This is a genomic window from Streptomyces sp. NPDC014764 (assembly GCF_043082785.1).
GTDB lineage: Bacteria > Actinomycetota > Actinomycetes > Streptomycetales > Streptomycetaceae > Streptomyces > Streptomyces althioticus.
The window spans coordinates 55051-138316 of the sequence record NZ_JBIBXY010000016.1 but is presented as its reverse complement, the minus strand read 5'-3'; the positions used below and the strand labels follow the sequence as shown (position 1 = coordinate 138316).

The 83266-nt window shown below is 73.2% G+C and carries 76 protein-coding genes, 1 rRNA gene and 2 pseudogenes; 52 read left to right on the top strand and 27 right to left on the bottom strand.

The window, feature by feature from the left end:
- From rrf to ACF1AG_RS28455, 3 genes are all read left to right on the top strand, one after another.
- Nucleotides 1–92, top strand: a 5S ribosomal RNA gene (gene rrf, locus ACF1AG_RS28465); the annotation flags it as partial.
- A gap of 175 nt (nucleotides 93–267) precedes the next feature.
- Entirely contained in the window at nucleotides 268–1356 is a 1089-nt protein-coding gene (locus ACF1AG_RS28460; protein ID WP_387796888.1) for a hypothetical protein, read from the top strand.
- Complete coding sequence (locus ACF1AG_RS28455) at nucleotides 1248–1997, top strand: hypothetical protein (RefSeq protein ID WP_387796890.1); 750 nt, start codon at nucleotides 1248–1250, stop codon at nucleotides 1995–1997. Before ACF1AG_RS28460 ends, ACF1AG_RS28455 begins: the two co-directional genes overlap by 109 nt.
- A gap of 88 nt (nucleotides 1998–2085) precedes the next feature.
- Here ACF1AG_RS28455 and ACF1AG_RS28450 read toward each other — a convergent pair whose 3' ends face one another.
- Entirely contained in the window at nucleotides 2086–3378 is a 1293-nt protein-coding gene (locus ACF1AG_RS28450) for a DUF1015 domain-containing protein (RefSeq protein ID WP_391810600.1), read from the bottom strand.
- 72 nt (nucleotides 3379–3450) lie between these two features.
- Between ACF1AG_RS28450 and ACF1AG_RS28445 the strand changes: the two genes are divergently transcribed.
- Genes ACF1AG_RS28445 through ACF1AG_RS28430 form a run of 4 tightly spaced genes read left to right on the top strand, consistent with a single transcriptional unit; the run spans nucleotide 3451 to nucleotide 7463 of the window.
- On the top strand, nucleotides 3451–4479 hold the full coding sequence (locus ACF1AG_RS28445) for an HAD hydrolase-like protein (protein ID WP_387796557.1): 1029 nt from the start codon (nucleotides 3451–3453) through the stop codon (nucleotides 4477–4479).
- Nucleotides 4480–4534: 55 nt separating this feature from the next.
- Nucleotides 4535–5578, top strand: a complete 1044-nt coding sequence (locus tag ACF1AG_RS28440) for a FecCD family ABC transporter permease (RefSeq protein ID WP_387796559.1) — start codon at nucleotides 4535–4537, stop codon at nucleotides 5576–5578.
- Entirely contained in the window at nucleotides 5575–6612 is a 1038-nt protein-coding gene (locus ACF1AG_RS28435) for an iron chelate uptake ABC transporter family permease subunit (RefSeq protein ID WP_359606678.1), read from the top strand. Before ACF1AG_RS28440 ends, ACF1AG_RS28435 begins: the two co-directional genes overlap by 4 nt.
- The gene (locus ACF1AG_RS28430; protein ID WP_359606676.1) at nucleotides 6609–7463 is read left to right on the top strand and encodes an ABC transporter ATP-binding protein; all 855 of its coding nucleotides are present in this window, start codon (nucleotides 6609–6611) and stop codon (nucleotides 7461–7463) included. The genes ACF1AG_RS28435 and ACF1AG_RS28430 overlap by 4 nt, the downstream gene beginning before the upstream one ends.
- A gap of 4 nt (nucleotides 7464–7467) precedes the next feature.
- Here the strand turns inward: ACF1AG_RS28430 and ACF1AG_RS28425 are convergent, their stop codons facing one another.
- On the bottom strand, nucleotides 7468–7815 hold the full coding sequence (locus tag ACF1AG_RS28425; protein WP_359606674.1) for a sterol-binding protein: 348 nt from the start codon (nucleotides 7813–7815) through the stop codon (nucleotides 7468–7470).
- Between the two features lie 42 nt (nucleotides 7816–7857).
- On the opposite strand from ACF1AG_RS28425, the gene ACF1AG_RS28420 reads away from it, so the two are divergent.
- The 5 genes from ACF1AG_RS28420 (at nucleotide 7858) to ACF1AG_RS28400 (ending at nucleotide 13173) form a co-directional block, all read left to right on the top strand.
- Nucleotides 7858–8214, top strand: a complete 357-nt coding sequence (locus ACF1AG_RS28420) for a hypothetical protein (protein WP_387796561.1) — start codon at nucleotides 7858–7860, stop codon at nucleotides 8212–8214.
- Nucleotides 8215–8221: 7 nt separating this feature from the next.
- Entirely contained in the window at nucleotides 8222–9037 is an 816-nt protein-coding gene (locus ACF1AG_RS28415) for a TlyA family RNA methyltransferase (RefSeq protein ID WP_387796563.1), read from the top strand.
- On the top strand, nucleotides 9034–9939 hold the full coding sequence (locus tag ACF1AG_RS28410; RefSeq protein ID WP_359606668.1) for an NAD kinase: 906 nt from the start codon (nucleotides 9034–9036) through the stop codon (nucleotides 9937–9939). Before ACF1AG_RS28415 ends, ACF1AG_RS28410 begins: the two co-directional genes overlap by 4 nt.
- Nucleotides 9940–10081: 142 nt before the next feature.
- Nucleotides 10082–11824 (top strand): DNA repair protein RecN, encoded by a 1743-nt coding sequence (gene recN / locus ACF1AG_RS28405; RefSeq protein ID WP_387796565.1) that lies wholly within the window; start codon nucleotides 10082–10084, stop codon nucleotides 11822–11824.
- 209 nt (nucleotides 11825–12033) lie between these two features.
- On the top strand, nucleotides 12034–13173 hold the full coding sequence (locus ACF1AG_RS28400) for a glycosyltransferase family 4 protein (RefSeq protein WP_359606664.1): 1140 nt from the start codon (nucleotides 12034–12036) through the stop codon (nucleotides 13171–13173).
- Between the two features lie 34 nt (nucleotides 13174–13207).
- On the opposite strand, the gene ACF1AG_RS28395 is transcribed toward ACF1AG_RS28400, so the two are convergent.
- Together ACF1AG_RS28395 and ACF1AG_RS28390 are read right to left on the bottom strand one after the other, a co-directional pair.
- Nucleotides 13208–14839, bottom strand: coding sequence for a PucR family transcriptional regulator (locus ACF1AG_RS28395; protein WP_359606662.1), 1632 nt, complete (start codon nucleotides 14837–14839; stop codon nucleotides 13208–13210).
- A gap of 108 nt (nucleotides 14840–14947) precedes the next feature.
- Nucleotides 14948–16750, bottom strand: a complete 1803-nt coding sequence (locus ACF1AG_RS28390) for a glycoside hydrolase family 15 protein (protein ID WP_359607832.1) — start codon at nucleotides 16748–16750, stop codon at nucleotides 14948–14950.
- Between the two features lie 462 nt (nucleotides 16751–17212).
- On the opposite strand from ACF1AG_RS28390, the gene ACF1AG_RS28385 reads away from it, so the two are divergent.
- The 12 genes from ACF1AG_RS28385 to ACF1AG_RS28330 all read left to right on the top strand — a co-directional run bounded on the left by ACF1AG_RS28385 (nucleotide 17213) and on the right by ACF1AG_RS28330 (nucleotide 30115).
- Nucleotides 17213–18880, top strand: a complete 1668-nt coding sequence (locus ACF1AG_RS28385; RefSeq protein WP_359607830.1) for a CTP synthase — start codon at nucleotides 17213–17215, stop codon at nucleotides 18878–18880.
- 107 nt (nucleotides 18881–18987) lie between these two features.
- A complete protein-coding gene (locus ACF1AG_RS28380; protein ID WP_359607828.1) occupies nucleotides 18988–19614 on the top strand; it encodes an NUDIX hydrolase in 627 nt (208 codons plus the stop codon).
- Nucleotides 19615–19799: 185 nt separating this feature from the next.
- Nucleotides 19800–21857, top strand: coding sequence for a tetratricopeptide repeat protein (locus ACF1AG_RS28375; RefSeq protein ID WP_387796567.1), 2058 nt, complete (start codon nucleotides 19800–19802; stop codon nucleotides 21855–21857).
- Nucleotides 21858–21993: 136 nt separating this feature from the next.
- Nucleotides 21994–23118, top strand: coding sequence for an alanine dehydrogenase (gene ald / locus ACF1AG_RS28370; protein WP_391810599.1), 1125 nt, complete (start codon nucleotides 21994–21996; stop codon nucleotides 23116–23118).
- A 413-nt stretch (nucleotides 23119–23531) separates the two neighbouring features.
- On the top strand, nucleotides 23532–24668 hold the full coding sequence (locus ACF1AG_RS28365; RefSeq protein ID WP_078492773.1) for a ParA family protein: 1137 nt from the start codon (nucleotides 23532–23534) through the stop codon (nucleotides 24666–24668).
- A 41-nt stretch (nucleotides 24669–24709) separates the two neighbouring features.
- Complete coding sequence (locus ACF1AG_RS28360; protein ID WP_387796569.1) at nucleotides 24710–25216, top strand: hypothetical protein; 507 nt, start codon at nucleotides 24710–24712, stop codon at nucleotides 25214–25216.
- A gap of 175 nt (nucleotides 25217–25391) precedes the next feature.
- Nucleotides 25392–25520 carry a hypothetical protein gene (locus tag ACF1AG_RS28355; protein WP_391810598.1) on the top strand — a complete coding sequence of 43 codons (129 nt, stop codon included), beginning with the start codon at nucleotides 25392–25394 and terminating at the stop codon, nucleotides 25518–25520.
- Between the two features lie 38 nt (nucleotides 25521–25558).
- Nucleotides 25559–26557, top strand: a complete 999-nt coding sequence (locus ACF1AG_RS28350; RefSeq protein WP_391810597.1) for a segregation and condensation protein A — start codon at nucleotides 25559–25561, stop codon at nucleotides 26555–26557.
- A gap of 59 nt (nucleotides 26558–26616) precedes the next feature.
- On the top strand, nucleotides 26617–27186 hold the full coding sequence (gene scpB, locus ACF1AG_RS28345; protein WP_359604786.1) for an SMC-Scp complex subunit ScpB: 570 nt from the start codon (nucleotides 26617–26619) through the stop codon (nucleotides 27184–27186).
- Nucleotides 27186–28301: a pseudouridine synthase gene (locus ACF1AG_RS28340; protein ID WP_359604754.1), complete on the top strand. Its 1116-nt coding sequence runs from the start codon at nucleotides 27186–27188 to the stop codon at nucleotides 28299–28301. Before scpB ends, ACF1AG_RS28340 begins: the two co-directional genes overlap by 1 nt.
- A gap of 57 nt (nucleotides 28302–28358) precedes the next feature.
- Nucleotides 28359–29090 carry an NUDIX domain-containing protein gene (locus ACF1AG_RS28335; RefSeq protein WP_359604755.1) on the top strand — a complete coding sequence of 244 codons (732 nt, stop codon included), beginning with the start codon at nucleotides 28359–28361 and terminating at the stop codon, nucleotides 29088–29090.
- Nucleotides 29087–30115 (top strand): ADP-ribosylglycohydrolase family protein, encoded by a 1029-nt coding sequence (locus ACF1AG_RS28330; RefSeq protein ID WP_359604756.1) that lies wholly within the window; start codon nucleotides 29087–29089, stop codon nucleotides 30113–30115. Before ACF1AG_RS28335 ends, ACF1AG_RS28330 begins: the two co-directional genes overlap by 4 nt.
- A gap of 4 nt (nucleotides 30116–30119) precedes the next feature.
- Here ACF1AG_RS28330 and ACF1AG_RS28325 read toward each other — a convergent pair whose 3' ends face one another.
- Both ACF1AG_RS28325 and ACF1AG_RS28320 read right to left on the bottom strand, forming a co-directional pair.
- Complete coding sequence (locus ACF1AG_RS28325; protein ID WP_359604758.1) at nucleotides 30120–30809, bottom strand: DNA polymerase beta superfamily protein; 690 nt, start codon at nucleotides 30807–30809, stop codon at nucleotides 30120–30122.
- A 22-nt stretch (nucleotides 30810–30831) separates the two neighbouring features.
- On the bottom strand, nucleotides 30832–31248 hold the full coding sequence (locus ACF1AG_RS28320; RefSeq protein WP_359750566.1) for a Rieske (2Fe-2S) protein: 417 nt from the start codon (nucleotides 31246–31248) through the stop codon (nucleotides 30832–30834).
- Nucleotides 31249–31440: 192 nt separating this feature from the next.
- Here ACF1AG_RS28320 and aroH point away from each other — a divergent pair, with 192 nt between their 5' ends.
- The 5 genes from aroH to der all read left to right on the top strand — a co-directional run bounded on the left by aroH (nucleotide 31441) and on the right by der (nucleotide 35918).
- Nucleotides 31441–31803, top strand: a complete 363-nt coding sequence (aroH, locus tag ACF1AG_RS28315) for a chorismate mutase (RefSeq protein WP_359604761.1) — start codon at nucleotides 31441–31443, stop codon at nucleotides 31801–31803.
- Nucleotides 31800–32885: a prephenate dehydrogenase gene (locus ACF1AG_RS28310; protein WP_359604763.1), complete on the top strand. Its 1086-nt coding sequence runs from the start codon at nucleotides 31800–31802 to the stop codon at nucleotides 32883–32885. The genes aroH and ACF1AG_RS28310 overlap by 4 nt, the downstream gene beginning before the upstream one ends.
- A gap of 137 nt (nucleotides 32886–33022) precedes the next feature.
- A complete protein-coding gene (cmk, locus tag ACF1AG_RS28305) occupies nucleotides 33023–33709 on the top strand; it encodes a (d)CMP kinase (protein ID WP_359604765.1) in 687 nt (228 codons plus the stop codon).
- A complete protein-coding gene (locus ACF1AG_RS28300) occupies nucleotides 33706–34353 on the top strand; it encodes a lysophospholipid acyltransferase family protein (protein ID WP_359604767.1) in 648 nt (215 codons plus the stop codon). The genes cmk and ACF1AG_RS28300 overlap by 4 nt, the downstream gene beginning before the upstream one ends.
- 74 nt (nucleotides 34354–34427) lie before the next feature.
- Entirely contained in the window at nucleotides 34428–35918 is a 1491-nt protein-coding gene (der, locus tag ACF1AG_RS28295) for a ribosome biogenesis GTPase Der (RefSeq protein ID WP_359604768.1), read from the top strand.
- Nucleotides 35919–35973: 55 nt separating this feature from the next.
- On the opposite strand, the gene ACF1AG_RS28290 is transcribed toward der, so the two are convergent.
- Together ACF1AG_RS28290 and ACF1AG_RS28285 are read right to left on the bottom strand one after the other, a co-directional pair.
- On the bottom strand, nucleotides 35974–36348 hold the full coding sequence (locus ACF1AG_RS28290; RefSeq protein WP_359604770.1) for a hypothetical protein: 375 nt from the start codon (nucleotides 36346–36348) through the stop codon (nucleotides 35974–35976).
- A gap of 175 nt (nucleotides 36349–36523) precedes the next feature.
- Nucleotides 36524–37363: a hypothetical protein gene (locus ACF1AG_RS28285; RefSeq protein ID WP_359604772.1), complete on the bottom strand. Its 840-nt coding sequence runs from the start codon at nucleotides 37361–37363 to the stop codon at nucleotides 36524–36526.
- Between the two features lie 384 nt (nucleotides 37364–37747).
- On the opposite strand from ACF1AG_RS28285, the gene ACF1AG_RS28280 reads away from it, so the two are divergent.
- Nucleotides 37748–38128, top strand: coding sequence for a LysM peptidoglycan-binding domain-containing protein (locus ACF1AG_RS28280; RefSeq protein ID WP_391810596.1), 381 nt, complete (start codon nucleotides 37748–37750; stop codon nucleotides 38126–38128).
- A 406-nt stretch (nucleotides 38129–38534) separates the two neighbouring features.
- On the top strand, nucleotides 38535–38750 hold the full coding sequence (locus ACF1AG_RS28275; protein WP_006131512.1) for an I78 family peptidase inhibitor: 216 nt from the start codon (nucleotides 38535–38537) through the stop codon (nucleotides 38748–38750).
- Nucleotides 38751–38814: 64 nt separating this feature from the next.
- Here the strand turns inward: ACF1AG_RS28275 and ACF1AG_RS28270 are convergent, their stop codons facing one another.
- Complete coding sequence (locus ACF1AG_RS28270) at nucleotides 38815–39819, bottom strand: phosphatase PAP2 family protein (RefSeq protein ID WP_359604775.1); 1005 nt, start codon at nucleotides 39817–39819, stop codon at nucleotides 38815–38817.
- Between the two features lie 234 nt (nucleotides 39820–40053).
- Nucleotides 40054–41334, bottom strand: a complete 1281-nt coding sequence (locus ACF1AG_RS28265; RefSeq protein WP_391810595.1) for a glycosyltransferase family 39 protein — start codon at nucleotides 41332–41334, stop codon at nucleotides 40054–40056.
- A gap of 274 nt (nucleotides 41335–41608) precedes the next feature.
- Here ACF1AG_RS28265 and ACF1AG_RS28260 point away from each other — a divergent pair, with 274 nt between their 5' ends.
- Complete coding sequence (locus ACF1AG_RS28260) at nucleotides 41609–43297, top strand: MFS transporter (protein WP_359604779.1); 1689 nt, start codon at nucleotides 41609–41611, stop codon at nucleotides 43295–43297.
- Nucleotides 43298–43638: 341 nt separating this feature from the next.
- Nucleotides 43639–44829 carry an acyl-CoA dehydrogenase family protein gene (locus ACF1AG_RS28255; RefSeq protein WP_359604781.1) on the top strand — a complete coding sequence of 397 codons (1191 nt, stop codon included), beginning with the start codon at nucleotides 43639–43641 and terminating at the stop codon, nucleotides 44827–44829.
- 39 nt (nucleotides 44830–44868) lie between these two features.
- On the opposite strand, the gene ACF1AG_RS28250 is transcribed toward ACF1AG_RS28255, so the two are convergent.
- Nucleotides 44869–45306: a cell division protein SepF gene (locus ACF1AG_RS28250; protein ID WP_033276777.1), complete on the bottom strand. Its 438-nt coding sequence runs from the start codon at nucleotides 45304–45306 to the stop codon at nucleotides 44869–44871.
- A 291-nt stretch (nucleotides 45307–45597) separates the two neighbouring features.
- Here ACF1AG_RS28250 and ACF1AG_RS28245 point away from each other — a divergent pair, with 291 nt between their 5' ends.
- The 3 genes from ACF1AG_RS28245 to ACF1AG_RS28235 all read left to right on the top strand — a co-directional run bounded on the left by ACF1AG_RS28245 (nucleotide 45598) and on the right by ACF1AG_RS28235 (nucleotide 49556).
- Nucleotides 45598–46767 (top strand): DUF5685 family protein, encoded by a 1170-nt coding sequence (locus ACF1AG_RS28245; RefSeq protein WP_391810594.1) that lies wholly within the window; start codon nucleotides 45598–45600, stop codon nucleotides 46765–46767.
- 329 nt (nucleotides 46768–47096) lie between these two features.
- Nucleotides 47097–48002 carry a S1 family peptidase gene (locus ACF1AG_RS28240; RefSeq protein ID WP_359604785.1) on the top strand — a complete coding sequence of 302 codons (906 nt, stop codon included), beginning with the start codon at nucleotides 47097–47099 and terminating at the stop codon, nucleotides 48000–48002.
- Nucleotides 48003–48509: 507 nt separating this feature from the next.
- Entirely contained in the window at nucleotides 48510–49556 is a 1047-nt protein-coding gene (locus ACF1AG_RS28235; protein ID WP_391810601.1) for a S1 family peptidase, read from the top strand.
- 59 nt (nucleotides 49557–49615) lie between these two features.
- On the opposite strand, the gene ACF1AG_RS28230 is transcribed toward ACF1AG_RS28235, so the two are convergent.
- The gene (locus ACF1AG_RS28230) at nucleotides 49616–50683 is read right to left on the bottom strand and encodes a DUF3533 domain-containing protein (RefSeq protein WP_359601929.1); all 1068 of its coding nucleotides are present in this window, start codon (nucleotides 50681–50683) and stop codon (nucleotides 49616–49618) included.
- Between the two features lie 155 nt (nucleotides 50684–50838).
- Here ACF1AG_RS28230 and ACF1AG_RS28225 point away from each other — a divergent pair, with 155 nt between their 5' ends.
- Nucleotides 50839–54396, top strand: coding sequence for a DNA polymerase III subunit alpha (locus tag ACF1AG_RS28225; protein WP_391810593.1), 3558 nt, complete (start codon nucleotides 50839–50841; stop codon nucleotides 54394–54396).
- The gene (locus ACF1AG_RS28220) at nucleotides 54393–55361 is read left to right on the top strand and encodes a hypothetical protein (protein WP_387796587.1); all 969 of its coding nucleotides are present in this window, start codon (nucleotides 54393–54395) and stop codon (nucleotides 55359–55361) included. The genes ACF1AG_RS28225 and ACF1AG_RS28220 overlap by 4 nt, the downstream gene beginning before the upstream one ends.
- Before the next feature lie 9 nt (nucleotides 55362–55370).
- Here the strand turns inward: ACF1AG_RS28220 and ACF1AG_RS28215 are convergent, their stop codons facing one another.
- Complete coding sequence (locus ACF1AG_RS28215; RefSeq protein WP_391810592.1) at nucleotides 55371–55745, bottom strand: cupin domain-containing protein; 375 nt, start codon at nucleotides 55743–55745, stop codon at nucleotides 55371–55373.
- Nucleotides 55746–55773: 28 nt separating this feature from the next.
- Between ACF1AG_RS28215 and ACF1AG_RS28210 the strand changes: the two are divergent.
- Both ACF1AG_RS28210 and ACF1AG_RS28205 read left to right on the top strand, forming a co-directional pair.
- Nucleotides 55774–55962: pseudogene (locus ACF1AG_RS28210) on the top strand (MarR family transcriptional regulator); the annotation flags it as partial.
- A 174-nt stretch (nucleotides 55963–56136) separates the two neighbouring features.
- Nucleotides 56137–57000 (top strand): lipase family alpha/beta hydrolase, encoded by an 864-nt coding sequence (locus ACF1AG_RS28205; protein WP_391810591.1) that lies wholly within the window; start codon nucleotides 56137–56139, stop codon nucleotides 56998–57000.
- 74 nt (nucleotides 57001–57074) lie between these two features.
- Here ACF1AG_RS28205 and ACF1AG_RS28200 read toward each other — a convergent pair whose 3' ends face one another.
- Nucleotides 57075–58112, bottom strand: coding sequence for a lytic polysaccharide monooxygenase (locus ACF1AG_RS28200; RefSeq protein ID WP_359601924.1), 1038 nt, complete (start codon nucleotides 58110–58112; stop codon nucleotides 57075–57077).
- A gap of 183 nt (nucleotides 58113–58295) precedes the next feature.
- Here ACF1AG_RS28200 and ACF1AG_RS28195 point away from each other — a divergent pair, with 183 nt between their 5' ends.
- Nucleotides 58296–58766: a GNAT family N-acetyltransferase gene (locus tag ACF1AG_RS28195; RefSeq protein ID WP_391810590.1), complete on the top strand. Its 471-nt coding sequence runs from the start codon at nucleotides 58296–58298 to the stop codon at nucleotides 58764–58766.
- A 14-nt stretch (nucleotides 58767–58780) separates the two neighbouring features.
- Here the strand turns inward: ACF1AG_RS28195 and ACF1AG_RS28190 are convergent, their stop codons facing one another.
- Nucleotides 58781–58915: a hypothetical protein gene (locus ACF1AG_RS28190; RefSeq protein WP_349790641.1), complete on the bottom strand. Its 135-nt coding sequence runs from the start codon at nucleotides 58913–58915 to the stop codon at nucleotides 58781–58783.
- A 138-nt stretch (nucleotides 58916–59053) separates the two neighbouring features.
- Here ACF1AG_RS28190 and ACF1AG_RS28185 point away from each other — a divergent pair, with 138 nt between their 5' ends.
- A complete protein-coding gene (locus tag ACF1AG_RS28185; RefSeq protein ID WP_359601922.1) occupies nucleotides 59054–59674 on the top strand; it encodes a class I SAM-dependent methyltransferase in 621 nt (206 codons plus the stop codon).
- A gap of 24 nt (nucleotides 59675–59698) precedes the next feature.
- Here the strand turns inward: ACF1AG_RS28185 and ACF1AG_RS28180 are convergent, their stop codons facing one another.
- Both ACF1AG_RS28180 and ACF1AG_RS28175 read right to left on the bottom strand, forming a co-directional pair.
- Nucleotides 59699–60199, bottom strand: coding sequence for a DUF402 domain-containing protein (locus ACF1AG_RS28180; protein ID WP_359601921.1), 501 nt, complete (start codon nucleotides 60197–60199; stop codon nucleotides 59699–59701).
- The gene (locus ACF1AG_RS28175; protein WP_391810589.1) at nucleotides 60180–61112 is read right to left on the bottom strand and encodes a GNAT family N-acetyltransferase; all 933 of its coding nucleotides are present in this window, start codon (nucleotides 61110–61112) and stop codon (nucleotides 60180–60182) included. Before ACF1AG_RS28175 ends, ACF1AG_RS28180 begins: the two co-directional genes overlap by 20 nt.
- A 95-nt stretch (nucleotides 61113–61207) precedes the next feature.
- Here ACF1AG_RS28175 and ACF1AG_RS28170 point away from each other — a divergent pair, with 95 nt between their 5' ends.
- Complete coding sequence (locus tag ACF1AG_RS28170; protein ID WP_359750598.1) at nucleotides 61208–61573, top strand: GntR family transcriptional regulator; 366 nt, start codon at nucleotides 61208–61210, stop codon at nucleotides 61571–61573.
- Between the two features lie 69 nt (nucleotides 61574–61642).
- Here ACF1AG_RS28170 and ACF1AG_RS28165 read toward each other — a convergent pair whose 3' ends face one another.
- Together ACF1AG_RS28165 and ACF1AG_RS28160 are read right to left on the bottom strand one after the other, a co-directional pair.
- Complete coding sequence (locus ACF1AG_RS28165; RefSeq protein ID WP_391810588.1) at nucleotides 61643–62419, bottom strand: DUF72 domain-containing protein; 777 nt, start codon at nucleotides 62417–62419, stop codon at nucleotides 61643–61645.
- Between the two features lie 16 nt (nucleotides 62420–62435).
- On the bottom strand, nucleotides 62436–63530 hold the full coding sequence (locus tag ACF1AG_RS28160; protein ID WP_359601917.1) for a DUF5925 domain-containing protein: 1095 nt from the start codon (nucleotides 63528–63530) through the stop codon (nucleotides 62436–62438).
- A gap of 169 nt (nucleotides 63531–63699) precedes the next feature.
- On the opposite strand from ACF1AG_RS28160, the gene ACF1AG_RS28155 reads away from it, so the two are divergent.
- On the top strand, nucleotides 63700–64506 hold the full coding sequence (locus tag ACF1AG_RS28155; RefSeq protein WP_387796597.1) for an SGNH/GDSL hydrolase family protein: 807 nt from the start codon (nucleotides 63700–63702) through the stop codon (nucleotides 64504–64506).
- 10 nt (nucleotides 64507–64516) lie between these two features.
- Here ACF1AG_RS28155 and ACF1AG_RS28150 read toward each other — a convergent pair whose 3' ends face one another.
- The 4 genes from ACF1AG_RS28150 to ACF1AG_RS28135 all read right to left on the bottom strand — a co-directional run bounded on the left by ACF1AG_RS28150 (nucleotide 64517) and on the right by ACF1AG_RS28135 (nucleotide 70891).
- Nucleotides 64517–66205 carry a serine/threonine-protein kinase gene (locus ACF1AG_RS28150; protein WP_391810587.1) on the bottom strand — a complete coding sequence of 563 codons (1689 nt, stop codon included), beginning with the start codon at nucleotides 66203–66205 and terminating at the stop codon, nucleotides 64517–64519.
- 9 nt (nucleotides 66206–66214) lie between these two features.
- Nucleotides 66215–67738 (bottom strand): nickel transporter, encoded by a 1524-nt coding sequence (locus ACF1AG_RS28145; protein ID WP_391810586.1) that lies wholly within the window; start codon nucleotides 67736–67738, stop codon nucleotides 66215–66217.
- Complete coding sequence (locus ACF1AG_RS28140; protein WP_359601914.1) at nucleotides 67735–69258, bottom strand: tetratricopeptide repeat protein; 1524 nt, start codon at nucleotides 69256–69258, stop codon at nucleotides 67735–67737. Before ACF1AG_RS28140 ends, ACF1AG_RS28145 begins: the two co-directional genes overlap by 4 nt.
- Nucleotides 69259–69358: 100 nt before the next feature.
- Nucleotides 69359–70891, bottom strand: coding sequence for a DUF4331 domain-containing protein (locus ACF1AG_RS28135; RefSeq protein WP_387796603.1), 1533 nt, complete (start codon nucleotides 70889–70891; stop codon nucleotides 69359–69361).
- 245 nt (nucleotides 70892–71136) lie between these two features.
- Between ACF1AG_RS28135 and ACF1AG_RS28130 the strand changes: the two genes are divergently transcribed.
- The 3 genes from ACF1AG_RS28130 (at nucleotide 71137) to ACF1AG_RS28120 (ending at nucleotide 72893) form a co-directional block, all read left to right on the top strand.
- Nucleotides 71137–71679, top strand: a complete 543-nt coding sequence (locus ACF1AG_RS28130; RefSeq protein WP_359601912.1) for a sigma-70 family RNA polymerase sigma factor — start codon at nucleotides 71137–71139, stop codon at nucleotides 71677–71679.
- Nucleotides 71676–72494, top strand: a complete 819-nt coding sequence (locus ACF1AG_RS28125) for an anti-sigma factor domain-containing protein (RefSeq protein WP_387796607.1) — start codon at nucleotides 71676–71678, stop codon at nucleotides 72492–72494. The genes ACF1AG_RS28130 and ACF1AG_RS28125 overlap by 4 nt, the downstream gene beginning before the upstream one ends.
- A 126-nt stretch (nucleotides 72495–72620) precedes the next feature.
- Entirely contained in the window at nucleotides 72621–72893 is a 273-nt protein-coding gene (locus ACF1AG_RS28120; protein ID WP_031021765.1) for a hypothetical protein, read from the top strand.
- A 169-nt stretch (nucleotides 72894–73062) separates the two neighbouring features.
- On the opposite strand, the pseudogene ACF1AG_RS28115 reads toward ACF1AG_RS28120, so the two are convergent.
- The 4 genes and pseudogenes from ACF1AG_RS28115 to hmgA all read right to left on the bottom strand — a co-directional run.
- Nucleotides 73063–73209 (bottom strand): annotated as a pseudogene (locus tag ACF1AG_RS28115) (ABC transporter permease); the annotation flags it as partial.
- A 4-nt stretch (nucleotides 73210–73213) separates the two neighbouring features.
- Nucleotides 73214–74383 carry a type ISP restriction/modification enzyme gene (locus ACF1AG_RS28110; RefSeq protein ID WP_359601910.1) on the bottom strand — a complete coding sequence of 390 codons (1170 nt, stop codon included), beginning with the start codon at nucleotides 74381–74383 and terminating at the stop codon, nucleotides 73214–73216.
- 25 nt (nucleotides 74384–74408) lie between these two features.
- Nucleotides 74409–75158: a GntR family transcriptional regulator gene (locus tag ACF1AG_RS28105; protein ID WP_359601909.1), complete on the bottom strand. Its 750-nt coding sequence runs from the start codon at nucleotides 75156–75158 to the stop codon at nucleotides 74409–74411.
- A gap of 27 nt (nucleotides 75159–75185) precedes the next feature.
- A complete protein-coding gene (hmgA, locus tag ACF1AG_RS28100; protein WP_359601908.1) occupies nucleotides 75186–76547 on the bottom strand; it encodes a homogentisate 1,2-dioxygenase in 1362 nt (453 codons plus the stop codon).
- 234 nt (nucleotides 76548–76781) lie between these two features.
- On the opposite strand from hmgA, the gene ACF1AG_RS28095 reads away from it, so the two are divergent.
- The 5 genes from ACF1AG_RS28095 to ACF1AG_RS28075 all read left to right on the top strand — a co-directional run bounded on the left by ACF1AG_RS28095 (nucleotide 76782) and on the right by ACF1AG_RS28075 (nucleotide 83194).
- Nucleotides 76782–77354, top strand: a complete 573-nt coding sequence (locus tag ACF1AG_RS28095) for a hypothetical protein (protein WP_359601907.1) — start codon at nucleotides 76782–76784, stop codon at nucleotides 77352–77354.
- Complete coding sequence (locus ACF1AG_RS28090; protein WP_359601906.1) at nucleotides 77354–77971, top strand: TetR/AcrR family transcriptional regulator; 618 nt, start codon at nucleotides 77354–77356, stop codon at nucleotides 77969–77971. Before ACF1AG_RS28095 ends, ACF1AG_RS28090 begins: the two co-directional genes overlap by 1 nt.
- A gap of 96 nt (nucleotides 77972–78067) precedes the next feature.
- A complete protein-coding gene (locus ACF1AG_RS28085; RefSeq protein WP_359601905.1) occupies nucleotides 78068–80332 on the top strand; it encodes a molybdopterin oxidoreductase family protein in 2265 nt (754 codons plus the stop codon).
- Nucleotides 80333–80467: 135 nt separating this feature from the next.
- Complete coding sequence (locus ACF1AG_RS28080; protein ID WP_359601904.1) at nucleotides 80468–81868, top strand: citrate:proton symporter; 1401 nt, start codon at nucleotides 80468–80470, stop codon at nucleotides 81866–81868.
- Between the two features lie 42 nt (nucleotides 81869–81910).
- Nucleotides 81911–83194: an MFS transporter gene (locus ACF1AG_RS28075; RefSeq protein WP_359601903.1), complete on the top strand. Its 1284-nt coding sequence runs from the start codon at nucleotides 81911–81913 to the stop codon at nucleotides 83192–83194.
- Nucleotides 83195–83266 lie beyond the last annotated feature (72 nt).

Below are 83266 nucleotides of genomic sequence, written 5' to 3'. Positions count from 1 at the left end.
CGCCCGGTTACATTCCGAACCCGGAAGCTAAGCCTTACAGCGCCGATGGTACTGCAGGGGGGACCCTGTGGGAGAGTAGGACGCCGCCGAACAATCTTTGGAAGGACCCCTGGTCGCCAGCGTTCAGCTGGGGCCAGGGGTCCTTTTTGTATTTATGCTTGCAGTACCCGAGACAGGAGTCACCGATGTCCACCAACTCTCCCGACGACCGACCGGAGCGCGACCAGCGCCGACGGGACAGTGGTGACCGCTCGGACCGTGGGGACCGTGGCGGCCAGCGCGGCGGCCCCCGTCGCGGCAACGACCGCGACCGTGGCTTCCGCAGGGACGGTGACCGTCCTCCCTTCCGTCGCGACGACCGCGACCGGGACCGCACCGGTGACCGGGACCGCAGCGGCGGCCGGCCCGAGCGAGGCGGCTTCCGTGGACGTGACGACAACCGCGACAACCGCGGGGACGATCGAGGCGGGTACCGCGGCCGTGACGACCGCCGTGACGACCGTCGCGATGACCGTAGGGACGACCGGCGTGACGATCGGGACCGTGGCGGTTACCGGGGTCGTTCCGACGACCGTGGCGACCGAGGTGGCTTCCGTCGTGACGACAACCGCGGTGACCGTGGTGGCTTCCGTCGTGACGACCGCCGTGACGACCGTAGGGACGACCGGCGTGACGATCGGGACCGTGGCGGTTACCGGGGTCGTTCCGACGACCGTGGCGACCGTGGCGGCTTCCGTCGTGACGACAACCGCGGTGACCGTGGCGGTTTCCGCCGTGACGACGACCGTGGGTACGGCCGCCGTGACGACCGTCGCGATGACCGTAGGGACGACCGGCGTGACGACGACCGTGGGTACGGCCGCCGTGACGACCGTCGCGATGACCGTAGGGACGACCGGCGTGACGATCGGGACCGTGGCGGTTACCGGGGTCGTTCCGACGACCGTGGTGACCGTGGCGGATTCCGCCGCGACGACCGCGACCGTGGCGGCTTCCGGAGCGGCGGCGACAGCCGTACCGACTCCCGTGGTGGCGACCGGGACTCCCGTGGCGGCGCCTTCCGGCGTGACGACCGTGACCGTGGCGACCGTGGCGGCTTCCGCGGCCGTGACGACCGCGACCGTGGGCGCGGCCCGCGTCGGGACGACCGGGGCGGCCGTCCCGGTGGGTACCGTGGGCGCGACGACCGCCAGGGCGGCGGCCGGTTCCGTGACGAGCGGGACCGTGACCGCGAGCCCATCAAGCGGCTGCCGATCCCCGAGGACGTCACCGGCGAGGAGATCGACAGGGACGTCCGGCAGGAGCTGCAGAGCCTGCCCAAGACGCTCGCCGAGGACGTCGCCAAGAACCTGGTGATGGTCGCCCGGCTCATCGACGAGGACCCCGAGCGCGCCTACGCCTACTCCCGTATCGCCCTGCGGCTCGCCTCGCGCGTCGCCGCCGTGCGGGAGGCGGCAGGATTCGCCGCGTACGCGACGCAGAAGTACGGCGAGGCCCTCGCCGAGTTCCGTGCCGCGCGGCGGATGACCGGAACCGTGGAGCTGTGGCCGTTGATGGCGGACTGCGAGCGCGGTCTCGGCCGGCCGGAGAAGGCGCTGGACATGGCCGGCGCCCCCGAGGTGCAGAAGCTGGACAAGGCCGGACAGGTCGAGATGCGGCTCGTCGCGGCCGGCGCCCGGCGCGACATGGGCCAGCTGGACGCGGCCATCGTCACCCTTCAGAGCTCCGAGCTGGCGTCGAACTCCGTGCAGCCGTGGACCGCGCGCCTGCGGTACGCGTACGCCGACGCGCTGCTCGCCGCCGGCCGTGAGGGCGAGGCGCGCGAGTGGTTCGCCAAGGCCGTCGAGGCCGACCGGGACGGCAGCACCGACGCCTCGGACCGGCTGGCCGAGCTGGACGGCGTCGAGTTCACGGACGCCTTCGTCGAGGCCGAGGCCGAGGACCAGGCCGCCGACGGCCGTGACGAGCAGGGCGCGCACGACGACGACAAGGACTGACGTCCTCGCGGCACCACGCACGTGGAGAAAGGGGCGGGCCCCCGGCACTCAGCCGGGGGCCCGCCCCTTTCCCGTATGTCCCGACGCCTCAGAGGTCCAGCGCGCGCAGCACCAGGCCCGACGCCGGTTTCGGGCCGAACGACGTCGACTTGCGGGGCATCGTCACCCCCTGGCGGGCCAGCTCCCGCACCACGTCCTCGTGCACGGGATGCATCAGCACCGCCGTACCGCCGTCGCGTCGGGCCTTGTCCACCGTGGCCGCCGTGTCGTGGATGTACGCGATGTGGGCGGGGTCGTCGGGGACGCGCCAGACATGGTCAAGGAGCGTGACGTGCAGGACCGTCGCGTCCAGAATGCGCCAGGCCTCCGGCCGGTCCACGGGCACCGTGCGGTCCAGCAGCGCCGGATCCGGCCGGTCGACGAGGTGGAAGGCGCCGTCGTCCCCGGTGAGGAGGAACGCGTTGCTCTCCTCCGCCGCCTGGGCCAGCGCGTCCATCGCCTTCGACAGCGGCAGATCCAGGCGCCGGACGCGGAAGGAGCCGTCCAGGGCTCTCAGGGCCTCGGCGACCGGCAGGTCGTGCAGCAGGCGGTGGATGGCACGGACCCGCAGAGGATAGCGGGCCGTGTCGACCAGGAGCACCAGGCCGTGGTCCCACGGGCTGGGGGAGGGGTGCTCCGCGCGCAGCCTGTGGTAGGTCGCCCAGCGGTGGTGGCCGTCGGCGATCAGCGCCTGGTGGGCGGACAGCTCGTCGCGGATCACCGCCAGGTCGGCCGGGTCGGTGACCGGCCACAGGCGGTGGTGGACGCCGTCCTCCGTGGTGGTCGCCAGGAGCGGCGGCCGCCCGGCCGTGCGCTCGATCACGTCGGCCGTGCCCGCCGCCGTGGCGTCGCCCCGGTAGGTGAGGAGCAGCGGCTCCAGGTTGGCGCTGGTGGCGCGCATCAGGTCCGCGCGGTCCGCGACGATGTGCGGCATGACGTCCTCGTGCGGCAGCACCAGCTGCTCGTCCGGTTCGGAGACGCGCAGGGCGCCGATCACGCCGCGCTGCACCAGGCCGTCGCCGTCGCGCTGCTCGTAGACGTACAGGCCGGGTACCGGGTCGGGGGTGAGGACGCCCTCGGCGCGCCAGCGGCGGAGCGTCTCGGCGGCCTGGGCGTTGCGCTCCTCGGGTGTGGCGGCCTCGGGCAGGATCAGCCGGACGATGTTGTGGGGGTCGGCGGACTGGAGGTGGTGCAGGCCGTCGGGGCGGACCACGACGTCGTAGGGCGGTGACGTCACGGCGGCCAGGCTGCCGACCCGGTCGGGGTCGTAACGAAGGCCTCGGAACGGGGTGAGTTCCAGGCCTCGCGGCGCCGTTGCCTTCGAGTGACCTGCAGTGTTCATCCCGGCATCGTACGGGTGTCGGTGCGATGGGGGATGATCGGGGGAAAGCCGTCGAACGAGGAGCGATGCGGAATGAGCCGGAGCGTCAGGACGAGGCCCGAGGGCAGTGGCCAGGCCCTGATCGAGGCGTACGACACGGCGCTGCTCGACCTCGACGGAGTGGTGTACGCGGGCGGCAACGCCATCGAGCACGCCGTGCCGTCCCTCGCCGTGGCGCGCGACGGCGGCATGCGGCTCGCCTACGTCACCAACAACGCGCTGCGTACTCCCGACGCGGTGGCCGCGCACCTGACCGAGCTGGGCATACCGGCCGAGCCCGGTGACGTCATCACCTCGGCGCAGGCGGTGGCGCGGCTCATCGCGGACCAGGTGCCGCAGGGCTCCCGGGTGCTGGTGGTGGGCGGTGAGGGCCTGTGGGTGGCGCTGCGCGAGCGCGGTCTCGAGCCGGTGGAGTCGGCGGACGACGAGCCGGTGGCGGTCGTGCAGGGGTACGGCGGCCCGGAGCTGGCGTGGGGGCGGTTCGCCGAGGCGAGCTACGCCGTCGCGCGCGGGCTGCCGTGGTTCGCGTCCAACACCGACCTGACGATCCCCAGCGGCCGGGGCATCGCGCCCGGCAACGGCGCGGCGGTGGAGGTCGTGCGGATCGCCACCGGTGCCGAGCCGCAGGTGGCGGGCAAGCCGCTGCCGCCGATGCACCGGGAGACGATCCTGCGCACCGGTGCCGAGCGGCCGCTGGTGGTGGGGGACCGGCTCGACACGGACATCGAGGGCGCGTTCAACGGCGGGGTCGACTCACTGCTGGTGCTCACCGGGGTGACGGACGGCGCGCAGCTCCTGGCGGCGCCGCCGCGGCACCGGCCGACGTACGTGGACGCCGATCTGCGAGGGCTGCTGACCGGGCAGCCCGAGGTCGTCGGGGACGACGGCAGCTTCCAATGCGGCGGGTGGACGGCGACGGCCGGCGCCGGGCGGCTGGAGCTCGACGGGGACGGCGGTCCGGTGGACGGGCTGCGGGCGCTGTGCGCGGCGGCCTGGACGGCGGCGGGCGAGGAGGCGTGCCAGCTGGACACGGGTAAGGCGTTGGCGCGGTTGGGGCTCTGACGGTCCGCCGGTCACCGGATCTTGATCGATTCGGAGGATAGGCTAACCTAACCGGGTGTTGGTCGAGAGTCCCCCCGAACAGCGCGCGGAGACCGCCTCCGCGCCCACCGGCCGCCGGGCGATACGCGCGGCCGGTCTGCTCGTGTCCCTCGCGGTCCTGGTGCTCGTCGCGCTGGCGAGCATCGCGGTCGGCGCGAAGGAGCTGTCCCTGGGGCAGGTGTGGCACGGGCTGTTCGACGCGGCGGGCACCTACGCCGACACCGTGGTGTCCGACCGGCTGTCCCGCACCCTGCTGGGCCTGCTCGCCGGCGCCGCCCTCGGCCTCGCCGGGGCCGTGCTGCAGGCGCTGACCCGCAACCCGCTGGCCGACCCGGGACTCCTCGGTCTCAACGCGGGCGCCTCCGCAGCGGTCGTCACCGCCATCACCTTCTTCGGCGTCACCTCCCTGTCCGGGTATGTGTGGTTCGCGTTCTGCGGGGCGGCCGCCGTCGGCGCCGTAGTGTGGTTCCTCGGCGGACGCCGGGGCGCCACCCCCGTACGGCTGGTGCTCGCCGGCACCGCCATCAGCGCCGCGCTCTACGGCTATCTCCAGGCCGTGATGATCCTCGACGACGCGGCCCTCGGCCGGATGCGCTTCTGGACGGTCGGCTCGCTCGGCTCCGGCAGCGACGAGGCCGTCATGCAGGTGGTGCCGTTCCTGGTCGTCGGCAGTGTGCTGGCGCTGCTGCTCGCGCGGCCGCTGAACGCCATGGCCATGGGGGACGACACGGCCAAGGCGCTCGGCGCCGACCTCAACCGCACTCGCGCGCTGTCCATGCTCGTCGCGACGATGCTGAGCGGCGCCGCCACCGCCGCATGCGGTCCGATCGTCTTCGTCGGCCTGATGGTGCCGCACGTGGTGCGCTCCTTCACCGGACCCGACCAGCGCTGGATCCTGCCGTACGCGGCGGTCCTGTCGCCGGTGCTGCTGCTCGGCGCGGACGTGCTCGGCCGGATCGTCGCCCGGCCCGCCGAACTCCAGGTGGGCATCGTCACCGCGATCATCGGCGGCCCGGTGTTCATTCTTCTCGTACGACGGCGGAGGACGGCCCAGCTGTGAAGACCAACCGTGCGGTGCGCTTGCCCGGTGGCCTCTCGGTCCGGCTGGACGCCCGTGCCTTCACCGTCGTCGTGCTGCTGATGCTGCTGGCGCTCGGCGCGAGCGTGCTGCTCATCGGCACCGGGGACTTCCCGATGTCCGCCTCCGACGTGCTGACCACGCTCGTCGGGCAGGGCAACGAGGGGCAGGAGTTCATCGTCACCGAGCTGCGGCTGCCGCGGGTCCTGGTCGGGCTGCTGGTCGGCGCCTCCCTCGGCATCGGCGGCGCCCTGTTCCAAACCATCTCCCGCAACCCGCTGGGCAGCCCGGACATCCTGGGCCTCGGCCAGGGCGCCACGGCAGGCGCGCTCACCGTCATCGTGCTGTTCTCCGGCACCGCCAACCAGGTGGCTCTCGGCGCGCTCGCCGGCGGTCTGATCACCGGCACCGCCATCTACGTCCTCGCCTGGAAGCGGGGCGTGCACGGCTACCGGCTGGTGCTGGTCGGCATCGGCGTCTCCGCCGTCGTCACCGCCGTCAACGGCTATCTGCTCACCAAGTCCGACATCGTCGACGCCGCCCGCGCGGTCGTCTGGATGACCGGGTCCCTCGACGGGCGCGACTGGGACCAGGTGTGGCCGCTGCTCGCGCTGTGCGCCGTCCTCGTCCCCGTCGTCCTCGCCAACTCCCGCGCCCTGCGCATGACGGAGATGGGCGACGACGTCTCCAACGCCCTCGGTGTGCGCGTCGAGCGGCTGCGGCTGGTGCTGATGCTGTCGGCCGTGCTGCTCACCGCGTCCGCGACCGCCGCCGCCGGACCCGTCAGCTTCGTCGCGCTCACCGCGCCGCAGCTCGCCCGGCGCCTCACCCGGTCGCCCGGACCGAACCTGATCGCCTCGATGTGGATGGGGGCCGCCCTCCTGGTCCTCGCCGACTTCGTCTCGCAGCGGGCGTTCGGCGCCGAGCAGCTGCCCGTGGGCGTGGTCACCGGCGTCCTCGGCGGCGTCTACCTGCTGTGGCTGCTGGTCACCGAGCGCAGGGCGGGCCGGATATGAGCGGCGTCGAGAAGAAGAACACCCGAAGGAGCACCGTGAACCGTCTAGCCGCCGAGAACGTCACCCTGGCCTACGACCAGCGGGTCATCGCCGAGCAGCTGTCGGTGGAGATTCCGGACCACTCCTTCACCGTCGTCGTCGGCCCGAACGCCTGCGGCAAGTCCACCCTGCTGCGCGCCCTGTCGCGCATGCTGAGGCCCGCCGAGGGCCGGGTGCTGCTCGACGGGCAGGCCATCCACTCCCTGCCGGCCAAGAAGGTCGCCCGCACGCTCGGCCTGCTGCCCCAGTCGTCCATCGCGCCCGACGGCATCACCGTCGGCGACCTCGTCGCACGCGGCCGCTACCCGCACCAGAGCCTGCTGCGCCAGTGGTCCTCCGACGACGAGCGGGTCGTAAAGGAGTCGATGACCCGCACCGGCGTCGCCGACCTCGCCGAGCGGTACGTCGACGAGCTGTCCGGAGGGCAGCGGCAGCGCGTCTGGATCGCCATGGCCCTGGCCCAGGAGACGCCGCTGCTGCTGCTCGACGAGCCGACCACCTACCTGGACATCCAGCACCAGATCGACGTCCTGGACCTCTGCGCCGACCTGCACGAGGAGCAGGGCCGCACCCTCGTCGCCGTACTGCACGACCTCAACCACGCCGCCCGCTACGCCACCCACCTGATCGCCCTGCGCGAGGGCCGGGTCATCGCCCAGGGCGCCCCGAAGGACATCGTCACCGCCGAACTGGTGCAGGAGGTGTTCGGGCTGCGCTGCCAGGTCATCGACGACCCCGAGACGGGCACCCCGCTGGTCGTGCCGGCGGCCCGTCCGTCCCGGGCGGCCAGGCGTGAGACCACGAAGGTCTGAGGGACTAGAGGAGCTTCCGCAGCTGGAACAGGTCGCGCAGACCCGCCTCCAGCCGCACGCGCCCCGAGGCCCACGCCCGCGCGAAGTGCAGCTCCCCGTCGACCAGGGTCACCAGGTCGTCGCCCGTCATGGCGAGCCGTATCTGCGCCTTCTCGCGCGGCGGGCCGGGGTGCGTCTCCGAGACCTCGATCCGGCCGCCGGTGAGGCGGCCCGCGAAGGTCACGTCCAGGTCCGTGACGTGGCAGCTGACCGACCGCTCCATCGACGCCGCCGCGCGGACGTCACCCTCGGCCCTGCCCATGCTGTCCGAAAGCTTGTCGAGTGCCGCACGGCACTCCTCGATCGTGGCCATCGCGCACGACGGTACCCCAGCCGTTCGCGGTAGCGTCGGGGCATGAACGACGCAGTGCCGCAGGCGGCGGACACGGAGCCGGACACCGGGGGCCCGCAGGACGGGCCGCCGGAGCAGGCCACGCCGCAGCCGCCGTACGACGACGGGCCCGCCGGACCCGCACCACTGGGCGTGCCGCGCACCCCGACCGGGAACGCCGAGGTCGACGCCCATGTGGAGCGGCTGGCCGACGCCGACCACCTCACCACCGACGGCCACCTCGAGGTGTACGAGGATGTACACCGGGGGCTGCGCGACGCGCTCACCGCGCTCGACGCCCGCCCGGGTCCCTCACCCACCGCCCCGCACCGGGGCACACCGGGGCACCCGTCCCAGTCGGCACACGTACACAGGAGCTGAACCGAACGTGGCAGGAGTCGCACGCCGCCGTCTCGACGCGGAGCTGGTCCGCCGTAAGCTGGCGCGCTCGCGCGAGCACGCCGGCCAGCTGATCGCCGCCGGGCGGGTCAGCGTGGGCAGGACGGTGGCGACCAAGCCCGCCACCCAGGTGGAGACGGCGGCCGCGATCGTGGTCGCCGAGGACGCCGACGACCCCGACTACGTCTCGCGCGGAGGTCACAAACTGGCCGGGGCGCTCGACGCCTTCGTGCCGCGAGGGCTGGTCGTGAAGGGGCGGCGGGTGCTCGACGCGGGCGCCTCCACCGGCGGTTTCACCGATGTGCTGCTGCGCTCGGGCGCCGCCCACGTGGTCGCGGTGGACGTCGGATACGGACAACTCGCTTGGTCCCTCAGGCAGGATGAACGCGTGACCGTCAAGGACCGTACGAACGTACGGGAGTTGACGCTCGAGGTCATCGATGGGGAGCCAGTGGATCTTGTCGTGGGGGATCTTTCGTTCATCCCGCTCGGACTGGTGCTGCCCGCTCTGAAGCGGTGCGTGACGCCGGACGCCGATCTGGTGATGATGGTCAAACCGCAGTTCGAGGTGGGCAAGGAGCGGCTGGGCAGCGGCGGTGTCGTACGCAGCCCGCAGCTGCGCGCCGAGGCCGTCCGTGGGGTGGCCGCCAAGGCCTGGGAGCTGGGGCTCGGGGCGAAGGGCGTGACGGCGAGTCCGCTGCCCGGGCCCTCCGGGAATGTCGAATACTTCCTGTGGCTGCGGGCCGGGGCACCGGAACTGGACCCGGCCGATGTTGACCGTGCTGTGGCGGAGGGGCCGCGTTGACACAGAACCGTGCTCGTACTGTTTTCCTGCTGGCCCACACCGGGCGGGCCGCGGCCATCCGCAGCGCCGAGCTCGTCGTCAAGGGCCTGCTGCGCTCGGGGATCGGCGTGCGGGTGCTGGAGGAGGAGGCCCGCGACCTGCCGCTCCCGGACGACGTGGGGACGGTCAAGGAAGCCACCCCGCAGTGCCTGGACGACTGCGAGCTGCTGATCGTCCTCGGCGGTGACGGCACGCTGCTGCGCGGCGCCGAGTTCGCCCGCGCCTCCGGGGTGCCGATGCTCGGCGTCAACCTCGGCAGCGTCGGCTTCCTCGCCGAGGCCGAGCGGGACGACCTGGAGAAGGTCGTCGACCGGGTGGTGAGCCGGGCGTACGAGGTCGAGGAACGGATGACCGTCGACGTCGTGGTGCACCGCAACGGCGACATCGTGCACACCGACTGGGCGCTGAACGAGGCGGCCGTGCAGAAGGTGTCCGCGGAGCGGATGCTGGAGGTCGTCCTGGAGATCGACGGCAGGCCGGTGACCGGGTTCGGCTGCGACGGCATCGTGTGCGCGACCCCGACCGGGTCCACCGCGTACGCGTTCTCCGCCGGCGGGCCCGTGGTGTGGCCCGAGGTCGAGGCACTGCTGATGGTGCCGATCAGCGCGCACGCGCTGTTCGCCAAGCCGTTGGTGACGTCGCCGAACTCGGTGCTGGCGGTGGAGGTGCTGCCGCACGTGCCGCCGGGGGTGCTGTGGTGTGACGGGCGGCGGACCGTCGAGCTGCCTGCGGGGGCGCGGGTGGAGGTGCGGAGGGGGGCTGTGCCGGTCCGGCTGGCTCGCCTGCATCACGCTTCGTTCACGGACCGGCTGGTCGCGAAGTTCGCCTTGCCGGTGTCGGGGTGGCGCGGGGCGCCGCACTAGCGGACGCGATGCGGCGGTTGCCCGACGCGGGCGGCTGCGGGTCGTTCGTGGCTTGTCGCGCAGTTCCCCGCGCCCCTCGGAGTGTGTCCACTCCCGTGGGTGACAAAGGCGGGGCGGTCGCACTCCGCCGCACGGACCTCGTATGGTCGTGTCCGTGCTAGAGGAGATGCGGATACGGTCGCTCGGTGTCATCGACGACGCTGTGGTGGAGCTGTCGCCCGGCTTCACCGCCGTCACCGGTGAGACGGGTGCGGGCAAGACCATGGTGGTCACCAGCCTGGGCCTGCTGCTGGGCGGGCGGGCGGATGCGGCCCTGGTGCGGATCGGCGCGCGCAACGCCGTGGTCGAGGGGCGGATCGCCGTGCCCGAGGGCTCGCCGGCCGTCGTGCGCGCCGAGGAGGCCGGGGCCGAGCTCGACGAGGGGACGCTGCTGGTCAGCCGTACCGTCTCGGCCGAGGGCCGGTCGCGGGCGCACCTGGGCGGGCGCAGCGTGCCCGTGGGGCTGCTCGCGGAGCTCGCCGACGACCTCGTGGCCGTGCACGGGCAGAGCGACCAGCAGGGCCTGCTGAAGCTGTCCAGGCAGCGCCAGGCGCTCGACCGGTACGCCGGGTACGCGGTCGCCGTGCCGCTCGGCAAGTACGCGGAGGCGTACAAGCGGCTGCGGGCGATCTCCGTGGAGCTGGAGGAGATCACCACCCGTGCGCGGGAGCGGGCCCAGGAGGCCGACATGCTGCGCTTCGGGCTGGAGGAGATCGCCGCCGTCGAGCCGCGCGCCGGGGAGGACACGGAGCTGGCCGAGGAGGCCGAGCGGCTCGGGCACGCCGAGGCGCTCGCGTCGGCCGCCGCCGTCGCGCACGCCGCGCTGGCAGGCAACCCGGAGGACCCGGAGGGCGTGGACGCCGGGACGCTCGTCGCGGGCGCCCAGCGGGCGCTGGAGGCCGTACGGGCGCACGACCCGGCGCTGGCCGCGCTGACCGACCGCATCGGCGAGATCGGCATCCTGCTGCGCGACGTCGCGGGCGAGCTGGCCGGTTACGCCGACGACCTGGACGCGGACCCGCTGCGGCTCGCGGCGGTCGAGGAGCGCCGGGCGGCGCTGACCGCGCTGACCCGCAAGTACGGGGAGAACGTCGCCGAGGTGCTGGCCTGGGCGGAGAACAGCGCCGCGCGCCTCACCGAACTGGAGGGCGACGACGAGCGGATCGGCGAGCTGACCGCCGAGCGTGACGCGCTCCGCTCCGAACTGGGCGCGCTCGCCCAGGAGTTGTCGGAGGCGCGGACGGAGGCGGCGGAGCGGTTCGCGGCGGCCGTGACGGAGGAGCTGGCGTCGCTCGCCATGCCGCACGCGCGCGTGTCCTTCGACATCCGGCAGACCGAGGACCCCGACGGGGTCGAGGTGGACGGGCGCACGGTGGCGTACGGGCCCTCGGGTGTGGACGAGGTCGAGCTGCTGCTCGCCCCGCACCCCGGGGCGCCGCCCCGGCCGATCGCCAAGGGCGCCTCGGGCGGTGAGCTGTCGCGCGTGATGCTGGCCGTGGAGGTCGTCTTCGCCGGGACCGACCCGGTGCCGACGTATCTCTTCGACGAGGTGGACGCCGGCGTCGGCGGCAAGGCGGCGGTGGAGATCGGACGGCGTCTCGCCCGGCTGGCGAAGAAGGCGCAGGTCGTCGTCGTCACGCACCTCCCGCAGGTGGCCGCGTTCGCCGACCGGCAGCTTCTGGTGGAGAAGACCGACGACGGCTCGGTCACCCGGTCCGGCGTGAAGGTGCTGGAAGGCGAGGACCGTGTGCGGGAGCTGTCGCGGATGCTGGCCGGCCAGGAGGACTCCGAGACGGCGCGGGCGCACGCGGAGGAGTTGCTGGCGGCGGCGCGGGCGGACGCCTGAACCGTGCCGGACGGTGACCTTCTGTCATCCTTACGGGTGATGTGCCGTCCGGCGTGGACCCCGGCGTACGCCCGCGCGTTTTCACGGAACTGCCGTGCGTGCTGGCATGCTTGACGGTGTACGCGGAGGACGCCGCGCGGACCACCCCTCCGCGGGATCCTTCGGTACGTTCGTCGCGACCGTCCGACCCGAACCAGGAGCCCGGCCACGTGACCCCCGTGAGCAGCCACGCACCGCACGGCCAGTCGCCGTTGCGCACCGTGCAGGTGCTGGGCGGCGGCAACGCCGCCAGCGGCGCGCACGTCCGCTCGCTGGCCGCCGGGCTCGTGGCACGGGGCGTGCGGGTCACGGTGTGCGCCCCCGAAGAGGCGGAGCGCGCCTACGGCTTCACCGGCGTCGGCGCGGACCACGTCCATGTGCCCCGCAGCAGCGACCCGGGGTCGGTGGCCGCGTTGCGTGCCGCCTGCTCGGGCGCCGGCCTGGTGCACGCGCACGGCCTGCACGCCTCGTTCCGCACGTCCCTGGCGCTCGGCGGACGCAGCACCCCCTTCGTCGTCACCTGGCACGACCGGGCGTACGCCGAAGGCCCCCGCGCCCACTTCCTGCGCGTGCTGGAACGGCGGGTCGTCCGCGCGGCCGGTGTGGTGCTGGGCACGACCTCCGCGCTGGTGGACCGGGCCCGCCGCAGCGGGGCGCGGGACGCCCGGCTCGCCGCGGTCTCCCTGCCCGGGCCCCGCAGCGGGCCGGCGTCCGAGGAGGCCGAGCGGCGCACCCCCAAGGTGCGGGCGGAACTCGGCGCCGTGGACCGCCCTTTGATCGTCGCCGTCGGCTCCCTGGAACGGCATCGCGGCCTCGACGTCCTGGTGGACGCCGCGCACGCCTGGCAGCGCCTCGACCCGGCGCCGCTCGTGGTGATCGCCGGAGAGGGCCCGCTGGACGCCGAACTGCGGCGCGCCGTCGAGGCGCGGGACCTGCCGGTACGGCTGCTGGGCCGCCGGGAGGACGCCTCCGACCTGATCGCCGCGGCCGACGTTGCCGTCCTGCCCAGCCGCAGGGAGGAGGCGCGGTCGACGTTCGCGCAGGAGGCGCTGCACGCGCGCGTGCCGCTCGTCGCGACCCGGGTTGGCTCCGTCCCCGAACTCGTCGGCGACGCGGCCGAACTCGTGCCGCAGGGCAACGCGCGGGCGCTCGCCGACGCCGTGCTCCGGCTCCTGGCGGACCCGGAGCACCGAGGGGCACTCGTACGGCGGGGCGTACGGCAGGCGGCGACGTGGCCGACCGAGGACCAGACGGTCGCCCAGGTGCTCAGCGTCTACGACGAGCTGACCCAGCCCCGGCCGCTGGCCTGACACCACCGTCCGCAGGCGCTGTCCGCGGGCGCGCTCACGGCACGTGCCGCCGCGCCCGCAGCGCCAGGCTCAACGTGAGCACGGTCTGCGGGTCGTCGAGGTCGGCGCCCAGCAGCTCCCCGATGCGGGCGAGCCGGTTGTACAGCGTCTGCCGGTTCAGGTGCAGCTCCCGCGCGGTCTCCGCCTTGCGTCCGGCGTGCGCCAGATACGTCTCCAGAGTCGGCAGCAGCACGGGTCGCGAGCGCCGGTCGTGGTCCAGCACCGGGCCGATCGCCCGCCGCACGAAGTCCGCCAGGTCCGGATGGTCGCGCAGCCGCCACAGCAGCAGGTCGATGTCCAGCCGCCGGGCGTCGTACCAGGGCCGCTCCGGCAGTCCCTGCGCCGCCGTCGCCGTCTCCACCGCGTGCCGCAGCGCCGTCGGCACCGCCGCCCAGTCGCCGGCCGGACCGACCACCACCACTGGCGGCCGCCCGCCAGGACGCAGCATGCCCGCGCGCTCCACCCCGGCGCGCAGCGCGGCCGCCACCCGGTCCGCGACGGACGGCCGCTCCGACTCCGCGCGCAGCGCGAGCAGCAGCGGCACCCGCCCCTCGACCGGCCGCACACCCAGCAGCACCGGCACACCGAGCGACGACAGCTCCTCGCCCACCGCCCGGGCCAGCACCGCCCAGCCACCGCCCTGCGGCGACAGCGTGTCGCCCAGCCGCATGACCACCGGCAGCAGCGGCCCCCGGCCCGGCTTGAAGCCCAGCACGCGGGCCTGGGCGGGCGCGTCCCCGGCGCCGATCCGCCCCTCGGCGAGATCGGTGAGGAAGTCGCCACGGCCGCGCGCCGCCAGTTCCTCCTCCTGGCGGGCCTGCATCAGCACCAGGGCGAGGATGCCCGCCGCCCGCTCGGCCGCCATGCGGTGCACCGGCTCGGGCGCGCTGCGCACCGGCAGCAGCACCAGCCGCGCCCGGACGCCGCCGCTGCCGGGGCCCCCGCCGGGCACGTCCACGAGGACCGTGCCGGCCGGCGGATCGTCGCGCTGCCGGTCCCGCAGCCCTTCCCACACCTGAAGCGGGTCCGCGCGCTCGGGGCCCTCGCCTGCCGCGTACAGCAGCCGGCCGTCGGTGGTCTCCAGGAACACGGGGTTGCCGGTGAACCCGGCGAGGATCTCCAGCACCTGCGGCACGCCCTCGCCGCCGAGCAGCGCCTCGGTGCAGCGCCGGTGCACCTCCTCCGCGCGCTGGAGCAGCGCGTAGTGCCCGTTGACGATCTCGGTGTGGATCTCCTCGGTGACCGTGACGAACGGCACCTCACGGTGCAGCTGCACCAGCGGCAGCCCGGCGGAGCGGGCAGCGTCCACCAGGGCGGCGGGCAGCCGGCTGAAGCGCGGGCCGAGCTCGACCACCAGGGCCGCGATGCCCCGCTCGGCCAGCGTGCGCACGAACGCCCGCTGGTCGGCCGGGCGCGTACCCAGCCCGTAGCCGGTGGTCAGCAGCAGTTCGCCGCCCTTGAGCAGGGAGGCGATGTTGGGCACCTCACCCGCGTGCACCCAGCGCACCGTGCGCCCCAGCCGGTCGGGGCAGGCGACGACCTCGGGGAGTCCGCTGCGCAGCCCGGGCAGCTCCAGGGCGCGCTGCACGGTGATGCCTGTGGGCGGGGGAGTGCCGGCGGTGCTCATGCAGCGGACGGTACCCGGGGCCGTGGCCCCGTCACACGTCCGGCCTGCGTGAACACGCCCGCGCCCCGCCTCCCGGGCCGGCCGGGAAGGCGGGGCGCGACGGTTCCGTCAGCCGCCGTACGCCCCCGACGCCGTCAGACGCAGGGCCGTGTCGATGAGCGGGACGTGGCTGAACGCCTGCGGGAAGTTGCCCACCTGGCGCTGGTTCAGCGGATCCCACTCCTCCGCCAGCAGGCCGAGGTCGTTGCGCAGCGACAGCAGCTTCTCGAACAGCTTCCGCGCCTCGTCCACGCGGCCGATCATGGCCAGGTCGTCGGCCATCCAGAACGAGCAGGCGAGGAACGCGCCCTCGTCGCCGGGCAGGCCGTCGACGCCCTCGTCCGCCCCCTCGGTCGGGTAGCGCAGGATGAACCCGTCGGAGGTGGACAGCTCCCGCTGGATCGCCTCGACGGTGCCGATCACCCTCTTGTCGTCCGGCGGCAGGAAGCCCACCTGGGGGATCAGCAGCAGGGCCGCGTCCAGCTCCTTGGAGCCGTAGGACTGGGTGAAGGTGTTGCGCTCCTTGTCGTAGCCCTTCTCGCACACGTCGCGGTGGATGTCGTCGCGGAGCTGCTTCCACTCCTCGAGCGGGCCGTCGGCGTCGCCGGATTCGATCAGCTTGATCGTGCGGTCCACGGCCACCCAGGCCATCACCTTGGAGTGCACGAAGTGGCGGCGCGGGCCGCGCACCTCCCAGATGCCCTCGTCCGGCTCCTGCCAGTGCTTCTCCAGGTAGCGGATCAGCTTCAGCTGGAGCAGCGAGGCGTAGTCGTTGCGGGCGAGACCGGTCATGTGGGCCAGGTGCAGGGCCTCGGTGACCTCGCCGTACACGTCGAGCTGGAGCTGGTGGGCCGCACCGTTGCCGACCCGGACCGGGGCGGAGTTCTCATAGCCGGGCAGCCAGTCCAGCTCGGCCTCGCCGAGTTCGCGCTCGCCGGCGATGCCGTACATGATCTGCAGGTTCTCCGGGTCGCCCGCGACCGCGCGCAGCAGCCACTCGCGCCAGGCGCGGGCCTCCTCGCGGTAGCCGGTGCGCAGCAGCGAGGACAGGGTGATCGCCGCGTCACGGAGCCACGTGTAGCGGTAGTCCCAGTTGCGGACGCCGCCGATGTCCTCCGGCAGGGAGGTGGTGGGCGCGGCGACGATGCCGCCGGTCGGGGCGTAGGTGAGGGCCTTCAGCGTGATCAGGGAGCGGATCACGGCCTCGCGGTAGGGGCCGTGGTACGTGCAGTGCTCGACCCACTCGCGCCAGAAGTCCTCGGTTGCCTCCAGGGACTGCTCGGGCTCGGGCAGTGCCGGGGGCTGCTTGTGCGAGGGCTCCCAGGAGATGGTGAACGCCACCCGCTCGCCGGGCGCCACGGTGAAGTCCGAGTACGTGGTCAGTTCCTCGCCGTAGGTCTCGGCGGTGGTGTCGAACCACACGGAGTCCGGTCCGGCCACGGCGACGGTACGGCCCTCGTGCCGGTGCACCCACGGCACCACCCGGCCGTAGGAGAAGCGCATGCGCAGCGTCGAGCGCATGGGGACCCGGCCCGACACGCCCTCCACGATGCGGATCACCTGGGGGGCGCCGTCGCGTGGGGGCATGAAATCCGTCACGCGGACCGTGCCGCGAGGGGTGTCCCACTCGGATTCCAGGATCAGTGAGTCGCCGCGGTAGCTCCGCCGGGTCGCCGCGGGCGGCTCCGCGTCCTCGGCGTGCACGGGACCCAGCCGCCAGAAGCCGTGTTCCTCGGTCCCCAGCAGCCCGGCGAAGATGGAGTGCGAGTCGAAGCGCGGCAGGCACAGCCAGTCGACCGTGCCGTCCCGGCAGACCAGCGCTGCGGTCTGCATGTCTCCGATGAGTGCGTAGTCTTCGATGCGCCCGGCCACGTGCATCTCCAGTCGAACGGCCACGTCACCCCGCGAGGGGCTGTCGCTAGTGCGGTCAAGGGGGGTATTGCAATGCGTCGTTGAGCTGTGAAGCAAAGCAGTCGCTCGGCCCTACGTGCAAAACGCCAATCCTTGCTCAACGAACTGACGAGCTCACGTTGTTCCGGAACTTACGGGCGGGGGTGGTGCCGTTCGGCCGGCCGGGCTCGGCAGCGAGTGTCCGAGCAGGATACGACGCACGTAGATGATCTGTGTGCCGCTCGCGGCAACCCGGCTCCGCCGAACGAGTGAGCCCCGGGTGAGGGTCGTGTGTGCGGTACATGCTCCGTGGTCCCGCGTGAGCGGAGCGTGGCCGTCAGCCGTTCCCCCGCGGCGCTGATACGCTGGTAGCCCGTGGACCGGTGGGCGAGAAACCCCGGAACCGCACCCACAGACCGCGACCACGGGAGCCCCCTCTTGGCCATGCCGCCCGCTGCTTTTCGAAACAGCACAGCTTCGACGACCAAGCACATCTTCGTCACCGGGGGTGTCGCCTCCTCCCTCGGCAAGGGCCTGACCGCCTCCAGCCTCGGCATGCTGCTCAAGGCCCGCGGCCTGCGCGTCGTGATGCAGAAGCTCGACCCGTACCTCAACGTCGACCCGGGCACGATGAACCCCTTCCAGCACGGTGAGGTGTTCGTCACGAACGACGGCGCCGAGACCGACCTGGACATCGGCCACTACGAGCGCTTCCTCGACCGCGACCTCGACGGCTCCGCGAACGTCACCACCGGCCAGGTCTACTCCACGGTGATCGCCAAGGAGCGGCGCGGCGAGTACCTGGGCGACACCGTGCAGGTCATCCCGCACATCACCAACGAGATCAAGCACCGCATCCGGCGCATGGCGACCGACGAGGTCGACGTCGTGATCACGGAGGTCGGCGGCACGGTCGGCGACATCGAGTCGCTGCCGTTCCTGGAGACGGTCCGCCAGGTGCGGCACGAGGTCGGCCGCGACAACGTGTTCGTGGTCCACATCTCTCTCCTTCCCTACATCGGCCCCTCCGGTGAGCTGAAGACCAAGCCGACCCAGCACTCGGTGGCGGCGCTGCGCAACATCGGCATCCAGCCCGACGCGATCGTGCTGCGCTGCGACCGCGAGGTCCCCACCGCCATCAAGCGGAAGATCTCGCTGATGTGCGACGTCGACGAGGCCGCCGTCGTCGCCTGCCCCGACGCCCGCTCGATCTACGACATCCCGAAGACCGTGCACGGCGAGGGCCTGGACGCCTACGTGGTCCGCAAGCTGGACCTGCCGTTCCGCGACGTCGACTGGACCACCTGGGACGACCTGCTGGACCGGGTGCACAACCCCGACCACGAGATCACCCTTGCCCTGGTCGGCAAGTACATCGACCTGCCGGACGCCTACCTGTCGGTCACCGAGGCGCTGCGCGCCGGCGGCTTCGCCAACAAGGCCCGCGTCAAGATCAAGTGGGTCACCTCCGACGACTGCAAGACCCCGGCGGGCGCCCAGGCGCAGCTCGGCGACGTCGACGGCATCTGCATCCCCGGCGGCTTCGGCGACCGTGGTGTGCTCGGCAAGGTCGGCGCCATCAAGTACGCCCGCGAGAACAAGATCCCGCTGCTGGGCCTCTGCCTGGGCCTGCAGTGCATCGTGATCGAGGCCGCTCGGAACCTGGCGGACATCTCCGACGCCAACTCCACCGAGTTCGACCCGGCCACCGCCCACCCGGTGATCTCCACCATGGCGGAGCAGCTCGACATCGTCGCCGGCGAGGGCGACATGGGCGGCACCATGCGGCTCGGCATGTACCCGGCCAAGCTGGCCGAGGGGTCCATCGTCCGCGAGGTCCACGACGGCAAGGAGTACGTCGAGGAGCGCCACCGGCACCGCTACGAGGTGAACAACACCTACCGCGCGGAGCTGGAGAAGAAGGCCGGCCTGGTCTTCTCCGGCACCTCGCCCGACGGCAAGCTCGTCGAGTACGTCGAGTACCCGCGTGACGTGCACCCCTACCTGGTCGCCACCCAGGCGCACCCGGAGCTCCGGTCCCGTCCGACCCGCCCGCACCCGCTCTTCGCCGGGCTGGTGAAGGCCGCGGTCGAGCGGAAGATCTCGCAGTAGCACACCCAGTTGTACGGTTGCCGGGGTGCGAACCTTCGACGGTTCGCGCCCCGGCCGCCTTTTCGCGGGCGGGCCGGGTACCACCGCTTCGGTTCGGAAGGACAGGCATGACGATCAAGGACACCCCGGAGGAGTGGGAGATCCGCGGGACGCAGACCCCCTTCGTCGGCAAGAAGACCTCCATGCGCACCGACGAGGTCGTCATGCCAGGGGGCGCCGTGGTCCACCGCGACTACCAGGTCCACCCGGGGTCCGTGGCCGTCCTCGCCCTCGACGACGCGGACCGGGCCGTGGTGCTGCGCCAGTACCGGCACCCGGTGCGCCAGAAGCTGTGGGAGATCCCGGCCGGTTTGCTCGACGTGCCCGGCGAGAACCCGCTGCACGCCGCCAGGCGCGAGCTGTACGAGGAGGCCCACGTCAAGGCGGAGGACTGGAGGGTGCTGGCCGACGTCTACACCACGCCCGGCGGCTGCGACGAGGCCGTGCGGATCTTCCTGGCCCGGGGCCTGTCCGAGGCCGAGGGCGACCGGTTCGCCGTGGAGGACGAGGAGGCCGACATGGAGCTGGCCCGGGTCCCCGTCGACGAGCTGGTGCGCGGCGTGCTCGCCGGTGACCTGCACAACAACTGCCTGGTGGTGGGCGTGCTGTCCCTGGTCGCCGCCCGCTCGGGCGACGGCCTGGACGCGCTGCGCCCGGCGGAGGCGCCGTGGCCGGCCCGCCCGTTCGAGGCGTGAGGCCGTACGGCCTCTGACGCCGGCATCCGGGGCGTGAATCCTACGATCTGTTGATCCGATCGAGGGAGTCTCGCCCACCGCGCCGCGCTCCTCACGGAACGTCGCAGAGCGTGAACTAGGCTCTGGAAAACGCCCGTACGGAGACCCGGCGGGCTTGCGCGTGCGGTGGGACGGGAGTGTGGCCCGTGACGGATCAGGCGGTGGACCCGAACGGTGTGCTGCTCCCCCAAGGGGCTCACCCGGAAGGTCGATTCCTGGGCCGTACCAGGGAGTTGAAGGAACTGCGCGCCGACATCGAGCGCGCCGGGCTCGATACCCTCTCCGGCCGCAAGGCCCCCCGCGCCCGCGTCCTGCTCATCGCGGGACGGCCCGGATCCGGCCGGTCGGCACTCGCCGAGGAACTCGTCCGCAAGGTTGCCGCCGACTACCCCGACGGCGTCCTGCGCACCCGGCTGAGCGAGCCCGACGGCACCCCCGTACCCGTCGGCCGCGCCGCCCGGGACCTGCTCGACGCGCTCGGCGAGCCCGCCCCCGCCGGCGCCCCCGAGGACCAGCTCGGCGAGGCGCTGCGCACCGCCCTCGCCGAGCGCCGCGCGGTGCTCCTGCTCGACGACGCCGCCGACGCCGAGCAGGTCGACGCCCTGCTCCCGGACAACCCCGGCTGCCTCGCCGTCGCCGTGTCGTCCGGCCCGCTCACCGGCATCGCCGACGTCCGCCCCTGCACCCTCGGCGGCCTCGACACCAAGTCCGGCGTGGAACTGCTGTCGCGGTTCACCGGCTCGGTGCGCATCACCGTCGACCCCCGGGCCGCCGAACGTCTCGCCGAGCAGTGCCAGGGCCAGCCCGCCGCGCTGGTGCTGGCCGGCGGCTGGCTCGCCGCACGTCCCAAGGCCGCCGTCGCCGACCTGGCCAAACAGCTCCACACGGACCCCGGCGCCGAACCCGTGACCGCCCGGCTGCTGCGGCTGGTGCACGACGCGCTGCCGCAGACCGCCGCCCGCACCCTGCGCCTGCTCGCCCTCGCGCCCGCCGGACTCGTCGACCCGCACACCGCCGCCGCGCTCACCGGCTGCTCGGTGGAGGCCGCCCACACCACCCTCGACGACTTCGCCGCCCACGGCCTGCTCCACTCGGTCGGCTCCTCGCTGCCGCAGTACCGGGTCCCCGGCTGTCTGCACCGTGAGCTGCTCCGGCTCGCGGAGGACCACGAGCGGCCGGCCGATCTCCAGCTCGCCCGCGCCCGCATGCTGGAGCGGACCGTACGGCTGCTCCAGTCCTGCCGCGCCATCACCGAGACCGACAGCGCCGAGGCCCGGCAGAAGGTCCTCGCGCTCCCTCGCCCCCTGCGCTTCCCCACCCCCCGCGCCGCCGCCGACTGGCTGCGCCTGCGGCGGCCCGCCCTGCTGGCCGCCGCCCGGCTCGCGGTCGCCGACGGGGAGCTGGACACCCTGGCCCGGCGGCTGATGTCCCAGCTGGTGCGGGCCATGGTCGCCCACTTCGGCACCCGCGCCGCCGCGAGCGACCTCTACGACATCCACAACCTCGTCCTCGACGTCGCCGAGCGGCGCGGGCTGCCCCGCGAGCGGGCCGCCGCCCTGCTCAACCTCGGCGATCTCGACGCCCGTACCGGCCGCACCACGGAGGCGCTGGCGCGCTACCGGGCCGCGCTCGACGCCGGACGCGAGGCGAACGACCCCTACGCAACCGGGCGCGCGATGGAATCCGTAGGCGGCGCGCACCTGGAGCTGGGGGACTACGACCGGGCGGCGGACTGGTTCGGCCGCGCCCTCGCCGAGCGCCTCGCCCGCGACGAGCGCCCCGAGGCCGCCCGGCTCTACGGCCGCATCGGCGCCGCCCACACCTACGCGGGCCGTTACGGCGAGGCGATGCGCAACTGGCGCGCGGCCGTCTCGGGGCACCGCAGGGACGGGGACGTGGCCGCGCAGGCGCGGGCGCTGAGCGAACTGGGCCGGGTGCAGGAGTACGCGGGGCGGCTGGAGGAGTCGCTGCGCACCTGCCGTGAGGCCGTGGAGTGGGCGCGGCGGGCCGAGGACACCCGGCTGCAGGCCGCGCTGCACCTGCGGCTGGCCGACTCGTACGAGCGTCTGGGCGACCCCGCGTCGGCCGCGCTGCACCGGAGTACGGCCGGGCGCATGCTGGCCGAGGAGGCCCTCGAGGACGACTCCGAGCCGGAACACGGCGCTAACGCCTGCGAAATCCGTACCGCTTCCGCTGAAGATTGATGCAATGGAAGGCTAGACAGCGGGAACACCTTCATTAGACTGGCTCTGCCGCACCATCTCCTGCGGTCTCTCCCGGTGTGCCCGTGCGTGCCCGGGTATGTGTAGTGATATCCCCGTACCGTCTGAGCCAAGGACCGTGATCGACGTGAAGGTCGGCATCCCCCGCGAGGTCAAGAACAACGAGTTCCGGGTGGCCATCACCCCCGCCGGCGTGCACGAGCTGGTGCGCCACGGCCACCAGGTCGTCATCGAGCGCGGCGCCGGTGTCGGCTCCTCGATCCCGGACGGCGAGTACATCGCCGCCGGCGGTCAGATCCTGGACACCGCCGACGAGGTCTGGGCCGCCGCCGACCTGCTGCTCAAGGTCAAGGAGCCGGTCGCGGAGGAGTACCACCGACTGCGCAAGGACCAGACGCTCTTCACCTACCTGCACCTGGCCGCCTCCAAGGAGTGCACGGACGCGCTGCTGGAGTCCGGCACCACCGCCATCGCCTACGAGACCGTCGAGCTGCCCAGCCGCGCGCTGCCGCTGCTCGCCCCGATGTCCGAGGTCGCGGGCCGCCTCTCCACCCAGGTCGGCGCCTACCACCTGATGCGCGCCCACGGCGGCCGCGGCGTGCTGCCCGGTGGCGTCCCCGGGGTGCTGGCCGGCCGCGCGGTCGTCATCGGCGCCGGGGTCTCCGGCTGGAACGCCGCGCAGATCGCCATCGGCATGGGCTTCCACGTGACCCTGCTCGACAAGGACATCAACAAGCTCAAGGAGGCCGACAAGGTCTTCGGCACGCGCATCCAGACCGTCGTCTCCAACGCCTTCGAGCTGGAGAAGGCCTGCCTGGAGGCCGACCTCGTGATCGGCGCCGTGCTGGTTCCCGGCGCCAAGGCGCCGAAGCTGGTCACCAACGAGCTGGTCTCCCGGATGAAGGCCGGAAGTGTCCTTGTCGACATCGCGATCGACCAGGGCGGCTGCTTCGAGGACTCCCTTCCGACCACGCACGCCGAGCCGACCTTCAAGGTCCACGAGTCGGTCTTCTACTGCGTCGCCAACATGCCCGGCGCGGTGCCCAACACCTCGACGTACGCGCTCACCAACGCGACGCTGCCGTACATCGTCGAACTCGCCAACCGCGGCTGGGTGGAGGCGCTGCGCCGCGACCCGGCGCTCGCCAAGGGTCTCAACACCCATGACGGCAAGGTCGTTTACCGCGAGGTCGCCGAGGCGCACGGTCTCGAGCACGTGGAGCTCGCCTCGCTGCTCGGCTGACCCGCGCACGGCGTTAAGTCGACCAAGTCACGGACCCGCAAAGGCGATACGTCAACACCGGACGTCAACGCCTCGCACCAGGCCGGACCTTGCGTGCCAAGGTCCGGCCGGATGTGTGTATGGTCACGTCCTGGTTCGGGGACAACTCGCCTCGAACGTAACTGTTCTACCGATTCGTACACCCGTGAATCCTGCCGTGCGACGGCTGTACGCCCTTGACAGAGGGGTGTTTCATTACCGACACATCGTGCCGGGTCCGGCGGATTGTGTTGCTGCGGACGGCCGACACGCCATAGAGTCGCCAACCGTCGGCATGGTGCCACGCTGACCTGTCTAGAAGTTTCCTGGTCACCAAGGAGGTAAGACGACTTGTGAATGAGTCGACATTTACTCCCGGGGGTGGTCAACCAGGAATGCCTGCGCCGGGCCAGGGGTCCGCGGGATTCGCTGCTGTCGGCTCCGTCGCTGTGCGCACCTTCGCAGCCCACCAGAGTCACGCAACTCCAGGAGTGACTCACCCAGCACACCAGAGCATGGATGGCCATCACGTGAACGCCATGGCCGGCGACGGAAGTGGCGCGCCCCACAACCATTTCGCCGACTACGACGAACTGCCCGAGGGGCACTTCTACGACCCCGACGCCGAGTACGAGCCCGATCCGGAGTACGCGGCCACGCTCGCTCCCGACGCGGCACGCCAGCGCCGTGAGCGCATCGGTCCGACCGGTCGCCCGCTGCCGTACTTCCCGATCCCGGGTCCCCTGACCGACCACGGACCCGCGAAGATCATCGCGATGTGCAACCAGAAGGGCGGCGTCGGGAAGACCACGTCGACCATCAACCTGGGTGCCGCGCTCGCGGAGTACGGACGCCGGGTGCTGCTCGTCGACTTCGACCCGCAGGGCGCGCTGTCGGTCGGACTCGGCGTCAACCCGATGGAACTCGACCTCACCGTCTACAACCTGCTCATGGAGCGGGGCATGGCGGCCGACGAGGTGCTGCTGAAGACCGCGGTCCCCAACATGGACCTGCTGCCCAGCAACATCGACCTGTCGGCGGCCGAGGTCCAGCTGGTGAGCGAGGTCGCGCGCGAGTCGACGCTGCAGCGGGCGCTGAAGCCGCTGATGGACGACTACGACTACATCGTCATCGACTGCCAGCCCTCGCTCGGCCTGCTCACGGTCAACGCGCTCACCGCGGCGCACAAGGTGATCGTGCCGCTGGAGTGCGAGTTCTTCGCGCTGCGCGGCGTGGCCCTGCTGACCGAGACCATCGAGAAGGTCCAGGAGCGGCTCAACCCGGAGCTGGAGCTCGACGGCATCCTCGCCACCATGTACGACTCGCGCACGGTGCACAGCCGTGAGGTGCTCGCGCGGGTGGTCGAGGCGTTCGACGACCACGTCTACCACACGGTCATCGGACGCACGGTCCGCTTCCCGGAGACCACGGTCGCCGGCGAGCCGATCACCACGTACGCGTCCAACTCCGTCGGTGCCGCCGCTTACCGCCAGCTCGCCAGGGAGGTGCTCGCCCGGTGTCACGCCGAGTGAGTCTGCCGGGGGCCGACGAACTCTTCCGTACGACAGGGGGGATGGCGCTGCAGGCGTCCACCCCCAGGCGCGGCGGCGACGCCCGGGTCCCCGCTCCCGCGGGGGAGGGTGACGCGGCCGCGGCCGCCGCCCACGAGGACGCGCCGCAGTCGGTGCCCGTGCAGGGCGGCGACGGCCAGGGCGCGGAGCACGCCGCGGCGGACGTGGAGCCCGCCGAGGCCGGCGAGTCCCGCAGCCGGGGCGCCGCGGGCGCCGGACGGCGCGCGGCGGCGGCCGGCGACGGCGCGGCCGCCGCGCCCCCGCGCAAGCGGGGACGGCCCGCGGCACGGCGGCCCAGCGGCCGCGAGCGGCACGACGAGAAGATCACCGTGTACGTCTCCGCCGAGGAACTGATGGACCTCGAGCACGCGCGTCTGGTCCTGCGCGGTGAGCACGGTCTCGCCGTCGACCGCGGGCGCATCGTCCGCGAGGCGGTCGCCGTGGTCCTCGCGGACCTGGAGAGCCGGGGGGACGCCAGCATCCTCGTACGACGCCTGCGGGGACGGTAGCGGTAGCCTGCGGGGGCCATGACCTCGAACGACCCAGCCGCCCCCGCGCCTCGCCGCCGCCCCCTGGGCCGCGGTCCGGCCGCCTCCGCGGACGCGGTACCCGCCGCCCCGGACGGGTCGGGGACGCAGCCCGAGCGGGCTGCGTCCGCGGACGCGTCGCCGACGGTCCCGCCGGGTGCGCCGACCGACGACCGGCGGACGCCAGGCGAGGCGGCTGAGCGCCCCGGTGGCGCGGCTGTGTCTGGTGGCGCGGCTGCGTCTGTGGGCGGGGGTGCGTCACATCCGTCTGCGGCTGCCGACGTGATTTCCGTCGGAGAGGGTGCCCCTGGAGGAGTGGGAGACGTGGCCGCGGCGTCGGCGGCACCGCCCGGTGCACGGCGGGAGTCCGGCGCCGGTGTCGCGCCGTCCGTCGCGCAGGCGTCCGACGCCGCCGTGCGGGTGCCGGCGGGTGCCGGTGTGTCCGGCGGTGCCGGTGAGGCGAGGGCCGGCGGCTCCGGGGACGGGGCGTCCGACCTCGAGGGTGAGCCCGACGACGGGCGGTTCAAGGTTCGGCTGGCCAACTTCGAGGGGCCGTTCGATCTGCTCCTGCAGCTGATCGCCAAGCACAAGCTGGACGTCACCGAGGTCGCCCTGTCCAAGGTGACCGACGAGTTCATGGCGTACATCAGGGCGCTGGGGTCCGACTGGGACCTGGACGAGACGACCGAGTTCCTCGTGGTCGCCGCCACCCTGCTCGACCTCAAGGCGGCCCGGCTGCTGCCCGCCGCCGAGGTGGAGGACGAGGCCGACCTCGCCCTGCTGGAGGCCCGCGACCTGCTGTTCGCGCGGCTGCTGCAGTACCGCGCGTACAAGCAGATCGCCGACATCTTCAGCCGCAGGCTGGACGACGAGGCGCGCCGGTTCCCCCGTACCGTCGGGTTGGAGCCGCACCACGCCGAGCTGCTGCCGGACGTGGTCATCAGCATCGGGCCCGAGGGGTTCGCCAAGCTGGCGGTCAAGGCGATGCAGCCCAAGCCCAAGCCGCAGGTGTACGTCGACCACATCCACGCGCCGCTGGTCAGCGTGCAGGAGCAGGCCGGGATCGTCGTCGCGCGGCTCAAGGAGCTGGGCGAGGCCAGCTTCCGGGCGCTGGTCGAGGACACCGAGGACACCCTGACCGTCGTGGTCCGCTTCCTCGCCCTGCTGGAGCTGTACCGGGAGAAGGCCGTGACCCTCGACCAGGAGAGCGCGCTGGGCGAGCTGACCGTGCGCTGGACGGGCGGCGACGAGGACGTTGCGGCGGCGGTGACGGACGAGTTCGACCGGCCGCCCGAGCTGCCCCAGGAGGAGAAGACACCGTGAGCGAGGACACCGGCGGCGTCGCGGAGCTCGACCTGAAGCCGGCCCTGGAGGCCGTGCTGATGGTCGTGGACGAGCCCGCGACCGAGGAGCACCTGGCGAAGATACTGGAGCGGCCGAAGCGGCAGGTCGCCGACGCCCTGCGGGAGCTGGCCGACGAGTACACCGTCCAGGGCCGCGGCTTCGAGCTGCGCCGGGTCGCCGGCGGCTGGCGTTACTACACCCGCCCCGAGTACGCCGCGGCCGTCGAGGGCTTCGTCCTGGACGGCCAGCAGGCCCGGCTCACCCAGGCCGCCCTGGAGACCCTCGCGGTGGTCGCCTACCGGCAGCCGGTCAGCCGCAGCAGGGTCTCGGCGGTGCGCGGAGTCAACTGCGACGGCGTGATGCGCACCCTCCTCCAGCGGGGTCTGATCGAGGAGGCGGGCACGGAACCCGAAACAGGTGCGATCCTGTACACGACGACGAACTACTTCCTGGAGCGGATGGGCCTGCGCGGTCTGGACGAGCTCCCGGAGCTCGCGCCCTTCCTCCCGGAGGCGGAGGCGATCGAGGCCGAGACACTGGAAGGAGTCCCGTCGTTCGATCCGGACGCCCCGGATTCCGAGGACGCAGACGACAAGACGGAACTTTGATGCGAAGCAGCAGCGGCAGGAACAGCAGCGGAAACAACGGCGGGAGCCGTGGTGGCAACAGCGGCGGCCGCGGCGGGAGCGGCGGTGGCCGCGGTAATCACCGCGGCGCCGGCAACAACCGTGACGACCGGCAGGGCGGTCGTCCGAAGAAGCCGCGCCCGGAGGAGCGGCGCTACGACGTGGGCCCCGGCGCCTCCCAGGAGGGACCCAAGTCGGGCCGTGGGCCCGGCGCGCGCGGCGGCGCCAAGGGCGGGCCGAAGAAGCCCCTGCAGCGGGGCCGCTCGGTCCCGGCGACGTCCCGCGAGTACGAGGCGCGGGCCGAGGAGCGCAACCGGGAGCGGTACGCGGGCAGGAAGGACGTCAAGCTGCCCAAGACCTTCCCGGGTGCCGAGCAGGAGGGCGAGCGGCTGCAGAAGGTGCTCGCGCGGGCCGGCTACGGCTCCCGGCGGGCCTGCGAGGAGCTGATCGAGCAGGCGCGCGTCGAGGTCAACGGCGAGATCGTGCTGGAGCAGGGCAAGCGCGTCGACCCGGAGAAGGACGAGGTCAAGGTCGACGGTCTGACCGTGGCCACGCAGTCGTACCAGTTCTTCTCGCTGAACAAGCCCGCCGGGGTCGTGTCCACGATGGAGGACCCGGACGGCCGCCAGTGCCTCGGCGACTACGTCACCAACCGGGAGACCCGGCTCTTCCACGTCGGCCGGCTCGACACCGAGACCGAGGGCGTCATCCTGCTCACCAACCACGGCGAGCTGGCGCACCGCCTGACCCACCCGCGGTACGGCGTGAAGAAGACCTACCTCGCGCACATCGTCGGGCCGATCCCGCGCGACCTCGGCAAGCGGCTCAAGGACGGCATCCAGCTCGAGGACGGGTACGCGCGCGCCGACCACTTCCGGGTGGTGGAGCAGACCGGCAAGAACTACCTCGTCGAGGTGACCCTGCACGAGGGCCGCAAGCACATCGTGCGCCGCATGCTCGCGGAGGCCGGCTTCCCGGTCGACAAGCTGGTGCGCACGGGCTTCGGTCCGATCACCCTGGGCGACCAGAAGTCGGGCTGGCTGCGGCGGCTGTCGAACACCGAGGTCGGGATGCTGATGCAGGAGGTCGACCTCTAAGGGCTTGTGTGGCCGCACCTCCACCCCCTTTAATAGTCACACCGACTATTAAAGGGGGTGGAGGTCGTCGTGGACGGCTACGACAAGCACGCCTTCGAGCCCTTCGCCGTGACCGTCGACCTCGCCGTGTTCACGATCCGCGAGGCCGCGCTGCACGTCCTGCTCGTCGAACGCGGCCAGGAGCCGTACGCCGGCCGCTGGGCGCTGCCCGGGGGCTTCCTGCGGCCCGACGAGTCCGCGGAGCGCGCCGCCCGGCGCGAACTGGGCGAGGAGACCGGCCTGACCGACGTCACCGGCCTGCACCTGGAGCAGCTGCGCACCTACAGCGAGCCTGACCGGGACCCCCGCATGCGCGTGGTGTCCGTCGCCTTCGCCGCGCTGCTGCCCGACGCCCCCGAGGCCCACGGCGGCGGCGACGCGGCCCAGGCCCGCTGGACCCCGTACGAGGCGGCGCGGGACCTCGCCTTCGACCACGACCGGATCCTCGCCGAGGCGCGGGACCGGATCGGCGCCAAGCTCGAGTACACCGGCCTCGCCACCGCCTTCTGCCCGCCGGAGTTCACCCTCGGCGAGCTCCAGCAGGTCTACGAGACCGTCTGGGGCACGGTCCTGGACCGCCCCAACTTCCGGCGCAAGGTCCTCGCCACCCCCGGCTTCGTCGAAGCCGTCCCCGGCGCAGCGCGCCTCACCGGCGGCCGGGGCAAGCCCGCCGCGCTGTACCGCGCGGGCTCCGCCGCCGCCCTCCACCCGCCGCTGCTCCGGCCCACCCCGGAAGGACGTCCCGCATGACCACGACCGCCGTCACCAAGCGCGCCGCGACCGGAGCGCTCACCGGACTCGCCCTCGGGGACGCACTGGGCTTCCCCACCGAGTTCAAGGACGTTCCCTCGATCCTCGCCACGTACGGGGACTGGCGTTCCCTGGAGCTGCCGAAGCCGGCGATCGTCACCGACGACACGCAGATGACCCTCGCCCTCGGACGCGGTCTGCGCACCGCCATGGTCCGCGGGACACTCGGCCCGAAGCGCCTGGAACGGCCGGTGCGCGAGGAGTTCGTGGAGTGGTGGCGCTCCCCGGAGAACAACCGCGCCCCCGGCAACACCTGCCTGCGCGCCTGCCACCTGCTGTCCCGCGACGACCGGCCCTGGCAGGACGCCAGCCAGATCCACTCCAAGGGCTGCGGGGCCAACATGCGCGTCGCCCCCCTCGGCCTGGCTCCCGGCCTCACCGACGAGCAGCGCGCCGGCGCCGCCCAGTTGCAGTCCGCCCTCACCCACGGGCACCCCACCGCGCTGGCCGCCTCCGACCTCACCGCACACGCCGTACGGCTGCTCGCCGAGGGCGCCGAACCGACCGGCCTGATCGGCCTGCTCCGCTCCTACGCGTACGAGAACCGCACCCGCTACCACGCCTTCTGGCTCGGCGACCTGTGGACCCGCGCCGGGGACGCCTCCCCCGAACAGTTCATCGCGCGCGGCTGGGACGAGTGCCTGGAGATCCTGGGCCGCCTCCAGGAGGCCGTACGGACCGCCTCGCCGGAGACCGACCCGTGCAGGGCCACCGGCGAGGGCTGGATCGCCGAGGAGGCCCTGGCGACCGGCCTGCTCTGCTTCCTCCTCTTCGTCGACGAGCCGGTGACGGCCCTGCGCCGCGCCGCCTGCACCTCCGGCGACTCCGACTCCATCGCCTGCCTCGCAGGCGCCTTCGCGGGCGCCTGCCTGGGCGCGGACGCCTGGCCCGCCGACTGGGCCGACCGCATCGAGTACCGCGACGAACTGCTGGCCCTCGGCTCGCTCTGGGACGCCCGCCCGTAGCCGGTCACGCCGCCCGGAGGGCCGAGGCGCGGCGGGTGCGGACGAGGAAGTCCTCCACCCGCCGCCGGTCCGGCTCCTCCGGGAGCGGGCTGTGCGCCGCCGCCTCCTCGGCCTCGGCGGTCAGGCGGTTCATGCGGGTCTCCACCTCGGCCCACGGCACCTCGCCGCGCTTCACCTCCAGCAGCTCCTCGCGCCGGTCGCCCACGTCGACCGTGAGGACGCCCGTGTGCAGCAGGTCGCAGGCGCTCGTCAGGAGGCGGAGCAGGTGCATGGCGTGCTTCCAGCGCGGGGCGCCGTGGGCGCGGACGTCGGCGTCCAGCTTGCGGCGTTGGCCGTGGGCGTACCGGACGAACGTCTCGTGCACCTTGCGGGAGAGGAACGCGTCGCTCAGCGCCAGCAGCTCGCGGCCGGTGGCGTCGGCGTCCTCCACCAGCGGGGAGTGCAGGCACTCCAGGACGTTGGGGTTGCCGCGCAGCGCCAGCTCGCAGAAGCGCTCCAGCTCCCAGCTGAACTGCTCCTCCGCCGGCCCCTCCACGTGCGTCGGCGGCTTCTCGAAACGCCAGAACAGGGGAGTTGGCGCCAGGAACACGCCCCGGCGGTCGGTGTCGCTGTCCTCCGTGGCCAGACCGAAGGCGCGCGAGCCCATGACGCAGGCGTAGATCGTGTGGTCCGTCACCAGGCTCTCGGGGCGCATGCCCGGGAGCGTACGCGGCCGATCACGCCCGGCGAACCGTATTTCCGTCCACCGTGATCCGCTCCTCGGGCAGCGGCCGGGTCGCCGGACCCCGCTCCACCGAGCCGTCGGCGATACGGAAGCGGCTGCCGTGGCAGGGGCAGTTGATCGTGCCGTCCGCGACCTCGGAGACCAGGCACCTCTGGTGCGTGCAGATCGCCGAGAACGCTTTGAACTCGCCCTCCTCGGGCTGGGTGACCACGATCTCCTCCGCCCCGAGGATCCTGCCCCCGCCCACCGGGACGTCCGCGACCGGCAGCAGCTCCTGCCCGGGCGATCCCGCCCCTTCCGCCGTGTCCGAGGGCGTGCCGGTCCCGCCGTCCTCCGAACCGCAGCCCACGGTCAGCGCCACCGCTCCCGGTACGAGCAGGACGGTGCGCCGCGTCGCCCGTGTGGTCATCTCGTCACTCCCTGGATCGCCGTCGCCGCATCCTGACACCGATAACGGCACAGAGGAAGCAATACCGGCGAAACGTCACCCTGGGCGCATACCGGCCGTCTCAGCGGACGGGCGTCCGGCGCCGGTCCGGCCCGCGGCTGACTACGCTGGACGACCGAACAGCCTTTACGCACGTGAGCGAGGAGCATCGTCGTGGCGGTACGCGCGGTCCGGGGGGCCGTCCAGTTGGATCGGGACGAGGCCGGACACATGGAGGAGCAGGTGGGAGCCCTGCTCACCGCGGTGCTGGAGCGCAACGGACTGCACACGGACGACCTGATCAGCATCTGGTTCACGGCCACGCCCGACCTGCACTGCGACTTCCCGGCCGCCGCCGCCCGCAAGCTGGGCATCGTCGACGTGCCCCTCATCTGTGCGCAGGAACTCGACATCGAGGGTGCCATGCCCCGCGTCGTCCGCATCCTCGCCCACATCGAGTCCGACCGGCCCCGCGCCGACATCAACCACGTCTACCTCGGCGCCGCGGCCGCCCTCCGCAAGGACATCGCCCAGTGAGAACCGCCCTCGTCATCGGCACCGGACTGATCGGCACGTCCGCCGCACTCGCCCTGTCCCAGCGGGGCGTCGCCGTCCACCTCGCCGACCACGACCCCGAGCAGGCCCGCACCGCCGCCGCCCTCGGCGCCGGCACCGACGAGACGCCCGACGGGCCCGTGGACCTCGCCGTCGTCGCCGCCCCGCCCGCGCACGTCGCCGACGTGCTCGCCGACGCGATGCGGCGCGGCGTCGCCCGCGGCTACATCGACGTCGCCAGCGTCAAGGGCGGCCCCCGCCGCGAACTCCTGGCGCGCGGACTCGACCTCACCCCCTACATCGGCACCCACCCCATGTCCGGGCGGGAGAAGTCCGGCCCGCTGGCCGCCACCGGCGACCTCTTCGAGGGCCGCCCCTGGGTGCTCACCCCCACCCGTGACACCGACACCGAGGTCCTCAACCTCGCCCTGGAACTGGTGTCGCACTGCCGTGCCGTGCCGGTCGTCATGGACGCCGACGCCCACGACCGCGCCGTGGCCCTCGTCTCCCACATGCCGCACCTGGTCTCCAGCATGGTCGCCGCCCGCCTGGAGCACGCCGACGAGGCCGCCGTACGGCTGTGCGGGCAGGGCATCCGGGACGTGACCCGCATCGCCGCCTCCGACCCGCGGATGTGGATCGACATCCTCTCCGCCAACCCCGGACCCGTCGCCGACCTGCTCACCGACGTCGCCGCCGACCTGGAGGAGACCGTCCGCGCCCTGCGCGCCCTGGAGTCCTCCGACGAGCACAAGCGCCACGAGGGCGCCACCGGCATCGAGGACATGCTGCGCCGCGGCAACGCCGGCCAGGTCCGCGTCCCCGGCAAGCACGGCTCCGCCCCGCGCGTCTACGACACCGTCGCCGTGCTCATCGACGACCAGCCGGGCCAGCTCGCCCGCATCTTCGCCGACGCCGAGCGCGCCGGGGTCAACATCGAGGACGTCCGCATCGAGCACGCCACCGGACAGCAGGCCGGCCTCATCCAGCTCATGGTCGAGCCCAAGGCCGCCCCGGTCCTCACGGCCGCGCTGCGGGAGCGGGGCTGGGCGATCCGGCAGTGACCCCCGTCTCCCCGCCCGCCCCCGCGGGCGGGGAGCACGTCCGCATGTCGGAGGGGTTCCCGGGAGCCAGTAATCTGGTGCGGGGCGTTTCCACGCCCCGCACACCCCACCCCAGCGCACCAGGAAGGTGTTCCTCCGTGGAAAACGGCGCCGCCAAGCCCGTGATCGTCGCCATCGACGGTCCCTCCGGCACGGGCAAGTCGAGCACGTCGAAGGCCGTGGCGGCGCAGCTCGGGCTGAGCTACCTGGACACCGGCGCCCAGTACCGGGCGATCACCTGGTGGATGGTGACCAACGGCATCGACATAGCGGACGCGTCCGCGATCGCCGCCGCGGCAGCCAAGCCCGACATCCTGTCCGGCACCGACCCCACGGAGCCGACGATCACCGTCGACGGCGTGGACGTCTCCGGCCCGATTCGTGAGCAGGACGTCACCTCCAAGGTCAGCGCGGTCAGCGCGGTGCCCGAGGTGCGCGCCCGGATCACGGAGCTGCAGCGCGCCATCGCCGCCTCCGCCGTCACCGGCATCGTCGTCGAGGGCCGCGACATCGGCACCACGGTGCTGCCCGACGCCGACCTGAAGATCTTCCTCACCGCCTCCCCCGAGGCCCGCGCCGCCCGTCGCAGCGGCGAGCTCAAGGGCGCCGACCTGCGCACCACCCGTGAGGCCCTGATCAAGCGGGACGCGGCCGACTCCAGCCGCAAGACCTCCCCGCTCGCCAAGGCCGACGACGCCGTCGAGGTGGACACCACCGACCTGACCCTGCAGCAGGTCGTCGAGTGTGTCGTCACCCTCGTCGAGGAGAAGCGGGCGGGGAAGTGACCGACGTTCCCTCGACGCGGGGCGCCGAGGTCGGGCGGCGCATCGGCGTCGGCCTGATGTACGGGCTGTGGAAGCCGCGCGTGCTGGGCTCCTGGCGGGTCCCCGCGTCCGGCCCGGTGATCTTCGCCGTGAACCACTCGCACAACATCGACGGCCCCATGGTCATGGGCGTGGCGCCCCGGCCGACGCACTTCCTGATCAAGAAGGAGGCGTTCGTCGGCCCCCTCGACCCGTTCCTGACCGGCATCGGCCAGGTGAAGGTCGACCGGAACTCCACCGACCGCACGGCCATCGCCCGGGCGCTGGGCGTGCTGGAGCAGGGCGGCGTCCTCGGCATCTTCCCCGAGGGCACCCGCGGCGAGGGCGACTTCGCCTCGATACGCGCCGGGCTCGCGTACTTCGCGGTGCGCAGCGGTGCGCCGATCGTGCCGGTCGCCGTCCTGGGAAGTTCCGACCGGCCCGGCCGGTTGATGAAGGCACTGCCCCCGCTGCGCTCCCGCGTCGACGTCGTCTTCGGCGACCCGTTCGACGCGGGCGACGGCAGCGGGAGACGTACGCGCAAGGCGCTCGACGAGGCCACGGCGCGCATCCAGAAGCAGCTCACCGCGCACCTGGAGAACGCCAGGCGTCTCACCGGCCGCTGAGCGACACTTGAGTAGTGGACCTCCGTCACCACGGGGGTTCCACCGATCACCACGATGAACGAGGTACCGACTTCATGAACGACCACATCGAGCCCGGCGGCTCGGACGCGCACGACGCTGCGCACGAGCACGATCACGGGGCGTTGGGCGATGCCGAGTTCGCGGAGTTCATGGAGCTCGCCGCGGAGGAGGGCTTCGACCTCGAGGACGTCGAGGGCGCCATCGAGGAGGCGGGCCACGGCCCGCTGCCGGTGCTCGCCGTCGTCGGCCGCCCCAATGTCGGCAAGTCGACCCTGGTGAACCGCATCATCGGCCGCCGTGAGGCGGTCGTCGAGGACAAGCCGGGCGTCACCCGCGACCGCGTCACCTACGAGGCCGAGTGGGCGGGCCGCCGCTTCAAGGTCGTCGACACCGGCGGCTGGGAGCAGGACGTCCTCGGCATCGACGCCTCCGTCGCCGCCCAGGCCGAGTACGCCATCGAGGCGGCCGACGCGGTCGTCTTCGTGGTGGACGCCAAGGTCGGCGCCACCGACACCGACGAGGCCGTGGTCCGCCTGCTGCGCAAGGCGGGCAAGCCGGTCGTGCTGTGCGCCAACAAGGTGGACGGCCCGAGCGGCGAGGCGGACGCGTCCTACCTGTGGTCGCTGGGCCTCGGCGAGCCGCACCCCGTCTCCGCCCTGCACGGCCGCGGCACCGGCGACATGCTGGACAAGGTCCTGGAGGCGCTGCCGGAGGCCCCGGCCCAGAGGTTCGGCGCCGCCCTCGGCGGTCCGCGCCGGATCGCCCTGATCGGCCGGCCCAACGTCGGCAAGTCCTCGCTGCTGAACAAGGTCGCGGGCGAGGAGCGGGTCGTCGTCAACGAACTCGCCGGCACCACCCGTGACCCGGTCGACGAGATCATCGAACTCGGCGGCAAGACCTGGAAGTTCGTCGACACGGCGGGCATCCGCAAGCGGGTCCACCTCCAGCAGGGCGCCGACTACTACGCCTCGCTGCGCACCGCCGCCGCCGTCGAGAAGGCCGAGGTGGCGGTCGTCCTGATCGACGGCTCCGAGTCCATCTCGGTGCAGGACCAGCGCATCGTCACCATGGCCGTCGAGGCGGGCCGCGCGCTCGTCCTGGCGTACAACAAGTGGGACACCCTCGACGAGGAGCGCCGCTACTACCTGGAGCGGGAGATCGAGACCGAGCTCGGCCAGGTCGCCTGGGCGCCCCGGGTGAACGTCTCGGCTCTCACCGGCCGCCACATGGAGAAGCTCGTCCCGGCGATCGAGACGGCCCTGGCGGGCTGGGAGACCCGGGTCCCGACGGGCCGCCTGAACGCCTTCCTGGGCGAGCTGGTCGCCGCCCACCCGCACCCGGTGCGGGGCGGCAAGCAGCCGCGCATCCTGTTCGGCACCCAGGCGGGCACCAAGCCGCCCCGCTTCGTGCTGTTCGCCTCCGGCTTCATCGAGGCGGGCTACCGGCGCTTCATCGAGCGCCGGCTGCGCGAGGAGTTCGGCTTCGAGGGCACCCCGATCCACATCTCGGTGCGGGTGCGGGAGAAGCGCGGACGCAAGAAGTAGCCCGGCACGGCGAAGGGGCGGTCCCGATCGCGGGACCGCCCCTTCGCCGTGTCCGTCAGACGCCGCTGCGGGGGGCCGGGGGCAGCCCGGCCGGCACATGGTGCATCTCGTTGGTCCCGCGCCCCACCGGGCCCACGCGCTGCCACTGCGGCGGCTCCACGGCGGGCCGGACGAGGGACGCGCCGAACGACCCCGGACCGTGGTCGCGGTACGCGCCCGTACTGTGCGGGATGTTCCCGAAGGCGGTGAAGCCCCAGTCCTCCTCGCCGCTGCGGTCGCCCGGCAGCGTGCGGAAGGACTTGACGTACTCGGCGTAGAGAGCGTCGTAGATCGGCGTGGCCGAGTGGCCGCTCCAGGAGTCCTGCGCCGGGCGCACGGGTGCGGGGACGGAGGCGAGGGACTGGCGGCGGGGAGCGTCATATGCGTGCACGTATCTCCAAACGACCCCGTGCCACAAGGGATGCGGCCCACCCCGAGTTTTCGCAGGCCGCACCCCGGGTCCTTCGGAGCGCGCCGGGGTCTGAGCGCTCCTTCAGGTGCGCGGGGAACTGCGCGCTCAGCCCTCACGCACCGTCAGCCGAACCACAACCGACCGCGCCCTCGCCTCAGATCCCGGCCAGCGGCAACGCCGCAGACACCAGCTTCCCGTTCGCCGCCGCCTTGTCCAGCGCGTCCCGCATCAAGTCCTCGCGGGGCTGCCGCCCGATGGACCCCACCGGAGCGGCGAACATCAGCACCTGCTGGTGCTTGTTCGCCGCGGCCCGCCACCCGTCGGTGACCTGCAGCGGCTGGTGCGCCTGCCACCAGGCCACCGGGCGGCCGCCGTTCGGGTTCGGCTGGAGCACGGCGTGCAGCTGCCCCGCCGCCAGCAGCACGGACCACCCGTGCAGCACGGGCGGCACGGCGGCCAGCTCGGTCATCGGCATGAAGCCCTGCTCGATCAGCAGCGGCAGGAAGTCGTCGCCGGACCCGAAGGCGCCGGGCCGGGCGACGGGGGCGGTCGGCTCGATTACGAGCGCCGGGTGCAGCTCGTTCTGGATCAGCACCAGCCCGCTGGTCACTCCCAGCACGGCCTGCTCGGGCACGAGGTTCGGAGGCTGCTGCGCCTGCTGCTCGGTCTGGTACGGCTGCGGGACGGGCTGCTGAACCTGCTGCGGGGACTCCCCGCCCACGGCCCCGATCGACCGCACGGCGCCCTGGAGCTGTTCCTCGGTGACCTGGACGACCTGCGAGGGCAGGCAGGTGGCGTGGGCGAAGGCGAGTACGGCGGTCTCGTCCCCGATGAACAGGACGGTGCTGGTGCGCTCCTGCTCCGAGTCGCCCGGGGTCCGGCAGGAGGTGCAGTCGTAACTGCCCGGGGCGGACTCTCCGGCGAGCAGGCGGGCTGCTTCTTCGTCGCCGATCTCGGCGCGTACCTCGTCGCTGACGTCGAGCATGCGCGGCACGGGTGGCTCCCTCGGGATGCGGTGCGTGGCGAGGCCGGGTGGCTCCCGGCCCGTGGTCCGGGTGGGTCCCCGGCTCATGAAGAAGACAACGGGCGATCTGTGGCGGGAGTCACGCCTTACGGCGAACGGAATCGAACCATCCAGCGCACAGGGTCACAGCAGGTGCGGAACTCGGCACTCAACGTCAACTCGCCTTTGATGCAAGGGGTTTGGTGGGGTGGGGTGCCTCACGGTCAGCTCCGCGCAGTGGTTGACAAATCCGGAAATCGCGCAATGAAGTGGGTGGCTGAAAATCGCCGATACCCCGGGTGAGCGGCAACTGGCCAGGCAGGACGGGCGATTGGTTGATCCGGGCAGCGGCGGCTCCTTGCATTCCTCCGCCGTGTGCAACGAGCACCGCTCGGGCACGTCCGCCGCACCACCGCCGCACCGTCTTCGTACGACCTCGCCTCCACCTGGCGCGCCTTCGGCGGCACCGCGTACGCCCCGACGGCCGACCGCACCGGCACGGCCCAGCAGATCGAGAAGGCCGGGCAGGAGCCGGCCGCGCCGCAGGGAAGCGCGGCGCAGGCAGTCTCCGGGTACAGGTCCGCCCGCACCGACCGGGGTGCCTCCCGCGGCGCCTGCACAGTCCGTCCCGGCGACACGCTGAGCGGGATGCCGGCCCGGCACGGGGCGGACCGGAAGCGGCTGTGCGCGGCCAACCGGGACGTCGTCGGCGACGATCCCGACGTGATCGTGCCCGGGCAGCGGCTCGACATCTGAGGCGCCGCCCTTCGCCCGGGCAGCACCAGGGCCCCTCCGGCCGTGCGGAGGGGGCCCTCGCCCCGCCGTCTCGCCCGCCTGTGTGCGCCGACCCATGTGACGAAAATGCGCACTTCTTGTGCACATCCCTTTCACGGGCCGACCGTGCCCGCTCGGGAATGCGTCACGGAAGCCTTCCCGAATACCTCACGCGACACAATTCTTTCGAGGTTTGTCGGGGTCACGGCGAGGTACTCGGAGTCCTTTTCGAATGCCGCCGGGCGAAGCACGGAACCGCTCTTTCGGGTGACCGCCGCCCGTACGCCCCTGTCGTGATCCTGTGACACAAGTGTGACCACGGACGGTCCCGGGCACCGCCTTCCGGCGCGGACTTCCCCGTTTCCGGGCCAGGGCATAGCGTGGCGGCATGGCACCCATTCCGACACCCCCCACGGAACCCAGCGACAGTCCGGACGCCTATGTCGGCCTCGCCGCCGACCGGGCCGAGCACCTCGCGCGCGAACGCGGCTGGTCCTCGGTACGGGCCCTGGCGCCGGGGACGATCGTCACCATGGAGTACCGCGTGGGCCGGCTGAACTTCGAAGTGAGGGACGGCCGGGTGGCGCGGGCCTGGAAGGGCTGAGACAGCCCGACGGCCCCGGTCCTCGAGTGGAGGAACGGGGCCGTCGGCATGTCCGGAAGGTCCCTCAGGGGCGCGGCGCCGGTGTCGTCCCGCGCGGGTGGCGGTCGGTGTGCTGCGGGCGCCGACTGCCCGCGGGCGTCACCGGGGAGCGCTCGGCGCGGCTGGTGTGCGGGCCGGGCGCGAGATAGACCGGCGACCGGGCCGCGCGTCCGGCGGGAACCGGCTCGTGCACCGTGCCGGCGGGGCGCTCGGTGAGCGGACGGACCACGACGGGGCGGCCCGCCGGGGCAGGTGCCGTCGTCTTCGTCCCACGGCGGTCGTACAGCCGGTCCCGCACGGCGAGGATCCGCGCCTCGGCCCGCGCGATCAGCGGCTCGAACCAGGGCAGCGCGAGCAGGATCAGCAGGCCCGCCGCCCAGCCCAGCAGGACGTCGCTGAGCCAGTGGGTGCCGATGTAGACGGTGGACAGCCCGACGCCCAGGGACGTCACGGCCGACAGTGCGGAAAGCCAGCGGCGGGCCCGCGGGGTGGAGGCGAGATAGGCCAGGATTCCCCAGGTCACCACGGCGTTCGCGGTGTGACCGCTCGGAAATATATCGCCGCCGAGCCACATCTCGTTCGAGCCGATCTCGGTCGCGTAGTGCGGTCCGAGCCGCCCCATGCCGTACTTCGCGGCGCCCACCGTGACGTTCAGCAGCAGCAGGGAGACGCCGAGGGCGAGCAGCGGGCGCAGTGTGTGCTGTCGCCAGGAGCGCCAGCCGAGCCAGGCGGCGACCATCACGGCGGTGGGGCCGCGCTGGCCGAGCACCACGTAGTAGTCGACGAAGGCGTGCAGCTCCGGCCACTGCTGATAGGGGCGGAAGAACATGACCTGCCAGTCCAGGCGGACCAGCCAGGAGGTGATCACCACGGCCCACACGATCGCCGCGTAGAAGGCCAGGGTCGCGCCGAGGAGCACGATCCGGTGCCGGCTCATTCGCGGCATGCCGACGTGGGCCGGTCGCTCCGGCTCACGGTCCAGCCTCGCGAACACCCGGTCCAGACGGGTGTGACTCCGTTCGGTACGCACCCAATCGACGTTACAGCGAGTGAGTGTGCCGACCCGACGATTCAGCGGCTTTGTGATGACGATGTGATGTGGCATTCCTCTCAGACGGGGCCTTTATTTCCGGCGAATCCGAGCCCTCGCCTGCAATTGTTTTGGGCATGTCGAACGCTTCCGGTTTATCGGTTGTCCGAATTGGTTCACCCACCCGCGGCGTGGAATTCCCCTGCCGCTCACCGGCCGGCCGGGCCGGCGGGATCAGGGCGGTCCGGACCCGTTCAGCCAGAAGGCGCCGTACGCCGCCGAGGCCGCCGCGACCGTCCCCAGCCCCGCCGCGAGCAGGCGCGTCCGCGCCCGGGCCAGGGCCACGGCGAGCGGCAGGAGCAGCGGAAAGGCCGGCATGAGCAGCCGCGGTTTCGACCCGAAGTAGCTCGACGCGCACAGGGCGAGCGCGGTGACCGTTCCGGCGTAGACCAGCAGCGGCAGCGGCTGCCCCCGGCGTACGCACAGGACGTACAGCCACAGCAGCAGGGCCACGCCGACGATCAGCGCGACCCCGGCGAGGGCCGACGGGAAGGACGCGAAGCGTCCGGCGACGAACAGGGCGAAGGCGTAGCCGCCGTCGAAGCCGTTGCGCCAGCCGGCCTGCACGTCCAGATAGCCCAGGGGGCCGCCCCCGGTCCGGTCGCCGACCCACAGGACGTACCCCGCGGCCCCCAGGGGCGCGAGCAGCATCCCGGCCACCCGGCGCAGGCGCACACCGGGGGCGTGCGGCGATGGCTGAGCGCCTTCCGGTACGCCCGCACGCGGGGCGCCGGACGGGGGACCGGCGTGGCCGTCGCCGCGCGCGCCGCCCGCCGGTACCGCACTGCCGTCCCCCACGAAGGAGGAACCGGCGCGCTCCCGCAGGAAGGCGGCCACCCCCGCCGCCCACACTGCCGCGACCACCGCGAGCCCCACCGGCCGGGTCAGCCCCGCCAGCCCCGCCAGCAGGCCCGCCGTCACCCAGCGCCCGGTGAGCACCGCGTACAGCGCCCAGGCCGCCAGCGCGGTGAACAGCGACTCGCTGTACGCCATCGACTGCACGATCCCGACCGGCAGCACCGCCCACAGCAGCACCGCGCACACCCCGGCCCGCCGCCCGTACAGATGGTCGGCCACCGCGAAGATCCCCCAGGCCGCGGCGAGCGAGGCGAGCAGGCTCACCACGAACCCGCCGTCCGCGTACGACAGCGGGGAGAGCGCCGCGGCCAGCCGTTCCAGCCACGGAAGCAGCGGGAAGAACGCCAGGTTGGAGTGCACGTCCCCGTTGGGCAGCCGCACCTCGTAGCCGTACCCCAGCTCGGCGACCCTCGTGTACCAGAGGGAGTCCCAGCGGGCGGTCAGCAAGGTGTACGCGCTCTTGCCGCGCGCCTCGCTCCACAGGGCCAGGACGCCCAGGCCCAGGGCACGCACGGCGGCGTACCCGAGGAGCGCCGGGGCGGCCCGGCGAAGAGCTCCGGGGCGGGCCGCGGTGGCACGCGTCTCGAGATCGTTCACGCGCCGATTATCGACCCGGCCCGGAACCGGCCCGCCCGCGCGGGCGCGGGAGCCGTGCGGAGGGACGGGCCTGGGAGTGGTGTACGCCACACCGATCGACCGCGAGGTTGAGAGGCCCGCCACTCGACCTCAGCGTTCCCTCGCGTACTCTGACGTGTCACTCGCCGTTCGCCGCGCGGGCCGGGGACGACCGCTCCTCCCCGGCCGAGGCACGGGGGAGTCCCCCACCCCGTAGGCCCGCGGTACCGCGAGGGAACTTCTGGGAGGTACGTACATGTCCGGGACGACCACGGCCGCCGCGCTGCGCCGTCGGGCGGCCGGGGCCGGTGCCAACCGGTGGGTGGTGCTCGTCGTCCTCTGCGTCAGCCTGCTGCTGGTCGCTGTCGACGCCACCGTGCTGCACGTGGCCGTCCCCGCCGTCACCGAGGACCTCAGGCCCGGCGCGGTGGAACTGCTCTGGATCGTCGACGCCTATCCGCTGGTCTGCGCCTCGCTGCTGATCCTGTTCGGCACGCTCGGCGACCGCGTCGGCCGCAGACGCGTCCTCCTCCTCGGCTACACCCTGTTCGGCGTCGCCTCGGCCATGGCGGCCTTCGCGGACGACGCGCACCTGCTGATCGCGGCGCGGGCACTGCTCGGCGTCGGCGGCGCGATGATCATGCCGGCCACGCTGTCGATCCTGCGCCAGGTCTTCCCCGACCGCCGTGAGCGGGCGCTCGCCATCGGCGTCTGGAGCGCCGTCGCCGCCGTCGGAGCCGCGGTCGGACCGCTGCTCGGCGGGTTCCTGCTGGAGCACTTCTGGTGGGGCTCGGTCTTCCTGGTCAACATCCCGCTGATGCTGGTCAGCCTGCCCGTCGGGCGGATCCTGCTGCCCGAGTCGAAGGGTGACGGCGACGGCCCCTGGGACGTGGTCGGCGCGCTCACGGCCGCCGCCGGGCTGTTCGCGGTGGTCCTCGGGGTGAAGCGGCTCGGCGCCGGCGAGCTCGGCGCGGCCACGCTGCTTCCGCTGGCCGCGGGGACCGTCCTGACGGTGCTGTTCGTCCGCCGGCAGCGCAGGCGCGAGCATCCGCTGCTCGACCTGCGGATGTTCTCCCGGCCCGCGTTCAGCACCTCGGTCGGCTGCATCGTGCTGGCCATGCTCGCCCTGGTGGGCCTCGAGCTGATCGCCGCGCAGTACCTCCAGCTGGTACTGGGACTGTCCCCGCTGGAGACCGGGCTGCGGCTGGTGCCGCTCACCTTCGCGGCGATGGCCGCGGGCCTGGCGGGCGCCAGGATGCTGCGCCGGTTCGGCCCGCGCCGCATGGTCTCCCTCGGCTTCTGTCTCACGGCCGGGGCGGTGCTGCTGCTGACGGCCATGGGCGGCGAGGACAACGCCCCGCTGCTGCTCGGCGGGTTCGTGCTGCTCGGCTTCGGCCTGGAGACCACCCTCTTCGGCGCGTACGAGTCGATGCTCAGCGAGGCCCCGCAGGACCAGGCCGGCGGGGCGGCGGCCATCGGCGAGACGTCCTACCAGCTCGGCGCGGGCATCGGCATCGCGCTGCTCGGCAGCGTGATGAACGCGGCCTACGCGCCCGGCCTCTCCCAGGTCCCCGGGGTGCCGGCCTCCGCGTCCGCCGCGGCGGCGCACTCGCTGGGCGAGGCGTACGAGGTCGCGGCCCGCCTCGGCGGCCCCGCGGGTGAGGCGCTGCGACTGGCCGCCCGCCACTCCTTCGTCCACGGCCTGCACGTCACGCTCCTGGTCAGCGCGGGCCTGCTCCTCGCCGGCGCGGCGATGGCCCTGCGCCTGCCGCGCCTGATGCACTGCGACCCGGAGGAAACACCCTCCGGACCGTCCCCGGCCCCGCCCCGCTCCGCCCCCGCCTCCGGGACCACCGCCGAGGCGTCTGGCGCCACTGACCTCGGCAGCACCCCCGTGCGGATGCCCGCTCAGCGGGAGACGCGTGGCTCGGGCGTGAAGGTCTGATCCGCCGTCCCGAAGCCGCTCCGGCGCGCCCCCGGACCCCCTCGACGGCCGGCCGGACGCCCTGCGGCGCTCCGGTGGCCCGGGCGGGGCCGGTGCGCCCCGGTGACGGGAGCTTCTGCGTGGCCCGCGAGGCGGGCCTCGGGCTCGGTGCGCCCCGGCACCGGAGCCACCCTCCTGTGAACGCCCGCGCAACGGTTGCCGTGGAGGCGGGGGGCGCGGTGTGACGCGTCCGGCGTGGGCCGGGGTGGACGGGGCGAGGGCCGCGTCGTAACGTCGGGCCGAGCCTTTGACTAGCAGTGCTAGTCGATGTACCGGATGACCAGCCCCCGGAGGGTGCACCCATGGCCGCGTCCGCGAAGCCGCCCGCGTTCGACCCCGCCGACTTCCTCGGCCTCGACGACCTGCTGGAGCCGGAGGACCTGGCGATCCGGGACACCGTGCGCGGCTGGGCGGCGGACCGCGTGCTGCCGTACGTCGGGGACTGGTACGAGAAGGGCGAGCTGCCCGACGTCCGAGGGCTGGCCAGGGAGCTCGGCGGGATCGGCGCGCTCGGCATGTCACTCGACGGCTACGGCTGCGCGGGCGCGAGCGCCGTGCAGTACGGGCTGGCCTGCCTGGAGCTGGAGGCGGCCGACTCCGGCATCCGCTCCCTGGTCTCCGTGCAGGGCTCGCTCGCCATGTACGCGATCCACCGCTTCGGCAGCGAGGAGCAGAAGCAGCAGTGGCTGCCCCGGATGGCGGCAGGCGAGGTCATCGGCTGTTTCGGGCTGACCGAGCCCGACCACGGCTCCGACCCGGGCTCGATGCGCACCTACGCCAAGCGCGACGGCTCCGACTGGGTGCTCAACGGCCGCAAGATGTGGATCACCAACGGGTCCGTGGCCGGGGTCGCGGTCGTCTGGGCACAGACCGACGACGGCATCCGCGGCTTCGCCGTCCCCACCGACGCGACCGGCTTCTCGGCCCCGGAGATCAAGCACAAGTGGTCCCTGCGCGCCTCCGTCACCAGCGAGCTGGTCATGGACGACGTACGGCTGCCCGCCGACGCGGTACTGCCGGGGGTGACCGGGCTGAAGGGCCCGCTGAGCTGTCTGTCGCACGCCCGGTACGGGATCGTGTGGGGCTCGATGGGCGCCGCGCGCGCCTGCTTCGAGGCGGCCGTCGACTACGCGAAGTCACGGGAGCAGTTCGGGCGGCCCATCGGCGGCTTCCAGCTCACCCAGGCCAAACTCGCCGACATGGCGGTGGAACTGCACAAGGGGATCCTGCTCGCCCACCATCTGGGGCGGCGGATGGACGCCGGCCGCCTGCGTCCCGAGCAGGTCAGCTTCGGCAAACTCAACAACGTGCGGGAGGCGATCGAGATCTGCCGCACGGCCCGGACGATCCTCGGGGCCAACGGGATCTCGCTGGAGTACCCGGTGATGCGGCACGCGACGAACCTGGAGTCGGTGCTCACCTACGAGGGCACCGTGGAGATGCACCAGCTCGTGCTGGGCAAGGCGCTCACCGGGATCGACGCGTTCCGGTAGGCCTGCCTGCGGGGGCGGGGCCGGCTCGGCGGCCCCGCCTCAGCTCTGGTTGAAGAAACCGTCGGTGCGGTGCGCGGCCGGCTCGCCGCTGACCACCTCGGTGTCGGCGGGGCTGAGCAGGAACACGCGGTTGGACACCCGCTCGATGGAGCCGCGCAGACCGAAGATCAGGCCCGCCGCGAAGTCGACGACGCGCTTGGCGTCGGCGGCGTCCATGGCCGTGAGGTTCATGATGACCGGCACGCCCTCGCGGAACAGCTCACCGATGGCGCGCGCGTCCCGGAAGCTGTCCGGGGTGACCGTGCCGATCCGGCGGCCCCGCTCCTCGGCGGCGTCCGCGGCCACCTTGACCCGAGGGTCGGTGACCCAGGCCTCGCCGGGCTCGGTCCCGTCGGAGTAGTCGTCGTCGTAGTAACGCTCGTCTTCGTTGTCGTCGACGAGGCCAAGCCAGGCACTCGCCTTGCGTACCGATCCCATGGACGCCTCCTCTCACAGCGGTCTTTCGTGCTTTCCGCATCCCTATGGTCGTCCATGATGCGGAGGGTGCGCCAAGTGGATAGACGCCGCGCGGGGGGTTTGTGACGGTACTGGTGCACAGCGAATCCGTCGAGAGTCCTGGTTTCCCAAGGGCCCTGACACAAACGGATGCTGACTGAGAGTGAAATATGATTCTACGCGGCGTACGGGTGAAGAGAGGTGCATCCGGGTGAACGCCGAGACCGGTACGATGCCGCAGCCGAACGTCGTACACATGCACGGGGGAACGTCGTGTTCGGGATCGTCAGGCCCTGCCGTCACCGGCTGGGCGAGAAGCTCACCGCCCAGTGGACGGCCCATCTCTGCGGCCTCTGCCTGGCCCTGCGCGGGGACCACGGGCAGCTCGCACGCATCGTCACCAACTACGACGGGCTGCTGATCTCCGTCCTGACGGAGGCTCAGGCGGACCCGGGCGGCCGCACGGGACGCCGGACCGCCGGTCCCTGTCCGCTGCGCGGGATGCGCACCGCGTCCGTGGCCCACGGTGAGGGCGCGCGGCTGGCCGCGGCCGTCTCCCTCGTCCTCGCCTCCGCGAAGGTGCGCGACCACGTCGCCGACGGCGACGGGCTGCTGGCCCGCCGTCCGGTGGCGCTCGCCGCGCGCCGGGTGGCGGCGGGCTGGGACCGGGCGGGTGCCCGGACCGGCTCCGACGTCGGGTTCGACACCGCGGTCCTGGTCGACGCGGTGGACCGGCAGACCGGCATCGAGGCCCTGGCGGGGCCCGGCACCCCGATCCTCACCGTCACCGAGCCGACCGAGACGGCGACCGCGGCGGCCTTCGCGCACACCGCGGTGCTCGCCGGACGGCCCGGCAACGCCGCGCCGCTCGCGGAGGCCGGGCGTCTCTTCGGGCGGCTCGCGCATCTGCTGGACGCGGTGGAGGACCGGGAGGCCGACGCCTCCTCCGGCGCCTGGAATCCGCTCACCGCCACCGGCACTTCGCTCGACGAGGCCCGCCGGCTCGCCGACGACGCCGTGCACGGCATCCGGCTGGCGCTGCGCGAGGCCGAGTTCACGGACGGCGGTCTCGCCCACCGGCTTCTGGTGCATGAACTCCCCAACTCCGTCCGACGCGCCTTCGGTACGGCCTCCTGTGCCCACGGTTCGCATCCGTACGCCCCTCCGGGTGCTCCCGGTGCGCCGGGTGGGCCGGGTGGGCCCACCCCGCCCGAACCGCCGCGCAGGGACCGGCGCGGGCTGTTGGCGGGGTGCGCCGTGTGGCTGGGACTCGCCTGTACGTGTCAGCTCTGCTGCGGCACCTACGAGGACCCGTGGACGCGCGAGCGCAAGGATGGCTGTCTCCACAACTGCGACTGCGACTGCTGCGAGTGCTGTGAGTGCTGCAACTGCGGCGGCGGAGACGGCTGTTGCGGCGGGTGCGACTGCGGCTGCAACTGCTGAGGCGGCCTCGGACGTGGCAGACGCACCGGCGGTTCCCTCTGTGGACCGACCGGGGGCGAGATTCGGCCACCCCGATCCTTGTTCGACCGGTCGTCACCCTGGTGTGACGACCGGTAACGCCGGGGCGGGAGGGGAGCAAGTCGACCAGTCGTCCCTAATCCTCAGGCCAAAAGGCACCCTTGCGCCGAACGGTCGGTCGGTCGAATACTCACCGCAGCGCTTGTCAGGGGCACGACGGGTCCGGAATCCGGTCCGGCGTCCGCTGGCTGCGCCTCACCGGGCCCACAACCCCACGAGGGCCCCCAACTTCCTTTGTGGAGGAACGAAACGTGAGGATCAAGCGCACCACCCCCCAGAGCGGCATCTCGAGACGGACTCGGCTGATCGCCGTCTCCACCGGCCTCGTGGCCGCCGCCGCGATCGCGATCCCCAGCGCGACCGCCGCAGAATCCCCCGCCACCTTCAGCACCTCCGCGCTCAAGAGCGCGAGCAGTTCGGTGCTGAAGGCCGATGTCCCGGGCACCGCCTGGGCCGTCGACAGCAAGACCAACCGGGTCGTCGTGACCGTCGACAGCACCGTCTCCCAGGCCGAGATCAACAAGATCAAGCAGCAGGCCGGGGAGAACGCCGAGGCGATCACCGTCAAGCGGACCCCGGGCAAGATCACCAAGCTCATCCAGGGCGGAGACGCCATCTACGCGAGCAGCTGGCGCTGCTCCCTCGGCTTCAACGTCCGCAGCAGCAGCGGCGCCGAGTACTTCCTGACCGCCGGTCACTGCACCGACGGCGCGGGCACCTGGTACTCCAACTCCGCGCGCACCACGGCCATCGGCACCACGGCCGGATCCAGCTTCCCGGGCAACGACTACGGCATCGTCCGGTACACCGGCTCCGTCAGCCGGCCCGGTACCGCGAACGGCGTGGACATCACCCGTGCGGCCACCCCGAGCGTGGGCACCACCGTCATCCGTGACGGCTCCACCACGGGTACGCACAGCGGCCGGGTGACCGCGCTCAACGCGACCGTCAACTACGGCGGCGGAGACATCGTCTCCGGTCTCATCCAGACCACGGTCTGCGCCGAGCCCGGCGACTCCGGCGGCGCGCTCTACGGCAGCAACGGCACCGCGTACGGTCTGACCTCCGGCGGCAGCGGCAACTGCTCCTCCGGCGGCACGACCTTCTTCCAGCCGGTGACCGAGGCCCTGAGCGCCTACGGGGTCAGCGTCTACTAGGACGCCCCGCCGGCCCGGCCGGTTCTGTACGGCTCCCGAGGAGCCGACAGCCCTCACGAGCCCCCGCACGCGACCCGCGTGCGGGGGCTCGTCCCTGTTCCGGACCGGTCCGCGGGCGGTGCGATCGCAACTTCCGCGCGTCGCGCACCGGAAGGATCCTGCCGCCAGGGGGCGATTTTCAGCCATCGACCGGACGGGCGGTGCGTGCCCCCGGTAACCCCCGCGTGACGTTTGCAGTGTGAACCGTCCCGCGTCTCCATGAACTGTCAGGACATAGGGGGCGCACGGACGTTGTCGTGCACGCGTCTGGAAGTCGACCTTGTGTGCTCCCTGTGCCGTTCGGAAGAGTAGGCGGCGTTCAACCGGCGCGGGCGTGGCTTTTGCTGTGCTCCACCCCCGTGGCCGTACGCCTTCCGGTCCGGCGAGGTCCCCACAACCCCTCCGGGCCGTCCCCCCACAGGAGGACGTGAGTTGAAGCACCGACGCATACCCAGGCGCCGTGCCGTCATGGCGGGTGCGGGCATCGCCGCACTGGCCGCGGGCGCGGTCACCTTCCAGACTGCGAACGCCAGCGAGGTCCCGGCCGGCGCCGCGCCCCGCACCCTCTCGGTCCAGGCGGCCGGAAACCTCGCCTCGACGCTGCTCCAGGACCTGGGCACCGACGCGGCGGGAACGTACTACGACGCGAAGAGCAAGAGCCTCGTGGTGAACGTGCTCGACGAGACCGCGGCCCAGGCCGTCGAGTCGGCCGGCGCGAAGGCCAGAGTCGTGGCGAACTCGCTCGCCGAGCTGAAGAGCGCGCGCACCACGCTCCAGCAGGACGCCACCATCCCGGGCACGTCCTGGGTGACCGACCCGGTCTCCAACAAGGTCGTCGTCACGGCGGACCGCACGGTCTCCAAGGCCGAGTGGGCCAAGCTGACCGAGGTCGCCGAAGGTCTCGGCACCACGGTGGAGCTCCAGCGCACCAAGGGTGAGTTCAAGCCCTTCATCGCGGGCGGCGACGCCATCACCGGCAACGGCGGGCGTTGCTCGCTGGGCTTCAACGTGACCAAGGGCGGCGAGCCGCACTTCCTCACCGCGGGCCACTGCACCGAGGGCATCTCGACCTGGTCGGACTCCTCGGGCAACGTCATCGGCGAGAACGCCGCGTCCAGCTTCCCGGGCGACGACTACGGCCTGGTGAAGTACACGGCCGACGTGGCGCACCCGAGCGAGGTGAACCTGTACGACGGCTCCTCGCAGTCGATCTCCGGCGCCGCCGAGGCGACCGTCGGCATGCAGGTGACCCGCAGCGGCTCCACCACCCAGGTCCACTCCGGCACGGTCACCGGCCTGGACGCCACCGTGAACTACGGCAACGGCGACATCGTCAACGGTCTGATCCAGACCGACGTGTGCGCCGAGCCCGGCGACAGCGGCGGCTCGCTCTTCTCGGGCAGCAGCGCGGTCGGCCTCACCTCCGGCGGCAGCGGCGACTGCTCCTCGGGCGGCACGACCTTCTTCCAGCCCGTCACCGAGGCCCTGTCGGCCACCGGTACGCAGATCGGCTGAGCCCGCCCGGACCGCACGGCGTCCCGTCCCTCCCGCACGGAGGGGCGGGACGTCCGCGTTCAGGCACCGGATCCCCGTGCCGTGCGCGCCGGTTCCGGCTCCGGCCGCCGGCGCAGCGCCGACATCAGCACGGTGAGGACGGTCCCCGCCACGGCCCAGGCGGACAGCACCAGCAGCGGGCCGGTCGCGCCGTTGCCCCGGAAGTACACGATCGAGCGGGCCGCCCAGGTGCCCGCGCCCGGCGGCAGCGCCGGTCCGATCGCCGCCCAGAACGGCGGCAGCAGCGGCGCCGGCAGCGCCCCGCCCGAGCTGGGGTTGCCCAGAATCACCACGATGAGGATCGCCGCGCCGATCCCGAGGACACCGAGGACGGCCTGGAGTGCGAGCGTGGCGGCGCCCACCGCGAAGATGATCAGCGCGCCCAGCCCCCACAGCCCCGCGAACCCGTCCGGCAGCGCGTCGAGGGCCGGTCCGGCGATCAGCGCGCCGCCGAGCCCTCCGAGCACCGCGGCCACGGCCATGGCACCGAGCCGGATCACCGCCCGGCGCGGGGTGGACGCGCGGGCGCCCGAGCTGATCGCCAGGATCGACGCGCACAGATAGCCGCCCACGCACCAGCCGACCACCACGTAGAACGACGACAGTCCGTTGGCGTCCTGGGCGGAGGTCGGGGCGACGTCCTCGACCCGCAGGGTGCGGCGCTCGTCCCGCTCCGCCTCGGTGAAGAGCTGCTCCAGGGCCGTGGCCAGCGCGGTGCCGCCGCCGGTGGCGACCAGCAGGGTGTCGGTGGTCCCCTCGGGGTCGACCACCAGGGCCCCGTCGATGTCCCGGTCCTCGATCTGCCGGCGGGCGGTCGCCTCGTCCGCCACCGTCCGGGGGGCCAGCGGCGAGCCCGGCAGCTCCTTCAGCCGGGTCACGGTCTCCTTCGCCACGGGCGGGGGCGCGACGACCCCGAGGGACGCGTCCCGCAGGGTCGGGTGGTGCAGGGCGCCCACGTACGAGGTGATGAACAGCAGCATCAGGGCGATCACGCCGAGCACCAGCAGGGTGGCCCGCGGAGTGACGGCGTCGCGTACCTCACCGGGGAACGAGCGGGGGCGGGCCCCGGGGCCGGTGCTCTGTGTCATGCCTCCCACGGTCCGGGGCGGCGGGTGTTTGCGCAGGTGGGGCAGGGCCGAACGGATGTCGCACACTCATTCGAAAATTGGTCTATGGTGGGGGTGAGGTGACTGGGAACAGTTGTTCGATAGACGGTCGGGACTCACGAGTGCGGGAGGTGCGCGTGCCGGGTTTCACGCATCTGCACACCGTCTCCGGGTTCTCCCTGCGCTACGGCGCCTCCCACCCGGAACGGCTGGCCGAGCGCGCCTCCGAGCGCGGCATGGACGCCCTCGCCCTCACCGACCGCGACACCCTCGCCGGGTCCGTACGCTTCGCCAAGGCCTGTGCCAAGGCCGGCGTCCGCCCGCTGTTCGGCGCGGAGCTGGCGGTGACGCCCCCGGCCGCCGCCCCCGGCGACAGCTCCGTACGTCGGGACCGACTCCGCACCCCGGTGCGCGGCGGTGCCTTCATCGACGAGTCGACACCGCGCGTGACCTTCCTCGCCCGGGACGGCGCCCGCGGCTGGGCCGACCTGTGCCGCCTGGTCTCCGCCGCCCACACGGCGGACGGCCTCCCGCGGCTGTCGTGGGAGGACAACCACGCCGACGGCCTGACCGTCCTGCTCGGCCCCGACTCCGACGTCGGCCGGGCCCTCGCCGCGGGACGCCCCGACCGCGCCGCCCGGCTGCTCGCCCCCTGGCGGGAGGTGTACGGCGACGCCCTGCGTCTGGAGGCCGTCTGGCACGGCCGCAACGGCACCGGCCCCGGCTCGCTGCGGCTGGCCGCCCGCACCCTGGGCTTCGCCGCCGAGCAGCGCGTACGGCCCGTCCTCAGCAACGCCGTCCGGTACGCCGACCCCGGCCTCGGCCCGGTCGCCGACGTGCTGGACGCCGCCCGCCGGCTGGTTCCGGTCGACCCGGCCAAAGGGCTGGACTCCGGCGAGGCCTGGCTGAAGGACCAGGGCGCCATGCTGCACGCGGCCGAGCGGATCGTGGAGGCCGCCGGCTTCCGCCGCGACACCGCCCTGCGGCTGCTCGACCAGACGCAGGCCACGGCCGCCGAGTGCCTGGTCGACCCCGAGGACGACCTCGGCATGGGCAGCGTCCACTTCCCCGAGCCGCACCTCGTCGGCGCCGGCCGCCGCACCGCCCAGCGGGCGCTGGCCTCCCGCGCGACGGCGGGCATGGTGCTGCGCGGCTACGACCGCCGCCGGGAGTACTGGGAGCGGATGCACCGCGAGCTGGACATCATCGCCCACCACGGCTTCGCCTCCTACTTCCTCACCGTCGCCCAGGTGGTCGACGACGTGCGGGACATGGGCATCCGGGTCGCCGCGCGGGGCTCCGGCGCCGGTTCCCTGGTCAACCACCTGCTCGGCATCGCGCACGCCGACCCGGTCGAGCACGGGCTGCTGATGGAGCGCTTCCTGTCCAAGGAGCGGGTGGTGCTGCCGGACATCGACATCGACGTGGAGTCCGCCCGCCGGCTCGAGGTCTACCGCGCGATCATCGGCCGGTTCGGCGCCGAGCGGGTCGCCACCGTCGCCATGCCGGAGACCTACCGGGTGCGCCACGCCGTCCGGGACGTCGGCGCCGCGCTGTCCATGGACCCGGCCGAGATCGACCGGGTCGCCAAGTCCTTCCCGCACATCCGCGCCCGTGACGCCCGCGCGGCGCTCGAGGAACTGCCCGAACTGCGGCAGCTGGCGGGGGAGAAGGAGAAGTACGGCAGGCTGTGGGAGCTGGTCGAGGCCCTCGACGCGCTGCCGCGCGGGGTCGCCATGCACCCCTGCGGGGTGCTGCTGTCCGACGCCTCCCTGCTGAACCGGACGCCGGTCATGCCGACCAGCGGCGAGGGCTTCCCGATGGCGCAGTTCGACAAGGACGACGTGGAGGACCTGGGGCTGCTCAAGCTGGACGTGCTGGGTGTGCGGATGCAGTCGGCGATGGCGCACGCGGTGGGCGAGGTGGAGCGGGCGACGGGGGAGCGGATCGACCTGGACGCGGTCCCGGACGGCGACCCGGCGACGTACGGGCTGATCCGGTCGACCGAGACGCTCGGCTGCTTCCAGATCGAGTCGCCCGGCCAGCGGGACCTGGTGGGGCGGCTCCAGCCGTCGACCTTCCACGACCTGGTCGTGGACATCTCACTGTTCCGGCCGGGGCCGGTCGCCGCCGACATGGTGCGGCCGTTCATCGAGGCGCGGCACGGGCGGGCGCCGGTGCGCTACCCGCACCCGGACCTGGAGGATGCGCTGAAGGGGACGTACGGCGTCGTGGTCTTCCACGAGCAGGTCATCGACATCGTCTCGGTGCTGACCGGCTGCGGGCGCGGCGAGGCGGACCGGGTGCGGCGCGGGCTGTCCGACCCGGAGTCGCAAGGGCGGATCAAGGTGTGGTTCGCCCAGCACGCGGCGGCCCGGGGCTATGACGCGGAAACGATTCAGCGGACCTGGGAGATCGTGGAGGCCTTCGGCTCCTACGGTTTCTGCAAGGCGCACGCGGTCGCCTTCGCCGTGCCGACGTACCAGTCGGCGTGGCTGAAAGCCCACCATCCGGCCGCCTTCTACGCCGGGCTGCTCACCCATGACCCCGGGATGTACCCCAAGCGGCTGCTGCTGGCGGACGCCCGGCGGCGGGGGGTGCCGGTGCTGCCGTTGGACGTGAACAAGTCGGGGGTCGCACACAGTATCGAACTGGTGTCTGATTCAGGGGATGTGAAGGGGGCGTCGAAGGACGCCCCGGAGGGCGGGAAGCCGGTGTGGGGCCTGCGCCTGGCGCTGTCCGACGTGCACGGCATCAGCGAGGCCGAGGCGGAGCGGATCGCCGAGGGCCGGCCGTACGCCTCGCTGCTCGACTTCTGGGAGCGGGCCCGGCCCAGCCGTCCGCTCGCCGGTCGGCTCGCCCAGGTCGGCGCGCTCGACGCGTTCGGCGCCAACCGCCGTGACCTGCAACTGCATCTGACCGAGCTGCACCGCGGCGCCCGCGGCGGGCGAGGCGACCAGCTCCCGCTGTCCGGGGGCCGGCGGACCGCCTCCGCCGGGCTGCCCGACCTCACCGAGCCGGAGAAGCTCAGCGCCGAACTCGGCGTGCTGTCCATGGACGCCTCCCGCCATCTGATGGACGACCACGGCACCTTCCTCAAGGAGCTGGGCGTGGTCTCCGCGCGGCGGCTGCGCGAGGTGCGGCACGGGGAGACGGTGCTGGTCGCGGGCGCCAAGGCGGCCACCCAGACCCCGCCCGTCCGCTCCGGGCGGCGGGTCATCTTCTCTACCCTGGACGACGGCACGGGCCTGGTCGACCTGGCCTTCTTCGACGACTCGCACGACACCTGCGCCCATACCGTCTTCCACTCCTGGCTGCTGCTGGTGCGCGGGGTGGTGCAGCGGCGCGGCCCGCGCAGCTTCAGCGTGGTCGGCTCCGCCGCGTGGAACCTCGCCGACCTGCTGGAGATCCGCCGGGAGGAAGGGCTGGAGGGGGTTGCCGCGCGGCTCGCCGCCCCGACCGGCAACGGCTCCGGGGAGGCCGACGACGGCGACGCGCCGGCCCGCAGGCGGCTGGCCGGTTCGGACGGGCTGCCCGCGCCGGCCGGCTCGGCCGCCAGGGACCCGATGGAGGAACGGACGATCCGCATGCCCACGGGGTACGAGATGCACCCCTGGGCCGATCTGCGCCCCGCGGGCGAAGGGCCCGCGGTGGGAAGGAAGTTGTGGCACCAGAGTCCGGGGAGTGCGGGATGACCATTCTCTGCGTACGTTTCCAGCTGCCGCCGATGTACGAGGCGGCCCTGCCGGGGCTGCTCGGCCTGCTGGAGGAGTTCACCCCCGTCGTGCAGGCCCTGCCACCGGACGGGGCACTGGCCGATCTGCGGGGCGCCGAACGGTACTTCGGGCGCACCGCGCTGGAACTGGCCTCGGTGATCAGGGTGCGCGCCCTCGCCCTGCACGGCGTCGACTGCGTGATCGGCGCGGGTCCCGGGCCGATGACGGCCCGCATGGCGCTGCGGGAGGCCCGGCCGGGGCGGACCCGCGCGGTGGACGGGGACGAGGTGCGGGAGTTCCTCGCCGGACAGCCCGTCGTCGCGCTGCCCGGCGTGGGCGCCAAGACCGCCCGCACCCTGTGCGAGTACGGTCTGGACACCCTCGGCCGGGTCGCCGCCGCGCCGCTGTCCACACTCCAGCGGCTGGTGGGCGCCCGCGCCGGACGCGAGCTGCACGAGAAGGCGAACGGCGTCGACCGCGGCCGGGTCGTCCCCAACGGCGTCTCCCGGTCACTGGCGGCCGAACGCCCCTTCACCCGCGACGAACTGGACCCGGGACGGCACCGCCGCGCCCTGCTCTCGGCCGCCGAGGAACTGGGCGCCCGGCTGCGCGCCCTGGACAAGGTCTGCCGCGGCCTCACCCTCACCGTCCGCTACGCCGACCGGTCGGCCACCACCCGCACCCGCACGCTCCCCGAGCCGACCGCGCACTCGCCCGCGCTCACCAGGGCGGCGTACGGCCTGTACGAGGCGCTCGGTCTGCAGCGCGCCCGGGTGCGTGCGGTGGTGCTGCGCGCGGAGGGCCTCGACCCCGCCGAACAGGCCGCCCACCAGCTCACCTTCGACCCGGTGGACGAGAAGGTGCGCCGCATCGAGGAGGTCGCGGACCGCGTGCGGGCCAAGTTCGGCCCGCACGCGGTGATGCCGGGGACGCTGGCGGCGTAGCCCCGGAGATCAGCCGGCCCACGGCGGCACGGTGCGGGTGCCGTCGGCGAGCGTCGCCTCCAGAGCGTGGGAGGTGGTGACCCAGGTGACGGCGGACTCGTCGCCCGGGTTCTCCACGGCGAGCGTCGAGCCGGGGCCCACGACGACGGTGTCGCCCGCGTCGACGCGGTACGGGGGGCCGTCGAGGGTGATCAGCAGCTCGCCGGAGAGCAGCAGGAGGATCTCCCCCCGGCTGACGGTGTGCGCGGGCGCCCGAGTCCCGGCGGGGATCTCGCCTCGCCAGGCGCACAGCTCCTCGCTGCCCGCCGAGGGGCGGACGTACGAGACGAAGCGGGCGCCGTGCATCTCGTGGACGACGGCATCGGACGGGCGGACGACGGGCATGACGGACCTCCGGGTCGGGCTATTCGGTCCCGCGGACGCGCGGGCGCCGCTGGTCGTGCTCACCGAGGCGGGGCGGGCCTGCGCCCGGGCGGCCGAGGAGGCGGCGGCGGAGGCCGTGTGCGCCCGGGGCGAGGCGCTGGGGGAGTCCGAAGTGTGCGCGCCGGGAGCGCAGTTGCTGCGTATCGCGCCCGACGAGGCGATTCGTCCCGCTTGGTGAGGCCTTATCAGGTGTCGGGGGGTGATCGTGGGCCGCCGGTGGGATTTTTTACCGACCCGTAACTTCCCGGCTTTCCCTACTCGCCCGTAACTTGATGGGTGAACAGCATCCCGTGATCCGGATCACAGGGCGTAGGACCCCACCCTCCCCCTTGAGCCGCAAGGAGATCACACGATGCTGCCCTGGAAGCGGGTGATCAGACCGCTGGCCGCGTTCCTCCTGGCCGCGGTCGCCGTCACCGCCCCCGCCGCCTCGGGCGCGCAGGCCGCCGCCGCACCCAGCTCCGGCTGGAACGACTTCACCTGCAAGCCCTCCGCCGCCCACCCCCGCCCCGTCGTCCTGGTCCACGGCACCTTCGGCAACTCCGTCGACAACTGGCTGGGCCTCGCGCCCTATTTGAAGAACCGCGGCTACTGCGTCTTCTCCCTGGACTACGGCCGGCTCCCCGGCGTCCCCTTCTTCCACGGCCTCGGCCCCGTCGAGAAGTCCGCCGAGCAGCTCGACGCCTACGTCGACCGGGTGCGCGCCGCGACCGGCGCCGCGAAGGTCGACATCGTCGGCCACTCCCAGGGCGGCATGATGCCCCGCTACTACCTCAAGTTCCTCGGCGGCGCCGCCGAGGTGAACGCCCTCATCGGCCTCGCCCCCAGCAACCACGGCACGACGCTCAGCGGTCTCACCGCGCTGCTGCCCCACTTCCCCGGAGCCGAGGACCTCCTCAGCAGCGCCACCCCCGCCCTCGCCGACCAGATCGCCGGCTCCGCCTTCCTCGCCAAGCTCAACGCGGGCGGCGACACCGTCCCAGGCGTCCGCTACACCGTCATCGCCACCAAGTACGACCAGGTCGTCACCCCGTACCGCAGCGCCTTCCTGGCCGGACCGAACGTCCGCAACGTGGTCCTCCAGGACCTCTGCGCGGTCGACCTGTCCGAGCACCTGGCCATCGGGCTGCTCGACCGGATCGCCTTCCATGAGGTGGCGAACGCCCTCGACCCGGACCGCGCGAAACGCACCACCTGCGCCTCCGTGTTCAGCTGACACGAGTCACCGCGAGGTGGGAAGCAGCGGGTCCCTGTCCGGCCTGAGCCGGCGGACAGGGACCCGCCGCCGGTTCAGCGGCCGTGGCGTCCGGCCGCCGTGCGCCGCCGCGCGGAGGCGAACAGCGCGGCCGAGCCGAGCGCCAGCGCCGCCGCGCCGCCGATCATCAGGTACGGCGTGTTCGCGTCACCGCCGGTCTCCGCCAGGTCCTGCCCGCCGCCGGCCGCCTTCAGCTGGCTGCCGGTGTCCGCGGCGACCGGGTCGGCCGTGGTGGCGGGGTCGTCGTCACCGTGCCCGTGGTTCTCGACCGTCGACTTCTCGGAGCCGGCCTCGATCTGCTCCTGGGACGGCGCGGAGGCGGAGGGCGCCGGGGCGGCCGCCTCCTTCGGGGCGTCGCCACCCGCGGCGTCCTCGTCCTTGTCCGTCTCGCCGCCCTTGTCCGCCGTTCCGCCGCCGGCCGCGCCGCCGCCCGCCTGGGCGCCGCCGAAGGTGACGTCCGAGCAGGAGTAGAACGCCTCGGGGCTGTCCGACCGCTGCCAGACCGCGTACAGCAGCTGCTGCCCGGAGCGCTCCGGGAGGGTGCCGGAGAAGGTGTAGAAGCCGTCGACCGCGGCCGGGTCGGTGGACGTCGCCACCGGGTCGGCCAGGTCCAGGTCGTCCCAGGCCAGCGGCTGGGCCGGGTCGTAGCCGGGCTTGGTGATGTACACCGTGAAGGTGCCCTTGTGCGGGGCCGTCACCCGGTACTTGAAGGTGTGGTCGCCGCCGGACACGCTCGTCGCCGGCCAGTCGGAGCGCGCCAGGTCGAGGCCCTTGAACGCCTCGTTGCCGGCGCTGCACAGCTTGCCGTCCGGGATCAGCTCCTGGTGACGCCCGCCCGCGTCACCGATGCGGACGCCGTTCCAGTCGTACAGCGCCTGGGTGCCGCCGGCCGCGACGGCCGCCTTGCACGCCTCCGACTTCGGGCTCTCCGGGCCCTCGCCGAAGCACTGGAAGACCCGGCTGACCGGGTCGCCCATCGAACCGTGGGCGGCGGCCGGTGCGGCGGCCAGTCCGGTGAGGGCGAGCGGGGCGAGAGCCATGGCGGCGACAGCGGCCTTGCGGCGTGCGGACATGGGGCAGCAACTCCTCGGCGAACGGCGGATCTCAGGGGGGAGACCCCGGGGGGATCCCGTGGGGGTGGCTCAGAAGCTAGCCCCCGGGAACCCGGAAATCGCCCGGTGAGGGCGGTACGGGGAGATCCTTATGGTCGCTTTAAGGGAGCGTTCGGACTGGGATCAGGTAGGTACCGTGCGCGCATGACGAACGCACGGATCAGGCCGGCCGTCGCCGCCGACGTACCGGAGGTGAGGGCGGTGGTGGACGCGGCCTTCCGGCCCTACGTCGCCCGCATCGGAGTGCTGCCGGCGCCCATGGAGGCGGACCACGCGGCGAACGTGGCCGCGGGCCGGGTGTTCGTCGCGGAACTCCCGGACGACGGCGGAACCGCGCGCCTGGCCGGCCTAGTCGTGCTGGAGCCCCGCGCGGACCACCTGTACCTGGACACCGTCGCCGTCCTCCCCGACGCGCAGGGCGCAGGGCTGGGACGGCTGCTGCTGGAGTTCGCGGAGGCCCGGGCGCGGGCGCTCGGACTGCCCGAGATCCGGCTCCTCACGAACGCCATGATGTGGGAGAACCAGAAGATCTACCCGCGGCTCGGCTACGAGACCGTGGAGCGCCGGGTGACCGGCCCGTACGACCGGATCCACTACCGCAAGCGGCTGGGCTGAGCCCCGCGGCGCGTTCAGCCGTCGGGCCACCAGGTGCGGGCGACGTCCTTGCGGACCTCGGGGCGCTCCGCGGGACGCTCGTCGGCTTCCTCACGGACCCGGCGGGTGTCCGTCCTCCTCGAGGGCTTCTGCACGGTGACGCGGCGCATGGCTGCCTCCTCGAAGGCTCACCGGGTCACCCGTTCCCACGGCGGTGAACCTTTCGGGGGAGAGTTCCTCATCCGTCCCGTCGTGTCTGTGGCCCCGGTCACCAATCGACTGTCAGTGGCAGGTGTCACCCTCAGCCCATGACCACAGATCAGGGTGCCGGGACGGATGCCGGCGGCACCGACTGGGACGCGCGGGCGGCCACCTTCGACGAGGAGCCGGACCACGGCCTGCGCGACCCCGAGGTGCGCGCCGCCTGGGCCGCGCGGCTGAAGGACTGGTTGCCGGGCCGGCCCGGCGACGTCCTCGACCTCGGCTGCGGCACCGGCAGCCTCTCCCTCCTCGCCGCCGAGCAGGGCCACCGGGTCACCGGCGTGGACCGGTCCCCGGCCATGGTGGAGCTGGCCCGGCAGAAGCTCGCCGGGCGGCACGCGGTGTTCCTCACCGGCGACGCGGCCCGCCCGCCCGTCGACGGCGAGCGGTACGACGCCGTCCTCGTCCGGCACGTGCTGTGGACGCTGCCCGAGCCGGACCGGGTGCTGCGGCGCTGGCGCGACCTGCTGCGGCCGGGCGGACGGCTGGTGCTGGTCGAGGGCGTGTGGGGGACGGTGAGCCCGGTCGGCATACCCGCGGACCGGCTCACCGCCCTCCTCGCCCCGATCACCGCCCGGGTGCGCGTGGAGCGGCTGTCAGGGGACCCGTCGCTGTGGGGACGGGAGGTCGACGACGAGCGGTACGCGGTGGTGGCCCTGCGGGAGTGACACCCGGGCGGCCCGAAGGGTGTCTCAGGTGAGCAGGGTGCCCAGCCCCGCCCCTCGGGCCAGGGCGTCCAGTTCGTCGAGGGCGGCCACCGCGGCCGCCGCCGCGCCCGGGTCCCGGGCGGCCAGGCCGCTCTCCGTGAACTCGTCCTCGTCCAGCCGCCGTACGTCCGTGCCGTCGGCGGAGACCCACAGGTCCAGGTCGAGGTCCTCCACCACCAGGCGGTCCCCGGACAGCTCGGCCGGGCGGGTGATGTCGCAGTAGTGGCCCTTGAGGGCGCCCCCGGGGGCGCGCACCTCCTTGACGGAGTACCAGCGGTCCCGCCAGTAGTGCTCCGTGAAGACGTCCCCGGGCTCGAACCGCACGAAGCCGAAGTCGCGCACGCCCTCGCCCGCCCACGGGGCACGCACGCTCACCCGGGCGCCGTCGTCGGCGAGCAGCTCCGCCGGGTAACTGATCTTCGTACGACCCGCCTTGACCAGCACCACCTCGACCGTCGCCGGTCCGTCAGCCGAGTTCGCGGACATACCGCACCTCCGTCCCGCACAGCTCGTAGCCGAACCACTTGTTGATCGCGATCATCGGCTCGTTCCCCGTGTCGTTACCCGTGAAGGCCTCCGTGTACCCGGCCGCGCGGGCCCGGTGCAGGGAGTCGTTCTTCGCGAGCTTGGCCAGACCCCGCCCGCGGTGGGCGCGGGCCGTGCCGGTCATGCCCGTCGCGTACCGGGTGCCGCCGTCGGTGCGGGCCGCCGTGAACGCGGCGGGCCGGCCGTCCACCACGGCCACCGTGGTCAGCTCCGCATCGAACAGCGGATGCCGCCAGGTCTCCCTGAGCCACGCCTCGTAGTCGGTGAACTCCATGTCCACATCGCTCGGCTCGTCCGCCGTGGTCTCCGCGTCCAGCTCGAACAGCGGACGCGGGTCGTCGGCGTACGCGGACCCCGGACGCAGCTCCACCCCGGGCGGCGGGCTCGGGAGCGGGGGCAGTTCGCGGTGCGCCAGGTCCAGGCGGAGGAAGTGCGCGGAGCGGCTTGCCCGGTAGCCGTGCAGCTCGGCGAAGGCGCGGTTGCCGGGCTCGTCCAGCACCCAGGCCAGCAGCCGGGTCGCCCCGTGCGCGGTCAGATGCTCCTCGGCTGCGCGCAGCAGCAGCGTCCCGGCGCCGCGGCGCGTGTGCCGGGGGTGCACGTAGATGTTGACGTTGCCCTGGCCGGGCACGGTGCTGTCGTGCACCAGGTGCACCTGGGCCGTGCCGGTCACCTCGCCGTCGTCGTCCACCGCCACGAGTGGGCGGTAGCGGGCGTCGGGGTGCATCTGGGTGAGGTCGTGGGCCAGGGACTCCGGGGTGACCAGGATGAACGGCAGGGCGGCCTGCCGTACGCGGGCGAAGCCCTCCAGGTCGGCCCGGGAGCCGGGGCGGACGTCGCGGACGGTCACTGTCATGTGAGGGCACGCTACGAGGTGGTGCGGCGGGGTGCCTCCCATTTTCCGCGGCCGGGGATGCGGTACCCGGGACGGGGGTGCGCGAGAATCGCGGCGTGACTGTACGGATCCACATCCAGGACGGAACACCGCCTTACGAGCAGGTGCGGGCGCAGATCGCCGGGCAGGCGCGGTCCGGGGAGCTCCCGGTGGGGTACCGGCTGCCCACCGTGCGGGGGCTGGCCGAGACCCTCGGCCTCGCGGCGAACACGGTCGCCAAGGCGTACCGGGCGCTGGAGGCGGACGGGGTGATCGAGACACGAGGACGGAACGGAACGGTGATCGCTGCCGCTGGGTCGGCGGCGGAGAGGGAGGTCGCCGCGGCGGCGGCGGTCTTCGCTGAGCGGGCTCGGAGGCTGGGGGTGGGGGAGGAGGCGGCGATGGCCGCGGTGCGGGATGCTCTGCGGGCGGCGTTTGAGTGACGTTCAGTGTCCACTGCGGGTGGGTGAGGGCTTGGCGCGCAGTTCCCCGCGCCCCTTGGGGGCGAGCGTTCAGTGGTCCCTGCGGGCTCGTCGTGGCTGAGCGCGCAGTTCCCCGCGCCCCTTCGGGCGTGTCAATTCCGTCAGTGCTCTGGCGTTGTGGACCGCTGCTGCGTCGGGGTCGTTGTTGAAGTAGGCGTACACGTCTGCTTCTCGGGGCCACGTCGTGGTGATACGGCCCAGCCAGGTGCGGAGGGACTGGCGGCCGTAGTTCGGCCAGGGGCGGGCCCGGCCCTGGTGGAAGCGGACGTAGCCCCAGTCGGTGGTGCGCCACAGCGGGGTGACCGGGCGGGAGAGGACGTCCGCCCAGCAGAGGGCCGCGCCGCGTGACTCCAGGACCGCGCGGACGTCCGGTGTCCACCAGGACGGGTGGCGGGGTTCGACGGCCACCCGGGTGGACTCCGGGAAGCAGCGCAGGCAGGCGTCCAGCAGCGCGGGGTCGGCCTGGAGGGTCGGCGGGAGCTGGAGGAGGACCGGGCCCAGACGGTCGCCGAGGGCGGTGGCGCGGCCCATCAGGCGCTCCACCGGCTCTTCGGGGTCCCGCAGCCGCTTGACGTGCGTCAGGTAGCGGCTCGCCTTGACCGCGACGACGAAGCCGGGCGGGGTGCGCTCCCGCCAGGACGCGAAGGTCTCCCGGGAGGGGAGCCGGTAGAAGGCGTTGTTCACCTCGACGGTGGGGAAGGCGGTGGCGTACTCCTCCAGCCACAGCCGTACCGGCAGACCGGGCGGGTACAGCACGCCGCGCCAGTCCTTGTACTGCCATCCCGAGGTCCCGACCAGCAGCGGCATGCGGCCCTCCCGGCTCCTACAGGTACAGGCCCGCGTCCGCGTCGCCGCGCGGCTCAGGCAGGGAGGCCGGGGAGGTGCCCCGGCGCAGGGCGTACAGCTCGGCCAGGGTCGCGCCCTCGCGTCCGACGCCCTCCTCGCGGCCCAGCCAGTTCACCGCCTCCGTGCGGGTCAGCGGCCCCACCTCGATACGGGCCAGGCAGCGGCCCGGACGTACCACGGCGGGATGCAGCCGCTCCAGGTCCTCGTTGGTGGTGACGCCCACCAGGACGTTGCGCCCCTGGCCGAGCAGGCCGTCGGTGAGGTTCAGCAGCCGGGACAGGGCCTGGCCCGCCGTGTGCTTGGCCTCGCCGCGGATCAGCTCGTCGCAGTCCTCCAGGAGCAGCAGCCGCCAGCGGTTCTTGCCCGACGCGTCCTCTTCGCCGATCGCGATGTCCATCAGATAGCCGACGTCGGAGAAGAGCCGCTCGGGGTCCAGGACGCAGTCCACCTGGCACCAGTCGCGCCAGGACCGGGCGAGCGTGCGCAGCGCGGAGGTCTTGCCGGTGCCCGGCGGGCCGTGCAGCAGGAGCAGCCGCCCTGAGATGTCCTCGGGGGTGGTCTTCATCAGACGGTCCATCGCATCCGCGACCGGGGCGGTGTAGTTGGGCCGGATCTCCTCCCAGGTGCCGGCCGTGATCTGCCGGGTGGTGCGGTGCGGGCCGCGCCGCGGGGAGACGTACCAGAACCCCATGGTGACGTTCTCCGGCTGGGGTTCCGGCTCGTCGGCCGCTCCGTCGGTGGCCTCCTCCAGGATCCGCTTCGCCAGGTCGGCGCTGGTCGCGGTCACCGTGACGTCGGCGCCCCGGCTCCAGCGGGAGATGAGCAGCGTCCAGCCGTCCCCCTCGGCCAGGGTGGCGCTGCGGTCGTCGTCCTTGGCGAGCCGCAGCACCCGCGCCTGCGCGGGCAGGAGCGTCGCGGTGGACCGGACGCGTTCGATGTTGACGGCGTGCGAGTAGGGCTGCTCGCCCGTCGCGAAGCGGCCGAGGAACAGCGCGTCGACGACGTCGGACGGGGAGTCGTTGTCGTCGACGTTGAGCCGGATCGGCAGGGCGTCGTGCGGGTGCGCGGACATGCCGCCATGATCGGTCACGAGCGCCCCCTGTGCACCCGATTTGCCTCGTGCGCCGGTGCGCGCGTGTTTGTCCGGTACTCAACGGTAATACTTTTGACATGAACACTTCCGCTCAACACGCGTAGTTGATACGACGGTTGAAGCAGAGATCCTGCTAAAGGGAGGTTCCATGAGACGTTCCCGACTTGTCCTCATCCTCGCCACTCTGGTCCTCGCCGTCACCGCCGCCCTCACCGGGGCGACCGCGGCGCACGCGTCCGCACAGGCGGCCCCCGGCCCGTACGTGGCCCTCGGCGACTCCTACGCCTCGGGTGTCGGCGCCGGCAGCTACATCTCCTCCAGCGGCGACTGCAAGCGCAGCACGAAGGCCCACCCGTACCTCTGGGCGGCCGCGAACTCCCCCTCGTCCTTCTCCTTCACGGCCTGTTCGGGCGCCCGGACGGGAGACGTCCTCTCCGGGCAGCTCGGTCCGCTCTCCACGAGCACCGCCCTCGTCTCCATCAGCGTCGGCGGCAACGACGCAGGGTTCGCCGACGTCATGACGACCTGTGTGCTCCAGTCCGACAGCTCCTGCCTCTCCCGCATCGCCACCGCCCGGGCCTTCGTCGACTCGACGCTGCCCGGCAGGCTCGACGGCGTCTACACGGCGATCAGGGACCGGGCGCCCAACGCCCATGTCGTGGTGCTCGGCTACCCCCGCTTCTACCGGCTCGGCACCACCTGCATCGGCCTCTCCGAGACCAAGCGGAAGGCCATCAACGACGCCTCCGACCACCTGAACAGCGCCATCGCCGCACGCGCCCGCGCGTACGGCTACACGTTCGGCGACGTCCGCACCCCGTTCAGCGGCCACGAGATCTGCTCCGGCAACTCCTGGCTGCACAGCGTGGACTGGCTGAACATCGGCAACTCGTACCACCCGAAGGCCGCCGGACAGTCGGGCGGTTACCTCCCGGTGCTCACCTCGGCGGCCTGACCTCCGCGGTTCAGTAACCGTCCTCGTGCGCACCGGACGCCGAAGCGGAGGCCCCGCCCGACGGGGTCTCCGTCGCGCACACCACCGAGAACGGCACGGTTCCGGACGTCCCGCGCACCGGCTCCCGCACCTCCACACCGATCCGGCCGTGGAGCTCCCCGCTCTCCGAGTAGGTCGTCACCACCACCGTGTCCCGCCGGGTCCGGCCGCCGTCCGCGGGGAACGACAGGGTGCGCCAGCCCCGGTCCGCCGCCGAACCGTCCTCGGTCGCCCAGCGGTAGCGCACCTCGGCCGGCAGCCGGTTCACCGTGAACGTCGCCGTGATCGAGGGCGCCTCCTCGTGCGGGGGCGGGCAGGCGCCGGAGTACTCCGTGCGCGTGCCGGTCACCGCGACCGACACCGTGACGGCCGGGGTCCCGTCCTCGTGTCCGCCGTCGTCGCCCTCGTCCTCGGCCGCGTCGTCCGTCGTGGAGGAGGAAGGCGACGGGTCGTCCTCCGTCTCCGTCCCCCCGGCGCCCTTGTCGCCGGTCGTGGCCGGGGAACTCGCCCCGCCGTTCCCGGCCTCCGGCTCCCCGTCGTCCTGGTCCAGCAGCGCGTACGTCAGCCCGGCCAGCGCGACCGCCAGCAGCACCAGCCCCGCGATCAGCAGTGCGACGCTTCTCCGCCCGCGTGAGGGCGGGGGCGCCGCCGTGGCGGCCGTGGGCGCTCCGCCGGACGGCTGACGGGAGGTCACGAGCGGCTGGTACGGGCCGGTCGGCGGCTGCGCGGGGAGCGCGGCCACCGTGGGCGCGTACGAGGAGGCCGTACGCGCCGGGTCCGCGCCCGGAGTGCCCCCGGCGGCGACCGCACGCAGGTCCTCCGACGCCCGGTCCGCGGGCAGGCGTTCGGCCGGATCCTTGCGCAGCAGCCCTTCGACGACCGGCGCGAGCGGACCCGCCCGGCGGGGCGGCGGCAGTTCCTCGTCCACGATCGCCCGCAGCGTGGACAGCGGGGTGTCCTGCCGGAACGGGGAGTGGCCCTCGACCGCCGCGTACAGCAGCACGCCCAACGACCACAGGTCGGACTCCGGACCGGGGGTACGCCCCAACGCCCGCTCCGGCGCCAGGAACTCGGGCGAACCGACGACCTCCCCGGTCATCGTCAGGGCCGAACTGCCCTCGACCGTGGCGATCCCGAAGTCGGTGAGCACCACCCTGCCGTCGTTCGCGATCAGCACGTTGGCGGGCTTCACGTCCCGGTGCAGCACCCCGGCCGCGTGGGCGGCGCGGAGCGCGGCCAGCACCTCGGCGCCGATGCGGGCCGCCCGCCGCGGGGTCATCGGACCCTCCGCCTCCAGCACCTCCGCCAGTGACAGTCCGCGCACCAGCTCCATCACGATCCACGGACGTCCGTCCTCCGTGGCCACGTCGTACACCGTCACCACGGTGCGGTCGGCGATACGGGCCGCCGCCCACGCCTCCCGCTCGAGGCGTGCGTACATCCGCTCCACGTCGGACGCCGGCAGGCCCGCCGGGGCGCGGACCTCCTTCACCGCGACCTCGCGGTGCAGCACCTCGTCCCGCGCCCGCCACACGGTGCCCATGCCGCCCTCGCCCAGCGGCGACAGAAGCCGGTAGCGTCCCGCGATCACCCGCTCACTGCCCGGTTCCTCGGACACGGCGCCCCCTATCGCGTCCGGGCGAATTCGCCCTTTCCTCATGAAAGTAGCTCAGCCGAGTGCGGATGCAGCCCCCCTGAACACCAATCCGGCCCCCACGACCAGCACCACGCACGCCGAACCGAGGGGCGCGCTCCGGCGCACCAGCGCCGCCCACGGCGCGCTCGTCCAGCGCGGGCGCCGGGCCAGCAGCCGGGTCACGCCCCCGCCCGCCCGCACCACCGCGTACCCGGTGGCGGTGAGTGCGAGCGCCAGTCCGGCGCCGTACGCGACGACGAGCAGCAGTCCGAACCAGGCGTGGCCCAGGGCGGCGGCGCCGACCAGCACCACGACGGCGGACGGGCTGGGGACGAGACCGCCCGCGAACCCGAGCAGGATCGTGCCGCGCACCGTGGGCGCGGAGGGATGGGTGTGCGTACGCCCGCCGTGGGTGTGGGTGAGGGCGGTGTGAGGGTGTTTGTGAGGGGCCGGGCGATCGTGATCGTGGTCGTGAGGGTGTTCGTGCTCGTGGGGTTGCGGATGCGCGTGATGACCGCGCCGGCGCAGCGCGCGGCGTACGAGCTGGGCGCCGGCCAGGGTGACCAGGACGCCGCTCGCGATCCCCAGCCAGGCGACGACGGAGGGCGCGGCGGCGGAACCGGCCGTGACCAGCAGACCCAGGGCGACCACGCCGAGCGTGTGGGTGACCGTGACGGAGGCGGCCATCGGGAGCACGTCCCGCATCCGCGCCCGCCCGCCGCGGGCCGCCGCGGTCGCGGCCATCAGGGTCTTGCCGTGGCCCGGCGCGAGCGCGTGCATCGCGCCGAGGAACACCGCGAGCAGCAGGGCGAGCGCGGCGAACCCGACGGTCAGGTCACGCCGCGCGACCAGGTCGTCCAGGGCCCGCGTCCAGCGGTCGGCGCCCCGCGGCAGGATCGCGGACGCGGGCGCGTCCGCCTCGGCCGTCCCGCGCGCCGCGAGCGCCGGGCCGCCGGGGCGGACCTTCAGGGACGCGGTCCGCGTGTCGGGCGGGGAGGCGAGCCGGTCCTCCGGGTACCGGGTCAGCCCGGCGGAGAGGGACTCCTCGGGCACGTCCGAGGCGGCGAGCGTCGTACGGTCCCCCCGCGCGGTGACCTCCCGCCAGCCGGGGCCCATGTCACCCCCCGCCGCGCGGAACTCGACGGCGACCGTACGGCCTCCGGGGAGGGGCGCGGTCAGCCGGCACTCCACGCGCAGGGTGTCCAGTCCCGCCTGGCCGGGCCGCACCCGCACGCGGGCGGCGCGCACGGTGAGCGGCGCCGGACGGCCGTCGGCCCGGACCTCGCTGTCGCGGGCGGCCGTCGCGCACCGCTCACGGGCCCAGGCGTCGCGGCCCAGACCGGCGAGGTCCGGTGCCGCCTGGGTCGCGGGGATCTCTGCGAGGTCCTCGACGTGCAGCACGCGCAGTTCGCCGGGCGCGGCCACCAGGCCGTCGTACCGGTTCACGGTGAAGTTGCCGAGCGGGTGCGCGCTCGCCTCCGGGGCCGGGACCAGGGCGAGGGCGGTGGCGGCGGCGAGGAGCGCGGCGCCGGCCGCGACGGGACGCAGGAGGTTCAACGCGCCGCCTCCAGGTCCTTCAGGGCGGCGCGCGCCGCGCGGGCGCCGAGCGGGGAGAAGCCCGGGTTCAGCTCCAGGGCGGCGGTGAGGGAGGCGTGGGCGGCGCTGTCGAGCCCGTTGGCCTTCTCGACCATGCCCCGGTGGTGGAGGAAGGCGGCGTCACGGTAGCCGGTGGCCGTGGCCCGGCGGGCGTACGGCAAGGCCTCCGCGGAACGGCCCGCCCGGTGCAGCGCCCAGGCGAGGGCGTCCGCCGTGTGCACCGTCCGCCGGCGGTCCCACTCGGCGCGGGCCGCCCGCAGCGCCTCGGCGGTGTCCCCGTGATCGGCCGCGGCGAGCGCGGTGTCGAGGTCCACGTCCACGCCGCCGGCCCGGGCCAGCGTGGTCCAGGCGTCGACGAGGGCGTACTGCTCACGGGCCTTCGCGCGGTCGCCCCGGTCCTCGTACAGCTCGCCGAGGGCGACCAGCGGGCCGGGCAGAGGGGAGCGGGCGACGACCTGCTCCAGCGTCGTGATCGCGCCCGCCCGGTCGCCGGCCGCGGCCCGGGCGCGCGCCCGGCCCTCCAGGGCGGGGAGGTGGGCGTCGTCCGCGGCGAGCGCGCGGGCGTAGTGGCGCAGGGCGATGCCGTACCGGCCCTGGCCGCGCTCCAGGTTGCCCAGCGCGGTCGCCACGTACGCCACGTCGGCGGGGCCGGACGCGCTGTCGAGGGCCTGGTGCAGCACCCGGCGGGCGGTGCGCACGTCGCCGCGCAGCTCCCGCACGTACGCGTACCGGGTGAACACGGGGACGCCCGGACGCCTGCGGTCGGCGACGGTCGCCGCCTCCGCGGCCTCCGCGTACCGGCCCAGCTCCACCAGGGCGTCGATCCGGGAGCAGAGGGCGCGTTCGCTGTACGGGTTGCGCTCCAGGGCGCGCTCGGCGTGGTCCAGGGCGGCGGTGAAGTCGTGGCGCGCGGCGGCGAGGGCGGCCTGTCCGGCGAGCGCCTGGTCGTTGCCGGGACGCAGGGCGAGGGACCGCGCGAGCGCGTGTTCGGCACGGGCGTAGCGGGAGGGGTCCCCGTCGGTCCGCGCCCGCTCCACCTGCGCGAGCCCGAGCGTCGCCCAGGCCCCGAAGTCCCGAGGCTGCTGCCGCACATGGGCCTGCAGCGACCGGATCGCCGTGTCCAGGTCCCCCCGGAGCAGCACATCCGCGCCCACCGCCCGGGACACGCCGGGCACGGCCCGCGCCGCGCCCCGCCCGTCACCCCCCACGGCGACGGCCCCGGCGGTCATCGCCACGGCCAGCAGCACGGCGCACGACGTGAGATGCGGTCCGCGCCCACGGCGCACGGCGGCGGCGAACCGCCTCAGCGCGTCGACGCGCTCGGCGGTGGACGCGGTCCGCGGCGCCTGCGCGACCGCCGATGTTTCCGAGGCCGTCGGCGCCTCCGGGGCTGCTCGCACCTTCGGGGCCGTCGGCGCCCCGGCGGGCGGTGCCGCCTCCTGGCCGCTCCCGCCGGTGCTGTCGTCCGTGCGCGGGGACATGGGGCTCCTTCGTCGATGGGGGCGCGGCCCTGCCGTGGGGGATGGGAGGGAGGGCCGCGCCGGTCGGTGGGGCGGCCGGACGCGCCGGCCGCCGGGTGGGTCAGTAGGCGCGGCGGCGCATGCGGCGCCACCACATGAGCGCCACGCCGATCAGCAGCAGTCCGCCCGCTCCTGCGCCCGCGGACGCTGCGATGAGGGTGGTGTCGTCCGCGCCGTCCGCCCCGGCGGGCCGCAGCGCGTCGCCGAGCTGGCTGCGGACGTCGTTGCCGCTGTCGACGCCCTTGGCCAGCGGGCCGCGCGAGCCCTCCGTGGGGTTCGCCAGGTACGGGAAGGAGGCGCCGAACTTCTTGTCGTTCTCGTCGACCGCGTCGCCCAGGTCGTTCTCCGCCCCGATCAGCTCGCCCTCGACCACCTGGAGCGCGGCGTCCACCACGTCGTCCGTCAGCCGGCGTCCGTTGGGGAAACCGGCGGTGTCGCCGTCCAGCACGCCCAGCCGCTTCGGTTTCGCGGCCGGCGCGACCGAGGTGTTGAGGCGCAGCATCTCGGAAGGACGCACGTCCGGCGGCTGGTTGAGGCCCTCCACGCCCTTGAGGAACACGTCGACCAGGTCGTTGCGCGGCTCGTCCGGCGCCGGGATCTTGTAGATCGCCTCGATCAGCTTCGGCAGCTCCGGCTCGGTGACGTTCTTCAGGAACTGGGCGTCGTCCCACGGCGCGGACGCGTTGAACGTGTCCTTGTCGCCGACCGGGTTGACGACCTCGTTCACCAGCGGGTTGCCCAGCCGCGACACCTGCACGAAGTGTCCCTCGGCGTTCTTGCGCTGAGTGGTGGACCAGATGCCGACGACCGGCTGCTCCGCGGACTCCGTGATCAGGTGCGTCGGCACCTGCAGCGCCACGGAGTTGACGTTGTAACCCTTGAGCGTGTCGTTGCCGACCTCCGAGAGGTTCCCGCCGTACAGCAGGTCGAAGACCCGCAGGTCGAGGAAGAACGGGTCGTCGGCCTGACCGGCGAACGTGGTCGTGCCGCCCGCCAGTTCGTGGACCGCCTGCTTGCGCAGGGTGTCGTAGTCCGGCATGGACGCCTTGCCGACGTTCGACGGGGCCACCGGCACGTCGTCCGCGATCTTCGTGCGGGACACCGCGTGCTGGTCCTTCAGTTTCAGCATCTCGATGTCGTAGGTCTGCGTGATGTTGAGGTCCGGGTCGTCCAGGCTGGTGACGGGGCCGGTGTTGTAGAGGAACGTCCTCTCGTTCTTGACGTGCGTCCTGAACGTGTAGCGGAACAGCAGCTCGCCCTGCGCATCGCCGTTGTTGTCGATGTGGATGTCGTACTGCGCGTCCTCGGCGAACGTGAAGAAGTTCGGTCCGCCGGCGGGCTCCTCGAACGGGATCCAGTTCGCGATGACCGTCGTCGTGTCCGGCTTGTCGGGGCTGACGAACGCGTACAGGTCCGTGTTGTCGAACTGCGGGGTGCCCGAGATCAGCGGGGCCTCCCGGTGCGAGGAGGCCGAGGCCGCTTCGGGTTCCAGCGCGGACACGCCCGCGGCCGCGAGTCCCCCGGCGGCCAGCGCCCCGCAGATCAGGGTCGCGAGGCTCCTGCGCCCCGAACCGGTCCTGGAGTCAGTTGTCATGCCGTCCGTCCTCAGTGCCGACCTGCCTTGACGCACTGGGATTCGGAGCCTCGGCGGGACCGGATTGGTCGGATCGCGGACGAGTTTTTCCGCACCCGCCCCGACGGCCGGTCGCCGCTCGGCATTTCTCCGCGCGGACCCGCGTTTTCGGCCCCGTGATCCGTACTTCCCATCCGGAGGCGCGCTCGCTGCGAATGCCTTGTGCGACCGGGCGGTCCGGCAGGGCCGGGAGAGGGGGACGAGCGTTGGAGGCGGACCAGTTGCTGATCCGCGTGGCCGGAGGCGATCAGAAGGCCTTCGAGGACCTGTACGCACTGGTGTCCGGGCCGGTCTACGGACTCGTGCGGCGCGTGGTGCGCGACCCGGCCCAGTCCGAGGAGGTCGCCCAGGAGGTGCTGCTCGAACTGTGGCGCTCAGCCGCCCGGTTCGACCCCGCCCGGGGCAGCGCCCTGTCCTGGGTGCTCACCCTCGCCCACCGCCGGGCCGTCGACCGGGTGCGCAGCGTCCGCGCGGCCGGCGAGCGCGAGCAGCGGGAGGCGCGGCGCGGCCACGGCCCCGCCTTCGACCAGGTCGCCGAGGAGGTCGAGGCGGGCCTCGAACGCGAATGGGTGCGCCGCTGCCTTGACCGCCTCACCGCGCTCCAGCGCCAGTCGGTCACCCTCGCCTACTACGACGGCTACACCTACCGTGAGGTGGCCGAGCGGCTCAGACTGCCGCTGGGAACCGTCAAGACCCGTATGCGGGACGGGCTCACCCGCCTGCGCGACTGTCTGGGAGGCGCGGCATGAGCGTGTTCCGCCGGCTGTTCTCCCGCGACGACCCGCACTCGCTGGCCGCCCCCTACGCCCTCGACGCGCTGGACCCCGCCGAGCGGGTCCGCTTCGAGAAGCATCTGAGGTCCTGCGACCGGTGCGCCGCCGAGGTGCGCGACCTCGCCGAGGACGCCGTCCGGCTGGCCTGGTCCACCGCCGCGCCCGCCCCGCCCGCCCTGCGCGACCGGGTCCTGGCCGCCGTGCGCACCACCCCTCAGCAGCCCGCCCCGCAGGAAGGGGTGCGCGCCCGCGAACCCCAGTTGCCGCCCCACGTCTGGGGAGCCGGGCCGCCGCCCGGCGCCCGGGGGCGCCGCCGGGCGGTGCTGCTCGTGCCGTTCGCGACGGCCACCGCCGCGGCGGCGCTCGTCGTGGCCTCGCTGTTCGCCGTCCAGGCCGATCGCACGCAGGACGAACTCGCCGCCGAGCGCGACCGGGCACGTGAGATCGCCCACGTTCTGGCCGCGCCGGACGCCCGTGCGAGCAGCGGCCGGGACGCCCGCGGACGCACGATCGGAGTGATCGCCTCCGTAACGGCCCGCGGGGCGGTCGTCACTCTGGGCGGATACGACGACCCTCCGGAGGGCCGGGTGCGTCAGCTCTGGCTCATGGACCGGGAGGGCCGGCCCCGCTCCCTCGGGCTCTTCGAGGGCGACACGCCCTTGGTGACGTCCGGTCTCGACCCGGCGTCGACGTCACTCGCGGTGACCGTCGAACCGGACGGCGGCTCTCCACAACCCACCGGCCAGCCCATCGTCCAACTCGCCCTGGAAACGGTCGGATTCGGAGAGTAATCGTCGAGTGTTCGTCAACACCCTTACGGGGAAGGTGAATCCTGTGACCTCGATACACGGGTGCCGCTACGGGGCGATAGGGTTACCCTGCCCGGGCCGGGTGGAGTCGTACGGGTGGGGAGTGACATGGAACAGATAACAGTGCGCAGCAGGGCCAGGGTCCCTGCGATCACCTGCGGCAGCAGCGCGAGCAGTTCGCGCCTCGACCGCCACCTCTCGGTCCTCGCGGGACCGGCCGTCCCGCAGCGGGAGACGGCCGAGGCGACGTCGCTCATGCGTGAGCTGACCGCGCGTGACAGCGCGCACCACGGCACCAGGGGCGCACGGGCCCGCGCGAGCCGCGTCTCGCTCTTCGCCCCGCTGCGCCGACTGCGCCGCTCCCTGTTCGGCAGCCGGTAGCGTCCGCGCCGGACGGTCCCACCCGTCCCGGCGCGGCGCCCGCCCGTCGTCCCTACCGCACACGGCCCTGCCCCGCCGGCTCGCGACACCGGCCCTCACCCTGACGACCCCGATCCCACCCGGCGTCCCCGCAGGGGCATCTCCACCGTCGGCCCGACGCAGCGTCCGCTCACCGCTCACCCTTCGCATACTGGCGTACCGCCAGCGGCACGAACACCGCCGGCAGCAGCGCGCACCAGGCCAGTGACCCCGCCACCGGATGCGCCATCGGCCAGGCCGCGCCCTCCGGCGCCGGCGCGTTGCCGAACAGGTCCCGCCGCTCAGAGCAGCGCGAGCTGCCCCTCCGGGCCCTCTTCGTGGGCGTCCAGTACCGAGGCAGGGCGGCGGGTCCAGGCGGGGGCGGGCAGGACGCCCGCCGCGCGCAGGTCGGACGGGGCGACCGGCGACGGAACATCAGCCGCCAACTCCTCGCGGAGCGGCCCCGCTTCGGCGAGCAGGGTGAGCACCGTGACCAGCTCCAGCAGTTCCGACGTCCAGGGCTGCGGCCAGGCGGCCGGACGGATCGCCTCCAGGGTGCCCGGCTCGGCCGGGGCCGTGCGGGACGCGAACCACGCCTCGAGCACCCGTACCCCGCCCGACTCGAACTCCCACGCCTGCACCGGCACCGGGGAGACGCGGCCCTCGCCCAGCAGCAGCGCCTCCTCGTCGCGGTCGTAGGCCAGGACGGCGGGACGGGACGGCAGCGGGGCGCGGACGTAGGGGCGGCGGCCGCCGGGGAGCCGGGGGCGTTCGCCGTCCCGGCGCATCAGCCACAGCATGCGGCGGCCCAGCGCCACACCCCGCTGCCAGGCGTCCGGGTCGCCGGTGAGCGGCACGGCGAGCCCGCCCGGCGAGGGACGGGCCACGGCCGTCGCCCAGGCGAGGACGTCGACGGGGGAGACCTCGAGTCCCAGCCGGGCCGCGAGGTGGCCGGTCAGGCCGGGGGCCAGATTGGGCTCGGCGGCGTCCGGGCGGCGGTACAGCGGGCGGACCCGGCCCATGCGCAGGACAGGGAAGAGGGAGGTCGCCAGCAGCGGCGGCCCTTCGCCGGCCGTCTCGACGGCGAAGATCTGGCGGTCGTCCGCCACCCGCCACAACTCCGGCCGGGGCGCGTCGATCAGCCGCTGGTCGGGGATCAGCCACTGCTCGTCGAACGGTCCGGACAGCACCCGCACCGGCTCGGGGCACGGCCCCGAGGCGCGGGCCAGCCGCTCCGTGCCACCGCCCTGCCCGGGCAGCTGACCGACCGCCGTGTACGGGGTGCGGGACCGCGTCGGCCGGAACAGGGCCTCACGGTCCGGGCCCTCGGCCTTCACCAGCGCGTCCCAACGGGCCTTCAGGGACGCCGCGTCGGGGGCCGTCGGCCACCCCCGGCCGAGCCGCGGCGGTGCGACGGACCACGGCATGAGGTCCGCCAGCAGCGGAGCGTCGTCGTGCGTCACGCTGGGCATCGTACGACCTGTCTGCGGGCGCGTATCAGGTGGCGTCCAGGGTCACCGTGAAGGAGAAACGGTCGCCCCGGTAGTGGATGACGGCCACGTCCAGCGCCCTTCCCGCGGAGTCGTAGGTGACGCCCGTGTAGTGCAGGATCGGGCTGAGCAGCGGGACCCGGAGCAGCCGCGCCGTCTCCGGGTCCGCGAGCCGGGCCTCCACGGTGTCCGTGATGCGGCTGATGTCCGCGCCGACGACGTCCCGCAGCACCTTCGTCATCGGCCACCGCACCAGATCCTGCGGATCGATCCGCCCGGCCAGCTCCGGACGGACGTAGTTCCGGGCGTGGTTGGTCGGCTCGCCGGTCTTCTCGTCGCTGCGCAGCCGGTGGTAGGCGGCGGTCTCCGCCAGGTCCGGGAAGTGCTCGGCGAGTTCGGACGGCACCGGCGTGGACCCGTGCTCCAGCAGCTCCGTCGTCATGCCGGACTGCTGGGCCACGATCGCGTCGACCGATCCCAGCAGCCGCACCGGCGCGCCCCGCCGGGCGTCCGGCTCGATGAACGTGCCCCGCCGCCGGTGCCGGGTGATCAGCCCCTCGTCCTCCAACTCCTTCAGCGCCTGCCGCATGGTCAGCACGCTCACCCCGTAGTGCCCGGCCAGCTGCTCCTCGGTGGGCAGGCGCAGCGGGTCGTGGGGCGAGCGGCCGAGGATCGAGGCGCGCAGCGACTGCGACACCTGATACCAGAGCGGCAACTTGCGGTTGAGGACGATCGAGTCCGGGGCGAAGGAGGTCACGCGCTATCCGTACCGGTCGGAGAACGGTCAGTGCAATGGCCGGAAGTGACGCTCGAGGCCCTGCCACACGTCGTCGTACCCCTGCTGGAGGTGCTCCGCGCGTGCCGCCTGGGGGGTGAGGGACACCGGCCAGCGGGTCTCGAACATGAAGGCGAGCCCGTCGTCGATCCGCTGCGGTTTCAGCTCCGCCGCGCTCGCCCGGTCGAACGTCTCCCGGTCCGGGCCGTGCGCCGACATCATGTTGTGCAGCGAGCCGCCGCCCGGCACGAAGCCCCCCTTCCCGGCCGTCTTCGCGTCGTACGCGCCCTCGATCAGGCCCATGTACTCGCTCATCACGTTCCGGTGGAAGTACGGCGGCCGGAACGTGTCCTCGCCGACCAGCCAGCGCGGCGCGAACACCACGAAGTCCACGCCCGCGAGACCCGGCGTGTCGCTCGGGGAGGTCAGCACGGTGAAGATCGACGGGTCGGGGTGGTCGTACGAGATGGTGCCCATCACATTGAACCGGCGCAGGTTGTAGGCGTACGGCACATGGTTGCCGTGCCAGGCGACGACATCAAGCGGGGAATGGTCGTAGGTGGCCGCCCACAGGTTGCCGCAGAACTTGTTCACCACCTCGACCGGGCCCTCGACGTCCTCGTAGGCGGCGACGGGGGCACGGAAGTCCCGGGCGTTCGCCAGCCCGTTGGCGCCGATCGGGCCGAGGTCGGGCAGCCGGAACGGTGCACCATAGTTCTCGCACACATAACCGCGGGCGGTCTCATCCAGCAGCTCCACACGGAACCGCACCCCACGCGGGATCAGCGCGATGTGGCCCGGCTCCACATGCAGCAAGCCGAACTCCGTGCGCAGCAGCAGCCCGCCGCGCTCCGGGACGATCAGCAGCTCACCGTCGGCGTCGCTGAAGACCCGCCGCATGGAGGCGTCGGCGTGGTACAGGTGCACCGCCATGCCGCTGCGCTGGGTCACGTCGCCGTTGCCGCCCAGGGTCCACAGGCCGGCCAGGAAGTCCGTGCCCTCGGCCGGATCCGGCAGCGGGTTCCAGCGCAGCCGGTTGGGGTCGGGCACCGTCTGGGTGAAGGGCGCCGAGCGCAGCGCGCCGTTGCCCGTACGGGTGAAGGGCGGGTGCGCGGCGGACGGGCGGATCCGGTACAGCCACGAGCGGCGGTTCTCCGCCCGGGGCTCGGTGAAGGCGGAACCGCTCAGCTGCTCCGCGTACAGCCCGAGCGGCGCGCGCTGCGGGGAGTTGCGGCCCACGGGCAGAGCGCCCGGCACCGCCTCCGAGCTGTGCTCGTTGCCGAAGCCGGAGAGGTGCTCCAGACCCTCGGCGATCTTGCGTGCCTTCTCGCGCTCCGTCGCGCTCCCGCGGGCGGTGGCCCCGTCGCTCATGTCCGCTGCTCCCTTGCACCGAGCCGATTCCTATGGGACACCGTAGGATTGCGGTTACCCGGGCGCAAGGGTGCCGCGCGGTCACTTTCCGGGTCCGGACACCTTCCGGGGCCGGACACCTTTGAGGGCCGGCGACTTTCCGGGGCCGGACCTCCGCCCTCCCCTTCACGGAGGAGCAGGAACCAGACTCCAGAAGGATTCGCGCGTTCGGACCGCTGTTCTACGCTCCCCGGCATGACGTGGAGGCGCAGGACGGTCGTCGCCGCGCTCGCGGTCTGGGTCGTCGTGCCGGCCGGACCCGCGGGCTGCGACACCCCGGGAGGGCGGGCGACGGACGAGGTGTCGTCCTCACCCGGGGGCCGGCTCCTCGACGAGCGCGCCGAGGACGGCAGCCCCTACCGGGAGGTGGACGAGGAAGGCGCCCCCCAGGTCACCGTGGAGGTCGTCCCCGACGCGGAGGGCGGCTGGGACGTACGGCTGCGGGTGCGCAACTTCCGCTTCTCGCCCGACGGTACGGGCCGCCGCGCCGAGCCCGGCCGGGGGCTGGCGCGCCTGGAGGTGAACGGCCGCCGCGTCGCCGTGCTGCGCACCCCCGAGTACCACCTCGCACCCGGCGCCTTCCCGCGCGGCACCCACCAGGTCACCGCGCGGCTCTACGCCGACGACGGGTCGGTGTGGGCCGTCGACGGCGAGCCCGTGGAGAGCACCGCCGACATCACCGTCTCCGGACAGGAGCCGACCCCGGAGTCGAGCGTGGAACCCATCCCCGAGGGGCCCGGTTCACCGGAGGGGCCCGGGGAGGCATGATGAGGGCCGTGTCCCACACGCCACCGCTCCGCCGGGCGCCGGTGCAGCGGCGCAGCGCCGAACGGCTGGCCAGGATCCTCGACGCCTGCGCCGGCCTCCTCGACGAGGTCGGCTACGACGACCTGTCCACCCGCGCGGTCGCCGAGCGCGCCGGGGTGCCCATCGGCTCCGTCTACCGCTTCTTCTCCAACAAGCGTCAGATGGCCGACGCGCTCGCCCAGCGCAACCTGGAGCGCTTCACCGACCGCGTCACCGAACGGCTGTCCGTCACCGGCGACCACGGCTGGCGGTACGCCATGGACGTCGTCCTCGACACGTACCTGGACATGAAGCGCACCGCCCCCGGCTTCTCCCTCGTCGACTTCGGCAACCAGATCCCCGTCGGGGCGCGCCGCGCCGAGCCCAACCACCGCGTCGCCGACCGGCTCACCGCGCTCCTCTCCGGCCACCTCGGCCGCCCGGCCGACGACGACCTGCGCCGCACCTTCCTGGTGGCCGTGGAGACCGCCGACGCCCTGGTCGGCCTGGCGTTCCGGGTGGCGCCCGAGGGGGACGAGAAGGTCGTCGCCGAACTGCGCGCCCTGCTCCGGGTGTATCTGGCCCGCGTCCTCGACTGACCTCCTGCACCGGCCGGTTTCCCGCACGCCCTCCCCTCCATGCCTACCGGTCGGTATGCTCGGCCCGTCCGCGTCGCCGCCGTACCGGGAGGACCCGTGTCCCGCACCGCCCTGCGTATCTGCCCCCTGTGCGAGGCCACCTGCGGCCTGGTCCTCACCGTCGACGACGGGAAGGTCACCGGCGCCCGCGGGGACCGCGACGACGTGTTCAGCAAGGGCTTCGTCTGTCCCAAGGGCGCCGCCTTCCCGGAGGTGGACTCCGACCCCGACCGGCTGCGCACCCCGCTCGTCCGCGTCGACGGGGAACTGCGCGAAGCCACCTGGGAGGAGGCCTTCGACGCCGTCGCCGCCGGGCTGCGCGGCGCCGTCGACCGGTACGGTCCGCACGCCGTGGGCGTCGTCCTCGGCAACCCCAACGTCCACACCATGGCCGGAGCCCTCTACCCGCCCCTGCTCATCGGCGGACTCGGCACCCACAGCCTCTTCACCGCCTCCACCGTCGACCAGATGCCCAAGCACGTCTCCAGCGGGCTCCTCTTCGGCGACGCCAACCTCATCCCCGTGCCCGACCTGGACCGCACCGACCACCTGCTGCTGATCGGCGCCAACCCGCTCGAGTCCAACGGCAGCCTCTGCACCGCGCCCGACTTCCCCGGCCGGCTCAAGGCGCTCAAGGCGCGCGGCGGCACCCTCACCGTCGTCGACCCGCGCCGTACCCGCACCGCCCGTCTCGCCGACCGGCACCTCGCCGTCCGCCCCGGCACCGACGCGCTGCTGCTCGCCGCGATCGCCCGCACCCTCTTCGACGAGGGCCTCGTCGACCTCGGAGCCGCCGCCCCGCACATCGAGGGCCTCGCCGGACTCTCCGACGCCCTGGCCGATTTCACCCCCGAGGCGGTGGCCGGCGCATGCGACGTCGACGCCGGCGTCATCACCACCCTCGCCCGCGAACTCGCCGCCGCGCCCACCGCCGCCGTCTACGCCCGGATCGGCAGCTGCACCGTCCCGCACGGCACCCTCGCCAGCTGGCTCGTCGACGTCCTCAACGTCCTCACCGGCAACCTCGACCGGCCCGGCGGCGCGCTCTTCCCGCAGGCCGCCACCGACAGGACACCGCGACCCGCCGGACCCGGCCGCGGCTTCGCCCTCGGCCGCTGGCACTCCCGGGTGAGCCGCCACCCCGAGGCCAAGGGCGAACTGCCGCTGTCCGCCCTCGCCGAGGAGATCGACACCCCCACCGAGGAGGACGCCCCGGTCCGCGCCGTCGTCGCCGTCGGCGCCAACCCGGTGCTCTCCGCGCCCGACGGCGACCGGCTGGACGAGGCGCTCGCCTCCCTCGACTTCATGGTGAGCGTCGACCCGTACCTCAACGAGACCTCCCGGCACGCCCACGTCGTCCTGCCGCCGCCCCCGCCGGCCCAGAGCCCTCACCACGACTTCGCGTTCAACACCCTCGCCGTGCGCAACCAGGTCCGCTACACCCGCCCCGCCGTGCCCCTCGAACCCGGCCGCATGGCCGAGACCGAGATCCTCGCCCGGATCGTCCTCGCCGCCACCGGTATGCACGGCGCCGACCCGTCCGCCGTGGACGACCTGGTGATCCGGCAGACCCTGGCCAAGGCCGTCCGCGAGGAGCACTCCCCGGTGCACGGCCGCGACCCGAAGGAACTCGCCGGCCTGCTCACCGGCGACAACGGTCCCGAACGGCGCCTCGACATGATGCTCCGCCTCGGCCCCTACGGCGACGGCTTCGGCGCCGACCCGGACGGGCTCACCCTGGAGAAGCTGCTCGCCCACCCGCACGGCATCGACCTCGGTCCCCTGCGCCCGCGCCTGCCCCAGCCGCTGAAGACCCGCAGCGGCAAGGTGGAACTGCTGCCCGGCCCCATCGCCGCAGACCTGCCCCGGCTGTGGGCCGCCCTGCGCGAACGCCCCGACGGCCTCGTCCTGGTCGGACGCCGCCATCTGCGCTCCAACAACAGCTGGCTGCACAACGTGCCCGCCCTCACCGGCGGCTCCAACCGCTGCACCCTGCACCTCCACCCCGGCGACGCCGAACGCCTCGGCGTACGGGACGGGCAGCTGGTGCGGGTCAAGGGCGCCGGGGGAGAGGTGACCGTCCCCGCCGAGGTCACCGACGCCGTGCGCCGCGGAGTGGTGAGCCTGCCGCACGGCTGGGGCCACGACCGGCCCGGCACCCGCACCCGGCACGCCTCCGCCAACCCCGGCGTCAACGTCAACCAACTGCTCGACGGCAGCCTCCTCGACCCGCTGTCCGGCAACGCGGTGCTCAACGGCGTGCCCGTCGAGGTGTCCCCGGAGCACGCCGAGGAACCGGAACCGGTCACCGCGCTGACCTGAGCAAACGTCTGACCTGGGGTTTTGCGCTTATTGCTCACGGTCTCACGTCTTGTTGACGCCGCCCGGGCGTACCTAACGTCGTCACACCGCCGGCCCTCGCCGGAAGTTCAAGGGCGAACGTTAGGTGTCCCATTCATGCTGACCATCCTCGGCTTCGCCATGATCGTGACCTTCCTGGTCCTGATCATGACGAAGAAGATGTCGCCGATCGCGGCGCTCGTGCTGATCCCCGCGTTGTTCTGCGTGGCCGTCGGCAAGGGCGCCCACCTCGGCGACTACGTCATCGACGGAGTGTCCAGCCTCGCCCCGACGGCGGCGATGCTGATGTTCGCGATCGTCTACTTCGGCGTCATGATCGACGTCGGACTCTTCGACCCGGTCGTGCGCGGAATCCTCCGCTTCTGCAAGGCCGACCCGATGCGGGTCGTCGTGGGCACCGCCGTGCTCGCCGCGATCGTGTCGCTCGACGGCGACGGCTCCACCACCTTCATGATCACCGTCTCGGCGATGTACCCGCTGTACAAGCGGCTGGGCATGAGCCTGGTCGTGATGACCGGCGTCGCAGCCATGGCCAACGGCGTCATGAACACCGTCCCCTGGGGCGGCCCCACGGCCCGCGCGGCCACCGCGCTGAAGCTCGACGCCGCGGACATCTTCGTCCCGATGATCCCCGCGCTGCTGGTCGGCCTGCTGGGCGTCCTCGGCCTCGCCTACGTGCTGGGGCTGCGGGAGCGGAGGCGGCTGGGGGCGCTGCGGATCGCCCACGAGGAGTCCGTCGAGACGAAGGAGGCCGTGCTGGTCGGCGCGGGCGCCGGTGGCGGGCGTCCGGAGGAGCGGCCCGTCGGAGGCGGCACGAGTGACGTGGACGGCGGGGAAGACGACGACACGGACCTCCTCAAGGGCCTCGACCCCGACCGGCCCACCCTGCGGCCGCGCCTGTACTGGTTCAACGCGCTGCTCACCGGCACCCTGATCACCGCGATGATCCTGGAGCTGCTGCCCATCCCGGTGCTGTTCCTGCTGGGCGCCGCGCTCGCCCTCTCCGTCAACTACCCGCGCCTGCCCGACCAGAAGGCCCGCCTCGCGGCCCACGCCGACAACGTCCTCAACGTCTCCGGCATGGTCTTCGCCGCCGCCGTCTTCACCGGCGTCCTCCAGGGCACCGGCATGGTCGACAGCATGGCGGGCCGGCTGGTGGAGACCGTTCCCGAGGGACTGGGCCCGCACATGGCCCTCGTCACCGGCGTGCTGAGCCTGCCGCTCACCTACTTCATGTCCAACGACGGCTTCTACTTCGGCGTCCTGCCCGTGCTCGCCGAGGCCGGGGCGGCCCACGGCGTCACTCCGCTGGAGATGGCCCGCGCCTCCCTCGTCGGCCAGCCGCTGCACATGTCGAGCCCGCTCGTCCCCGCGGTGTACGTCCTCGTCGGCATGGCGCGGGTCGAGTTCGGCGACCACACACGGTTCGTGGTCAAGTGGGCGGCGCTGACATGCCTGTTGATCCTCACGGCCGGAGTCCTCTTCGGCACGATCTGACCGCGCGTCGCCCCACCCCCGCATCTCCGAGAGGACTTCGTCATGACGCCCGGCGGGAACCGCGGCTGGCTGCTCCGCCTCGTCATCGCCTTCGGCTTCGCGCAGGCGGCCGTGTCGATGGCCCGGCCCGCCGTCTCCTACCGGGCGCTGGCCCTCGGCGCGGACGAGCGCGCGATCGGCGTCGTCGCGGGTGTCTACGCGCTGCTGCCGCTGTTCGTCGCCGTCCCGCTCGGCCGGCGCACCGACCACGGCCGCTGCGCGCCGCTGCTGCCGACGGGCGTGGTGCTGATCTCCGCGGGCTGCGCCCTCAGCGGCGTCGCCGAGTCGCTGGGGGCCATGGCGCTGTGGAGCGGAGTGATGGGCCTCGGGCACCTGTGCTTCGTCATCGGCGCGCAGTCGCTCGTGGCCCGACAGTCCGCGCCGCACGAACAGGACCGCAACTTCGGCCACTTCACCATCGGCGCCTCGCTGGGGCAGCTCGCCGGGCCTGTCGCGGCGGGCGCGCTGATCGGCGCGGACATGGCCCGCACCAGTGCGGTCGCCCTCCTCGCGGCGGGAGCGGGAGGGGCCGTCGCGCTCACCTCGCTGTGGCGCGTCGAGAAACCGGCGGCGGTGAAACCCCCTGCGTCGCGGGGCGACCGGGTGCCGGTGCGGGGCATCCTGCGGGCGCGAGGCGTGCCGGCGGGCATGCTGATCAGCGTGGCGGTGCTGTCGGCGACCGACATCCTCACGGCGTATCTCCCCGTGGTCGGCGAGCACCGCGGGATCGAGCCGGCGGTGGTCGGCCTGCTGCTCAGCTTGCGCGCGGCGGCGACGATCGCCTGCCGGCTGGTCCTCACCCCGCTGCTGCGAATGCTCGGCCGTCGGGCCCTGCTCACGGTGACGTGTCTGCTGGCGGCGCTGTTGTGCGCGGCGGTGGCGCTGCCGCTGCCGGTGCAGGCACTGGCGTTCGTCCTCGCGGCCCTCGGCTTCTGCCTGGGCGTGGGCCAGCCGCTCTCCATGACCACGGTCGTCCAGGCCGCCCCGCCGACGGCCCGATCCACCGCCCTGGCCCTCCGTCTGACAGGCAACCGCCTGGGCCAGGTCGCGGCACCCGCGACGGCGGGCCTGGTCGCCGGGGTGGCGGGCGTGGCGGCCCCGTTCGTGATGCTGGGCGCGCTGCTGCTGGCGTCGGCGGGGGTCGCGGTGCGCACGCCGGCGGGTCCGGCACCGGACCGTCAGGCGGACGGCACGGCACCCGCCGGGTCCCCGCCCGAGACACAGGGCCACGCCCCCGGCCCCGCTGCGAGGCCCGCCGCCGACCGGACCACGCAGGGCGGTGAGTAGCCCGCCCGGCGGCCTCGGGTCGACGGTCCGTGTCCGACCGGAGCGCGGCCGAGGGTCGCGTCCGCTTGGTGG

Bases quoted from the DNA above. Each gene is read 5' to 3' on its own strand.
- ACF1AG_RS28450 (WP_391810600.1), bottom strand. From the start codon at position 3,378: ATGAACACTGCAGGTCACTCGAAGGCAACGGCGCCGCGAGGCCTGGAA.
- ACF1AG_RS28445 (WP_387796557.1), top strand. From the start codon at position 3,451: ATGAGCCGGAGCGTCAGGACGAGGCCCGAGGGCAGTGGCCAGGCCCTG.
- ACF1AG_RS28430 (WP_359606676.1), top strand. From the start codon at position 6,609: ATGAGCGGCGTCGAGAAGAAGAACACCCGAAGGAGCACCGTGAACCGT.
- ACF1AG_RS28425 (WP_359606674.1), bottom strand. From the start codon at position 7,815: ATGGCCACGATCGAGGAGTGCCGTGCGGCACTCGACAAGCTTTCGGAC.
- ACF1AG_RS28420 (WP_387796561.1), top strand. From the start codon at position 7,858: ATGAACGACGCAGTGCCGCAGGCGGCGGACACGGAGCCGGACACCGGG.
- recN (WP_387796565.1), top strand. From the start codon at position 10,082: ATGGTCGTGTCCGTGCTAGAGGAGATGCGGATACGGTCGCTCGGTGTC.
- ACF1AG_RS28395 (WP_359606662.1), bottom strand. From the start codon at position 14,839: ATGAGCACCGCCGGCACTCCCCCGCCCACAGGCATCACCGTGCAGCGC.
- ACF1AG_RS28385 (WP_359607830.1), top strand. From the start codon at position 17,213: ATGCCGCCCGCTGCTTTTCGAAACAGCACAGCTTCGACGACCAAGCAC.
- ACF1AG_RS28380 (WP_359607828.1), top strand. From the start codon at position 18,988: ATGACGATCAAGGACACCCCGGAGGAGTGGGAGATCCGCGGGACGCAG.
- ACF1AG_RS28365 (WP_078492773.1), top strand. From the start codon at position 23,532: ATGCCTGCGCCGGGCCAGGGGTCCGCGGGATTCGCTGCTGTCGGCTCC.
- ACF1AG_RS28360 (WP_387796569.1), top strand. From the start codon at position 24,710: ATGGCGCTGCAGGCGTCCACCCCCAGGCGCGGCGGCGACGCCCGGGTC.
- scpB (WP_359604786.1), top strand. From the start codon at position 26,617: ATGGTCGTGGACGAGCCCGCGACCGAGGAGCACCTGGCGAAGATACTG.
- ACF1AG_RS28340 (WP_359604754.1), top strand. From the start codon at position 27,186: ATGCGAAGCAGCAGCGGCAGGAACAGCAGCGGAAACAACGGCGGGAGC.
- ACF1AG_RS28330 (WP_359604756.1), top strand. From the start codon at position 29,087: ATGACCACGACCGCCGTCACCAAGCGCGCCGCGACCGGAGCGCTCACC.
- ACF1AG_RS28325 (WP_359604758.1), bottom strand. From the start codon at position 30,809: ATGCGCCCCGAGAGCCTGGTGACGGACCACACGATCTACGCCTGCGTC.
- ACF1AG_RS28320 (WP_359750566.1), bottom strand. From the start codon at position 31,248: ATGACCACACGGGCGACGCGGCGCACCGTCCTGCTCGTACCGGGAGCG.
- der (WP_359604768.1), top strand. From the start codon at position 34,428: ATGAACGACCACATCGAGCCCGGCGGCTCGGACGCGCACGACGCTGCG.
- ACF1AG_RS28275 (WP_006131512.1), top strand. From the start codon at position 38,535: ATGGCACCCATTCCGACACCCCCCACGGAACCCAGCGACAGTCCGGAC.
- ACF1AG_RS28260 (WP_359604779.1), top strand. From the start codon at position 41,609: ATGTCCGGGACGACCACGGCCGCCGCGCTGCGCCGTCGGGCGGCCGGG.
- ACF1AG_RS28255 (WP_359604781.1), top strand. From the start codon at position 43,639: ATGGCCGCGTCCGCGAAGCCGCCCGCGTTCGACCCCGCCGACTTCCTC.
- ACF1AG_RS28250 (WP_033276777.1), bottom strand. From the start codon at position 45,306: ATGGGATCGGTACGCAAGGCGAGTGCCTGGCTTGGCCTCGTCGACGAC.
- ACF1AG_RS28235 (WP_391810601.1), top strand. From the start codon at position 48,510: ATGGCGGGTGCGGGCATCGCCGCACTGGCCGCGGGCGCGGTCACCTTC.
- ACF1AG_RS28230 (WP_359601929.1), bottom strand. From the start codon at position 50,683: ATGACACAGAGCACCGGCCCCGGGGCCCGCCCCCGCTCGTTCCCCGGT.
- ACF1AG_RS28220 (WP_387796587.1), top strand. From the start codon at position 54,393: ATGACCATTCTCTGCGTACGTTTCCAGCTGCCGCCGATGTACGAGGCG.
- ACF1AG_RS28215 (WP_391810592.1), bottom strand. From the start codon at position 55,745: ATGCCCGTCGTCCGCCCGTCCGATGCCGTCGTCCACGAGATGCACGGC.
- ACF1AG_RS28205 (WP_391810591.1), top strand. From the start codon at position 56,137: ATGCTGCCCTGGAAGCGGGTGATCAGACCGCTGGCCGCGTTCCTCCTG.
- ACF1AG_RS28200 (WP_359601924.1), bottom strand. From the start codon at position 58,112: ATGTCCGCACGCCGCAAGGCCGCTGTCGCCGCCATGGCTCTCGCCCCG.
- ACF1AG_RS28195 (WP_391810590.1), top strand. From the start codon at position 58,296: ATGACGAACGCACGGATCAGGCCGGCCGTCGCCGCCGACGTACCGGAG.
- ACF1AG_RS28190 (WP_349790641.1), bottom strand. From the start codon at position 58,915: ATGCGCCGCGTCACCGTGCAGAAGCCCTCGAGGAGGACGGACACCCGC.
- ACF1AG_RS28185 (WP_359601922.1), top strand. From the start codon at position 59,054: ATGACCACAGATCAGGGTGCCGGGACGGATGCCGGCGGCACCGACTGG.
- ACF1AG_RS28180 (WP_359601921.1), bottom strand. From the start codon at position 60,199: ATGTCCGCGAACTCGGCTGACGGACCGGCGACGGTCGAGGTGGTGCTG.
- ACF1AG_RS28175 (WP_391810589.1), bottom strand. From the start codon at position 61,112: ATGACAGTGACCGTCCGCGACGTCCGCCCCGGCTCCCGGGCCGACCTG.
- ACF1AG_RS28165 (WP_391810588.1), bottom strand. From the start codon at position 62,419: ATGCCGCTGCTGGTCGGGACCTCGGGATGGCAGTACAAGGACTGGCGC.
- ACF1AG_RS28160 (WP_359601917.1), bottom strand. From the start codon at position 63,530: ATGTCCGCGCACCCGCACGACGCCCTGCCGATCCGGCTCAACGTCGAC.
- ACF1AG_RS28155 (WP_387796597.1), top strand. From the start codon at position 63,700: ATGAGACGTTCCCGACTTGTCCTCATCCTCGCCACTCTGGTCCTCGCC.
- ACF1AG_RS28150 (WP_391810587.1), bottom strand. From the start codon at position 66,205: ATGAGGAAAGGGCGAATTCGCCCGGACGCGATAGGGGGCGCCGTGTCC.
- ACF1AG_RS28140 (WP_359601914.1), bottom strand. From the start codon at position 69,258: ATGTCCCCGCGCACGGACGACAGCACCGGCGGGAGCGGCCAGGAGGCG.
- ACF1AG_RS28135 (WP_387796603.1), bottom strand. From the start codon at position 70,891: ATGACAACTGACTCCAGGACCGGTTCGGGGCGCAGGAGCCTCGCGACC.
- ACF1AG_RS28125 (WP_387796607.1), top strand. From the start codon at position 71,676: ATGAGCGTGTTCCGCCGGCTGTTCTCCCGCGACGACCCGCACTCGCTG.
- ACF1AG_RS28120 (WP_031021765.1), top strand. From the start codon at position 72,621: ATGGAACAGATAACAGTGCGCAGCAGGGCCAGGGTCCCTGCGATCACC.
- ACF1AG_RS28110 (WP_359601910.1), bottom strand. From the start codon at position 74,383: ATGCCCAGCGTGACGCACGACGACGCTCCGCTGCTGGCGGACCTCATG.
- hmgA (WP_359601908.1), bottom strand. From the start codon at position 76,547: ATGAGCGACGGGGCCACCGCCCGCGGGAGCGCGACGGAGCGCGAGAAG.
- ACF1AG_RS28095 (WP_359601907.1), top strand. From the start codon at position 76,782: ATGACGTGGAGGCGCAGGACGGTCGTCGCCGCGCTCGCGGTCTGGGTC.
- ACF1AG_RS28090 (WP_359601906.1), top strand. From the start codon at position 77,354: ATGAGGGCCGTGTCCCACACGCCACCGCTCCGCCGGGCGCCGGTGCAG.
- ACF1AG_RS28080 (WP_359601904.1), top strand. From the start codon at position 80,468: ATGCTGACCATCCTCGGCTTCGCCATGATCGTGACCTTCCTGGTCCTG.
- ACF1AG_RS28075 (WP_359601903.1), top strand. From the start codon at position 81,911: ATGACGCCCGGCGGGAACCGCGGCTGGCTGCTCCGCCTCGTCATCGCC.